This is a genomic window from Gemmiger sp. (assembly GCF_036306485.1).
In the GTDB taxonomy this organism is placed as follows: domain Bacteria; phylum Bacillota; class Clostridia; order Oscillospirales; family Ruminococcaceae; genus Gemmiger.
This window is the reverse complement of the sequence record NZ_JAXJZK010000051.1, coordinates 1-114,909: the sequence shown is the minus strand read 5'-3', so window position 1 is coordinate 114,909 and position 114,909 is coordinate 1. Positions and strand designations below refer to the sequence as shown.

The window sequence follows — 114,909 nt, the reverse complement described above, 5'->3', positions numbered from 1 at the left end:
ACGGCGCATCCAGGTCAAGGTCTCTGCCGGATACAGGTGCGTTGCGAAGATTACATCCACCGGGTTCTGCGTGAAATACTCCCGCAGATACCGTGCCATCGCGGCATTGGCATAGTACACGGGGGAGCGTTCCATGTGGGTGCTGACCGCCATGCCCAGATCATATACGGCACCGAAGGCTTTGGGGGTGCGCTGAACCAGCTGAATATAACTGTCGCCGACGGCCTTGGACACGTTCTCACCGGCCAGGGTCAGATAATCAAGAACGTAGGCTTGATGTCCGCGCTGCGTCATGGCTTCTGCAATCGCATGTGCGGCTGCATTGTGTCCGCCGCCGGTGTTGCAGGAAAGAACAACCGCTTTCATAAAACATCACCTCAGGAAGTCAGCGTGGTAGGCCGGTCGATATACACAATATGGGTGTCGGACAGGAAGGTCTGGAAATTGTACAGGATCAGGATCTGGTCATAGCCTTCCTTCTCGATCGTCGAATCCAGCCCGTAGGCAAAATTGCGGAAATCCACAACGCCGATCTTGGCATAGTTTGCGGTGAGATAGGGAACAAAGCTGTTGGCGTAACTGTCTTTTACCACCAGGATGCTGCCCTCTCCGTCGCCTTCAATCACCGAATAGCCATGGTTGCCGTCCAGGAATGCGCCGTATTTGTCGCGCGTGGCGAGCTTCTCCGTATTGATGAGCGGCATGGTCTGGGAGGCCTCGAACTGCGCTTCTCCGTTGATATTATAAATCGTCATCAGATTGGGAAGTTCATAATAGGTGAAATGATCCGGCTGTGTCTTCCAGTACCGGGTGGCCGAATAATGCGTCCCGTAAAAATCATTCACTGCGACGGCGGTGTGGGCAGAAGTGTCAAACGGCGTCAGTCCCTTGAGAGAACAGAACTGCTGGTATGCCAGATATGCGCCGTCGGTCGTCCAGTGATGATCGGTCTTGAAGTACAGATACTGGTCCTTGTTGGCGCGGAAAACATCGCGCAGATCAAGCACATCGGCGCTCTCCCCGATGCTGGCAAAGATGTCGTCCAGCATGGCATCCTCGTCGATCATCGGGGCATTGGCCGGGAGCATCTCGGGATAGATGTCGCTGGCAGACGGCGCCAGCAGGAAGGTGACCCGGTCGGGGTAACGCGAGGCAAAGCTGACGACCGAGCGGACATTTTTATTTAGAAGGACCTGTGTGTCCTCACTCACCGTAAACAGTTTGGTGAACATCCATCCGTCCTTGCCCAGCAGGATGCCGCCCTCCTCAGTTTCCCCGAGGGCGGTGGCATTGGTCAGGCTTTCCAGATCAATCCAGCGGTCACGGAAGGCGACCTGGTCCTGCAGATAGCTGCCGAATGCTTTCTGCCAGTCACCGCTCAGAAAGGACTGCAGGGTAAAGGCGGGCATCTGGGCCAGTTTCCGGTTTTCCAGCTCAGAAATTTCTCTTTTGGGCCAGAAAAGATTGAGCACGGAGAATCCGCAGATAAAGACGGCAAACAGAATCAGCGCGGCCGGAAGGGTGCGGCGCTCATTGTTCTTGCGATGAATACGTTTTTCCATCCGGAACTGCCTCCTTTCAGAAGTTTGCGTACAGAGCGGTGCTTTCGGTGGACGCAATCACATAGGCAGTGCACAGCACAAGGCAGCCGGCCAGCACCACCAGGCGCACCGGCGTGTGACGTTTGCACCACTGCCATAGTTTCTGGGGCAGTGCTGTGGAGCAGACCGCACAGAGAATCAGCAGGACGGCATAGTTGCGGACAAAATACAGGGCCGAAGTTCCGCCGTGCGGAATCAGGAGCTGGCGGAGCAGAAGACCGAGCGGCGCACCGGGAAGATTGCAGGTAAACAGACCCCAGCCAAGAACGACCAGTACCAATGTATACAGGTGAGGCCAGATCTTTCCCTTTTTGAGGTAAGGCAGCAGAAAATTCTTCTCAATGACCAGCAGTACAAAGTAGTACAATCCCCAGCAGATGAAGTTCCAGTTGGCACCGTGCCAGATGCCGGTCAGCGCCCAGACAACCAGCATGTTCAGGATCTGTCGGGCCGGACCGCGGCGGTTGCCGCCCAGCGGGATATAAATGTAGTCCCGGAACCAGCCGGAAAGCGTGATGTGCCAGCGGCGCCAGAAATCCGTGATGCTGGTGGCCGTGTAGGGCAGCTGGAAGTTGGCAGGGCAGTCAAAGCCCATCATTAGGCTCAGACCGTTGCTCATTTCAGAATAGCCGGAAAAGTCAAAATACAGCTGGAAGGAATAGGCGATGATTCCCAGCCAGGCCAGCGGCAGGGAAGCGTTGGCAAGTCCGATGCCGGTTGCACCGACGATGTCCTGCCACAGCCGTGCAATGGAGTCCGCCAGGATCACTTTTTTGGCAAGACCGAAGGTGAACATCTCGGCACCGCGCTGAATCTGCGGCAGTGTGCAGCGGCCGCGGGTCGTGTGCAGCGCGGCAGAGATTTCACGGTATTTTACAATCGGACCGACGATAAGCTGCGGATACATCAGAACGTAGGCACTGAAATCCACAGGATTGCGTTCGGCCTGTGTTTTTCCGGTATAGACATCCGCAAGATAGCTGATGAGCTTGAAGGTGAAATAGCTGATGCCCAGCGGCAGGACATCCAGAAAGTCCAGCTCGGACAACCGCAGCGAGGCGATGGTGTTGAGGGTATCAATCAGGAAGTTGGTGTATTTGCAGAAGATCAGGGCGGCTGCCGTGATGGCGATGGCGACGATCAGCACCATCTTCCGCCCGCGGCCGTGGGGCATTTTCTGCATCAGAAGTCCGGCTGTGTAGTTGACGACAACCAGCACGATCATCAGAGGAAGCCACTCAATGCCGCCCCAACAGTAGAACAGCAGGCTCTCCGCCAGAAGGACGGCGTTTTTGGCTTTTCCGGGCACCAGATAATACAGAGCGAGCGCCAGCGGAAAGAAACAGAACATAAAGACAACACTGTTAAAATTCACGGGTGCGGTCCTCCTAACATCGGCCGGGGCGTCAAGGTCCCCCGGAAACAAGCAGGCCGTTACCTGAAAACGGGTAGCGGCCTGAAAAAGGTTTTGTAATGAAGATCAGGCAAGCGCCTCTTCGATTGCCGTGTCAATCTCGGAATAATCCGGACCGTTGATGCCGGAGATCACCATGACCACAATGTTGTCCTTGACAACAATGCGGCAGTCCTGCGCCTTGGCCACCTTGTCGGCAAACTCGGCGTACAGCGTGCTGCTCATGGACTCCTTGTAGGCTTCCAGCTCGGATTTGACGGTATCGACGGTCCCGCTCTTGGCCTGAGCGGCAAAGACCAGCGCGCAGTCTGCCTGATCGTTGGTCACATCCCCCTTGTAGGCGAGGATGTTATCCGGCGTCAGACCCATCTCATTCTCGAGCGAGAAATCATCAATGGCCCGGGCGTTGGGAACCTCATTGACCGCCTCGATCGAGGACACAATGGCATCCAGCTTGGCCTGATCGGGAACATCCGACTCGGACGAGGAAGAGCTGTTGCCGCAGGCGGTCAGCAGCACCGTCATGCAGGCGGCGATGGCAACCAGAAAAACAGTCGTAAAGAAACGATACGTTTTTTTCATTTTTTTCTCCTTTTGAATCCATATCAGAATCCCTGAAAACAGGGACACACAGTTTGCAGCTTATACTTTTATTAGAATACACGATTCCGGCCTTTTTTTCAAGTAGGCGACACAGAAAACTCACAGGATTTCCACGGGTTTGTTCCTTGACATTTGCGGGGTCGAGTCCTACACTTAATCCCGTAAACACTTCCCGAAACAAGAAGGAGGAACACCATTGCGTAATGCCAAAACCAGGGAGATCGCGCTGACCGGAATGCTGTTTGCCCTGTCCATGGCCCTGTCGTTTTTTGAATCGACGCTGACGCCGCTGCTGGGCCTGATGCCGGCCATGAAACTGGGACTGTCCAACATTGTGGTCATGTATGCGGTCCTGTTTCTGCGCAAACGATCGGCACTCTGCCTTGTGGTCCTGAAAGCTGCTTTTGCACTTCTGACCCGCGGCGTGACGGCCGGATTCCTGTCTTTGTGCGGAGGCACGCTCTCTTTCGTGATCTTCTGCCTGCTGCTGGCACTGCCGTTCCCCGTGACCGGCTACATCTTTTCAGTCAGCGGTGCTCTGGCTCACAATATCGGCCAACTGATGGGCGCGGCAGTGCTGCTTTCCAGCGCGCTTTCACTCGCCTATGCTCCGATCCTGTTGATAGTTGGTCTTATTGTTGGCTCATTGACCTATCTGGTGTCTCATGCTCTATTCCCGGCAATGGAACGTGTTTTCCCACAGAATGCCACCAAAAGGAACTTCATAAAATTTTAAGACATGATCTTAAAATTTTCCATTGAAATCTATTGACAAGCACACGGGAGTGCGCTATAATAAGGCCGTAACGCAGGACAGAAACAGGTTCCTGCGGGTAAAATAAAAATGATTCGGAGGTATCTCATTATGACGAAATATGTTTGCACTGTCTGCGGCTATGTTGCTGAAGGTTCCATCCCTGAATTCTGCCCCGTCTGCAAGGCGCCGGCTTCCAAGTTCATCGAGCAGAAGGAAAACACCTATGTGACCGAGCACGTTGTCGGTATCGCCAAGACCGCTCCCGAGGAGATCATCCAGGGCCTGCGCGAGAACTTCAACGGTGAGTGCAGCGAAGTCGGCATGTACCTGGCCATGAGCCGCGTTGCCGACCGTGAGGGTTATCCCGAGATCGCCGAAGCCTGGAAGCGCTATGCTTTCGAAGAGGCTGAGCATGCTTCCAAGTTTGCGGAGCTGCTGGGCGAAGTCCTGACCGACAGCACCAAGAAGAACCTGCAGATGCGTGTGGACGCCGAGTGCGGCGCCTGCGCCGGCAAGATGGACCTGGCCCGCAAGGCGAAGGCCCTGGATCTGGATGCGATCCATGACACCGTTCATGAGATGGCGAAGGATGAGGCCCGCCATGGCCGTGGCATGCAGGGCCTGCTGGACCGCTACTTCAAGTAATTCGGCAGCGTAACTGACCCTTCGGAGGCTCGGGATTTCCCGGGCCTCTTTTCTTTTGGCTTGGCCCCACTCAGCGCTCCTGCCCGCTTTTGCAGGCGAAGAACCGGCCCTGGCGGTCACAGGCCGCATAAAAGGCGTCCTCGATTTTGGGAATGCCGTTCTGGCGGAGCTGCCCTTCCAGCCAGTCGCGGCTGCGTCCGCTGGACTTGAGATGCTCTTCCATGAGGTTGCCGTCAATGACAAGATCATACCACAGGGAAACAGGATCGGGACTCAGGTTGAGATCACTGCAGCAGGCCGGACGGGCGTTGCTTCTGGGCAGAAAACTGATCTGTCCGTTGGTCTCGAGAACGGCACTTTCAATTTCATTCAGGTCGTAGTACCCTGCGGCCCGGGCCTGCGCCAGGAATTCGTTGAGGTCGATTTTGGAGCGTGCCAGTTCGGTACGGCGGATGGTTCCGTCTTCCATCAGGACGATCGCTCGTCCCGACAGGAACAGCCGCGCCGCCATGCTCTTGTAGGCTGCGAAATGGACCAGACAGGCCGCCACGCCGTAGATGGTCATTGCCGTCAGGGGACGATACCATTGCTCGAGATTGGTCGCCATTTCGGCGGCGATGGAACCGATGGTAATGCTGTTCACATAGTCAAACAGGCTCATCTGGGCGATCTGCCGTTTGCCGCCCAGGCGCGTGAGCAAAAACAGCGCCACCAGGGAGGCGACGCTGGCCAGCGTCACGGACAGGAGCTCCTGCAAAATCTGCATTCCGTGCATCTTCCTCTCGTTTTCGGATTTCGGTTTTCTATATTTTGTCTGTTTTGTAATATCTTATACGAGACACTTGCTATTTGCAGTGAAAACAGATAAAATATACAATGTATTTTTGTAACCGTTGGAGGAACAGCGGGTGAAAAGAATCTTCATTATCAATCCGGTTGCGGGCAAACGGGATGCCGGCAGCTGGCTGATTTCCCGGATCCGCTGTGCCGCCGAAACACTGGGGGAGCCGGAACCCGAGATCATTGTCACGCAGCACGCCGGCCATGCCGCGGAGGTAGCCCGACGCTGGGCAGCGCAGCCCGAACCGGTTGCCCTGTATGCCTGCGGAGGGGACGGTACTCTGAATGAAGTCATTCAGGGCGCCGCAAACCATCCCCAGGTGGCGGTGGGGTGTGTCCCGTGCGGCAGCGGAAACGATTATGTACGCAATTTCGGCACCGAAGAGGAAAGTCCCTTCCTGGACATGCAGGCTCAGCTGCGGGCCGGTACGGCCCGGGTGGACCTTCTGGAAACGTCACTCGGCCTGGGCGTAGATATCTGCGCCGCCGGGCTGGACGCTCAGGTTGCCTACGGAATCCCGAAATACCGCCGTTTGCCGGGATGCGGCGGTACCATGGCCTACACGCTTTCCATTGTGGAGACGATGTTCCGGCATTTTGGACACGCTCTTCGCGTAACATTGGACGGCAAGACGGAAAACGGCACCTACATGATGGCCGCGCTCTGCAACGGACGGTTTTACGGCGGAGGCTATATGGCAGCGCCGTATGCCTTGATGGATGACGGGGTACTGGACGTGGTTCTGGTCAAACCCGTTCCGCGGCTCAGAATTGCTTCACTGCTGGCACAGTACAAGAGCGGAGCACATCTGCAGCCGGATGGAACGGTCTCGGAAGCACTCCGCCCGTACATGACATTCTGCCGCGCCAGAGAGGTGCGGATGGAGGTGCTGGACTCCCGTCCACTCATCGCAACGGTGGACGGAGAATGTGCCCCTGTCAGGCAGCTCTTCGCCAGAACGCTCCCGGGCGCACTGACCGTCCTGCTGCCCCAAACCATACTGCACGCCGCCGGCATATCGGCCGGCGTTTACCCAATTCATACCGGATGTTCACAAACCCGGAGTATGTGACAGAAAACGGAACTGCGGCCGGATCGGCCCGGGGAAAGGAATCTCTATGTCAGAACCGAAAGTTCGGGTCCGTGTGGCCCACAATGTTGTTCATCTGCCGGTGGTCGCGCTGCGCGGCCTGGTGGTGTTCCCGAACAACGTCGTTCATTTCGAGGTGGGACGTGCCAAGTCCATCGCTGCCATTGAGGCGGCCATGCACGGCAACAGCAATATTTTCCTCGTGGCCCAGAAGGATATGGATACCGAGGAACCGACGCAGAAGGACCTGTATACCTTCGGCGTGATTGCCGAGATCAAGCAGGTGCTGCGCGTCTCGGAGGAACTCGTCAAAGTCCTGGTGGAGGGCAAGACCCGCGCCAAGCTGCTGGAGCTGGACACCACCGGCAAGTTCCTGCAGGCGGAAGTGCGCAGCGCTCCGGTGCGGGGAATTTCGGCGGATAAGCGCACCCAGACCGAAGCGCTGGTCCGCAGCCTCAAGGACTGCTTTGAGGAATACCTCTCCTACAGCCCGCAGATTTCCAAGGATGTTGTCTACAACATTGTTTCCTCGGACAGCCCGCTCTATCTGAGCGAGTACATGCCGGCCAACCTGCTGTTCAAGTATGAGGACAAACAGACCATCCTCAACGAGAGCACGCTGCTCGGCCGTCTGGAGAAGCTGCTTGTGCTGCTTCATCAGGAATGTGATGTGCTTTCCATCGAGAAGGAACTCGATGACAAGGTCAATGTCCAGATGGACAAAAACCAGCGGGATTATTATCTGCGCGAGCAGATGCACATCATCAGCGAAGAACTCGGCGATGTGGATGATACCCGTGCCGAAGCCGAGGAATATGCTGCCAAGATCAAGGCACTGCACCTGGAGTCGGACAGCGAGACAAAACTGCTGAAGGAATGTGACCGGCTCAGCAAGATGGCCGGCAATCAGGCTGAGATCAGCGTGATCCGGACGTTTTTGGACACGGTCATTGCGCTGCCCTGGCACATCACGACCGAGGACGATCTGGACCAGGCCCACGCACGCAAGGTGCTGGACCGTGACCACTACGGCCTGGAAAAGGTCAAGGAACGCATCCTGGAAATTCTGGCCGTCCGCAAGCTCAATACCGATGTCAAGGGGCAGATCATCTGTCTCGTCGGCCCTCCGGGCGTCGGCAAGACCTCCATTGCCCGTTCGGTGGCGGAGTGCATGAACCGGAAATTCGCCCGGATGAGCCTGGGCGGTGTACATGACGAGGCGGAAATCCGCGGCCATCGGCGCACCTATATCGGTGCTATGCCGGGCCGCATCATCAGTGCGGTGAATTCCGCCAAGTCTTCCAACCCGGTCATCCTGCTGGATGAGATTGATAAGCTGTCCGGTGATTACCGCGGCGATCCTTCCAGTGCGCTGCTCGAGGTACTGGACCCCGAACAGAACAAGTCTTTCAAGGACAACTATCTGGATGTTCCCTTCGATCTGAGCGAAGTGCTCTTCATCACCACGGCCAATGACGCTTCCCGGATTCCCGGCCCGCTGTATGACCGCATGGATGTGATTGAGCTTCCGAGCTATACCCGCGTTGAAAAATACAACATTGCCAAAAAGCATCTGCTGCCCAAACAGCTGAAGAACAACGGTCTGGAAGGCCGTGTGACCTTCTCTCCGGCGGCGATTTATGAGATCATTGACGGTTATACCCGGGAAGCCGGCGTCCGTACGCTTGAGCGTACCATCACGGCGGTCTTGCGCAAGTGCGCCCAGAAGATTGCAGCCGGCGAGACCGAAAAGATTTCGGTCAGTGCTACGATGGTCAAGAGCCTTCTCGGTCCCGAAAAGGTCAAACCGACCTTTATCTCCCGCACCGATTCGGTGGGCATTGCCAACGGTCTGGCGTGGACCAGCGTCGGCGGCGAGATGCTGCCGGTGGAAGTCTCTGTCATTCCCAACGGTTCCGGCAAGGTGGAACTGACCGGCAGCCTGGGCGATGTGATGAAGGAGAGCGCTCAGCTGGCAGTTACCTATGCGCGTGTCCATGCCGAAACCTACGGCATTGCTCCCGAGCAGTTCAAGAATACCGATATCCATATCCATGCCCCGGAAGGTGCAGTCCCCAAGGACGGCCCCTCTGCCGGCGTGACGCTGACCACGGCGCTGATCTCGGCCCTTTCCGGGTATCCGGTCCGTCATAATCTGGCGATGACCGGCGAGATTACGCTGCACGGAAATGTGCTGCCCATCGGCGGACTGAAAGAAAAGAGCATGGCCGCTTTCCGGGAAGGCATCTCGACGGTGCTGATTCCCAAAGACAACGAGTCTGACCTGTACGAGGTGGATGAGGAGGTCAAGAAGGCCGTTCGCTTTGTGCCGGTGTCTGACCTGTCCCAGGTGCTGAAAGCAGCCTTGCTGCTGCCGCCGGCCCGCACGGCAGGGCGCACCGCACATGCGGTGCCGCAGGCCACCCAGCTCATCGCAACGGAGGAGAGCGCCGCCAAAGAACCCTCCACGGTGATGTGAGGTGAATCTGCATGAACTACAATCGCAGTGAATTTCAGGCCTCCTACGGCCTTTCCAGCCAGCTGCCCGAGAGTGACCGCCCCGAATTTGTCTTTTCGGGACGGTCCAACGTGGGCAAATCCAGCCTGATCAACCGGCTGTGCAACCGGAAGAACCTGGCCCGCGTCAGTGCGACGCCGGGAAAAACGGCGACCATCAACTTTTATCGCGTGGATACCGCATATTTCGTGGATCTGCCCGGTTACGGATACGCCAAGGTTTCCAATGCGGACAGAGAACGCTGGGATGAACTGATCAACAGTTATTTTGAAACGCCGCGCGCCATGACGGTTCTGGTCCAGCTGCTGGACTGCCGTCATGCGCCCAGCGCCGACGATGTGCAGATGCTGGAATATCTGCACTATCACAAGATTCCGTTTGTTGTGGCACTGACCAAGGCGGATAAACTGAAAAAATCCGAGCAGGCTGCGGCGGAGGAATCTTTCCGCACGCGCTGTGCTCCTTACGGCTGCCGCGAGGTTTTCCTGACCAGTGCGGAAAAGGGAACGGGCATCGAGGAACTTCGGAAGTATCTCGAAGAATGCCTGACGACGGAGCAGTGAGCCATGGCCTATCATGAATTTGCCTATTTTTACGATGAATTCAATGGCGCAGCCGATTATGACGCGCTGTTCGTCTATGTGACCAATCAGCTCAGGGAGCATGGCATCCGGGACGGCATCCTGGCCGACCTGGGCTGCGGCACCGGGGAACTGACCCTGATGCTGGCGCAGGCCGGTTATGATGTGATCGGCATTGATCTGTCGGAGGAGATGCTCAGCGTTCTGCGGGAAAAGGCCGAGGAGCTGGGCATGACAGGCCGTGTTCTGCTGCTTTGCCAGGACCTGGTACAGCTCGATCTGTACGGGACCATCCGGGCGGCGGTGTCTACCTTCGACACCTTCAATCATATCGGACCGCTCGAAAATTTTGAAAAAGCCATTCGGAAAGCTGCCTTTTTCATGGAAAAGGGCGGCGTATTTGTGTTTGATCTGAATACACCCTATAAACACCGGACGCTTCTGGGCGACCAGACTTATACCTTTGAGGAGGACGATGCGGTCTGCCGCTGGTCCAATCATTATGATGCCGCGACCGGGCGAGTGGATCTGAGCGTTGCAATCCACTATAAGGAGACAGGGGAGGACTTTCTGGAAGAGTTTTCGGAGTATTCCTATCCGCTGCAGACCGTGACGGCATTGCTGGAAAAATACGGGTTCTCGGTTGCCAGGGTGGCAGACGGGGAAGACTTCGGTGCTGTCCGGGACGACAGCCCGCGCTGGATTATTACGGCGGTCAAGCAATATACACAGGAGGAAAAACAGAGCGATGAGTGAGAAGAAGGCAAACTTCCTTCGCGGAATTTCGGAAAACGGAGGAATTGTTTTTTACGGGATTGATTCCACCGATCTGGTGCGGGAGATGGAGCGCCTGCACAAAACCAGTGCGGTGGTTACGGCTGCGCTGGGGCGCCTGCTGACGGGCACGGCCATGATGGGGCAGATGCTCAAGGGAAATACCGACTCCATTACACTGCAGATCAAAGGAGGCGGCCCTGTGGGGCGTCTGCTCGCCGTTTCCGATGCGCAGGGAAACGTGAAGGGGTATGTGGAAAATCCCGTTGTAGAGCTTCCCTCGCGGGCTGACGGCCATCTGAATGTCGGCGCGGCAGTCGGAACGGACGGAACACTCGATGTGATCCGGGATCTTGGCATGCGGGAACCCTATGTCGGGCAGGTGCCGCTGACTTCCGGTGAAATTGCCGAGGACATCACCAGTTACTTTGCCGTCAGTGAACAGACGCCCACGGTCTGTGCGCTCGGAGTTCTCGTCAATGAGGATCTGAGCGTCCGCTGCGCCGGCGGATTCATTGTACAGCTTCTGCCCGGTGCCACGGAGGAGGAGATCACCCATCTGGAAAAGAACATCCAGGCCATGCCGGCGGTGACGTCCATGCTGCAGGACGGCAAGACCATCGAGGATATCCTGCAGCTGGCACTGGCCGGCTTTGCACCGGAGACTCTGGACACGGCACGGGTGGACTACCATTGCGACTGCAGCCTGGAACGTGTGGAACGGACCATCCGCAGCCTTGGAAAATCCGAGGTGGAAAAATTGCGGGATGAAGATCCCATGGCGGAAGTGAACTGCCAGTTCTGCGGCAAACAATACCGTGTGGACCTCAATGATCTGCTTAGAAATTGGCCTTCAAACGATGAAAAATAAAAAAGTCAAATTTTTTTGAAAAAAATGAAGAAAAACGCTTGACTTTTTGCGGCAGATGCAGTAGAATAACACCTGTCGCCCGGAGAGATCGCGACAAGCTAAGCTCTCCAATATGCGGCCGTAGCTCATCTGGTAGAGCGCCACCTTGCCAAGGTGGAGGTAGCGAGTTCGAGCCTCGTCGGCCGCTCCAATTTGGGAGTTTAGCTCAGCTGGGAGAGCATCTGCCTTACAAGCAGAGGGTCAGCGGTTCGAGTCCGTTAACTCCCACCATGTGGCCCGGTAGTTCAGTTGGTTAGAACGCTAGCCTGTCACGCTAGAGGTCGTCAGTTCGAGCCTGATCCGGGTCGCCATATGCCTCTGTAGCTCAGTCGGTAGAGCAGGGGACTGAAAATCCCCGTGTCATTGGTTCGATTCCGATCGGAGGCACCACTTCTTTTGCAGCTTCTTCTGAAGAAACTGCAACATGCGGCCGTAGCTCATCTGGTAGAGCGCCACCTTGCCAAGGTGGAGGTAGCGAGTTCGAGCCTCGTCGGCCGCTCCAACAAGCAGTGGAAACCGGCTCCGTAAAGCCGGTTTTTCACTCATTATGGTGACGTGGCCAAGTGGTAAGGCAAGGGTCTGCAAAACCCTCATTCGGCAGTTCAAATCTGCCCGTCACCTCCAAAAGAACGGCTGAAACCTTTCAGCCGTTCTTTTTTGTGTGTATTAAGTTTGTCAGACAAGGGGCTGAGAGTATTCCCTTGCCGGGAAATCTTTTATCAGAAAGCCGGAGGCTGTCGCAGAAGGACAGTCTCCGGCTTTCTCTGTTCCGGATGCTTTTTGGGCATCAAAAAAGCGGCCTCGCAGGAGGCCGCCGGAAAGGCTTGTATTTTGAACGGAATCACTGAGCCGAATCCTGTTCCATCTCTTCAAGTTCCTGCATCCACAGCGCGTTGCAGGCGTCGCTCGGCATGCGCCAGTCGGCACGGGGACTCAGCGTGACGGAACCCACCTTGGGACCGTCGGGCAGGCAGCTGCGCTTGAACTGCTGTGCGAAGAAGCGGCGGTAGAAATTGCGGAGCCAGCCAAAGAGCACCGAGGGTTCGTAGCGTCCGCGGAAGGCAGTCAGCGCAAGATGGTAGATCTTGGCGGGACCGAACCCGAAACGCAGCACATAGTACAGATAAAAGTCGTGAAGCTCGTAGGGACCGACCAGCTTCTCGGTCTGCTGGCTGAAGGACCCGTCCGCTGCGGCGGGCAGAAGTTCGGGGCTGACAGGGGTGTCCAGAATATCCAGCAGGACGCTGCGCAGCGAGTCTTCCCCGCAGGTATCGGCCACATACTTCACAATATGGCGCACCAGCGTCTTGGGCACTCCGGCGTTGACGCCGTACATGCTCATATGATCGCCGTTGTAGGTGGCCCAGCCCAGTGCCAGCTCACTGAGATCCCCTGTGCCGATGACGAATCCGCCGTTCTTGTTGGCATAGTCCATCAGCTCCAGCGTCCGGACACGGGCCTGGCAGTTTTCAAATGTCACATCGTACGTCTCGGCGGGCTGACCGATATCGATAAAATGGCTTTCCACCGTGTGGGTGATGTTGATCTCGGTAAAGGTGACGCCGAGGGCCTCACAGAGAATTTCTGCATTGGAGCGTGTGCGGTGGGTGGTGCCGAAGCAGGGCATGGTGATGGCCACAATGTCCTTGGGGCTGCGTCCCAGTACCTTGCAGGCGCGCACAGCGACCAGCAGGGCCAGGCAGGAGTCCAGGCCGCCGGAGATTCCCAGCACCGCACAGCGGGCGTGGGTGTGCTCCATACGCTTGGCAAGGCCCTCTGCCTGGATGCGCAGGATCAGCTCGCAACGTTCCTCGCGGGCGGCGTTGTCCTGCGGGACAAACGGCGTGGGGGAGATCGCCCGCGTAAGAGGCACGTCCACAAGGCTCAGATCGAACCCAATGGTGGTATAGCCGTCGGTCTGCGGAAGGAAGGTGGTGTTCCGGATGCGCTCCTGTTCCATCCGCCCCAGGTCCAGTTCCGAGACCGCGGTGCCGCTCTCAAACGGGCCGGACTCTGCCAGCAGGATGCCGTTCTCCGCAACCAGATTGTGGGCGGCAAAGGTCATATCGGTGGTGCTTTCCCCGTGCCCGGCATCGGCATAGAGATACCCGCACAGCAGCCGGGCACTCTGGCCGCAGACCAGATCCCGCCGGTACGAAGCTTTTCCGACGGTCTCATCACTGGCAGAAAGATTGGCAATCACGGTCGCTCCGGCCAGGGCATGGCCGCAGCTGGGCGGAATCGGTGCCCAGAGGTCTTCGCAGATTTCGACGCCCAGCACGAAGGACGGCATCTGCCGGCAGGAGAAGAGCAGCCGGGTCCCGAAAAGGGTTTTCTGGCCGGCCAGCTCGCAGGCAACCGCGTTCTCGGGCCCCGGGATGAAATGCCGCTTTTCATAGAACTCTCCGTAGTTGGGCAGATGGGTTTTGGGAACAAGACCCAGCAGCCTGCCTTCACAGACCACGGCCGCGCAGTTGTAAAGCTTGCCGCCCATCCGGACCGGCAGGCCGACCAGAACAACCAGATTGAGGCCTTTGCTGGCCTCGAGAATCCTGGCAAGACCCTGTTCCGCGCCGCGCAGCAGCGTTTCCTGCAGGAACAGATCACTGCAGGTATAGCCGGTCAGACAGAATTCCGGCAGACACAGCAGCTGAACGCTCTGTGCTGCGCAATCCTGCATGGTGCGAATGATTTCCTCGGTATTGTACGAGACGTCTGCTACGCGCAGCTTTGGGGAAACCGCTGCCGCACGGAGAAAACCGTATTTCATTGTTATCCCATCCTTCATGAGGGTATTTTTTTTATCATACCACAAACCCGGCCGCCCCTTCAAGAAGCCGAGACAGCAAAAAAGCGCCTTTCCCGAGGGAAAGACGCTAGGAACCAATCAGGACAGTTCAAAAGCCTGCTGCAGGGCACTGAGCGCAGCATCTTCATCCTGCTGGCGGATCAGCACCGAGATGTCCAGATCACTGGTTGTGATCAGAATTACTTCCACGCCAACGGCGGCAAGAGCACGCATGGCCCGCGCAGCCACGCCGCAGCTGGTGACCATCTCCTCACCGAACAGATTGACCTTGGAGAAGCCGCCGGAAATCATGGGCGGATTGTCCTTGGCTGCTTCGGGAAGGGCTTTCATGACGGCGGAGAAGTTGGAATAGCTTGTGGTGAAGCTGACATCCACCCGGTCACTGTGGGGCGCGCTCTGGCAGATCATGTCCACCACGATGCCCGCTTTGGCAAATACATCCAGACAATCCGCCAGTTTTCCGGCACTGTACTGGATGCTGGGAAACGTCGTCAGCATGATGTTCTGTTCACTGGAAATTTTGGATACGCCGTACATGAAAATTCCTCCTTTACATCGTTGCAGAATCGTTGTCCAGAACCAGGAAGGCACTGTCAACGGAAGCATTCAGAACCTGTTCGATATAGGAAACGGGAAGCTCAAAGTTGCCGTGTGCGGCACCGAGTTCATCGTTATAATCTGATAACAGATAAACCCGGATGTTGGCATATCGGTTTTCGTACTGGGTGACGGTAGGATACAGCCTGGGGTCCAGCAGAGCCACCGAAACCGATCCGTCCGGCTGGGTGGTTTTCTGGAACGTCAGCCCCAGAATCACGCCGATCATATTGTCCGGCTCCGCCTGGGCACTGATGAAATTGCCCAGGCTGTACGCGACAAAAGCCTGCCGCCCGTCGGCAGCGGTCAGCCACTCGGCAGACTGGGTGACATGAGGGTGTGTGCCGATGATCAGATCCGCACCGTGATCGGCAAGCCACTGTGCCGTAGAACGCTGTGAGGCGGTGATTTCGTGGCTGCCTTCCACGCCCCAGTGACAGCTGACCACCAGAACGTCGCAGTTGGCGCGGACGGCTTCCATCTGGCGGGCGATCACGTCGGTCTGATCGAGATACACCACTCCGTATGCGGAGCCGGACGGCGTGGGAATGCCGTTGGTCTGTTCCGTGTAGGACAGGTATCCGAAGGTGATGCCGTTGACTGTCTGATTGGCAAAGTTGTCATAGGAAGCCAGGTCATAGAAGCCCGCCGTCACGACGTCCTCCGGCATGGCGGCCCAATGTGCCATGGAGGAAGCAATCCCCTCGGCGCCCTTGTCGTAACTGTGATTGTTGGAAAGGCTGAACACCCGGAACCCCATTTCATACAGGGCGTCGGTGATGTCGCCCGGCGTGGAAAAGCAGGGGTATCCCGAAGGCTCAAAGGCATCGTTGACCAGCGTTTCCTGATTCAGCCAGTTGACATCAAACCCGGCATAAAAGTCCCGCAAATTCTCATAGGCGGCCAGGAAATCATAGTGTCCGTCCGTGCCGCGGGCCAATGCCTGATTGTACAGGCCCTCATGGATCAGGTTATCCCCGGTAGCGGAAAACCGGACGGTTTCCACTGTGGGCGTCGGCTCCGGCGTCGGCGCAGCCGGAACGGGTGTGCCGGCTGCGGTGGGGGCAGGGGACGGCTGCGTAGCCGCCGGGGTTTGCGTGAAATGCAGGACTATGGCACTGCTTGCCAGCACCAGAACGGCAGCGGCCGCAACCCCGATTGCGCTTTTCAAAGACACTGCATTTTCTCCTTCAGCAGATCCGTCATCGTATAGAACCCGGGCTCACGGCCGTCCAGATACAGCGCCGCCTGCACCGCACCGTCAGCAAACACACCGCGGCTCTGGGCAACATGGCTGATCGTGACGACTTCCTCGGAACCGCAGAACAAGACGTCGTGGTCACCGACAATGCCGCCGCCGCGCACCGAACTGATGCCCAGTTCCCGGTCACCGCGCTTCTGCCGGACGGCATGGCGGTCATACACATACTCATACCGTCCGTCCGCCTGTGAATTGATGGCGTCGGCGATCATCAGCGCCGTTCCGCTCGGGGCATCCAGCTTGTTGCGATGGTGTTTCTCAACAATTTCAATATCAAATTCACTGCCGAACAGGTGTGCCGCCTGTTTGGCAAGCTCGATCAGAACATTGATGCCGACCGACATGTTGGCACTGCGGAAGACCGGAACCTTCTCGCTGGCTGCTTCGATGATGGCTTCCTGTTCGGCACTGAGTCCCGTGGAGCAGAGCACACAGGGCATCCTGTGGTCCGCGCAGAACTGGGCGGCATGGACGGCACCGGCCGGAGAGGTGAAATCAATGACAACGCCGGCAGCCTGCGGAAGATCTTCCAGCGAGGCATAGACCGGAATGCCGTTGAGCTGTCCGGCGGTCTGATCCACACCGGCCGCGACGCGGCAGTCACTGCGGGCAGAGATTTTTTCCACCAGTGCGCGGCCCATCCGGCCGCAGATTCCCTGAATAATGAGATCCGTCATGTTGTGTTTCCTTTCCTGTAACAGCACAGGCCCGCGGCGCCGCATTGCATCCGGGGATGCGCGGTACTGCGGGCCTGGTTTTATTCATCCTTCAGCACACCATATTTCTTGAGCTCGGTTTCCAGCTGCTTCTGCACGGCGGCGGAAGGCTCCACCAGAGGCAGACGCAGCGGACCGGCCTTCCAGCCCAGGCGGTTCATCGCCCACTTGACCGGAATCGGGTTCACATCGGCAAACAGCGCATGGCACAGAGGCAGCGCCTCGAGCTGAAGCGCCAGACTCTTTTCGGGGTTCCCCTCAAACCAGGCGGCACAGATGTCATGCGCCTGACGGGGCGCCACATTGGAGAGCACACTGATCACACCCTTGGCACCGAGAGACAACAGCGGAACAATCTGATCGTCATTGCCGGAATAGATGTTCAGAGAATCACCGCAGAGAGAGGCAATCTCCGCGACCTGCGAAATGTTGCCGCTGGCTTCCTTGACGGCATTGATGTTGGGCAGCTTTGCCAGCTCAGCCAGCGTGGCGGGCAGCAGATTGACGCCGGTGCGGGAAGGAACATTGTAGAGGATGCAGGGCAGGGATGTCGCCTTTGCAATGGCGGTGTAATGGGCCACAAGTCCTGCCTGGCTGGTCTTGTTGTAGTACGGGGTGACGAGCAGCAGCGCGTCTGCACCGGCTTCCTCCGCCTGACGGGAGATCATCACGGCAAAGGAAGTGTCGTTGGAGCCGGTACCTGCAATGACCGGAATGCGGTGCGCCGTATGCTTGACGGCAAACCGGATGCACTCCACATGCTCCTCGTGAGTCAGCGTGGCGGATTCGCCGGTGGTGCCGCAGATGATGATGGCATCGGTATGATTGGCAATCTGGTAGTCAATCAGGCGGCCGAGCTCTTCAAAGTTGACCGTACCGTCTGCGTGCATCGGGGTGATGATGGCCACACCGGCACCGGTAAAGACTGGTTGTTTCATAGGATAGGTTCTCCTTCAAGTTCAATCAAAATACCCTTTGGCAGCCAGCAGTTCCGCAAGCAGGACACCGCCGCCGGCAGCGCCGCGGAGCGTGTTGTGGGAAAGGCAGACAAACTTGTAATCGTACTGGGTATCCTCGCGCAGACGGCCGATGCTCACTGCCATACCGTTTTCCAGCATGCGGTCAAGCTTGGGCTGCGGGCGGTCGTTCTCCTCAAAATAATGCAGGAACTGTTTGGGAGCGCTGGGCAGGTTCAGCTCCTGCGCAGGGCCGCGGAATTCTTTCCAAGCCTTGAGAATCTCCTCCTTGGTGGGCTTCTTCGCAAAGCTCACGAAGACGGCACCCATATGGCCGTCCAGGACCGGAACGCGCAGGCACTGTGCCGTGATGGACGGGCTATCGGCGCTGACGATCCGGTCACCCTCGATGTGACCCCACAGCTTCAGCGGCTCCTGCTCGCTCTTCTCCTCCTCGCCGGAGATGTAGGGAATCACGTTGTCCAGAATCTCCGGGAAGGTTTCAAAGGTCTTGCCGGCGCCCGAAATGGCCTGATAGGTGCAGACAAGGCACTTGGTCACACCATAGTCCTTCATCAGCGGATGCAGGGCGGGAACATAGCTCTGCAGGCTGCAGTTGGATTTGACGGCAATAAAGCCGCGCTTGGTGCCAAGACGGCGGCGCTGCGCGGGAATGATCTCGATGTGATCGGCGTTGATCTCGGGAACGACCATCGGGACATCCGGCGTGAAACGGTTGGCGCTGTTGTTGGACACAACGGGGCATTCCGCTTTGGCGTAAGCCTCTTCAAGGGCTTTGATTTCGTCCTTCTTCATGTTGACGGCACAGAATACAAAATCCACCTGGGAGGCGACTTCCTCCACATGGGATGCGTCCATGACCATCATCTTCTTGACCGACTCCGGCATGGGAGTCTGCATCATCCAGCGGCCGCCCACGGCTTCCTCATAGGTCTTGCCGGCAGAACGCGCGGAAGCGGCAAGCGCGGTCAGTTTGAACCAGGGATGATTCTCGAGCAGGGTGACGAAGCGCTGGCCCACCATGCCGGTGGCGCCTACAACGCCGACTTTGTACTGTTTCATAAAACAAATGCCTTCCTTTCCGTCTATCCCGTTCCTATTTTTATGCAGGGAACTTGGCAGGCTTGCGGGGAACCGGACCGATCTGCCAAATTTTATCCCGGTTTTCTCTGGATAATAAAAAAACCGGCTTGAAAACCGGCACGGAATGCAATATAATTATATATTGCACGACACAGCGCAACACGTCCGGATGGGCGTGACAGTTCCGCTCCTGTTCGGTGGCGGACCCAGGCTCGATGCGTGCCGTGCATCGCCTTCGGCGGATTGCCCTTTCACCGCCCGTTCCAGTCTTTGGCAGACCATAGCCGAGGGGTTACTGATGAAATCCGCGCCTCTGTGCCGCGGGGTCAGTCGGATTCCGGCCGGCCCGCTTTCATCAATAATAGCATTGCAAACCTGACTTGTCAACGCAAAAAGGAAGCCAAACGATGTTAAAAAAAGAATTTTGGTATGATCTGCCCAAAGAGCTGATCGCACAGGAACCCGCTGATCCCCGGGACAGCGCCCGCCTGATGGTACTGAACCGCAAAGATGACTCCATTGAGCACAAGATTTTCCGGGATCTGCCGGACTATCTCGAAGCCGGCGACGTTCTGGTCGTCAACAATTCCAAGGTACTGCCTGCCCGCCTGATGGGCGTCAAGGTGCCGACCGGTGCAGTCTGCGAAGTGCTGCTGCTGCGTCAGGCGCACGGCGATACCTGGGAATGTCTTGCCCGGCCCGGACGCCGGATGCAGGCGGGAACGCACCTGAGCTTCGGTGACGGTACGCTGACCGCCACGGTCGACGAGACGCTGCCGGACGGCAACAAATATGTGACCTTCCAGTACGATACCCAGACGCTGTACGAGAAGCTGGACGAGTTCGGCAAGATGCCGCTGCCGCCGTATATTACCAAGCAGCTGGAGGACCAGAGCCAGTACCAGACCGTCTACGCCAAGGAACTTGGCAGTGCCGCAGCTCCCACGGCGGGACTGCATTTCACGCCGGAACTGCTGGATACCATCCGCCGCAAGGGTGTCCATATTGTCGAGATCACCCTCCACGTCGGACTGGGGACCTTCCGTCCGGTCAGTGAAGATGAAATTGAAGAGCACCAGATGCATACCGAATGGTATTGCGTGGACGATGCCGCAGCCGAGGCCATCAACCGGGCCCGCGCGGAAGGACATCGCGTGATTGCAGTGGGAACCACCAGCTGCCGCACCCTCGAAGCGGTGTGGGCCAAATACGGCAAGATCATTCCCTGCAGCGGTACGACGGATATTTTCCTGTATCCGGGCGTTGAGCTGCATGCCATCGACGGACTGGTGACCAATTTCCATCTGCCGGAAAGCACGCTGATCATGCTCATTGCGGCTTTCTACGGCTACGAAAAAACCATGGCGGCCTACAAGGTTGCCGTTGAGCAGAAATATCGCTTTTTCAGTTTTGGCGATGCCATGTTCATCCAATAATCAAAAAGGAGACAGTCTATGCCTTTTCGCCTGATCAAGACAGAAGGAACCGCCCGCCGCGGTGAGTTCCGTACCGTACACGGCACGGTGCAGACGCCGGCTTTTCAGAACGTTGCGACCGCAGCGGCCATCAAGGGCGGTCTTTCCGCGTTTGACCTGAAGGAGATCCGTGCCCAGGTCATGCTTTGCAACACCTATCATCTCCATCTGCGTCCCGGTGATCAGGTGGTGGCGGATATGGGCGGTCTGCACAAGTTCACGCGGTGGGACGGCCCGATCCTGACCGACAGCGGCGGATTCCAGGTGTTCAGCCTGGCCAAGCTGCGGCATATCACCGAGGAAGGCGTGACTTTCAACTCGCACCTCGACGGCCATCAGATCTTTATGGGCCCCGAGCAGAGCATGCAGATCCAGGCAAACCTGGGCTCCACCATCGCCATGGCGTTCGATGAGTGCGTCGAGAACCCCGCCGAATACGAGTATGCCAAAAACAGCTGCGCGCGGACGGCCCGCTGGCTGCTCCGCTGCAAGGCCGAGATGGCGCGGCTGAAGCATGAGGGCAAGGCGGTCAATCCGGACCAGCTTCTGTTCGGCATCAACCAGGGCTGTACCTACCGGGATCTGCGGATTGAGCATATGAAGCAGATTGCGGAGTATGATCTGGACGGCTATGCAATCGGCGGTCTTGCCGTCGGAGAACCTGCCGAGGTCATGTATGACATCATTTCGGCGGTGGAGCCCTACGCGCCCAAGGACAAGATCCGGTATCTGATGGGCGTGGGCACCCCCGGCAACATCATTGAGGGCGTCTATCGCGGTGTGGATCTGTTTGACTGCGTGATGCCCAGCCGCAATGCGCGCCATGGGCATCTGTTCACCTGGGATGGCATCATCAACATCAAGAATCTGAAATACGAGCGGGATGACCGCCCGATTGATCCGCAGTGCGACTGCCCGGTCTGCCGGAACTTCAGCCGGGCCTACATCCGTCATCTTCAGAAGGCGGATGAGATGCTGGGCATGCGGCTGGCCGTGATGCACAACCTGTATTTCTACAACCGACTCATGGAGAAGATCCGCGAAAATCTGGACAACGGCACTTTCCAGCAGTTCCATGACAAATACGTTCATCTTCTGGATAGCAGAATCTGAATTGCCCCTTGCGGTTTTCACGAGAATTCTGTATAATAAGAGAAACTTTGTAAATTAAGGAGTTCACAGACTATGATCGAATTTTTGAGCAACGATACGAACGGCACTCTGAGCGTGCTCTGGACCTTCCTGCCGATGGTCCTGATCCTGGTTTTTATGTACATCATTCTGTACCTGCCTCAGCGCAAGCAGGACAAGAAGGATGCCGCCATGCGTGCTTCCATTGAGGTAGGCGATACCGTGGTTACCATCGGCGGTGTTGTCGGCCGTGTTGCTGCCATCAACGAAAAGGATGATACCTTCGTTCTGGAGACGACCAGTGACCGCGTGAAGATTCGTTTCCGCCGTTCTGCCATCTCCTCGGTCGAGAAGCTGGACATGGGCACTTCCGGCAAGGATGCTGCCAAGAAGGATACGCCCGCCAAGAAGAACTGAGTTCCTGATCTGCGAATACCTGAACGCCCCCTTGCATAGTTTGTACCATGCAAGGGGGCGCTTTTTATGAATCTGAAGAAATCCGGTATCCGGCCGCCGCGGATCAAGTCCCGCGCGCGCCGTGAAAAGTCCAACCTGATCCTGGTTTTGCTCCAAAGTGTGGTCTGCGGCGCAGGAACCGCACTCCTGCTTCTCGTCGTATTCGCACAGCTCTTTGCGCGAACCGAGTGGCCGCTCGAGATGATGCGCGGTTTTTCCTGTACGGCAGCAGCATTCGGGACGATGGCGGCGGCACTGGTTCTGGCGCGCGGAGTGCAGCAGAAACGTCTGCTCTGCGGTCTGGGATGCGGTGCATTCTGCTGCATGCTGCTGCTCGGCGTTACGCTGCTCAGCGGCAGAATCCCGGCCATTGACCGCACCAATGCGTCCATGCTCGCGGCGGTGCTGCTCGGCGGCGCGCTGGGCGGCGGTGTCAGCGCCCTTCGTGCACAGGGCTCGGCGGCGCACTGATGCGGGCCGCGAGAAGCATTGCCGGAAATCCGATTGCGGAAGGGGAACACCGTCAGACTCTGCATCAGCGTACGGCGGGACCGCTGACGGCGGTCCTTACGTTTGCGGTGCTCTTCTTCATCGGATATCTGATCGGGATTCCGGCCGGACGACGTGGCGAGGAAACCTATGGTGCGGCACTTGCTGCCTTCCGGATGGACAAGCAGAATTATGCAGCCTTTTGGACGGTCTATGTGCGGTTTCTGTCCGGCATGTTTTTGCAGGCGACCGCTGTGATGCTCTGCGGATTCCATGTCGGCGGCAGCATCTTTTTAGGAATCTTTTTTGCGGCAAAAGGGATATTGATGGGACTGTGTGCCTCCGGTGTCTACCTGGCACAGGGCGTGCGCGGTCTGGTGGTTCATTGGCTGCTGAGCTGCCTGCCGGACCTCGGACTGCTTTTGCTGCTGCTCTGGCTCGCGGGCCGAGCCTATCTGCTCAGTGCGGGCCTGATCCGCTGTGCCTTTTCGGGAGGCCGTGCCGGTCTGACGGCACCGATCCGACAGCTTATTGTGCGGTATCTGATTGCGGTGGCGGTTGGCGCCGGGGCAAATCTCGTGTTTGCAGCATCAGCGGTCCTCTTCGCCGGTGTCCTCCTCTGAGGGCGTCTTGGGCGGAATGTATTTCGTATCTGCAAGAGGGGAGGACTCCACCGCTTTGCGGAGCTGCTGCTGATTGATGTGGGTATAAATCTGTGTGGTAGATACATTCTCGTGTCCGAGAATTTCCTTGAGTGCCAGCATGTCCACACCGCCCTGATACATCAGTGTGGCGGCCGTGTGGCGCAGTTTGTGCGGCGAATAGCCGCGGCCGTCCAGTCCGGCCGTTTGCAGGCAGTGTGCGACGATCTGCTCCACACGGCGTGCCGAAAGACGCTTTCCGGTCCGTTTGGATACAAACAAAGCCTGCTGATCTTTCAGATTGGGCAGAGCCGCACGCTTGGGCAGATAATGTTCCAGGGCCGATTTGCAGGCAGAATTCAGGTAGACAAGCCGTTCTTTGTTGCCTTTGCCGGTGATCCTGATTGTATCATCGCGGAAATCTCCCAGGTTCATGGTAATCAGTTCGGCAAGACGCATCCCGCAGTTCAGAAATAACGTCAGAATGCAATAATCCCGCTCATAGAAGTCGCTTTGTATATTATTTAACAAATCGAGGCTTTCATCCTTGGTCAGATATTTGGGAAGTGCTTTTTTCGGGCTGCCCAGACTCAGATTTTCCGTCGGATTTTCGTCCAGTTTGTTGACCTGCGTACACAGGTATCCGAAAAAGCCCCGCAGGGCGCTGAGCTTGCGGGCACGGGCTTTGGCACCGTTTTCGTTGCTTCTGGCGTAATCCAGATAATTGAGGATGTCCCGTTTGCGGATGGTACGGATCTGCCGGGTTGTGATCTGTTCCAGCGGAATGGACTCGGCCGGAGCATCGGCCGCGGCCAGACCCCAGCTGACCATCATGAACCGGAAGAACCCGCGCAGATCAAGGTAGTATCCGTTGATCGTGCGCGGAGAACGCAGTTTGACAATATCGAGATAATGCAGGTATTCAATCACATCATCCGGAATATCGCGGTACGGTTCGTGACGGTCCGGGTGTGCGGCGTCGATGTAGGAACTCATGAAAATCCCTCCCCTATATTTCGCTAAACTTATCTTTAGCGAAATAGGATATTATGAATTCATGATAGCATCCGGGATCCCTCCCTGTCAAGGCCTTTCCGGAAATCCCGCTGCAGCTTTTGAGAGAACCGATACAATCGCAGAAAGAAAACCGCCGGCACCGCAAAGGAGCCGGCGGTTTTGCGTATTGGTTTGTCTGGGTCGTATCAGCGGTTGACCGAGGAAGCCATTCTGCGGTAAGTATGGCGTTCCCCGCGGATGGCAATCGAATACGCCAGAATGTTTTGCGGAAGCGCCATACCCGGAACACCGGTATCACCGATATGGTGAATGTCTGCTCCTGCCATTTTGCACATCAGGGCGATGCGGCGGATGGTGGAGACATCCGCGCCCTCCTGCGAGGTGCCGATGGCTGTGAGCAGCAGTCTGCCTCTGGCATGGACATCATCGGCGATGGCATGCACCGATTCCACCGTGATGCCGGGCACCGTTCCCGGAGCGGGCACCAGGATGATATCGGCTCCGGCATCCATAAACGCTGCAGCGTCGGCGCGGGTCATGATCCTGTCTCCGCTCTGGGACAGAACGCCCGCCCCATGCATTTTGCCGGCGGCCAGGAGCAGATCCTCCCCGACCACATCCCGCATACGTCGCAGAGAGTCCACAATGGCTTCATTGGTGACGCCGTTCCCCGGATTGCCCGTCAATACGATCAGATCCACGCTCAGATCCCGCGCACGCAGCGCGTTCTCCGGCGTGGCAAGGCGTCCCGGGGACATTTCCCACAGTGTGCCGGCGTTGCACTGGGCGGCCTGCGGGTCCACAGGCTCCAGATTGATCCCGATTACCCGACCGGTCAGGCGCTTCAATTCCCGGATGCGCTGCTCGGGAGCAACCTCGGGAAGCGCCTGGAGTACGGGATTCCGGACATCCAGCATATTCAGCAGCAGAATGTCGGCACCCAGAGAGGCAGCATACTCCGCATTGGTGACATCCCCGAGCAGCGGCTGGGTGATGCCGATGGTCTCGCAGGCGAGCACACGGCCCTCACAGCCGGCAATGGAGGCAAAGAGTTCGGCTTTTCCAAAGCGCATCAGCTCCGATGCGGTGCAGTCCAGAAGGCGCTTGGTCATCTCAGTCCTCCTCGTCCTCGTCGCGGATCCGACCCTGTCCCTTGAGATAGAAGGCTTCACTGCCGCGCATTCCCTGCTGGCCGAGCGGCGAAGCGGAGGTCGTGATGTTCAGGTTCATCTTCTTTTCGTTGCCGGCCAGGAATGTACGGCACGCCAGCGCCACGTCCTTGAACAGCGTTTCGTCTTTCGGCGCATCCAGAACCAGCAGATAACTCTTGTCCTTGCCGTTGATCACCATGATCTGCAGGAAGGCAGCCGCGACGGAAGGATATTTCTCCAGCGTTTCGCACAGTGGGTCAAGCAGCTCATCCGGATAGACGGAAGGCTCCACAATCGTGACCTTGTCGCCGGCCTTGATCTGGGACTGACGCAGAGCGGCCTGCTTGGCGGCGGCTGCTTTGGCGACCAGTTCGTCGCGCTGCTTTTTGAGCGTTTCCACCATCTCTTTGGAGAAGCGGAGATTGTCGCTGAACGGATTCAAGACAAAGCCCGAAACCTTGTCGTTCCCGCTGAGCATCCGCGCATAGTCGTCAAAGCGCAGCAGCATGTTCTGGTTGGTGGGAATCCCCTTCCATTTCTTCAGTTCTTCCTCATCGGTGAACGCCGTAAAGAAAGACTTGCCGTCCGAGGCCTTGAGAAGCGCAAAGGTGATTTTGGTATCCTTGGGCAGCTTGACCCGTCCCATCTCATCGGGTTTGGGCGGAACACTGCCCGGATCGATTTTGCCCGGGGCCAGGAAAACGCCGCGCATCAGCTGATTGATCACGGCATTGAAATTCTGAGGGGTGTTTTCTGCACGGAGCGTAGCGGCCGCCTTTTTCAGTTCGGGATTGGCGATGGTCAGCTTTTTCGGTTTGGGTTGTTCACTCATGATAGTCTCCTTCTCGTCCTTCTCATTTTTTCAGCTTGACGGCGTTGATGGCCTCCCGCAGGAATGCAACCCCGATGAGGTGCAGCCCTGGGAACTGGCTCTGGTCGAGCATTTTCAGGTTATGACGCGGGACAATGGCCGTATCAAATCCCACGCGCTGAGCCTCCCGCAGCCGGGTCTCCAGATGCGGAACGCTGCGCACTTCCCCGCCCAGGCCGACTTCCCCGATGGCCAGTGTCTTTTCGGGGATCGGCAGGTCCAGCAGGCTGGAAGCCATCGCCATACAGACCGGCAGGTCGCAGGCAGTTTCGTCCAGACGCAGCCCGCCGATGATATTGACATATACGTCCTGATTGCCGAAGACGTAGCCGGCCCGTTTTTCCAGTACGGCCAGCAGCAGATACATCCTGTTATAGTCAAACCCGCTCGCCGTCCGGCGCGGGCTGGGAAAAGCCGTTTTGGTCACGAGCGCCTGGATCTCGCTCAGAACCGGACGGGTACCCTCCATCACACAGGCGACGCAGGTCCCGGAAATGCCGATCGGACGGCCTTCCAGCATGACCTGGGAAGGATTTTCAATCTGTTCCAGTCCCCTGCCCGTCATGTCAAACATACCGATCTCGTTGGTGGAACCATAGCGGTTTTTTACCGCCCGCAGCACCCGATACGGCAAGGTCTTGTCGCCCTCAAAATACAGGACCGTATCCACGATATGTTCCATAACCTTCGGGCCGGCAATGGCGCCGTCCTTGTTGACGTGGCCGACAATAAAGGTCGGAATCTCGTTGGTTTTGGCGACATTCAGAAAGCGGGCGGCACTTTCCTTGACCTGGCTGACGGTTCCCGACGAGGATGCCACATCGGCGCAGCGCATTGTCTGAATCGAGTCAATCACCACAAGGTCCGGCTTCATCGATTCGATCAGGCCGCAGATTTCGTCCACATCGCTTTCCGCAACCAGGGAGATATTTTCCTGCGGAACATCCAGCCGGACCGCACGCAGCTTGATCTGGCGGACAGACTCCTCGCCCGTCACATACAGGACGCTGTGCGTGCGGGAGACCTCCCCGCAGAGCTGCAGCAGAATCGTGGATTTGCCGATGCCGGGTTCGCCGCCGATCAGGATGACGCTTCCCAGCACGATGCCGCCGCCCAACACCCGGTCCAGTTCATGGATGCCGGTGACGATGCGGCTCTTTTCCTCCGAGGTGCTGACATTTTTGAGTTTGAGAGGTTTGAGGCTTGTCTGCCCGGTCACACGGGCCGGTACGGCGGAACGGCCGGAAGAACTTTTGGTGGGCTCCGCCACGACGTCTTCCGTCATCGTATTCCAGGACCCGCAGGAGGGGCAGCGCCCCAGCCAGCGCGGACTGGTTTCCCCGCACTGTGTACAGACATAGATGGTTTTCAGTTTTTCTTTTGGCATGGTTTCCTCCGGAAAATGAAGTCCTTCCCTATTATAGTCCAATTCCGGTGGTTGGGCAAGGGCGGAGCGGAAATGATATGGAATTTGCAAAAAGAAGGCCGCCGCTCCCGGATCTTCCCGGAAACGACAGCCTCACAAGGATTACAGCGTTACTTTATGGTAGGTCTTTTTGCCTTTTTTGATCACGACGCCGCTCTGCAGTGCTTCCACCGTCAGAACCGCCTTGGGATCGGAAACCTTCTCGCCGTTGACCAGGACACCGCCCTGCTGCACCAGCTGGCGTGCCTCCCGGTTGGAGCCGCACAGCTTGGCAGCCACCATGGCGGACAGCAGACCGATGCCGCCGTCCTTGACGAGGGACGGGTCCAGTGCTGTGGTGGGCATATGTTCATTGTCGGCGCTGCCGGTAAACAGTTCACGCGCCGTGTTCTGGGCCTTTTCGGCCTCTTCTTTGCCGTGAACCATGCTGGTCAGCTCAAACGCCAGGATTTCCTTGGCGCGGTTGAGCTGCTCGCCTTCCCAATGATCCATCTCGTCGATCTGCTCCAGCGGCAGGAAGGTCAGCATCCGGATGCACTTGAGAACATCGGCGTCACCCACATTGCGCCAATACTGATAGAACTCGAACGGAGAGGTCTTGTTGGGGTCCAGCCAGACCGCATTGCCGGCCGTCTTGCCCATCTTTTTGCCCTGGCTGTCGGTCAGCAGCGTGATGGTCATGGCATAGGCATCCTTGCCCAGTTTGCGGCGGATCAGTTCGGTGCCGCCCAGCATATTGCTCCACTGATCGTCGCCGCCGAACTGCATGTTGCAACCGTAATGCTGGAACATGTGATAGAAGTCGTAGCTCTGCATGATCATGTAGTTGAATTCAAGGAAGGACAGACCCTTTTCCATGCGCTGCTTGTAGCATTCGGCGCGCAGCATGTTGTTGACGCTGAAGCAGGCGCCGACCTCGCGCAGCAGCTCCACATAGTTCAGGTTGAGCAGCCAGTCGGCGTTGTTGAGCATCAGGGCCTTGCCGTCACCGAATTCGATGAAGCGCTCCATCTGGCGCTTGAAGCACTCGGCGTTGTGCGCGATATCCTCTTTGGTGAGCATCTTGCGCATATCGGTGCGCCCGGACGGGTCACCGATCATCGTCGTGCCGCCGCCGATCAGGGCAATGGGCTTGTTGCCGGCCATCTGCAGACGCTTCATCAGGGTCAGCGCCATGAAATGGCCTGCCGTCAGACTGTCGGCCGTGCAGTCAAAGCCGATGTAGAAGGTGGCCTTGCCGTTGTTGATCAGATCACGGATTTCTTCCTCGTCGGTGACCTGGGCGATCAGGCCGCGGGCTTTGAGCTCTTCATAGATTGTCATGGGAACTACCTCCTTGAAATGCGGCAAGGGCAAAGAAAAACGCCCCTGCCAAACGGTGAAATTTGGCAGAGGGCGATGAAAACGCGGTACCACCTCTGTTCGTTCCGGACCTCACGGTCGGAACCTTCGCGGGTGCGGCAGACAGTGTGACCCTGCGACACCCAAACGCTGTAACGTGCGCACACGTCAGTGCCTACTTGCCGGTTGAAAGGCGTTCAGACCGCTGCTCGGGGAGGTATTCATCATTCTCTCTGCCGACCCCTTGCACCAACCGGGGCTTCTCTTGGGCATCCCAAAAGAATGACTACTTGTTCCCGTCAAAGCATTTGACATGGACTACAGTAGCATATGCCGCCGGAAATGTCAAGCATTTCCGGCGCAAAACGGTTCAGTGGGCCGATTTTTCAATCAGCTCCCGTGCGTTCGCCAGGCTGAGGTCGGTGACCTTGTCGCCGGAAATCATCCGGGCCAGCACTTCCACACGGCCGTCCAGATCGAGGGTATGAATCTCGGTATAGGTCCGGTCGTCGCGGACGTTTTTCTGGATCAGAAGCTGGGTATCCGCAAAGGCGGCAATCTGCGGCGTATGGGTGATGCAGAGCACCTGATGCCCCTGGGCGGTCTGTTTGAGCTTCTGACCGATCCGTCCGGCGGCCAGACCCGAAACGCCGGTGTCAATCTCATCGTAGATGACGGTGGGAATGGCGTCCTTGTCGGCCAACGCACTCTTGAAGGCCAGCATGATGCGCGAAAGCTCACCGCCCGAGGCAATTTTGGCGAGCGGTTTGGGTTCCTCACCGGGGTTGGTGGAGATCAGGAATTCCACATTGTCCTGTCCCGCCGAAGCCAGCGGGCCGCGCTGGTGGCGCAGGGCCATCCGGACGCCGGGCATATTGAGAAATTCCAGCGCTTCCCGCATCTGACGGTTCATCTGGGTGAACGCCTTGAGCCGGGACTGTGTCAGATTTTCAGCCGCCTCCTTGGCTTTGCGGTACAATTCCTGTTTGCGCTGGGTCAGTTCGGCAATGCGTTTGCCAGAGGACTGGTAGCCTTCCAGCTCTTCGGCGGCCTTGTTGCGCCGTTCCAGAAGTTCCTCGACGGTGGCACCATAGCGCTGCTTGATCCGGTAAATCTGATCAAGACGCGCCTCGATCCGATCCAGTTCCCCGGGATCAAATTCGTAATCATCCAGCCGGTCGGCAAGATCGGTGGCCAGCTCGCGGGCGCCGTAATACAGCTCGTTCAGCCGTTCCGAGAGCGGCCGCAGACTTTCATCCAGACGGGCGCTGTTGGCCAGTTCCCCGGCCACGCTTCCCAAAAGATCCGCGGCGCCGGGCGTTTCCTGATCGTCGTCGCCGGACAGTGCACCGTGGGCGGCGATCAGTCCGTCCAGAATCCCCTGCGCATGTGTGATCACGCTGCGACGGTCCAGCAGCGTTTCTTCCTCTCCGGGAGAGAGCGCGGCGGCGTCAATGGCATCGATCTCCTCGGTGAGGTCGGCGATGCGGCGCTGTTTTTCCTCCTCGCTGGAGGTCAGGGCATCCAGTGCCCGTTTCGCAGTGACGAGTTCCCGGTACAGATCATGGTAAGCGGTGTAGAGCGCGCCGTTCTGTGCGTACTGGTCAAGCAGCCCCAGATGCGTGGCCGGATTGGTCAGACTGGTACTGTCGTGCTGACCGTGGATGGTCAGCAGTCCGGCCGAGATATCCCGCACCACACTGGCGGTGGCGGGCATACCGTTGACGCGGCAGCTGCCTTTTCCATCGGCACTGATTTCACGGTACAGCAGCAGATCGTCGGAGGCGCCGTAACCGCACCGTTCCACCTGGTCGCGGACCGAGGCGGGAATCTGCTCAAAGGTGGCCCAGATGCGGGCCTTCTGGGCGCCGCTGCGTACCAGTTCCCGGGATGTCCGGTTCCCCAGGATGGCATTGATGGAATCGATCATAATGGATTTGCCGGCACCGGTCTCACCGGTCAGGACGTTCAGTCCGGAGGTGAACCGGACTTCCGCCTTTTCGATCACGGCAACATTTTCGATTTTCAGTTCTGCCAACATGATCTGTGATTCATCCTCCCTTGTGACACCGGCTGTCAGCCGCGGCGGACCGTGTACCGCTGCAGCTGACGGGTGATCTCTGCGGCATCTTCCTCGGTTCTCATCAGAATCAGGAAGGTATCATCACCCGACAGGGTGCCCACGACATGTTCCCAGCTCTTGGCATCAAACACTTCGCAAGCCGCGTTGGCCATGCCGGAAAAGCACTTGACCAGCACGAGATGGCCGGCGTAGTCCACGTTGAGCACCGATTCACGGAAGATGGTCTCGAACCGGTTGGGAGAATGGGCCACCTTGCCGGCATTGCCGGCGGACATGTAGCGATAGCGCCCGTCACCGGTGGACGTTTTGACAAGACGCAGCTCGCGGATATCGCGGGAGACGGTGGCCTGCGTGACGTCAAAGCCTTCCCGTCGCAGATGCTCCAGCAGATCTTCCTGCCGGTCAATGGGATATTTTTCAATCAGGTCCAGAATGGCCTGATGACGTGCACTTTTCATGGCCGTCTCATCTCCTCATCAGTTTGGTTTCAATGGCATGGAACTGTTCGGTGCCGCCGAAGGTGATCAGTCCCAGCTGATCGGGAGCCGTAGAGATATTCACGGCTTCACCGGGCTGCAGGTCACAGCGGGCGTTGCTGTCGGCGCTGACATAGACGGTTTCCCGGTTGTCCTTTTCGGCGACCACCGTCAGGCGTCTGTCAGAAGAAAATACCAGCGGGACGGCACGGACACTGTGCGCACAGACCGGCGTCAGCACCATCACCGGGGCCTTGGCGTCCAGAACCGGCCCTCCGGCGGAAAGCGAATAGGCGGTGGACCCGGTGGGGGTCGCGGCAATCACACCGTCGCTGCGGTAACGCGCCACAAAAGCGCCGTCGCAGTAGATGGTATAATCCATCGGATGCAGCCGGGAATTGCCGAACAGAACAATGTCATTCATGGCGGTCTGAATCCAACCGTGGGCGGTAACCTCGGCGCGCAGAAGACGCCGGGGCTCGATGGCAAAATTCCCCTCCACCAGCAGGGAGAGCTTGCGGGGCAGTTCACTGACCTCACAGGTGGCCAGAAACCCGACACGACCCAGATTGACGCCCAGGACCGGTTTGCCATATTTCAAGCAGTCCGCCGAAGCCCGGAGCAGCGTCCCGTCACCGCCCACCGTGATGATCTGGTCGGCCTGTCGGAAGGCCTCCGGATACGGCATGAAGCGGGCACCGGACCCCGGAAGATCGGCAGAAAATTCATCGGGAAGAAGCGGTCCGGCACCCATACCGCACAGCAGCGTCACGATCTGCCGGGTTACCGTCAGATCGGTATCTTTCATTCGGTTTGGCAGAAGCAAAACCTGCATAACATCCCTCTTTCCGGCCGGTTCAGTGCAGATTCGGGGCCTTGTCCAGTGCCGTATGGGCAGCGGCCACAGTCTGTTCGATCAGACCGTCCGGCAGCGGCTGCGGCGTTTCGGAATGACGGACATACATCAGGAATTCGATGTTGCCTTCCGGTCCCTTGATGGGAGAAAAGTCCAGGCCGGCTGCCGTGAAATGGTTGGCCAGAGCGTACTGCTGCGCCGTGTGAAGGACCTCCCTGTGGGTGGCGGGGTCCCGCACGACGCCTTTCTTGCCGACCTTTTCGCGGCCGGCCTCAAACTGCGGCTTGACCAGGCAGACGCCCACCGCATCCGGCGTGCAGATGGCATCTGCGACCGGGAAAATATGCTTGAGAGAAATAAAGGACACATCCACGCTGAAAAACTCGATCCGGTCCTGCAAATCTTCCGGTGTTACATTGCGGATGTTGGTCCGTTCCATATTGACAACGCGGGCATCGGTGCGCAGACTCCAGGCAAGCTGCCCATATCCCACATCGACGGCATAGACCTTGACCGCGCCGTTCTGGAGCATACAGTCTGTGAAGCCGCCGGTGGAAGCACCGATATCCATGCAGATCTTGCCGTCCGGTTTCATCGGGAAGACCTCCATGGCTTTTTCCAGTTTGAGGCCGCCGCGGCTCACATAACCGATGTCGTGACCGCGCACCTCCACCTTGGCGCCTTCCGGCACAAGGTCACCGGCCTTGTCGGCTTTCTGCTCGTTGACAAAAACAATTCCCGACATGATCAGCGCTTTTGCACGTTCACGACTTTGGGTATATCCGTTTTGACACAGGTACTGGTCAAGACGAAGTTTCATCAGGACACCGCCTTTCGATGTTGGAGGACTTTCCGGGCCAGCGACGCACCGTCCAGTCCCTGATCCATCCGGAGCTGCGGTACCGTTGCATGGAGCAGACGGGTATTATCCACGCTGCAATGCAGGAAACTTCCCTGCCACCCGGTCTGCTGCAGGGCAACACAGAGCTGCTGCCCGATGCTTCCGACCGGAACGGCCTCCTCGGCAAACAGGATGGTGTGGTAAGAGCGGAGCCGGTCGCACAGACCTTCCGGCAGCGGATAGATCTGGACCAGCTTGCAGCAATCCGCTGCAACACCCTGTTCGGCCAGAAGATCGGCTGCAGCAAGAAGTTCTTCACTCTCCGCACCGTAGCTGACCAGGACGGTATCGGCCCCTTCATGGACCGAGATCATGTCATACAGACTGCCGGAGCAGCCCAGCGCCGCCAAGGCAGGCTTTTCTCCCCCGCGCGGATAGCGGATGGCACGGGGACCGGACATCGTCCCGACAAGACGGTCCAGCCAGTACTGCAGTTCCGCATAGTTGGCGGGTGAGAAGGTCGGAATCCCGATCTGGCTGAAAAATCCCGGATCGTAGATTCCCTGATGCGTTTCTCCGTCTGCGGGAACAAGGCCGGCGCGATCCACGGCAAAGATAACATCCAGATCCATCAGATGAACGTCGTGGATCATCTGATCGTAGGCACGTTGGAAGAAGGTGGAGTAGATGGCCACGACCGGCAGAATTCCCTGGCTGGCCAGCCCTGCCGCAAAAGTCACGGCATGCTCTTCCGCCATGCCGACATCAAAGAACCGGTCCGGCATCGCGTGGTAGAAGAAATTCAGGCCGGTTCCGTATTTCATGGCCGCCGTGATCGCACAGAGCCGCGGAATCTGCTGTCCCAGTTCCGCCAGACGGGTGCCGAAGACCGTCGAGAAGGAATCCTTCGGGGATACTTCGGGGTTGGTCAGATGGTTCAGATCAAATGCAGAGACACTGTGGAACTCACCGGGATTTTCCTCGGCAGGTTTGAGTCCCTTGCCTTTGCGGGTCACAATATGCAGGAAAATCGGAGAAAACTGTTCCTGCAGGTTGGTGAAGAGGCGGATCAGTTCCAGGACATCGTGACCGTCCACGGGTCCGATATACTGGAAGCCCATCTCCTCGAACATCGTGGAATGGTAGATGCCGCGCCGGATCACTTTTTTGCCGTCCTGCAGCAGTTTGACCAGATCACCGCCCACGACAGGAATTCGGTCCAGGGCGGTCTCCATGCGGGCTTTGGCGTGAAAGTATTTGGGATCGGTCCGGAGCTTGGTCAGATAATTGGCCATCTGGCCGACATTCTTGGAGATGGACATCTTGTTGTCATTGAGCACGACAATCAGATTGTTCAGGTTCCCCACATTGTTCATGCCTTCATAGACCATGCCGCCCGTGAAGGCGCCGTCGCCGATGATGGCGACCACCTTGCCGGGCTCGCCCTTGATCTTTTTGGCGCGTGCAACGCCGATCGCTGTGGACAGCGCCGTGCTGCCGTGTCCGGCAATGAAGGTGTCACAGGAACTCTCACGCGGGGAGGGAAAGCCGGAAATCCCGTCCTTCTGACGCAGATGGGAGAAACCTTCCCGGCGGCCGGTGAGAAGTTTGTGGGTATAACATTGATGTCCTACATCGAACAGGATCTTGTCCGTCGGCAGATTCAGAACGCGGTGCAGGGCAACCGTCAGTTCAACCACGCCGAGATTGGAAGAAAGATGTCCTCCCGTTGAGGATACGCTGTCGATCAGGAAGCGGCGGATATCCGCACAGAGCAGCGGAAGCTCCTGCGGAAGAAGCTTTTTGACGTCTCCGGGCTCCTTCATCCGGTCCAGATAAGGATAACTCATTTTTACATACCTCGTTCAGTCAGTTCATGCCATCGGCATTACAAAACCGATCATCACGCCGAAAACGGCGCCGGTCAGAACCTGGATGGGGGTATGACCCACCATTTCTTTGAGTTTGCGGTCTCCTAGGAACGGCAGAATTTCCGATTCCTGATCCATCCACTCGCTCAGCATCCGGTTGAGCACCTTGGCCTGCTCTCCGGTTTCCCGGCGCACACCCATGGCGTCATACATGACGATGATGGAGACAATCAGCGCCAAGGCGAATTCCGTCGAGCCGGTGCCGCAATACCGGCCGGTGGCAACGACCATGGCACAGACAGTGGCAGAGTGGGCACTGGGCATACCGCCCGCTCCCCACAGTCGTTCGGGAATAAACCGTCCCAGAATAATCAGATTGAGAAGCACCTTGATCAGCTGTGCGAGGATGGAGCTGACCAAAGCCGTTACAAGAACATAATTCCAGCTCAACGCCTTCAGCAAAAGAGCCATCGGGGATCTCTCCTTATGGTTATTTGTTGCGCTTCAGCAGTTCACGGGCCATTTCCCGGAGAAAATCCGCCTCCGGACCAAACGAGTCCAAAGCCCGCAGGGCTGCTTCATTGTGTTGCTGTGCCAGCGTGCGGGCACCGTCCAGGCCATAAAGCGTCACAAACGTGGTCTTGTCGTTTTCCGCATCGCTGCCCACCGGCTTTCCGAGCTCCTCGGTGGTGGATGTCACATCCAGAATGTCATCGACAATCTGGAACACAAGACCAAGCTCGGCCGCATAGGCCCTGAGCGATGTGCGGACCGGGTCTGCGGCATCGGCAGCGTCACAGCCGAGCTCCGCCGCGGCAATGATCAGTGCGCCGGTCTTGTGGGCATGCAGTTCCAGCAGCTGTTCCTCGGTGGCGCGGCAGGTCTCATACCGTTTGTCCAGTTCCTGGCCGAACAGCATTCCCCGCGCGCCGCCCGCAAAGGCAAGATGCCCGGCCGCCGCAGCACGGCTCTGGGCCGGCAGTGCGGCATTGGCCAGGACCTCAAACGCAGCGGTCACGAGTGCATCGGCAGCCAGCAGAGCCGTGGATTCCCCGAACTGTTTGTGGCAGCTCAGCCGTCCGCGGCGGTAGTCGTCGTTGTCCATGCAGGGCAGGTCATCGTGAATCAGCGAATAGCAATGCAGCATCTCAATGGCCGCTGCATAATCCAGCGCCGTGTTCCAGTCCGCGCCGCACAGGCGGGCACTGGCCAGGACCAGAACGGCGCGCACCCGTTTGCCGCCGCAGAGCAGACTGTATCGGGCCGCACGCCCGATCTGCGCGCGCTCGGGCAGATAACAGTCACACAGATGCTGCAGACGCTGTTCGGTCTGCGAAGCAAATTCGTGGTATTGTGTCTGATAGGTTGCCGGGTCCATACAGGTCCTCCCCTTTCTCAGTCGGCTTCCGGCTGCGGCTGGTCCTCTGCAGGCGCCAGCGTCGCGTCGATCTCGTCAATCTGAATTTTTGCCTTGTTCAGGGTATCGTTGCAAAACCGGATCAGCTGTGCCGCCTCGGCATAAAGCTTGACGGACTGGTCCAGCGTGGTGTTGTCATCCTGCATCTGTTCCAAGACGTTCTGCAGACGCTGCAGGCCGTCCTCAAATGTTTTGGGGTTCTTCATCAATCTGCCTCACAGAGCGTTTACCAATCGTATTTACGGTACATTTGGCACAGGCGTCGCGACCCGTCACCATGATCTGCTGTCCGGGCTTCAGGTTCCCGACAGGCACACAATGCCCGTCCGGGTCCTGGAGCATGGTATAACCGCGGCTCAGCACTGCATAAGGATTCAGCGATGCGGCCAGCGCCGCAGCGTTCTGCAGGCCGGTGTATCCGCGGCTGCACCGGGTATGTGCTGCATCCCGGACAGAAGAGGTCAGTTCGTCCAGCCGGCGTGCTTTTTGGCTCAGATTCTCCTGCTCCCGCTGCATCATCCGCATGGCGGAAAGCTCATTGAACTTATTATAGCATATTTCCAAGCGGGACTGTATATTTTTTTGAATATTTTGTTCGGCAATGAATATTTTTCGGCGCACTTCGGCCTGATCAGGCACACAGAGTTCCGCCGCAGCGGAAGGTGTCGGGGCGCGGAGGTCCGCAACATAATCCAGAATCGTTGTGTCAATCTCATGCCCGACAGCGGACACCACCGGTTTATGGCAGGCAAAGGCGGCACGGGCGATCTTTTCACTGTTGAACACCCAAAGATCCTCTTTGCTGCCGCCGCCCCGGGTTACAAGGATGAGATCCGGCCGGGGATCGGCATCCAGACGGCGGATTGCCTCGACAATCTGCTGTTCTGCCAGCAGTCCCTGCACATTGACCGGTGCCAGCAGCAGCCGGATCATCGGCCAGCGGCGGGACATAACCTGCCGGATATCCTGCAGTGCCGCGCCGGTCTTGGAGGTGACCACGCCGATGCAGTGCGGGACAGGCGGAAGGGCACGCTTGCGCGAAGGATCAAAGAGACCTTCCGCGCCCAACTTTTTCTTGAGTGCGTCAAATGCCATCTGGGCGGCACCGGCCCCGAAGGGGCGCAGGAATTCACAATACAGCTGAAAAGCTCCGTCCCGTTCGTAAATCGTCGCATACCCGTACGCGAGCACACGCATCCCGTTCTGCGGCGGAAACCCCAACAGACGGGCCTTGTCCCGGAACATGACGCACTTGATGGAGGCGTTCTCGTCCTTGAGCGTGAAATAGCAGTGCCCGCTCTTCTGATGCCGCACGAAGTTGGAAATCTCGCCACAGACAATCAGGTTGTTCAGCGGTTCGCACTGTGCCAGGAACTGTTTGGCCAGGCGGTTCAGCGTGGTTACATCGATGTATTCGGCCATGCGTCGACCTCCCTTGCCGCCAGGATGGAAACACCGATGGCGTTGTCACTGGCAAATTTCCCCGGCACAAAGGCAGCCTGGGGCATGCGTTGGGTGATATACCGGCGCACGACACTGCTGCTCATCACGCCGCCCGCAAATACCACCGGCAGACCCGGATGCTCCTGCAAGGCCGCCGAGGCCATACGGAAGAGGGTTTCGGCCACGCAGAGCAGACAATAGTTGCAGACATAGGCGGGACTGTGCCCTTCGGCAAGCAGCCGTTCACACTGGTTCTGCAGCCCCGACAGGTGGCAGTTCATGCCCTGCACGCTGACCTTGGGGCGGACGGGCTCGGTACAGGTCTCCGCCAGTTCGCTGACATAACTGCCGGCCGGGAACCCGTATCCGAGCCGGACGCCGAGACGATCCACGGCCTGTCCGGCATAAAGGTCCAGACTGGTGCCGAGACCGACAATCTTGTCGGGCCCGTCACAGAGCAGCAGATCGGTGGTGCCGCCGGACACATGGAAAACCAGCTCCTGCCGTCCGAACAGCTCTTCCCCGCGCGCAGCAAATAAAGCGGCGGCAATATGCCCCTGCTGATGGGTGGTTCTGACAAGCGGAATCCCGCGGGCGGCGCAGAAGGCCGTCGCGGCATTGACGCCGGCAAGAAAACACGGCATATAGGATTTTTCGACGGGTCTGGGCCGCGCCGAGACCCCGACTGCCCCGACAAGGCGCAGGTCGGCTTTGCCGGCAATCTCGCGGATCAGATCCGGAAGGGCTGCCGTGTGATGAAACAGCGCATCACTCTGCCGCAGTCCCAACTGCCCTGCCTTGACGGGCAGGAAGCGTTTGCAATCACAAACAACCTCTCCGGCGTCGGTGTCGAACACGGCCAGAGAGGTTGCGTAGTTGCTCGTATCAATCCCCAGGGTCAGCATGACGGTGCAGGCTGATCGCCCTGTGCCCGGGCTACGGTGCCGAGCAGACCGTTGACAAACTGATAATCGCTGTCCGCGCCATACTTTTTGGCCAGCTCGACGGCCTCGTTGATGGCAACACCGGGTTTCTTCTCATCGCCGTACAACATCTCTGCCAGAGCCAGCCGGATGGCAACCAGACTGACGCGGGACACACGCGACAGCGTCCAGCCCTTGAGGTTGGCCGTGATCACGGCATCGATTTCCTGCGCATGGTCCTGCATATCATGCAGCAGACGCAGGGAAAACACATCCAGCGGATGTTCATGGGATTCCGGCTGATTCAGCAGCATCGGCTGCGGATCATCGGGGTGAAACGTCGCGGAAAAGGCCGCAAGAAACGCATTTTCACGCGCTTCGCGGCGGGTAAGATTCTGTTCCATGGTATAACTGTCCAATCCTGTTCGTTATGCTTGTGCTTCTTCGGCTTCGGCAAGGCCCGCCACGATCACATCCACGCGGGAAACCGTGATTCCCGTCATGTTCTGGATGGTCTGCTTGACGTTCTCCTGCACCTTGGCACAGACCGGCATGATCTTGCAGCCGTACTTGGAGATGATGTGGATCTGAACCGAGGCAACACCGTCATTCAGCTCCACTGTGACGGGCTTCTGCAAGCTGGCCTTGCTCAGAATTCCCTGCACGCTCTGCATGGTTCCGGAAGAAACATCGGCGACGCCATCGATCTCAAGCGCCGCAAGACGCGCGATCTTGGCCAGAACGTCTGTAGAAATCTGCAGGCTGCCGTCAACTGTATTGCGTACATCCATTTTCTATCCTCCCGCTGCCGGATCGTCGCCGGCGTCCGATTTTGGTAATGATCTGTAGACAGTTTACCACAAATCAGCGGCGTTTGCAACCGATGCCGGGGGTTATTTTACCTCCACAACGGTAATATCCTGTGCGCTCAGATCGGTGCATTTGCTCAGCACCTCATCCCGGATACGGGTGACTTCATCCGCCGTCAGGGCATCGTTTTCGGTCATGACGGTGATCTCCGCCCGCCCGCTGCCCAGGCTCACCACGCAGTCGGCAAAGCCTTTGGACTTGATCAGATTCTCCACGCTGGACTCGACGGTGATGCTGCTGACCTGCTCTTCAAGCTGCTGCGTGATCTTTTCCTTTTCCTCCTCGCTGAGGTCGGCGTTCTTCAGGGTTTTCTTGATGGTATCCAGTGCCTCGTCCCGTGCCTTGGAGCGGGACAGCCGTGCCTGCTCGAAAAACTCCTCGCCGGAGTCTTTGCTGACGCTGACAAGCTGGGCCTCCCCGTAATTTTTGGAAGCCTTGTCATCGACGGACTCGGTCTCTGCCGTCAGCGGATCAAATACGGCCTGTGCCTGGTCTTGGGCGGTGTCCTCCACGGCGGAGACGGTCTGCGTCGCGGACGAGTCCTCGGCGGTCTGGGCCGCCTGCGGGACCTTGTTCGAGAAGGACCAGTTCAGATACACCGCACCGCCTAGCGCCAGTGTCAGAATTGCCAGCGTGATGCCCCGCCCTTTTGCGTTGCTTTTCATACCCTTTCCTCCTTATGTCTGCAGTTTGTTGACCGTGATATGATTTGCGCCGGCGCCGGTCAGGACGCTGACAAGTTCGGTGATCCGGAGTTGGATGCCGGGCTGATCGCCCCCTTCGCAAAGGACTGCAACGCCGCGGACCTGCGGCTCCTGTACGGTCTCGACCAGACCTTCGGAATTTCCGCTCGTCAGCACATGGCTGGAACGGGAGGTCTGCTGGGTTTCGGTGGTACTGGTCTCGGTATCCTTGGCATAGACGGTCTCCTGATCCGATTCCAGCGTGACCATGACACGGGTCTGCCCGGCACCGTCCATCTGGGAAATCAGCTCGCACAGACGGTTCTCCAGCTCGCAGACATAGGCGGTATCGGATGTCTGCACGTCCGGTGCGGCAGCGGCCGGTTCGGGAATCCATTCGGAAACGCCGATCAGCAGCATTCCGAGAATGCCGCCCGCAACCAGAAGTCCGGTTCTCTTTTTCTCGTCGCCCCAAACGCCGCGCAGCACTGCGGCGGCATCGCTCGGAAACTTCATTGTGTGTCCTCCAGGGTATAGCGGATACCGCCGCCGTATTCCTCCAGCAGTGCAGCAGCCTCTTCCCGGTCTGCCGGATAAACCAGCCGGACCCGGATACCGTCCTGCTCCGGGAGGACGGTGGATTCAATGCCGTTTTGCCGCAGAAGATCCTGCAAAGCCTTGGCGGATTCCTCCGTCCCGAGTTCCTCGAGATACCCGGAATAATCCGGGATGGCAGTCCCCTGCTGTGCCCAGTCCCGCAGATCCCCGGCAAACTGCAGCCAGTCCGCACCGGTCACCCCCTGGAGGACCGACGCTATAATATACAGCGTGAGCACCGAATTTATGACGGATTTGAGTGCACTGTCTGGCCAGAACGTGCGGATCATGCCGGCCAGGGCGCTCAGAATACAGCACCGCAGAGCAAAATAACGCACAGAGTCCATCCTGTTTATCCTCCATTTCCGCCGATCAGCAGAAGCGCTGTGGACAGGATCACCATGAAAAAATACAGAATCGCGACGGAACCGCACAGGCGGGCTCCCTCCCCGAAAAGACGGCAGATCTGACCGCACTGCTTCTGTCCGCTGCCGGAGGCCACGATTCCGGCGCAGGAGAACGCCAGCCAGTACAGACCGCATTGCAGCAGGACCGGAACGAACGCAGCTGCGAGAGCGGCAAGAACTGCCAGTGCCAGGGAACCTTTGAGAAGCTGGATAGCCGCGGCGGCACCGGACAGCGCAGCGGCGGCGGCATCCCCCACCAGAGGCACAGCGGTGGAGAGGAGTCCTTTGCCGACCCGCAGCGCCGCACGATCCGAGTTATAGGCCAGAATGTTCTGCAGCCCCAGCACGAAAGCAAACAGACGGCCGCTCCATTTGAGCAGCAGAGAAAAGCAGCGGGAAAACAGCCCGGCGGCTTCCCCGATTCCGCCGCTGCCCCAGATGGCACTGCAGACCGCAAAGCAGAAATAGATCTCGAGAACCGGCAAAAGCAGATACTCGATCGCGGTGGACAGGAAGGCCGACATGGCATAGAACATCGTGCTGTAGACGGTGGCCCCCGCCTTTTGTCCGGCCAGCAGGGAGATGCCGCTGAATACCGGGATGAAGCCGGTCAGATAGGCCTGGCTGGTCTTTGCCGCGGAAGCGACGCTTTGAACCAGCTGCATCATGGCAGAAAGGCAGAGGGTTCCGAATGCAAGAACGGTGATGCCATCGAGACAAGGGCGCCATCGGTTCTTGTCCAGCAGCATCCCCACCCCGCAGGAGAGCAAAAGAAACAGGATGGCCTGACGTGCCAGATGCAGCGGTTCTGCAACGGTGCCGGAAATCCATCCGAACAGCATGTCCAGCAGGCCGGAGAGGTCCAGCCCCAGCACACTGTCCGAGGAAAGGCCGCTCTGCCGCAGAATGGACTGCACGTCACCGGGGAGCTCCTGGGCTGCGGCAGGCACCGCGCAGAGCAGCATTATGGCAAGAAGGACAGAAAGGAAGCGACCAGCGACTGCAAAAGCGGCAGTGCCTGCAGCATGGCCAGGACACGGCCGCAGAATTCCAGACAGGATGCAGCCGCGGAAAGGCCGGCTTCCTGGCAGATGCCTGTCCCGAGCTGTGTGATCAGAGCAATGGCCAGAACCCGCAGAAGCAGAGAGAAGGAGGCAACGTCGGTCCGGGCCGCCAGGTCCTGAAGCTGGGACAGAACCGGCTGCAGCTGCTGGGCAGCCAGACCCAGCAGCGTGAGCGCTGCGCACAGCGAGATCAGGAATGCGAACCCGGGCTGGTCCTTTTTCAGGGTAAGGGCCAGAATGCAGGCGATAACCGCAAGTGCGGCGGCTTTCAAAATCAGCATGGTTCATTTCTTATAAATCAAACAGTGCCTTGATCAGCACAAACAGATCACTGATTTGCCGGACCAGAATCGTGAGTACGACGATCAGCCCCGCCAGCGTTGTCATCATGGCCTGATCTTCCCGGCCGGAACGGATCAGCAGCTGGTTCAGAACCGCAACAATGATCCCGGTGGCAGCGATCTTGAAAACAAGGTCGATATTCATTCGGGTATCCTCCGAATTCAAGAGAGTAGGACGGCTGCCAGCAGGCCGAGACAGGCTCCCAGCCGGGGCGCCAGAAAGCGGGTCTGCATGCAGCGCCGCTGCTGTTCCTCGGTTTCCCGGCGGCAGAGGGAGGCCAGGGCGCCCAGCGTCCGGCAGGCGTCACTGCGGGAAGAGGTTTCAACGGAAGCAAGGCCCTCCCGCAATTCGTTCCCATAGAGGGCAGCCAGTCCCGGCGGCGGAACCAGTTCCTGCAGGGTGCGGCAGGATTCGGGATGAAAGCACGCAAATCCCGGCTGCATGGCTGCCAGCGCCAGCAGCTCATCACAGGGCAGGGCGCGACAGCGCAGAGTCCGGGCCAGAAATTCCAGCAGACGCACAAAGGCAAGACTCTGGTGCCAGCGGTGCATTCCCTGCAGACCGATGACTTCCCCCATTCCGAATCCGACCAGGATCAGCAGCACAATACCGGCGGATTTCAGCCAAAATACCGTCATGGCAATGTTTCCAGGCGGGCAACCTCACCGGGGTGCTCGCGTCCGGACAGGAACACAACGGTTTCAAAAGCGCCCGTGCCCAGCAGTCGGACCAGCTGCGGCTTCCTGCGCAGATGGTCCGGGCTGTCGCAATGAACAGACGCCAGAAACACAACACCGGAAGCCAGCCCCGCCTCTACGGCGGCGATGTCCGCGGCAGTGCCCAGCTCGTCACAGACAATCACCTGGGGGTTCATGCAGCGAAGCGCCATACTGATGCCGTCAGCTTTGGAGCAGCGGGTGTAGCAATCGCAGCCGGTCCCCTGCAAAGCGGGTGCCAGCTCACTGCGCTCGTCGGCAATGCAGAGGATGCGATCACTGCGTTCTAAGTACTGGATCATGCTTCGCAAAAAGGTAGTCTTTCCGCTGCCCGGGACCCCGGCTACCAGAATACCGGCACCGAGCGTGTCCAGAATCTCGAGCAGCGGAGGCGGAAGAACACAGGACAGATGCCGGGAGATCCGAAGATTCAGAGAAGTGACGGCGGCAAAACCGCCCGGGCTCCGGGTTCCGGCCACGCCGATCCGTCCGCCGTTTGGCAAGGTGAAGAATCCCTGACGGAGTTCCTCCTCGTGGGCGTAGACCGAGTGGCGGCAAAGGGAAAGAAAACAGCTGCGGAGCATTTCCTTTGTCAGACAGGCGGCGTGTTTGGCATCGGACAGAAAGCGGCAGGCAGGCTGCAGACGCCCTGCAATTGTGAACTGAACCGGGAGTCCGGCCCGCAGACGGACTTCCTGTATCCGGGGAGCAACGGCGGAATGGAGCGCCCGGAGCTCGATGCGCAGCGGGTCAGGCAGAATCTCGATTGTCGAGTAGTACTCGTCCATTTTTTCTTCACCTCCACACTGACACTGTATTCCGGGACCCGCCTGCCTAGAACCCCGTGCGATTCTTTTGCGGGACAATACAAAAACCCGCCGCCGAGCGGTTTGCTCGGCAGCGGGTTTTCATGCAAAGTGCGGGTCACCCCTGGGCCTGATCGATCATGCGCAGGAACTCCGCCTCATCAATGACGGGAATGCCCAGTGTCTGGGCTTTGGTCAGTTTGGAGCCGGCGGCCTCCCCGGCCAGGACATAGGCCGTTTTTTTGGAGACGGATCCGCTAGCCTTTCCGCCATTGCGGACGATCAGCGCTTCGGCTTCCTGCCGGCTCAGACTCGGCAGCGTGCCGGTCACCACAATGGTTTTGCCAGTGAAGGCGGTTCCCTTCTTCTCGCCGTGCCACTCCATGTTGACGCCGGCTTCGGCCAGTCGGGACAAAAGATCGGCCGTACCGTCCTTGGCAAAGAATTCCACAACACTCTGGGCCATGATTTCTCCGAACCCGTCGATGGTGCTGATATCTTCTGCGGCAGCAGCCTGCAGGACACTCATGGTGCCAAAATGTTCGGCCAGCAGCGCCGCGGCCTTGTCGCCGATGTTGCGGATTCCCAGACCGAATACCAGTTTGTCCAGGTTGTTCCGTTTGGAATTGTCAATGGCCTTCAGAAGGTTGTCGGCGCTTTTCTCCTTGAACTTGTCCAGCGTCAGAAGCTGATCCTTGGTCAGATGATACAGATCGGCGACAGTATGCACGAGTCCCCGGTCAATCAGCTGCTGCGCCACGGCTTCCCCCAGGCCGTCAATGGCCATGGCATTGCGGGAGGCAAAATGGATCAGGTTGCGCAGGCTCTGCGCCGGACATTCGGGATTGACACACCGCAGCGCGGCTTCATCCTCCAGATGAACCACCGGTGCCCCACAGGACGGGCAGACATCCGGCATGTGGTACGGCTGGGACGACGCCTCGTGCCGGACCACCCGGATGACCTCGGGAATGATGTCTCCGGCCTTGTGCACTTCAATGGTATCGCCGATGCGGATGTCAAGCGAGGCGATCATATCCCCGTTGTGCAGGCTGGCGCGGGACACGCTGGTTCCCGCAAGGAAGATCGGATCAAATACCGCGGTGGGAGTCAATACGCCGGTGCGGCCCACGGTGACTTCAATATCCCGCACGGTGGTTTCCTTGATTTCGGGCGGATATTTGAAGGCAATGGCCCAGCGGGGAAATTTGTTGGTAGATCCCAGGGTGTTGCGCGCAGCAAGATCGTTGACCTTGATGACGGCACCGTCCATATCGAAGCTCAGCGTACCGCGGAGCTCCCCGATGTGCTGGATTTCCCGGATGGCATCCTCAATATCCTTATAGACATTGTATCGCGGCGAGACCGGGAATCCCAGCGATTTGAGATAGTCCAGCGTTTCACTGTGAGACGTGAATTCACGCCCGACTACCCGCTGGAGGTTGAACACAAAGATGGAAAGGCCTCTTGCAGCCGTGATGCCGGCGTCTTTCTGGCGCAGAGAGCCGGCGGCCGCGTTGCGAGGGTTCTTGAAGGGCGTTTTGCCTTCCAGCTCCTGCTGTTCCCGCAGCTTGAAGAACGCGTCGTGGGGCATATAGACTTCGCCGCGCACTTCAAGAAATTCCGGCGCTCCGGGCAGTTCATGGGGAATGTCGGCGATCGTCATCAGGTTTTCCGTCACATCCTCCCCGACAACGCCGTCACCCCGTGTGGAACCGCGAACAAGGCGACCGTTTTCATATTCCAGACTGACCGAAAGGCCGTCAATCTTGACTTCCACAACGTACTGCGGGACAACGCCGGCTTCCTGTACTCGGGCATCAAATTCGCGCAGTTCGTCAAACGAGAAGGCGTCCTGCAGGCTTTCCATCTTGACGGCGTGCGTTACCTTGCTGAATTTGCTACTTGCGGTGCCGCCCACATGCTGCGTGGGACTATTCGGCGTTACCAATTCCGGGAATTCTTTTTCCAGTGCCTTCAGTTCCTGCGTGAGTCTGTCGTATTCAAAGTCCTCAAGTTCCGGCGCATCCTGATCATAATACAGCCGATTGTTGCGCTCAATGACGGCGCGCAGTTCTTCTGCGCGTTTGCGGGCTTGTTCCAGTTCCATGACCTATGGCCCTCCATGTGCGAAAAATCCGATGCGGACAAAGAAAAAAGCCCGTCCGATTGGACAGGCTTTTTTTGGTGGAGATGAGGGGGATCGAACCCCTTACCTCCTGCATGCCATGCAGGCGCTCTCCCAGGTGAGCTACACCCCCAAGTGTTGCGCCGCCATCCGGCGACTTTGTTATTATAGCAGCAGGCTTGAAAAATGTCAAGCACTTTTTCAAAAAGTTTTTCCGGGTGCAGATGCAGACACATGGCCGACAAAGGATCGGGTGCAGCTCCTGTATGCTCTTAAGAGCGTTTTGCCGGAATCCGAGCAAAAGATAAAGAAATCACACAGAGAAAGCCGTTCCTGATGGATGCGGACGCTGAGAAATGACAAGACGGCAGGGATGAGGCAGCGGATCACTCCTTGGGACAAACCTGTCGCCTGGTGCAGAGTCTTTTGGCATGGCAGGATCTTCTCTCTTGCAACGGCTTGGATTCTCTTGAAAGCATAAGTTTTGCTGCGGCGGGAAGTTCCGGCCTGTTGAGAGAATCTTGGAGCCCGGACAAAATAAAAAGACCTGAAACTTTCGTTTCAGGTCTTTTGGTGGAGATGAGGGGGATCGAACCCCTTACCTCCTGCATGCCATGCAGGCGCTCTCCCAGGTGAGCTACACCCCCAAGTTTCTTGCCGCAGAAGCCAGCTCCGTGCGACAAGTGTTATTATAGCAGCTGACTTCGGGATTGTCAACGTTTTTTTTCAAAAACTTCCAATTTTTTTCAATGTTCGGGGTTCTTGACGGTCCGGCTGTCACGATATTCCGACTCCAGCTTGGCGGTCAGGAAACTCTGGCTGCTGTAAAAGCCGGAATACCCCGAAAGAAGATAGCAAAGCCCGCACACAATGGCAAAGTACAGCAGGCCTTCCGAGCCAAACAATTCAATCGACAGAAACAGCGATGCCGTCATACAGTTGGTGGCGCCACAGAACACCCCCACAAGGCCAAGCGCCGCACCGAATCCGGCCGGGATTCCCAGCAAGGGGGCCGCCACACAGCCGAAGGTCGCTCCGACAAAAAAGCTCGGGACAACCTCACCGCCCTTATATCCGGCGCCCAATGTGATTGCCGTCAGAAGGATTTTGGCAAGAAAGTCCCACGGCAGGGCACTCCCCTGCTCGATGGCTTCGGTGATGGTTGTCATTCCGGTGCCGTTATAACGCATTTCCCCATATCCGACAGTGAATGCCACCACAAAGGAACCGCCGATTACCGCGCGCAGCCAGGAGTTGGGGAAGCATTTTTTGAGAAGGTGCTCCGTTCTGTGGAGCACCTGACAGAAAAGGATGACAACCAGTGCGCACAAGACAGCAAACACCGCAACACGCACCGTCATGCCGGGCGCAGCAGCGGGAGCGGTGACGGAAAAATGCGTAGGGGCCACGCCGAACGCCAGCGATACGGCATAGGCAACGAGGGCCGCTGTAAAACATGGCAGGAACGCAGAATAAAAGACAAGCCCCACATTGATGACCGTCATCGAGAAGAGCGCCGCTGTCAGCGGAGTCCCGAACAGGGCAGAAAACAGAGCGGCCATACCGCACAAGGTGGCGGTGCGGCGGTCGTGGTTGGAAAAATGCAGCCATCCGCCCACATGCCAGCCGATGTCGCCGCCCATCTGCAGGGCTGCACCTTCCCGACCGGCACTGCCGCCGGCCAGGTGCGTCAGAATCGTGCTGAGGAACATGACCGGAAGCAGCCAGAAACTCAACGGTTTGCCGTCCTGCACACAGTCAATCACGTCGTTGGTGCCGACGCCCTCAATCCGGCCCTTCTTGTACATGGCGACAATCAGAAGACCGGCTGCCGGCAAAAAGAAGAGCAGCCAGGGATGCGCCAGCCGTTGAGCGTTGGCAATCTCTACCAAAACATGAAAAGCCGTTCCGATCAGGCCGCTGAATACCCCCACAAGGCAGGCAAGCACCAGCCATTTGGCTACGCCTCGGGAATAGATGGCCACACGGCGGATTTCCTGCCGCAGTATCTCATTCATAACCGCATCACACTCCACATAGTTCCGCATCGTTCTTTCGGAAATACGATCACGCTTGCTCTTCCGGCAGTCCGGCAAGGCCGAGACTGTGAAGCAGGCTTTCTCTGGTGTACAGGGTATTCAGGACCCGAACCAGTTCTTTTTTGCTCAGGCGCGGCGGAAGCCCCAGCGTTTTGAGGAACGCACGGCGCTTTTCGGCAGCGTTGGGGCCGCCGCTCAGTCCCCATTCGTACAAATCGGTGTAGGTGATTTTGTCTTCCGGCAGCGGCCGGTCAGCATGGTCGGGCGCCCCGGCAAGCGCATCCTGCAGGGCCCGGATGAGAAGGTCATCGGCGATGCCTTCCACGCCCAGCAACCCTTCCCTGCCCGGCTCCGCTTTGCGCGGTTCTTTGCCCGGCAGGGCCGGAACATACGCCTGCAGGACGTTCTGCGCGCCGACCAGTCCGGTGAGAAAATGGCGGATGCGAAACCCGGCCGCATCGGAATCCGTCAGCACAATCAGACCCTGGGCGCGGGCTACCCGCTTGAAAAGTTCCTGCATGGCCCGATCTTTAAAAATGGCGAAACCGTCGGTGGTCAGGATGGTACCGTCCACCAGGTTGGTCAGCCGGGCGGCATCGTATTTCCCTTCCACCACAAGGGCCCGCGAGAGTTGCAGCTTCATGAAGATCTCCTTGTCAGTGCCAGCTCGCATAATGCTTTTTGCAGCAGCAGATCGGCGTCCAGCGGACTGCCTTTCAGGTCCTGGTCCAGTTTTTGCAAAATGCGCAGGCTGGCTTCAATCTGCGTGCGATGGAACCGGGAAGCCGTCTGCTCGGCGTTCCCGAGGCGATAGTTCCATTTTCCGGTATACTTGAAGTCTTTCGCAAGATCTGCCAGAGAGCGGCGGCTTTTACGCGTCAGATACGCCCGGTAGATGTCCAGATAATTGCCGATCAGCGCACCCGTGATCAGGATAGGATCATTCTGCAATTCCAGAAGGGTCTGCAGCTTGGAAAGTGCCTGCCGGGTCTTCCCTGCCGCCACGAGTTTGACCATGTCGAAGGTGTCGGCGTCCAGGGTGATGGTACCGAGCGTCTCAATCATCTGGGGCGTGATGGAACCGTAATTGCTCAGCGCCGCCAGTTTGGCCACTTCGTTCTGCAGCAGAAACTGGTCATCGCCGCAGCGGTTCAGAAGCATCTCCTCCGCCCCGGAAGCAAACTGCGCCCCCGACTCGGCCGCCCAGCCACGTGCCATCTGCTGAAGAGCGGCGCGGCCTGGCTTGTTGATCTGGACACAGTAGCCCAGTTTTTCACAGGCGGAAATCAGCTTCTGCTCCCGTTTTCCGGGTTTGATCTTTCCATATTTCTCTTCCAGTACACTGGTCAGAATAAAGACAGCGTTTTCCGTTTCGGCCAGTGTGTCGCACAGCTCCTGCAGATCCTTGTCGGAATAGGAGGAGGGGCGCAGCAGCGGCAGCATGACCAGACGCTTGCCGCCGAAAAAAGAGATGGTTCCGGCGGCAAGGATGATTTCCTCCACCTGCGGGGCGGGACCGTCGAGAACCGTTGTGTCCGGCGCATCCTCCGAGAGGGCTTTTTCCACCTTATTGGCGGCAGTGCGGACCAGCGCTTCCTCGGATGCATAGAAATAATAGACCGGGCAATCGGTCTTGAGTCTTTTTTTCAGCTCGGAATCACTGTACAGCAAGTTTCTGCACCTCCTGAAAGACGATACTGGAACCGGGACGTAGGATGGCTGTGGGGTAATCCGGCCCGTAATAGACGGTTTCGGCGTTGATACTGTCAAGCCACGAAGGAGAAGGATCATTGGTCAGACAAACCGAAGCGGTCAGCGACGAAGGACAGGTCCCGGAAGCCAGGAACAAGTCGGTGAAAAGTTGCTGATCTGACACAAACCGGCCGGAGGATGCTCCGATCTGACAGGTATCCAGATCAATCAAGACAAAACATCCGTCTGTGCTGTGATACAGGGTCATGGTCATGGTATCGAGCAGCGGACAGGAGGTTCCGTTTTCTTCCAGGGCGGGAGTCACGACAACCGGGGCATCCAGCGGCGAGGCCGAAGAGACCGTTCGCAGGTCAACGACCGTCTGAAGTTCGGGGTTGCCATGGTCCAGCAGATATTCCTGAACGGCGCGCGCATTGGATGTTCCGCCGCGCAGCAGGACGGCAGCCCGGGCATTCTGTGTCAGGATGACACAGGGGTTGCCGGCAGTTCCCACGAGGACCATCTCGACAACATCCCTTTGAAAGAACAGCCCGAAACAGACGGCGGCGGCAAGACAAACGGCCGCGCAGGGCAGGTAGAACAGCAGTTTGTCCGCCCGCAGGAAGATGACAGCCAACACCACAAGAACGAGCAGCACAAAAATCGTATAATTGCGCGGGAGATCCAGATGCGAAAATGGAAGCGACGCGCAGAAAGAGATGATGCCGATCATCCAGCGTAGCCAGATTCCCAGCAACAGGCTGATGCCGTGCAGCACCGGGGCCAGAAATCCGAACGGGGATACGATAAGGGCCAGAAGCCCCAGGCGCAGTGCAAATCCGAGCATCCAGACCACCAGCAGATTGGTCAAAATGGCCACACCGCTGGTCATCATATTGTGAAGCAGCAGCACGGGAAGCGTTGCCGCGGTGGCCAATACCGCACATTGTAAGGATTCGGCCAGAGAGAGCAGCAGTGCCGCAATGGGGTGAGAATCTTCCTCATCGAGACGGGACAAAACCCACCTGCGTTCCCGGCGCACCAGCCAGGAAGCCGCCTGAACGCCCACCACACCGCAGAAGGAAAGCTGAAATCCGAGATCGCATACGGCGTAGGGCTGAATGCCGATCAGGACTGCTGCAGCTCCGAGCGAGGACAGCGCATCCGGCGGCTGCAAAAGTGCATACCCGGCAAGCGCGATCAGATAGACCGTGCCTGCACGCAGCACCGATACCGGAAACCCGGTAAGAGCCATATAAAAGACAAGTGCAAGTGCCTGAGCCAGCAGAAACGGCGGGGAAAACCTGCGCCGTTTGGCATCACCGAGCAGGAAGATTCCGCAGAGCAAAGAAACATGCAGCCCGGAAACCGCCAGCAGATGGGACACTCCCGCCGTTCGGAACATATCGGAGAGGGATTCGCTCAGCTTGCTTTTGTCACCCAGCAGCATGGCGGCTTCCAGCCCCGCCAGGTCGTGCGGCAGATACCGGCGCAGCCTGGCCGAAAGTTCCTGCCGCAGCGCATACAGACGGAACATCCAGGAATCGGATGTTCCCTCCCGGTGATAGTCCCCGGCATATTCGGCGTTGAGCCAGATTCCCTTGGCATAGCGGTTCATCCGGTAGCGATTCTGTTCAACTGTCGTCAGATTCAGCGTGACCGATACGATACTGCCCGGTTCGGTATACGGCAGGTCGCTGCAGTAGACGGTTACTGAAGAAGGCTGACCATCGATTTCGGTGAGGAGCAGGGTTCCCCTCTGGCGGTCCTCCAGCCAGGAGGTCTCGGCATCCGTCTGAACAACTGCCTTGCAGTGAACTGTGGCGCCGGCAAGATCTTGCACCGGACGGACCACGGTACTGCGGTACAGCACGCTCCAGACGGAACCGAGGGCAATGCCCAGCAAAATCGGCAGTACACGGTTCCGGAATGCCGGCTTCAGGAAGGCAGACGCCAAAACAAAATCTGCCGTCGCCAGCAAAATCACTGACGGCGGCAGATACGCCGCTGCCAGCTCTGACAATGCGAAGGCAAAACCAAAGCCGGCCAGCTTACGAGTCATTTAGTGAACGAACAGCGGAAGCGGCTCCAGGAAGATGATATCCTTGCGCTCGGCTGCATCGCCCTCGGCAAGAACCGCCGCCTGGGCCACAATCTTGCCGCTGCTCCGCGCAGCAAGGGCATCCAGTGCATGCAGGCTGCCGCCCGTGGAGATCACGTCATCCACGACCAGAACGCGCTTGCCGTTCATGAAGTCCAGATCCTTGCGGTCAATGACAAGCGTCTGCTTGCCGGCCGTCGTGATGGACTGGTCTTCCACCACCACCGGGTCAGACATATACGCCTTGACGCCTTTGCGGGCCGTGATCCACTTCTTCCCGCTCTGACGGGACATCTCGTAGGCAAGGGGAATTCCCTTGGCTTCCGCAGTCAGGATCACATCGAATTCAGGACACTTTTTGAGCAGTGCTTCCGCACAGGCAATCGTCAGTTCCACATCGCCGAACATGATGAACGCGGCAATGTCCAGATGGTCGTTGACCTTGCAGATCGGCAATTCACGGGTCAGTCCGGCCACATGAAGCGTATACGTCTCAGCCATGGTGTTTGTAAACCTCTTTTCAATCATTCAAAAGCTTTGGGGCAACCGCAGGCCATCAGCCCGGAGGCCATGCCAGGCTGCGCTTTGCGAGCACATGGAAATGGAGATGGCGCACGCTCTGGCCGCCGTCGGCACCCACGTTGGTGACGACACGGTAGCCGCTTTCCGCCACGCCAAGTTTGGCGCAGAGCTGCGCAATGACCGCATAGATATGACCCAGCAGGGCGGCATCATCCTCCGTCAGAGCGGCGGCGGAGTCAATGTGCTTTTTCGGGATGACAAGAAAATGCACGGGAGCCTGAGGATCAATGTCGTAGAAGGCCAGCAGTGTATCATCCTCGTACAGTTTGTTCGAGGGGATCTGGCCGGCTGCGATTTTGCAGAACAGACAATCTTCCATCGTATTCCCTCCTTTGTTGCAGAATATCTTTCCATCCTATTATAACAGAATCAGTTGGCTTTTTCCAGTTCTTCCTTGACAATTCCCTCCACAGCCTGCAGAGCGTCATCAATCTTGGAAGTGTCCCGGATGCCCGCCATTGCGAACTCCGGCTTGCCGCCGCCGTTGCCGCCGGCAATGGCAGCGATCTTCTTGACCAGCACACCGGCCTTCAGTCCACGGGACAGCGCGTCCTTGCCGACGCCGACAGCCAGCGTGGTCTTGCCGCCGTCACTGCCGATCAGCGCACCGACGGCGTTGGGCGCCTTGTCACGAATCTGATCAAGCATGCTGCGCAGCGTATCGGAGGAAGTGCCATTGAGGTAGATCGTCACAATGCGCACGCCGTCCACAACAGCAGCATTCTGGAACATGCCGTCAATGCGCAGCGAAGCCAGCTTGGCGCGGGCAATTTCCAGCTGCTTGGTAGTCTCTTTCAGCTCTGCAGCCATGGCCTCGGCACGGGCCGGAACATCCTTCATGTTGTTGGCCTTGAGGGCAGACGCCGTCTGATTCAGTTCGCTGGTGCGCTCATTCAGCAGATCCAGCACGCCAAACGCTGTGGTGGCCTCGATACGGCGGATGCCGGCTGCGACGCTGGACTCGGACAGGATCTTGAAGCAGCCGATCTGTGCGGTGTTCTTCACATGTGTGCCGCCGCAGAACTCGGTGCTCCAGCCGCTCGCGTCCACAACACGGACCACGCTGCCGTACTTTTCGCCGAACAGGGCCATGGCGCCCATCTTCTTGGCTTCCTCAATGGGCAGGTTCTGGATGGTAACCGGCAGAGAGGCATAAATCTTCTCGTTGACCAGCTGTTCCACGCGGTTCAGTTCTTCCTGCGTGACAGCGCTGAAATGGGTGAAGTCAAAACGGGTGATCTTGTCATCCTGATAGCTGCCGGCCTGATGGACATGGGTGCCCAGCACTTCGCGCAGGGCCTTCTGCAGCAGGTGGGTGGCGGTGTGGTTGCGGCAGATTGCCATGCGGCGGGACTCGTCCACCGCAGCCGTCACGGTGTCACCGGTGCGGATCGTGCCGTCCAGCAGGGTGCAGGTATGGACATAATAGCCCTTCGGGGTCTTTTTGACCTGGTTGACTTTCAGATTGGCGCTGCCGCTGCTCAGATAGCCGTGGTCGGCAACCTGGCCGCCCATTTCCGCATAGAACGGCGTGCGGTCCAGAACCACCAGGACACCTTCACGGGCTTCATAATCGGTGGAAACGGCATCGTTGAGTTCTTCGCCGTCGGACAGAGCCAGAACCTTGGCGCTCTCCTTGAGCGTGTCATAGCCGTCAAAGACGGTCGGCTCGGCATCGAGGTCACCGAACAGGTCGGCACTCCAGCCCGAGATATCCTTGGAGAGACGCTCGGCGCGGGCACGCTCGCGCTGCTTGGTCATTTCAGCCTGGAAGGCCTCCTCATCGACAGAGACACCGGCTTCGGCAGCGATCTCCTTGGTCAGGTCGAGCGGGAAGCCGAAGGTATCGTTGAGCTTGAACACTTCCTCACCGGAGAGGACTTTGTCCTTCACGTCCTTGAGGCGGTCGATCATGCCGTTCAGGATGTTCAGGCCGGCATCGATGGTTTTGTAGAAGCGCTCCTCCTCGGTGCCGATGACCTTCTTGATATAGGCCTCATGCTCGCGCAGTTCGGGATAACCGGCTTCGCTGGACTCGATCACGACATCCACCAGTTCGGTCAGGAACGGATGGTCGATGCCCAGCATCCGGCCGTGACGGGCAGCGCGGCGGAGCAGACGGCGCATGACGTAGCCGCGGCCCTCGTTGGAAGGCAGAATGCCATCCGAAGCCATAAAGACGGTGGCGCGGATGTGGTCGGTGATCACGCGGATGGAAACGTCATCCTTTTCGTTCTGGCCGTACCGCTTGCCGGCAATGTGCTCGACGCGATGCAGAACAGCCGCAACGGTATCGACTTCAAACAGGTTGTTCACGTCCTGCATGACGACGGCCAGACGCTCCAGGCCCATGCCGGTATCAATGTTGGGACGAGGCAGCCGGGTGTAATGGCCCTTGCCGTCCGAATCGAACTGGCTGAACACCAGGTTCCAGATTTCCATATAGCGGTCGCAGTCGCAGCCCACGCCGCAGGTCGGCTTGCCGCAGCCGTACTTTTCGCCGCGGTCAAAGTAGATTTCGGAGCAGGGGCCGCAGGGACCGGAACCGTGCTCCCAGAAGTTGTCTTCCTTGCCCATGCGGACCATATGATCCTCGGGCACGCCGATCTTCTTGGTCCAGATATCGTAGGCCTCGTCATCCTCGAGATACACCGAGACATACAGTCTGTCGGCGGGGATTTCCAGAACCTTCGTCAGGAATTCCCAGGCCCAGGGAATGACCTCTTCCTTGAAGTAGTCCTGGAAGCTGAAGTTGCCCAGCATCTCGAAGAAGCAGCCATGCCGGGCCGTGATGCCGACGCGGTCAATATCCGGCGTGCGGATGCACTTCTGGCAGGTCGTCACGCGATGGCGCGGCGGCTCCTCCTGACCGAGGAACCACTTTTTCATGGGAGCCATGCCGCTGTTGATCAGCAGAAGGCTGGGGTCATCTTTCGGCACAAGGGGAAAACTGCCCAGGCGAAGATGACCTTTGCTTTCAAAAAAGCTCAGATACTTTTCACGAAGTTCATTGAGTCCTGTCCACTGCATAATTCCTGATTCTCCATTTCCTATGCAAAAATAGAACAAGCCGGCGGCAACACAAAAACGGCCTCCGCTCCCGGTCCGTTTCCGGACCCAGGGGCGAAAGCCGTCAAACTTCCGTGGTACCACCCAAATTGCAGAGAATTTCCTGCCGCTTGCTGCACATTAACGCCGTGCGTACGTCCGGTTCTGCCGGAAGCTCCGGGGTGGCTCTGCTCCTGCCGCGGCAGGTACCTTGCACCGAACGGTACCCTCTCTTCTGCCGGCAGCGTGTGGGGCATTGGCCCTTTCAACGCCATTTTTCCATTTACGTCTGCTATTATAGGCCCAGTGCTGCCGGTTGTCAACACCTTTTTTGTCATTCAGGACAGGTTTTCCATGACATTCAGGGCGTTGGCAATCTGCGCAAAGAGTTCCGCACTGTCCGTCTCGGGCTCCAGGGTTCCGTCCTGCAGAACCGTGATCGTGTACCGGGGGTCCTCCGCCGGCCAGAATCCCGTGAACCAGTAGTTGAGCAGCTCCGTACCGTCCGCATCAAACTGCCCGGTCTGGGCAGTACCGGTCTTTCCCCCGGCACCGCCGAAATCCGGGGCGGCCTTCTTGCCGATGCCGTCCGTCACGACGCTGACCAGCATGCTCCTCAGAACCCGGGCAATGTCTTCACTGCAGGCGCGGGATGCGGCAGCCGGTTCAACGGGTTCCGATCCACCGTTTTGTTCCGTGCTCTCAACGAACCGGGCGGGATACAGTGTTCCGTCGCCGGCAATCGCATTCATCATCGCCGTGATCTGAACCGGCGTGACCGTCAAACCACCCTGTCCGAACGATACACTGGCAAGCTGTCCGACGTTCTGAAGAGAGGCCTCGGACGGCAGCACGCCGGCGCTGCTCTTGAGTCCGGGGGCCACCGAGGTAGGAGCACCGAATCCGAACCGCTGGGCGGTCTGCAGAATCCGTTGCCCGCCCAGCAGCTGCCCGAGCTCGATGAAATAGCAGTTGCAGCTTTGTTCCAGCGCTCCGCGCAGATTGACAAGCCCATGGGAGCGTCCCTGTGCGCAGCGGAAGGTCTCCCCCGCGATCTCCACGCTCCCGGTACAGTCATGCGTGAACCAGTCCAGCCCCGCCTCGTAGGCCGCAGTGGCCAGGATGACTTTGAATACCGAACCGGCACTGAAGGAGGCAAAGGCACGGTCAATCAGGGAGGTGTCGTTGGCCTCGATACTCCGGGCAATGTTGTCGGGATCGAATTCCGGCATGCTCACATCGGCGCGGATTTTGCCGGTGCCCACCTCCATCACAAGAATGCAGCCCCGCGGCATGGAAAGCTGGGCAACCGCCTCACAGGCGCGCTGCAGGTCGGTGTCCAGCGTCAGGGTCACGCTGCTTGCGGTGCCGGTCTTTTCCGTCCGGAGCACCGGAGCGGTGCCGGAAAGAAGATCCCCCCGTGCGGAAGTCGTACAGATCACCGATGTCTCGTCGCCGGCCGCCCGGAGCAGATCGTCGTAAGCTTTTTCCAGTCCGGTCACACCGTATCCGTCCCCGTCCAGATACCCGATCAGATGCCGGGCAATCGGTACCGGCAGGCAGCGCTGGGCGCCGGCCACTGTGAAGATGCCGTTGCGGCTCAGATCGGTATCCACCGGAATCAGAAAGGGCGTCACACTGTTGCGGCGCTCGTACAACTCCGTCTGCGCCGAAAACGGCACGAACGGAAACAGGGTGGCGTAGCTCGAATCGCCCGGAATGCACAGTGCATACCACTGCTTTTTCCAACCGGTAAGCAGCTCGCCGTTGCAGTCCAGGAAATTGCCGCGCTCTACCGGCAACGCGGTCTCGCTCACCGTCTGGCCCCCGGCACTGGCGGCGTACTCGGTATCGGTGGCAATCCAGTAAACACGACACAGCACCCCCATAAAGAGGATCAGAATCAGCACGCTGAATCCCATTACCCGCCGCCGGCTCATCGGATCATCTCCTTTTTCTGAACAGCATGGGCCAAAACGATGATCGGCAAACAGATTCTTGACAGAAAGACAGGAATATGCTAGACTTGAATTATCGAAAAACAATAATTTTAAAAGGAGTGACAGCAGATGAAACGCCAATATCGCAGATGGCTCTACCTGGGTCTGGTTCTGGAAGCAGCAGCTCTGATTCTGCTCCTTTCGACGGGGCTGGCCGCTGCTGGCTTTGCAGGGACGGCCGTTTCCTTTCCCTGGTATCCGATCGGGCAGGGACTCCGGGCGCTATCCTTGTCGGGAAGTGTGGGGAATGTTCTGGCCTGGCTGCTGTTCGTCCTGTTCTGCCTCCTGCCGATCGGTTATCTGGCGGTATTCCGTCGCAGACGGTTTTCGGCAGCGGACGGGCTTCTGGTTCTCTTCAGTGTCCTCCTCTTCCCGGCCATGTATGGGATGGTCAATCCCGGGCTCCTGCGGCAGTTCTTTCCGGCACTGCTGGGGGCAGAAATTCCGGTCTGGATGACCGGGTATCTGCTATGGTGCATTTTGCTTTCTTACGGCATCATGCGGGTGCTGTATGCGGTGCGGAATCTGTCCAGAGCGGAGTCGGCAAAGATTTTTCGATGGCTTTCCGGGGCGCTTGCCCTGCTGGATGTTCTGTTCATAGGCTCGGTGTTCGGCAACTCGTATGCGCTGCTTCTCGAAGAGATGCGGCAGGTCCGTGCCGCCAATACGGCACTCACGGAAGAGGAACTCTGGCTGACCATGTTGTTCCTGGTTCTGGGATGGGGCGTCCATTCCCTGCCCACTTTGCTGGATCTGCGCATTGTGCACGCTTTGCTCCGGCTGCTTGAGGAGGTACGCCGGGACCGGTATGCCTCGCAGGCGATTGAGTCCTGCGCACGGACCGGCAGGATTGCCGCCGCAACGGCGGTTTGGTCTGTCGTGATTCAGGTTGCCTTTCTTCTCATGGAACTGGCTGCGGCCAGGTTCCTTTATCGGATCAATTTCAGAATGCAGTTTTCCGTGCTGCCGATCATTTTTGCACTGGGGGCGCTGCTGCTCAGCCGCTGGATGACGGAAAGCCGGGAAATCCGGGAGGAAAACGAGGGATTTATCTGATGGGAATCCGGGTTTGTCTTGATGAGTGTCTGCGCGCAAGAGGGATGACCTCCAAAGAACTTTGCAAGCTGGTCGGGATCACCGAAGCCAATCTGTCCATCCTACGCAGCGGAAAGGCCAAAGGTGTGCGGTTCCATACCATCAACCGGATCTGTTATTTTCTGCAGTGTGATGTGGGGGATCTTCTGAAATTTGACGGAAAACTGGAGGACGGTGACAGCCATGAAGAAAACTGAACGAATGCAGATTCTGCCGGTTCTGCTGGCCTGTGGTATGTTGACGGGATGCCAGCTGGCAGTTGCCGATTCCGGCACAACGCAGCAGGACCGTCTGATCGGTGTGTATGTAACCACAGAACCTGTTGCGCTGGATGGAAAAACCGAAGAAACGGTCCCCGGAGAGCCTGTTGGCACCGAGGTCATAGTTTCTGGAACTTCCGCTGACGGAGAACGGCTGTACGGTGTGATTCCCGAGACCTCGGCTCCCTGGCAGACGCCGCTCGGAGAGGATTGGCGGCAGGCGTTCCCCGGAACAACCGGGTATGCACTCTGTATGGTTGCGGAGGAGGAAAACGGTGTCACGACAATTCGGAACGGTTCGGACCCGGCTTACGGGAAGCTGGGGTCCGGTGTGACGGATAACGAGAGTGAACGGATTCACAAACAGAGCGGTACCCTGTACCTGGATTTGTCCAAAGTCGGGAAAGAGGAAATGCCCCGGACGGTCTGGATCAATCCGGTCTATCGTACACAGGATGAGCGGTTCTATCTGACCGAGGGCGAAGGCATTTCCTGGGACAGCAGCGAAGCGGAAGGCGCTTCGTACAGTTATTCGGTCCGGGAAAAGATATCCGAATCTTTCGGCGTGGAAGAACAAGCCGAAACCACCGAGATCACCGTCAATCTTGCCTTTGTCTACGCAGCGCAGGAAGTTGCCGTATATCAGTTTGACGAAGCATACGGACTTATGGAAGATACGGTTTATCCTGCGGCAGAGCTGCCGGAATCCATTGACTTTCTGCCGGACGCGCAGACGGTTCTGCTGGAAAGCCGGTGCACCGACAGTGAAGGCATCCTGCACACGGAACGCTGGTCTGTGGGACGGCATGATTCTTTGACGGACTATGACGGCGTGAAATCACAGGTGCTCTCCCTTCCGGTACAAAGTGAAGGCCTGGTAGCAGAACAGAAATCGGTGAGCATTTGTCTGCCGGCAGAGTGACTTAGGAAAAACAAGAGGCACCGGGATTCCCGGTGCCTCTTGTTCAATACTGATAGGTCTTCTGCTTCATGGCGAGGAAACCGCATGTCACGATGGCGGCCAGCGCTTCGGCGACAACCACGGACATCCAGATACCATCCAGTTTCCAGAACATCGGCAGGATCAGGACAGCAGAGCATTGAAAGACCAGAATCCGCAGAAAGGAAACCAGAGCAGAAGTCAGGCCGTCATTCAGTGCCGTGAAAAAGGCGGAGCCGAAAATTCCGATGCCCGATAACAGGAAGGAAAAGGAAAAAATGGAGAAGGCGTGAACGGTCATTTCGAGGAGGGCGGCATCATAGCTGACAAAAATCATGGCAAGCGGACGGCACAGCAGCTGACCGGTGAGGAACATTGCCACAGAGAAAATACCGATCAGATGAAAGCTCTTCTTCCGAAGGCTGCGCAGCTCGCGGTGGTTCCGGGCGCCGTACTGGTATCCGATGGTCGGAGCCACACCGACGGCATATCCCATAAAAATGGACTGGAAGATCATGGAAACATACATCAGAACGCCGTAGGCGGCGACTCCGTCCTCCCCCGCATATTGCATCAGCTGCAAATTGAAAAGCAGGCTGACGACAGAGGACGAGATATTGCTCATCAGTTCCGAAGAGCCGTTGGCACACGCCTTCAGCAGCGCGGAACGGCTGAAACAGCACCGCCCCAGCTGCAGGTAACTGGAGTTCTTCCGCGCAAAATAAATCAGCGGAATGATGCCTCCCACCGCCTGACTTGCCGCCGTGGCGGCTGCGGCTCCGACCAGTCCCCATTGAAAAAAGGCAACAAAAACGGCATCCAGGATCATGTTGGTCAAGCCGGCTGCCACCGTGATGCTCAGCCCCAGTGTAGGTTTCCCGGCAGTGGCAAAAAGGCACTGGAATTCATACTGCAGCATGAAAAACGGGAGCGCCGCCAGAATGATGTTTCCGTAGATGATGCAGTTTTCAAACAGCGGACCCTCTGCGCCCATCAGGGTCACAATGGGCCGCAGGAGAAGCAAAGAAACAACGGCCAGGACCACTCCACTGAGAAGCCCGGCGTAGACGATCATTGAAAACAGTTCGTTGGCCCGTTTCCGGTCCCCTTCCCCGAGCGTTTTGGCAATCAGGGCCCCGCCGCCTGTGCCGAACATAAAGCCGACACAGCCCAGAATGATCAGATACGGCATTACGAAATTGATGGCGGCAAACGGGACTTTCCCGACAAAATTGGATACGAAGAAGCCGTCCACCACACTGTAAATGGAGGTAAACACCAGCATCATGATTGCCGGGAGAGTAAAGCGGAACAATTCTTTGTATCCAAAATGACTGGATAATTGCAGATTCTGTTTGTGCATAGAGGTACCCTTTTTACTCCGATCCTTCCGTTTGTATCGTTGCGTCGCTGCCGGCGGATTCTGCCGGCGGCATGGCTGCTACCTTCTTTTGCAGTGCGACCAGAAACGCTTCGGTCAGTGCAAAATAATTCTGCACGTCCTCCCGGGGCCAGGACGCAAATATTTCGTCCTCTGCCGCAAGGATCCGTCCGGCAGTTTTTTCGGCCAATGCTTTTCCGGATTCTGTCAGACACACCATCTTGTTTTTCTTGTCCGCCATTTCCAGATAGACGATCCCTGCCTTTTCCAGCTTTCGGATGGCCGAATTGATTGTCTGTTTGCTCAATCCGGAAAAACGGCAGATTTCTTTGAGCAGGCGGCGGTCACCCTGTTCCCAGATCGCATACAGCACCGAGGACGTGCTGTCCGATAGCCCGAGGCGAACATTCATCTCATGATAGGCCATCCCCGTTTCGCCAAACAGATAATTGTATCGCTTCAGATCTTTGGAAGCCTGATGTTTCATACGCCGGTCTCCCCTTTCTATATGGTATGATATCGTACTATATCATAGTACGATATCATACCATTGTCAAGAGGAAAAGAATTCCGGAACCGGTCTGGCCGGAAAGCGTTTTCCGCAATACAATAGGCGGCTGACTCCAGAAAAGAGTCAGCCGCCTGGCTTGTTATTTGGAAAGCACGTCTTCCGGCGTATCGTTTTGTTCCGCACAGAAATTCAGACAGACTTTGCGATCTCCAGAATGAGCTGCACAGTCTGTTCCACCCCGAACGGGGAAACATTCAGACAGATATCGTAATTGTCAGCCTGACCCCATTTCTGACCGGTGAAGGCCTGATAATAGGCGGCGCGGCTGCGTTCCATACGGCGAATTTTGGCGGCCGCTTCCTGAAAAGTGAGATTGTCACGCTGGCTTACATGGGCAATGCGTTGTTCTTCGGGTGCAGACAAAAAGACGCGGAGCAAATGTGGAGAATCTTTCAGGATGACGTCGGCACAGCGTCCGACAATCACACAGCTGCCCTGCTTTGCTGCGGACTCTACGGCATCCCGCTGCGCTTTCCAGGCCAGTTCTTCCAGGCTGGGCTGCCCTGTCAGGGTCCGCGTTCCCATGATAAAGGAATACAAAAGGCTGTTGGTAGAAAATTCATCCCGCTGCTCCAGATAGTCTTTGCACAGACCGCTGAGCCTGGCAGCTTCGCCCAGAAGTTCTTTGTCGTAATAGGAAATTTCCAATTTGCTTGCCAGCTGTTTGCCGATCTCGCGGCCCCCGGAACCGAACTGCCGTCCGATGGTAAGGATGATCTGATTCATTCGAAGCTCCTTTCCTGCATCCGGTCAAGCCGTTTCCAAACGCCGGCCATCATGACTACCGCCACCAGCAAGGTGAGCACGTCGGCAACCGGTGCAGAGTACAGCGGTCCCATGACGCCGGGGTCTACAACCAGGGGAAGCAGCAGGACCAAGGGAACGCACAGAACAAAATCCCGCAGCAGCGAAAGCGTCATGGACTGCACCGGCTTTCCCAGGGACTGCAAAAAGATGCTGATGGCTTTGTGAAGGCAGCACAGCAAAATGGTAGAGAGAAAGATCCGGAAGGAATATCCGGCAAACCGGTTGTAGAGTTCGCTTTCACTGCCGAAAAGCGAGATGATCTGGACCGGGAACAGCTGAAATGCCAGGGTGGAAATCACGCCGATTGCAGCTTCTGTGAGCATCATCGTTTTAAAAATCTGCCGGACGCGGCGGCCGTTTCCGGCGCCGTAGTTGTAGCCGACGATCGGCTGACAGCCGGCCGCAACCCCCACAACAAACGCGATGACAATCTGGAATACCTTCATGACAATACCCACCACGGTCATGGGAATATCGGCACCGTACTCGGACTGCGCACCGTATTTGACAAGGGTGGTGTTCATGACGCCCATGATGATTACGATGGAGAGCTGGGTGAGCAGACTGCTGACACCAAGCGGCAGGATCTTGGCCATCAGTTTGCCGCGCAGACGGAAGCTGTTTCTTTGCAGACGGAAGGAGCGTGCCCGGAACAGATATCCGATGCCCAGAATGGTCGAGACAATCTGACCGGCGATGGTGGCCAGTGCTGCGCCTGTAACTCCCCAATGCAGGACAAAGATGGCGATGGGGTCCAGAATCACATTCATGATGCATCCCACCAGCGTGGACATCATGGCAAATTTGGGACTGCCGTCTGCGCGGATGATGGAATTGATTCCGTTGGTAAGGATATAAAACGGAATACCGATGATAATGATATTGAAGTAATCGATGGCGTAGGAAAGGTTGTTCTCGGTAGCGCCAAAAGCCGCCAGGATCGAGTCGCGGAACACCGCGAACAGGACCACCAGAACAACACTGCACAGAAGAAGTAGCGTGATAGCATTGCCCACGCTGCGATGAGCATTTTCGGTGTCATTTTGCCCCTGGCAGATGCTGAGAAAGGCGGCGCATCCGTCGCCGATCATCAGTGCCGCGGCCAGTGCGATGACGGTAATCGGAAATACGACGTTGGTGGCGCCGTTGCCGAGGTAGCCGACACCCTGGCCAATAAAGATCTGGTCCACGATATTATACAGGGACGAAACCAGCAGCGATAAAATACAGGGAACGGCAAATTTGAGCATCAGCGGCCCGATGGGCGCCTGTGCCAGATAACGATTGGATGTCTGATCCATGCGGTAACCTCCTAAGAAAGACAAAAAGACGGTAACCTGAAATGTGGCCTTCACACTTCGGTTACCGCCCATAGTTTGTATATACTATTATAATAGATAAAATTTTGTTTCGTAATTGTGCAATCTTACAATTTTTTGCTTTCTCAGGAAACCGGGTGGCCGGCATTTTACCCTCTGGGGTTCCAGTATTCGGGATTCGGCAGCCACTTTTTATCGGACAATCCGCAAGAGATCCGTTCTTCTTCAATCGATGCAGGATTGCGGATCGGATTCGATTTTTTCAAAAAGCGGGCTCTCCATGTCCAGAATATCATCCATCGGGATCAGGGTTCCGTCCCCGAGAACAATTATCCGTTCGCATAGCTGAATTTTTTGAATGGTGCCGGACTTTGTCAGGTAGGCACCACCTTCTTTGCGGCTGTCCGGCCGGAAATAGGTAAAGCAAACCTCTGGATGCTCGCGCAGATGTTCCCGGAGCAGATGAATTTTCTGATTGAGGAGTTCCAGCGTTTCTTCGTCCGGCTCGAGTTTCTGCTCCGTCAGCCGTCCGGTTTCCCGGATGGCATCATCATATCCGGTCAGCGCCGCAAACGGTGAAAACTGCGCCGCACGATCCGACATCGGCATCTGCGGCCGTCTGGATGACACATGATGCGGCAGATGGATGATATCCTCATAATCTCCGGTCATGCTTTATGCCCTCCGATCTGTGCGTTCCGTTCCCTGGCCGTCGCCCCTTCCTCAAGATTCATTCCTTTGAGAATGGCGTTTTTTCCGAACTTTTTCTTGATGGCCAGCACGGCCTCCTGACGTTTGCGCTCGCGGGAAAGCTCGGCCTCTTCCCTCTCCCGCTTTGCCTGCTCTTCTTCATAGTCGGTAAACAGATCCAGCTGTTCAACCCCCGGATCGCTCTTTCCTGCCTCCGTCTCCGGAATCACATGTGCGGCCACGATATTGAGCCGCCGAACCAGAAGATTTTTGTCCGCGATGCGATCGAACAGTTCGGTTGCCGCCTTCACGATCCATTTTGTGGAGGAAGTGTGCCGCTCAAGATTTTGTGTACCATGAGAGTGCATCGGGACCTCGCGCCCGTAGCGGTCTTTCACCACAGGGCCGAGGTATTGGCGTTTGCGGTCCGGTGTTGCCAGATTCTCAACGTCATAGCCGATCGTCACCACAATCTGGTCCGTCACCAGTCTTTTTCTCACAAGGTCCAGCGAGAGCGCATCCGCCATTTCCCGCAGGACCAGCCGGGCCTTTTCCGTTGTGTAGGGCTGCTGCAGTACCTGGCCGGAGCCGAGGCTGTTGCTCTCCGGTCGGTAGGCTTTCACGGCCGCGATGGTACACGGTTCCCACCCCCATGCGTGGTCGATCAGCAGTTCCGCGTTTTTCCCGAACAGCTTGTACAGCAAGTCCTCGTTGTAGACGGAACACCGGGCAACATCCCCCATCGTAAACATGCCGTTGGCTTCGAGCTTTTTTGCATAGCCTCTGCCTACACGCCAGAAATCCGTCAGCGGGCGATGTGACCAGAGATTGCGGCGGAAGCCCATCTCATCCAGTTCGGCGATCCGCACGCCGTTCTTGTCGGCAGGAATGTGCTTGGCCACGATATCCATGGCTACCTTGCACAGAAACAGATTCGTACCGATCCCCGCCGTTGCCGTGATCCCCGTGGTGTTCAAAACGTCCAGGATGATCTTCATGGTCAGTTCCCGTGCCGACAGCCCATAGGTCCTGAGATAGTCCGTCACATCCAGAAAGACCTCATCGATGGAATAGATAATGATATCTTCAGGCGCAATGTATTTGAGATAAATGGTATAAATGTGTGTACTGTACTGCATATAGTACGCCATCCGCGGCGGGGCGATGATGTAATCGATGGCCAGCTCAGGGGCGGCGTTCAGCTCAGAAAGAAAACAGGATTTTCCGGTCAGTTTGTGTCCCGGCGCACGGTAACAGCGCCCGATATTGGCCTTTTTGACCTGCTGCACCACCTCAAACAACCGGGGTCTGCCGGGGATTCCGTAACTTTTCAGGGAGGGGCTCACGGCCAGACAGATCGTTTTGTCGGTCCGGCTTTCATCCGCAACCACAAGGTTGGTATCCAGAGGGTCCAGGCCGCGTTCCCGGCATTCCACCGACGCATAGAAACTTTTGAGGTCAATCGCAACATAGGTACGATGGCGCATTCCCGCTTTTCCCTCCCCTTGTAAACTGGCGCCGGTTCATTCTTCCGGCTTGATCTTTTTCAGAAAATCCGCCTGCGGTAGATAGGGCAGCCTGTAATCTTTCCCCAAACGGTTCATCTCGTTCAGTTTGACGAGCATCAGGTTGATGTTCGTATGCATCGCTGCTGCCAGCTGGGCCACATCGTATCCCTGCTGCAGGTAGTCCATCAATTCATCATCATCAATCAGCAGATGTGCCGCAAACGCATTGGCTTCATACTCCACCGCCGTGCGCATATCAAACAGCACAAACTCTGACAGAACACGGTTCCCCTTCGCCTTGTCCCTGTGCAGGATATCATGGCCGATTTCATGTGCACAGACCATCTGCATAAGGAACTCGTCCAGGTTGGCATTCAGTAAAATATGCCGCTCTTTCTGCTGATAGGTATACATCCCGAGCAGATTCCTGAACTCCCCCACAAAATGAAGGTAAATGCCAAGCTCCCGGGCAATCTGCAGCGCATCCCGCGTTCCGCAGCGGCGGAGAAGTTTGCCGGCTTTATGATAAATTTCTTCCGAACGGATCACCATCGGTGCGCCCTCCTTGGCACTGCAAGATCCTGGAATTCCTGCCGTTAGGAAACAGGCAATTTCAGATGCCGGAGGAATCTTTCTCCGTGCGATTCCCTCTGGCGGCATATTTCTGTGCATTCCGTGCTTTGGACTCCCAGTAGATATCCTGCAGCGCCTTCATGACTGCATCCTTGTCCTGTTCCGACAATGTACCGCCGGCAAACAATCCGGACATGCCGTCAATCAGTTCCTGTGCTTGCTTCATGCCGCGCGCACCGTATTGTTCGGAAGCCCGGACAACAAACGAGTCATCTTCGGTGAGCAGATAGTTGACATCCACCCCGAAGTAATCCGCAATTCTGCGGTAAGCGTCTCGCGTCCGAGGATGAGAAATGTCGTTCTCGTAACGTGTGATCATACGGGAGTTTATTCCCAATTCCCTGGCAACATTCTTCTGTGTCAGACCTTTTTCTTCTCTCAGGGCCTTGAACTTCTCACCGAACGTCATGCCGAATCATCACTCCTGTTCAAAGAAAATCAAGCGTTCCGTTACACTGCGGCCAAAACAGCCGCTGCGGAATGAGTGGACATTAAACTGCTACTATTCTACTCCGAATTGCCACTTGTGTCAAGATAATGAGCTCCTCCATGCAGATTGACATGACCAGAAACCTGAGGTTCGACTGGACACGAAACAGGAAAAAATCTCACTGATACTGCACGGTCTTGTGCGGAATCAGCGGGATACTTTTACAGTTTATGACCACCCATTTCAGATAAGCTGGAAGGAGGCTTTTTCAAATTGCCTGACACAAAAAACAAGGCGCCATTCGACATCATCCAAAATCGGATCAAAGTACAGAGAAGAACAGGCCACACGGCACGTTCCGTGAGAAACAGGCCCGAGGAAAATGGCAATCGGACCGTCTGCACCGCCAATGATGCCGGTGTTGCAGACAGGATTCTGTGGATCGGGTTCTGATCCCCTTTCAGCAGGCTGATCTCCTTGTGCGGTATCGAAGACTTCCACCTTTTCGGCCGGTTCCGGCGAAAGGGTGTAGTACATACAGACGCAGTGCGTCGGATAACTCCGGCGATTCGCGGCCAAACAGCTTTGCGGCACCGTCTGATGTTCCAGTGCCTGTACGGTCAGCGTACAGGCCTCTCCGGTGAGGGGGTGAGAAAAGGTGAAGGAATCTCCCGGCGCGTGCACCCTGAAATGCGGTCCGGGCAGATGAACGGGATTCTCTTCCATGATAAGGGAAAGGGACTGGATTTCCGGGCAGAAGTTTCTTTCCCATGGGAAAGCATTCCTGCAGATGATCCATCCGTGGGAGGAATCCAAGTGATAATGGTCCAGAAGCCTCTTTGCTTGGGAGCTGTCGGTCATTTTGTGAGGCAGACAGGGATTGTAGGACGTTGTGCAGCCATGATTGGTTTGTAATATTGTATCGGACAACTTCAGAGATGGAAGAAAATCGAAGCAAAGCGGATTTTCCCACTCCATTTGAAGCTGTTGATCGCGGTTGAAATTGTCACAGGAATCATTTTCCGGGCTAAGATTCCATTTTTCCATGAATCGGTGGATCATGTTTCCATCCACCTGGATGCAGAAATCCATGACCAGTCCCTGGTCGCATAAATAGATCGCGGGAATCTGCCAGTGGTAGCCTGCCCAGTCAAACTGTTTGCCGAGAGAAATCTTTTTCCCGGCGGGGTCATTGCCGCGATGCCCCCAGAAGTTTCCGTCAAAATATACCTTCCATTCCGGAACAGTCGGTTCGGCAGGCAGGTTTGCTTCAGCATCGGGATGTTCCTCCGAATACCGGAGTTTGCTGGAATCAAAGGTGGACTGCAGCGCCTTGACATAGGCCCACGGGTGCTCCATGGGTTTCAGGTTCCATTGCTCGGATATTTCGGACAAAATGTGCCGCTGCTTTTCGGATATGGGATTTTCCCGCAGGAAATTTTCAAACTGTGTTTCGTCCCACATCCAGAGCTGCTCGAGCGCTGCAGTGTCTCCGCAGGCAAGCAGGAGACGCAGAAAGTCCGTAAAGTCTTTGGCCAGTGGGTGGACACAGTCGGGAAAGGAATTCGACGGATTGACAGAAAACACCATCGTCCCAAACCCTCGGATGCAGCAGAAATGGATTCCATCCACACCGGCCCAGCCAAAAACAGACGCGCCTTCCGGGGTGCAGAAATAGGGGGTGGTTTCGTTGTGGCATTCGAGTCCCACGGGGCTCAGATCCATCCTCATGAGCCTGATGATGCTCTCCATGGTGTTCGTGATGATCACCATGTCCATGGAGTCCGCCGAGCGTATTGTCGAGGTGCTGCAGGAACAGAGCACCCTGACCAGCCCCGAAAATGCGATCAAGGAAGTGAAGGACGGCTCCATTGATTTTGACGGCGTCAGCTACAAGTACTCCCGGACTGCCGAGCGCAACGCCCTGGAGAATGTGGACCTCCACATCCGTTCCGGCGAACTCATTGGCATCCTGGGTGGCACCGGCTCGTCCAAGACCACCCTGGTGCAGCTGATTCCCCGGCTCTACGACGTGACGGAGGGCACAGTCCGTGTCGGCGGCGTGGATGTGCGGAACTATGACCTGGAAGTTCTCCGCGACAACGTGGCCATGGTGCTTCAGAAGAACGTGCTGTTTTCCGGCACCATCAAGGACAATCTCCGCTGGGGCAACCCCAACGCCACTGACGAGGAAATGTATGAGGCCTGCCGTCTGGCCCAGGCCGACGAGTTCATCCAGCAGTTCCCCGACAAGTACGACACCTGGATTGAGCAGGGCGGCAGCAATGTCTCCGGCGGTCAGAAGCAGCGTCTCTGCATCGCCCGGGCCTTGCTGAAGAAGCCTAGGGTGCTGATCCTCGACGATTCCACCTCTGCGGTGGACACCCATACTGACGCCCTGATCCGCCAGGGCTTCCGTGAGTTCATCCCGGATACCACCAAAATTATCATTGCGCAGCGTGTGGCCTCGGTGGAGGACGCCGACCGCATCATTGTCATGGACGGCGGCCACATCAGCGCCATCGGCACCCATGAAGAGCTTTTGAAGAGCAGTGAGATTTACCGCGAAGTGTACACGTCCCAGACGAAGGCAGGTGATCATGATGAAGCGTAAAGACACGTTGGAAGGACGGAATGCCGCCCCCGCTGCAACCCGTACCACGACCAGCCGCGGCCGCCGCGCCCCCAAGGGCGTACTCCGCAGACTGCTGAAAACTCTGCTTGAATTCTATCCGGTGCTGCTGCCGGTCACACTGGTTTGCATTCTGATCAACGCTCTGGTCAGTTCCATGCCGGCGATCTTCCTGCAGAAGGTCATCTCCTTGGTAGACGAGAGCTACAAGAGCGGCGACTGGTCGGCAGTCTCCGGAAAAATCCTCGGCCTTGTAGGAATTCTAGTGGTCCTGTATGTGATCAGCCTCATCGCCGGCGCCTTCTACACGCAGATGATGGCCATTATCACCCAGGGCTCCCTGAAAAAGCTGCGTCAGAAGATGTTCGACCACATGCAGGATCTGCCCATCCGGTACTTTGATACCAATGGCCACGGCGACATCATGAGTTACTACACCAACGATGTCGACACCCTGCGCCAGCTCATCAGCCAGAGCCTTCCCAATATCCTCATCTCCGGCATCACGCTGTTCGTGGTGTTCTGCATCATGGTCTACTACAGCATCTTCCTGGCTCTTGTAGTGGTGGCAGGTGTTGTCTGCATGGCCGTCTGCGCCCGCGCCATCACCAAGCGTTCTTCCTCCTACTTCCTGCGTCAGCAGATCACCCTGGCCAACGCCGAGGCGTTCATGGAGGAAATGATGACCGGCCAGAAGGTTATCAAGGTCTTCTGTCACGAGGAAGCCGCCAAGGCCGACTTTGACAAAGTCAACGCTGAAATCTTCTTCAACGCCCGTAACGGCAACCGTTTTGCCAACATCCTCATGCCGCTGCTGGGCAACATCGGCAACGTGATGTATGTGGTCGTGGCACTGGTGGGCGGCGCCCTGCTGCTGTCCGGCGCTCCCAACGTCAGCCTCTCCGGCATGGCCTTCAGCATCAGCATCGTGGTACCGTTCCTGAACATGACCAAGCAGTTCGCCGGCTCCATCGGCCAGGTGTCCAACCAGATCAACATGGTCATCATGGGTCTGGCCGGCGCCCACCGGATCTTCACCCTGCTGGACGAGGAACCCGAAACCGATGACGGCTATGTGACCTTGGTCAACGCCAAGGAGAACGCCGACGGCACCCTGACCGAGTGCCCCGAGCGCACCATGGTCTGGGCCTGGAAGCATCCCCATCACGATGGCACCGTCACCTACACCAAGCTGACCGGCGACGTGCGGTTCTACGATGTGGACTTCGGCTACACGCCGGACAAGATCGTCCTCCATAACATCTCCCTCTACGCCAAGCCCGGCCAGAAGATTGCTTTCGTCGGCGCCACCGGTGCCGGCAAGACGACGATCACGAACCTGATCAACCGGTTCTACGACATCGACGACGGCAAGATCCGCTACGACGGCATCAACATCAACAAGATCAAGAAGGCCGACCTGCGGCACTCCCTGGGCATGGTGCTTCAGGACACGAACCTGTTCACCGGCACCGTCATGGAAAACATCCGTTACGGCAATCTGGAGGCCCACGACGAAGAGTGCATCGCGGCGGCCAAGCTGGCCGGCGCAGATGACTTCATCCGTCGTCTGCCCGAGGGCTACAACACCGTGCTCCGCGGCAACGGCGCCAACCTGAGCCAGGGCCAGCGGCAGCTGCTGAGCATTGCCCGGGCCGCCGTGGCCGATCCCCCGGTCATGATCCTCGATGAGGCCACCTCTTCCATCGATACCCGTACTGAGGCCATTGTCCAGCGGGGTATGGATGCGCTGATGTACGGCCGGACGGTCTTCGTCATCGCCCACCGCCTCTCCACGGTCCAGAACTCCAATGCCATCATGGTCCTCGAACATGGCCGCATCATCGAGCGCGGCAGCCACGAAGAGCTGATCGCCATGAAGGGCAAATACTATCAGCTGTATACCGGCGCTTTCGAGCTGGAATAATCCCAAAAATGTAACTTCAAAAATTGATCCTGACAAAAAGGGTGCTGATTTCACATCAGCACCCTTTTTCTATAAACCGCCAGAGGAAACCGAAGTATAACGGTTTCCTCCGGACAAGGCTGCAGGGCGGGCCCGCAAAACGTGTTCAACTTGGAAACCTATAAAACTTCGTGAGACACACTATCCCCAAAAGCATCAATTTATGCTATAATGAAGCCAAAAGAGGATCTTGGGGGTGCTGAATCATGAAAGAGAAAGAACCGTTTTCTTACTGGAAATACTCCTATCAAAAATGGATGATTCTGATTGTAGGGATTTTGCAGGTCATATGCCTTATTCTGAACATCCAGGAATACCAAAGAGTCGAGGAGGCTGCGATTTTCAGCGGTTCCAAATGGTCAGAATATGCCGCGCAGCAAATTCTGCAGTGCCTGATCCATGGGATCCTGGCGGTTGAATTTTTGGGAATCTTCGGAATCGGAATCCTTGTGCGCAGCTGGAAATCTGCCCATCTTTGGGAGGGGATTCTTACGCTTTTGATCGCCGTAGTATGGGGCGTCACCGGGCTATGGTTCTCCCTCACCTCGTCCACGCTCAGCGCCGTTATCTGGATTGTCTTTCTGGTGCTGGCATTTGGATACTCCATATTTTCTTTCTGGAGGAGCCGCCAACCAGATTGACGCCGGTGCGTTTTGGGCTCACGGCCAAAGAGAAACCGAAAGCCTCTCCCCTTCTTCTCGCTTCCCCGTCACGACGCTTACAGTCCATTATGGTTCATCGGTGCGCTCGTTCAGACGAGAAAAATCATCAAATCAAAATCCATTCCGGGAGAAAACAAGCATGCAGCTTTTATATGGAACGACCAATCATGCAAAATTAGAAAGCATGAAAGTAATCACAAAGCCGCTTGGAATTGAGCTGCTCGGCCTCCATGATCTCAATAGGGAAATTCCGGACATTGAGGAAACCGGGAAAACGCCCTTGGAAAATGCTCGGATCAAAGCGAAGGCCTACTATTCCCTGTTCCATATGCCCGTTTTTTCCTGCGACTGTGGGTTATACTTTGAGGGACTGCGCGATGAGGAACAACCGGGGATTCATGTACGCAGGGTTGGCGGTAAAGAGCTCAGCGATGACGAAATGATTTCCTACTATACATCCTTGGCAAGGCAGCACGGCGGGCGTCTGATGGGGCGTTATCGGAATGCGATCTGCCTAATCCTCAATGAGGGCATGACCTCTGCTCTTTCGCTGGATTCTGAGCCGTTCGTACTGGTTGACAAGCCGCACAAAAAGATTGTGCCGGGGTTTCCGTTGGATTCTTTATTGAAAGACCCGCAGAGCGATCAATATTATTATGACATGGACGACGAGGAAAGCGATTCCTTGGTGGAACAGGGCTTCCAGCGCTTTTTGAAAGAAGCCATCTTTCCTGCTCCCTGAGCTGTTTCTTTCTGGGAGTTCTCCCCTGTTTATGCATCCAGAGAGCTGCCGTCTTTCCTGCCTGAAAACAAACCGGTGTGCTATTTCATCGTGAAATGGCACACCGGTTTTCTATTGGCAGGAAACGTTGTATTGGCACATCCTCAAATTTGTATCAATGCCGGACGGAATTCATGAAACCTGATGCCTTGCAAATACGCGGCAGGAGAGCGCGGCGCCAGTGCCCAAAAAGACCAGTGCTGCAGGGATGGCCCATATGGCATACAGCATTCCGTTGCGCATTTGCTCCACCGAAAGAAGCGAAACAGCGAGCACATGATAGATCGGGAGAAGTCCTATCAGCCGGAACAACGGATTCGCTTCGGTGATTGGCAGAAGAACCGGGAAAAGGAAGAACGTCATGGAGGCTACCAACGCAATACTCTGATTTTTGCTGATTGCAGAAAAAAGCAGTGTGGTTCCCGTCACGCTGAGTGTACAGGCAAATGCCAACAGAATCTGGTAGCCGAGCAGCGCGCCGCAGGTGATATTGAAAGGGATAAACGCCTCCACATAGTCGCTGGGAGCAAAGAGGATACTGCAATCCAACCCTTCCGTTCCGTAAAAGACAAGCGCAAGAAGCAGATCAAAGGCTACAACCGTCACTGTGGTGAAGAAAGCGGTGAGAATTCCCGCAATCACCTTGGCAGCGGCGCATCTGGTTTTGCCGTATCGGCTCGTCAGTATGATATTGTCAACGCCTTCATATTCGCCAGAGAAAACCGGCGCAAGCATGATGATGACCGCGAGTGCAAGTGCAACAAAAGTTCTTACCAGGTTTCGGCTCGTCGAAAGCCAGCCATCCACATACCCTACTTGGATTTCCTCGTCACCGAATACATCGGAAACCTGCAGCCCATTCCAGTTGCCGTTCGGGTCTGAAAATCTGGAAAAGGCAGCGGACTGCACGGCGTTCTCATAAAGATAGGCGGCGTTCAGTCCGCCCAGATCGGATGTCGGTGCAAAATCCGACATCATTTGCTGCACTTTCTCGTCCGTCAGGATTCCTTCATACCTTTTCGCAATTTCCTTGTCTATGGTTACCGCCATTTTGCCGGACCCCTGGCCGAGCTCCCGGTCAAAAGCATACTTGTTCTGATAGGTCGAAAAGGACAGCAAGGCAGAAAACAGCAGTACACCGATCAAGGCTGTGAGTGCCAAGCGTTTTGAAATGATTTTGCGAAGTTCAAACAGAATCAGACCTTTCATTCTTCACGGCCCCCTTTGAAATAAAACAGGTAGAGATCTTCCAGCGTAGGTTTTACGCTGACTGCGTTTTCCATGGGCGGACGATCTGAAATGATGCGCAGAATTGTCCTGTTCCCGCCGATGTTGCGCAGATTGCTGGTGTTGTAGGCGGCCGCATATTTTTCCGCATGCGCCGACGGAACCGTGCATTCCCACACCAGCCCGTCAATTTCAGACGTGATCTTCCGGGGATTTCCGAAATGAAGGATCTGCCCGGATTTCATCAGGAGGATTTCTTCCGCAATAAACTCCACATCGGAGACAATGTGCGTGGACAGAATGACGATGCGGTCCTTGGAAAAGGCACTGATCAGATTCCGGAACCGCACACGCTCTTTCGGATCAAGGCCCGCGGTCGGTTCGTCCAGAATCAGAATGTGTGGATCATTGAGCAGGGCCTGTGCAATTCCCAGACGCTGTTTCATACCGCCGGAATAGGTTCTGATTTTGTGCTTGCTTTCCTTTGCTAAATCTACCGCTTCCAGCAGCTCCTCGGATTTTTTCCTGGCCGCTTTTTCCTCTAACCCCTTGAGGGCAGAAACGTAAAGCAGGAAGTCAAACGCTGAAAAATCAGGATAATATCCGAAGTGCTGCGGCAGGTACCCCAGAAGAGTTCGATACCTCTCCCCCAGCTCTGCGATATTTTTGCCATTCAGCAGGATTTTCCCGGACGTAGGATTCTGGATATTGCAGAGCAGCCGCATCAGCGTTGTTTTTCCCGCGCCGTTTGCTCCCAGCAATCCATAAACGCCGGTTTTCAAGGTCAGATTCAGGTCGTTTACGGCTGTATGCGAGCCGAATTTTTTTGTCAGCCCGATTGTTCTTACTTCCATAAAAAGCTCCTTTCTCCATCGAGAGCTAAAAAAATACTCTCCATGGGTTGCATGGAGAGTATATCGGATCACAATCTACTTTTTATCTACGAGGGAAGGAACTTTGAACCAGGCCGATACGTGCGCACCGTCCACGGTATTTCCGATTTTCAAATACCCGTTGTGACGTTCGCAGAGCAGCTTACAGATATAAAGCCCGAGTCCATAATGTTCGGAATCGGTGGTTTCCTCTGTATAATACGGGTTCGCGGCTTTTTGCAGGCTGGTTTCATCAAACCCTGCTCCGTCGTCCGATACGCAGAGCAACAAACCGCCATCCTGCAAAGAGAACGAGAGCGTTGCCGCAGCCCGTGCATACCGGACAGCGTTGGAAATCAGATTATTGCACACCTGGGACACAAATGTGCTGTCAAGGGATATCTGTGCATCGGGAAGGTCGTTATGCACCAGCAGCCGTTTGCCATTTTGCTTGCATACAAGTTTTGCGCTGTCACACAGCGAAACCGCAAAGGGCTGCAAATCCACCGGCCTGTATGCCGGCTGTGTATCTTCCATACGTCTCAGCTGGCTCATGCTGCTCACATACGTTTCCATCCGGGCGATGTGCTTTCCCATGACAGCGGCGATGGTTTGTGTCTCGGGGCTGTCGCTCGTCTGCAGCATTTCATCATACCCCTTGAGTACCGTCAGCGGAGTGCGCAGATCATGGGCGAAAGCCGCATTGAGTGTTTTTCGTTCCTCAACCTGGCGCCACATCTTCGAGAACGTGTCTGCAAGGGCTGCCCGCATCCTTTCAAAGGATGCGCAAAGCTGTCCCAACTCATCGTTGCTGTCACAGCGGATCGAGAAGTCCAAATCATTGTTTGCGATTTTTTCGGAAGCCGCCCGCAGTTCAGCGAGTGGTTTTTTCAGCCGGTTCCGATAGAACAGCAGTGCGGCAGCAATGATGCAGAGTGCAGAATAAACGGGCGTTGCGACGACGGGAATGATCTCCAGCAGCGCGATTGTGCGCTCATCCTGCCGGGACAGCGGGGCGGGCGCCTTCCCGATATATGTGCCATCGCCCAGCTTCTCCCCCTGCGCATTTGTGAGATAATATTTTTCGCCGGAGGGAGGATACGAGGCCCGGATGCTTTCGGCAGCGCCGTCACAGATTGAAGCCGTCGCGACGCAAAGAAGGACTGCGAGCACGGCAAAGACAATCACATAGAGTACAAGACTTTTTCGCAGTGACATGTCATGCCGCTTTATCTGACCCATTTGTAGCCGCACCCCCAGACCGTTTCAAGATATACGCGGTCGGTATATGCCGCGATTTTGGACCGTACCCTGCGAATATGCTCTGCCACAACACTGCTGTCCCCTTCGCTGTCATAGCCCCATATCCGCTCATAAATCCGTTCTTTATCGAAGACTTGTCCCGGATTTTGTGAAAGCAGTTCGACAATGTCAAATTCCTTTTTCGCAAGGCTGACACGCTGTTCTCCGAAGAACAGGCAACGCTCGGAATAATCGATCGTCAGATCACCTGAAAATCTGATCTGCGCATCAAACTGGTGCCTCGCTTCCCGGCGCAGGTGTGCGCGCACCCGCGCTTCGAGTTCCATCAGGGAAAAAGGCTTCACAATATAATCATCGCCGCCGACCGCAAACCCTTTCACCTTATCGGTATCTTCAATTCTGGCAGTCAGAAAAAGAATCGGGCAGGATATATGATCGCGAATACGCCGGCATACCTCCAGCCCGTCCGTTCCTGGCATATTGATGTCCAGCAGAATGATATCCGGCTTCCGTTCTGCCTGTTTCAGCGCTTCCGCGCCGTTGGAAGCCGGCAAAACACAAAAGCCTTTGCTCTCAAAAAAGCTGCCGAGCATCGAAACAATGTCCTTTTCATCGTCGGCAATCAGGATCTTTGCACGCATTGTCCCACCTCCCGATGGCTATGATAACAGCTGTTTTTCAATATTTTCTCTATTTCCCGGATGATGTCATTATAGTTCCTGCAAAGGGACAATACAAGAAACGGGAGGATCTCTGTACAAAGAAAAAACGCAGGGCGGCATGACGTTTCCATCATGCCGCCCTGCGACAATCCGATTATATTTTCAGGCACGCCTTTTTGACTGCGGCCCGATCTTTCGGTCCGGAGACGGAGCGGATCAATACATGCCGCCCATGTCACCACCGGCCGGAGTAGCCGGAGCCGGCGGTTCCGGCAGATCGGCAACCAGGCTCTCGGTGGTCAGAACCATCGCAGCAACGCTGGCCGCGTTCTCCAGAGCAGAACGAGTCACCTTGGTCGGGTCAACGATACCGGCCTCGATCATATCCTCAACATAGGTTTCCTTCTGAGCGTCATAGCCGTAGTTGGGCTTGCCGGCCATCAGGATGTTGTTGATGATGACGCTGCCTTCCAGACCAGCGTTCGCAGCGATCTGGCGCAGAGGAGCTTCCAGAGCCTGACGGACGATCTTGGCGCCGGTGCGCTCGTCGCCTTCCAGCTCGCTGAGCAGGTGATCCACAGCGGGGATCGCGTTGATGGTGGCCGTGCCGCCGCCAGCAACAATGCCCTCTTCGACAGCAGCCTTGGTCGCGTTCAGAGCATCCTCAATGCGGAGCTTCTTGTCCTTCATCTCCACTTCGGTAGCGGCACCGACCTTGATGACGGCAACGCCGCCGGCCATCTTGGCCAGGCGCTCCTGCAGCTTCTCACGGTCGAAGTCAGAAGTAGCGGAGGCAATCTGAGAACGGATCTGAGCAACACGATCAGCAATGGCCTGCTTGTCGCCGTTGCCGCCAACGATCGTGGTATTCTCCTTGGTCACCTTGACCTGACGGGCGCTGCCCAGCATGTTCATGGTGGCATCCTTGAGCTCATAGCCCAGCTCGCTGCTGACAACGGTACCGCCGGTCAGGATGGCGATATCCTGCAGCATCTCCTTGCGGCGATCGCCAAAGCCGGGAGCCTTGACAGCCACAACGTTCAGGCCGCCGCGCAGACGGTTGATGATGAGGTTGGACAGAGCGTCGCCCTCGACATCTTCCGCGATGATGAGCAGCTTGCGGCCGGACTGGATGACCTGCTCGAGCAGAGGAACGATATCCTGGAACACGCTGATCTTCTTGTCGGTGATCAGGACGCTGCAATCCTCGTAGACGGTCTCCATCTTTTCGGTATCAGTGACCATATACGGCGTGACATAGCCGCGGTCAAACTGCATGCCTTCCACAACCTCGGTGTAGGTCTCGGCCGTGGTCTTGTTCTCCTCGATGGTGATGACACCGTCAGCGGTAACCTTCTCCATGGCATCGGCAATCAGCTGGCCAATCTCGGGATCGCCGGCAGAAACGGTACCGACACGGGCGATGTCCTTGCTGCCGTTGACCTTCTGGCTGTGATCCTTGACGGCTTCCACAGCAACATTGACAGCCTTCTGGATGCCGCGCTTGATGTCCATCGGGTTGGCACCGGCGGTCACGTTCTTCATGCCCTCGGTGACCAGCGCCTGGGCCAGCACCGTAGCGGTGGTGGTGCCGTCGCCGGCAGCATCGTTGGTCTTGGTGGCAACTTCACGAACGAGCTGAGCGCCCATGTTCTCGAAAGCATCCTTCAGCTCGATTTCCTTGGCGATGGTCACGCCATCGTTGGTGATGACGGGGCTGCCGAACTTCTTGCCCAGAACCACATTGCGGCCCTTGGGTCCGAGCGTGATCTTCACGGTGTTGGCCAGCTGGTCAATGCCGGAGCAAAGTGCTTTACGGGCTTCCTCGCCCTGCAGAATCTGTTTAGCCATAATAAGTCTCTCCTTTATATAGACACTGTGTAATCTTACTCGACGATGGCCAGGATATCACTCTGGCGGACGATCGTGCACTCCTCACCGTCAACCTTGACTTCGGTGCCGGAATACTTGCTGGTCAGGACCTTGTCGCCAACCTTGACGATCATCTCAACTTCCTTGCCGTCCACGTTGCCGCCGGGGCCGACAGCCAGAACTTCGGCAACCTGGGGTTTCTCCTTGGCGGAGCCGGTCAGAATCAGCCCACCCTTGGAAGTTTCTTCTTCTTCAACCAGTTTGATCACAACACGGTCTGCAAGAGGTTTGATTTTCATGATGAAAGATCCTCCTATACTTAAAGTTCATTTAAAACTTGTTCATTTAGCACTCTTTTCTCTTGAGTGCTAAATATATTATAGCTCTCTATTCCGAAAAATCAAGGGTTTCAAGTATAAAATTTTTGTGAACGGATAAAATCATCGAATATTCGTTTGTTTATTGATGCAATCAGCTTTGAAGGAGACCAAAGGTTCCTTGTCGTCTGAAACGGAAATCCATCTGAAGCGCCGAACAAAGCAGAAATCTGGCACTGTCACTTCCCTGCTGCTCTCAAAAAAACAGCCGGCTTCCCGGGCGGGAAAACCGGCTGTCCGATCAGTCATGGCGCTGATCGGGATTGTCGTATGTTTCACAGAAACGGGCTGCAAAGGACGGTTCGCGTCCGCCTGCATACAGATGGGAGGTATCTCCGAAGGAACTCATCCGGAAATAAGCGATTCCTTTTCGGCGTTCCTCGGTATACAGCGTCGACACCGAGGTGGGGGCCGCACACAGGCCATGCCAGAGAACCATCGGAGAGACATTGAGCAGATGGCCGAGCATCACACATTCCACCCCGAAGTGGCAGAAAAAGACCAGCGTCCTGTCATTGGCGCGGACAGCGCGGTAAAGCTCGCCGTCCCGCTCATAGCCATGCCGGGCCAGAACGGCATCCAGCTGCTGTGCCACCACGGCGGCCTTCTCTGCCACATGACCGTTTTTCATCGTATCGGTCTGGTTCCAGAGATGGCGGTCAAAATACCGGGGTTCTGCCGTCCAGTCTGCGGGAAGCCAGTCCCAGGTGCAGCTGGGCACATCGGGCAGGTTGGGTTTGATGATCGGCGCATCAAATTCACGGAGCCAGGGACAGACTTCCGCCTGCCGGCCCATGCGTTCCAACGTTGCTTTGGCCGTATCTCTGGCACGTCCCAGCGGAGAAACATAAAAATCCTCCACTTCCAGCTTGCAGAGCCGGTCGGCCAGCAAATCGGCTTCCTTCCAGCCGGTGGGAGTCAGGGAATCAATCGAATAATCCGGGTCCCCGTGACGAACAATCAGCAGCCTCATGGTAATACTTCCGCCTTTCCTTCTATGGTTCCCTTATTGTGCCGGATTTTACGGAATTTGTCAAGCGGGGACGCTGTCGTGAAAAATGCTCAGCTGTACGTCAAGGTCGTCATCTGCCAGCCCGAAGCGATTCTCTGTCCAGAATTGCAGGTCAAACGGATCGCTTTGTTCCCGCCCGATCTGCGCCATCAGAGAACGGAACTCCATCCGGATGGCCTTATCCAGCATGGCGCGCAGGGTCTGGGCACTGGAGTCCTGGGCACTGAGCAGGTCCAGCTGTTCACTCTGGAATGTCAGAAAGACCCGGATGCTGTCTGGGGTCTGGGGCTGCACGGCAGTCCTGACATCGGCACGGAATTCCAGCATCTGGCCGTCGCAGGAGAACATCCCATTCATTTTACCCGCACTGCCGCACAGAACGGCCGCCAGCTGGGATTGCAGGTCATTATGGCATCGGAAGGTCTCTCCATCCTTTTCCAAAAAAGCAAAGCCATATCCTTCCTGCTGCAGGACGGGCAGACTGCAGCTCTCGGAGTCCGAGAAAATCGTCTGCATACCGGTGCGAAGCGCAAACTCTTTTTGCAGGGTACGGACCCTTTCATACCATTCGGCGGCATGATCGGCGAGAGACTCTCCCTGTGAGGAGCGATCCATCAGACAGACGTTGACCTGCGGTGCCGGCCGGATGGTCTGCTCCGCCAGTCTGACGATTTCCGAGGCGGTATTCCAGTTACAGTCCGACGGAAGAACCAGCAGATCCGTCAGGCCGTAAAACAGTTCCCCCGGCAGGGTTCGCTCCGCCCGGGCCCAGGCTTCGGCTGCGGTTTCCGCTGTAGCCTGAGCCACTTTATAGGCAGGAGATTCCTCACTCTGTTGGTCGTTGATGAGCAGGACCACCTGATACCCTTGTGTTGTCTGTTCCAGCAGCACCGCCCGGGCAATTTCACGTTCGGAAAGCAGCCGGCTTCCGCACCCGCAAAGCAAAACCGCAAAGGCCAGCACCGGGATCACGCGGAACGTTTTTTGGATGTGAAAACACATTGACAGATTCCTCCCAGTACGGTCGGCACCGCAATTCCCAGGCAGGCAGCGGTCTCCCAGAATTGCAGGCGATCCGGATCTACATTCCGAAAGAGAATACAGAGCAACACCATGCCCGCCAGATAGGCGGGAAACCGGTCCAGTCCGACGGCGGTATCCAGCGATTCGGTGTGACCGCCCGAAAGCCCGATCATGGCATACAGATACAGTCCGAGCTTGATGGGGACGATCATGCACCAGAGCACCAGCTGCATCCATTCCAGACGATTGAAGATGGAAAGCGCCCCGCATTGTGCGGCAGCCTGGAACGGCGCCGTCTGCCAGGGCATCGAGGCGCCGAAAAAGAGTTCCAGAAAAACATGAACCGCAGCATCCGCAGCGACCGCCGACCCGCAGAGAACCAGCAGACTCCGGTTCCGGCGCTGCTCCGTCTGCGGCCATAGGGCCGGAAGCAGGTATTCGGGATAGAGAACCAGCTGGGAGCGGACGGCATCAGACAGATCCTGCCAGGAGAGAGGTCCCTGCTGAAGATTGGTCACCTTCAGGCAGGGAAAGACCGAGACCACCAGGACGAAGAGCCCGATCATCAGCAGCACGAGGACCGCCGCGGATGTCTGCCGGAGCGAAGGTTCCCGGCGCAGATAGATGACCGGAAGAAGCAGGACAAAACAGCAGCCGAGCAGTGTGATGGTGCCGGGATACATCATCTGGAGCAGACGGCGCAGGCGCAGGATTTCAAAGGCCGAGCCGAGGGCAAGTATTGCACAGAAAAAGATCCGGAGCGGTCTGACCGCAATCCGCTGCCACCCCGCAGAGAACAGAACGGCTACAAGGAAGAGCAGCGCAGCACACAGCGGTGCGGTGAGCAAGCCTGCCCTGCTCCAATATCCGGTGCCGGAACGCAGGAGCGGATTGAGCAGGAGCGAGAGAAGCAATGCGGAGCGCAGATCAATCTTGTTTTGCTTCACGATAGACAGGCACCTCCTTCTGCCGGGAAAGTCTTGACCAGATCACGCGGATAAATCCGTCCCGCAGTGCCGCTTTGCGGGGCGGCATCAGCGGGTACAGATAATCGTAGCCAAAGGGGTCGCTGCCGCAGGCCATGGCCAGAATGCCCAGCGCACCGCACGCCAGCCCCGGAATGCCGAACCAGCCGGACAGGACAATCACAAGAAACCGGAACAGGATGGACTGTTCATACAGTGAGGGAACCGCCAGCGTTGCCACAGTGGCGGCCGCCGCCATCGTCAGGACCGGAACGCTGACGATCCCGGCCGAGACAGCGGTCTCGCCCAGGATGAGGGTGCCGACCAGGCTGACCGTGTGGCTGATGGACTTGGGAGCACGCAGACCGGCTTCCCGCACGATTTCGAGCAGCAGTGTGACCGCCAGCATTTCGGCCATGGGCGGCAGTGGTGTGGAGACCTCGCCCTGTGCGAGCTTGGTGAGCAGCCGGATCGGGATCAGCTCCGGCGCGAAGGAGACCGCCGTCACATACAGGCCGGGGCCGAAAACAGACAGAAGAAACGCCAGGTATTTGAGCAGCCGGATCAGGCCGGAAAATACCGCCCCCAGCGAATAGTCATCCAGGCATTCAAAATGCTCGGCAAAGAAGCTGGGCACCACCATGGCCAGCGGACTGCCTGAGACAAGGATGACGACTTTTCCTTCGCAGAGTCTGGCACAGGCCGTGGCGGGCCGCTCGGTATAGGCAGCGGCCGGAAACAGATTCAGTTTGTCCTGTTTGAGAAAGGATGCCAGGTAGCTGCTGTCCAACAGAACCGGAACCTCTGCATTGGCCAGCCGCTTCTTGAGGGTACGGACGACCTCGGCGGGAGCGAGCGAGGAATCATAGCAGATGGCATACTCGGTCTTGGCATGGGTGTTCGCGGTACAGATTTCCGCCATCAGCGTGGCAGTGCGGAACTGGCGGCGAAGCAGGGACAGATTGTTGCGCAGGTGTTCGGTGAACGCATCCTGCGGACCGCGGATGTTCCCTTCTCCGGAAGGGTTGCTCACCGAGCGCTGGGCCATGTCCTGGGTGGAAAACGCCAGTGCCCGGGGACAGCCTTGCAGGAGCAGTACCGCCATGCCGCCGGTGAGGATCTCGACGAGTGTGGTCTGGTCTTCAATCGGAGAAGCCTCGGTCGGAAGACAGCTCTGATATTGCAGATAGTCAGCCACCGCCTCCCCGTCGGACTTCCCGGGGAGATCATGGGGTATGGCATGCAGGACCATGACACAGAGCTTTTCCGGCGAGGACAGTCCCGCAAACATGACAATGGCAGCTGGAACGCCGGCGAGAGAAAATCTTTTGGTATAGAAATCCGCCGACTTTCCAAACATTCCCTCAAGGGCAATGAGATTCTCTTCCAGGTTCCGGCTCAGACTTTTTTTCACGCGATCACCTTCCCTCCGTTTCAGTTTGTCCCGCAGAGAGGAAGAATAGTCAGCGTCGGCAGCCCGGCATACTTTTCCGGCCCTGAGAAAGGAAACAGAGCCATGTTTTCTTCGGCAATACGCACAGTGATTATCTATCTGGTTGTCATCTTCGCGATGCGTCTGATGGGAAAGCGGCAGCTGGGAGAACTGCAGCCCTCCGAGCTGGTCACAACCTTCCTGATCTCCAACGTGGCGTCCATCTGCATTGACGAGCCGGACCTGCCGCTGCTGTCCAGCTTGGTGCCGATTCTGCTGCTGGCCTCGTTGGAAATCCTCAACTCGACAGCGGCGTGGTATTTCCCGGGCTATGCTTCCCTGCTCTTCGGGCGTTCCATGACGGTGATCTTCCGCGGCAGAATCGATCAGCAGGCGCTCAAACATCTGCGCATCACAACCGGCGATCTGATGGAAGCCCTGCGCGGTCAGGAGGTCTTTGATCCCAGGCAGGTCTGGTGGGGGGTCGTGGAGCCCAACGGACGGATCAGCATTGCGAAGAAATCCGAGGAATCCCAGGATCTGCCGATGCTGCCGTTGATTGTGGACGGCCGCATTTTTTCGGAGAATCTTGCCCTTCTCGGGAGAAGTTCCGACTGGCTGGACCGGGAATTGCAAGAAAAATCCCTGCGGGCGCCGGACGTTCTGGTTCTTCTGGACAACGGCCGGGAACAGCTCTTGATACCAAAAAAGGACCGCCCCGAAGGGCGGTCCTGAAATCTGATCATACGGAGAATACAGCGATGAAACGAAATCTCTATGCCGTGCTGATTCTGCTTTTTCTTGGCGGCGTGCTCGGAGGCTGCCGTCTTTATGTCCGGCATACAACGCAGCAACTGCAATCCCGGGTACAAAGCGCTTACGAGCAGACGCTCCGGCAGGATTACAGCGGTGCCAGGCGCTCCTTCCGGGACGTGCAGCAGGAATGCCGGAAAGCCAGCAAAATTCTTGGCTGGATGGTCCGGCGCACAGCGCTCGAACGGGTCAACGAGACAATGGCCATACTGGCGGAATACGCCAATGCGGAAAACCAGGCGGATCTCGCCGTGGAAACAGCCAGAGTCTGTGAACAGATCGAGCAGCTCGAGAATTCCTTCTGGGGTTCGTTTTAGTCCGTGGTCTCCGAAGCGGCGGGCGTTCCGGACGTTTTGGAACGGGAGTCCAGCATATCCTTCAGTTCTTCCATGAAGGTGTTGACATCACTGAACTGACGGTAGACCGAGGCAAAACGGACATAGGCCACATCATCCATCTGCTTGAGCTGTTCCATGGCAAGGTCGCCGATGTGGATGGATGTCACTTCCCGGTCGTAGGAGTTGAGAAGCTTTTGTTCAATCCGGCTGACCGCCGCATCCAGCTGCTGATAGCTGACCGGCCGCTTCTCGCAGGCGCGAAGCATGCCGTTGAGCAGCTTCTGACGGTCAAAGACTTCACGGGAGTGATCTTTTTTGACCACCATCAGCGGGACGGTCTCCACAATCTCGTAGGTCGTGAAGCGCTTCTTGCAGGAAAGGCATTCGCGGCGGCGGCGGATCTTTTCTCCGTCCTCCGTGGGGCGGGAATCGATGACTTTGGAATCAATCGCACCGCAGTAGGGGCATTTCATCTGGCATCCTCCTGTCTGTCTCGGATTTGTACAACCCGGAATTAGGCTTTTGCAGGCTTGCGGGTGTTCTTCTTGGCCTGAACATCCACCCACAGCTGCGTGGCAATGCACATCGTGCTGTACACACCGCTGACCATACCGAACAGCAGCGGCAGCGCAAAGGAGAAGATGCTGTCAAGCTTGAAGATGATCGAGACGATGCAGACAACGCCCAGGGCCACGCAGGTCGTGATGGTCGTCATCAGAGAACGGGAGAAGCTCTGGTTGATCGAGAGGTTCACCAGTTCGGGCAGCGTCTTGCTCTTGCCGTACAGGCCCTTGTTCTCGCGGATACGGTCGTAGATAACAACGGTATCGTTGATGGAGTAGCCCAGGATGGTCAGCATTGCGGCAATGAAGTTGCCGTTGAGCGGAATGCGAAGCAGAACGAAGACGCCGTACACGACAAACATATCGTGCAGCAGTGCCACAATGGCCATGCTGCCGGCAGACCAGCCGCCAATCTTCTTGAAGCGGATGGCTACATAGATCAGAATCAGCACACAGGCAGCCGCCACAGCAACGACACTCTTGAAGAGGAATTCCTTACCGATGGTCGGGTTGACGTTGCTGACCTCGTTCTGGACAAAGGAGTTGTCCGGATACGTCTCGTTCAGCGATGCAATCATGGAATCCAGCTCGGCCGTGGACAGCGTCTCGCTGCCGGGCAGGGTGATCGTGAGGGTCTGGTCGCCGGAGATGTCGGTGCCGGTCTGCAGCGTCAGGTTGCTCTGACCGACATTGTCGGCGATGGTCTGCTTGACACCGTTGAGGTCCAGATCGCCCTGATAGCCGACCGTAACCATGGCACCGCCCTTGAACTCGACATCCATGCTGACGCCGAACACAAAGCTGAACACCAGAACGACCGCCACGATGATGCAGGACAGGGTGTAATATTTCTTGCGGTTGCCGACAAAGTCAATGCTGGGCATCTTGTAGACGGTCTTGCCGCTGCGGGCGCCGCCATACAGGACGGGATTGCGCAGTGCCTTGATGCGGGAGGCACCGCGGATCATCACACGGGTAGCCGCCACACCGAACACGAAGTTCAGCAGAACGCTGGTCAGCAAGGTGAAGCCGAACGAATAGATCGTGCCGGCGGTGGAAGGTCCGAACATGAAGAAGATCGGCTTGAGAACCGTGGCCCAGAAGCCGTCGGTGGGGCCAAAGGCGCCCATCAGGATCGCTGCCACGATGACAATGGTCACGTTGCCGTCAATGATGGGGGTAAGACCCATCTTGAAGCCGCTGGCGATTGCACCATCGAGCGTCTTGTTCTTGCTCAGCTCTTCCTTGATGCGCTCGGCGGTGATGACGTTGGCGTCAACGCCCATACCGATGCCGAGGATGATACCGGCAATGCCGGGCAGGGTCAGCGTGGAGCCCGGGAAGATCGTCAGGTAACCGGAGACAACCGCCAGCGTGGCAGCCACCTGGCCCAGCAGCGAGATGGAGGCAATGGTGCCAGGCAAACGGTACCGGATGATCATCATGAGGGCAACCGCGATGAAGGCAATCACACCGGCAATGACCATGACTTCCAGGCTCTTGGCGCCCAGCGTCGGGCTGATGGTGGAGTAGCTCTCCGCCGACAGCGCAAAGGGCAGCGCACCGGAGTTGATCTGGTTGGCCAGCGTGGTCACTTCTTCCTGCGTGAAGGGGCTGGAAGAAGATCCCTCGATGATGGCGCGGCCATCGGTGATGGCCGTCTTGACGGTGGCGGTGGAGATGTTTTCATCATCCAGCCAGATGGAAATGTATCCATCGTCCTGGGCAGCCAGTTCCGTCGTGGCGTCGGCAAACGCCTTGGCGCCTTCCGAGGTGAATTCCAGCTGGACCACATAACCGGTTTCCTGATCGTAGCCGGCCGTAGCGGAAGCCACTTCATCACCGCTCAGGATCTCCTCGCCGTCGGCTGTGGAGCCCTTGCGGAAGACCATCTTGGCGGTCGTGCCGATTTCGTCAATGGCCGTCTGGGGATTGAAGTCGGTCTCATCGTTTTTCCAGGGGAAACGGACGATGATACGGTCCTTGTTGTAGTCGACATAATCCTCATAGTCGGTGATGCCGAGACCCACCAGACGGTCTTCGATGACCGTTTTGGCTGCGGCCATCTGATCGTCGGTGGCGTCCACGCCGTCAGACGGCATGAAGGTGACATCAACACCGCCGCGGATATCAATGCCGAAACGGATATCGCGGGCACCCTTGATGTAGACATTCTTGGTATCGCCGTACTGATAACTGACACCGAAAACGGCCGTCAGCGAGAACACGACGATCAGCAACGCCACGACAATAAAATGCCATGACTTTCCTCTCTTTTTCATAAGTACCTCCCGGACTTGCCCGCACACCCGTGCGGACGGAGATTTTATTGACAGAAGCTCCGGCATACCGGAACTTCCACCGATACATTATTCAGCCAGCAGCTTTTCCACCACCGCGAGACGGACGCAGATGGTGAGCAGCAGCGAGGCAGTTTCCACTTCCGAAAGGCTCGGATAGGTGGGCGCAATCCGCAGGTGAGAATCCTGAGGATCGATGCCGTACGGATAGGCGGCACCCGCGCCGGTCAGCGTCAGGCCGCACTCCTTGCAGAGCTGGGCGACCCGCTTGGCGCAGCCGGGAACGACATACAGGCTGATGAAATAGCCGCCCTTGGGGTTGGTCCAGTGTGCGATGTTGCCGCAGGGCGTCAGCTCATGGGCAAAAGTGGACTTGACGGCGTCAAAGCAGGGCACCAGACGGCGGCGATGCTTCTCCATATGCTTGAGCACGCCGGCCTTGTTCTTGAGGAACCGCACATGGCGCAGCTGGTTCATCTTGTCGTAGCTGATGATCATGACCGAGTAACGGTCACAGACATACTTCATGGAATTTTCGCTGCAGGCAAGCGCGGAAACACCGGCGCCCGGGAAGGTGATCTTGCTCGTCGAGGTGAACATGAACACACGATCCTCAGTGCCGTACTTCTTGCTCTCGTTGAGCAGCACGGGGGTCTCGATGATCTCATCGGTAAGATGATGGACGATGTAGGCTTCATCCCAGAAAATCTTGAAATCGGGGGCGGCCGTCTTCATCGAGGCAAAGCGGCGGACGGTCTCATCACTGTACACATAGCCGTCGGGGTTGGAATACTGGGGAACACACCAGATGCCTTTGATGGTATCGTCTTCGGCCACGAGTTTCTCGATCATGTCCATGTCGGGGCCGTCTTCGTTCATCGGGATGGAGATCATCTCAAAGCCGAAGGTTTCGGTCACCTTGAAATGGCGGTCATAGCCGGGCGTGGGGCAGAGCCATTTGCGATGCTCTACCTTGCTCCACGGGCAGGGAGACTCGGGGAAGCCGAAGTCATAGCCAAAAGAGACCAGGTTGTACATCAGCTGCAGGCTGGAGTTGCCGCCCACAAAAACTTCCGAGCTCTTCACGCCCATGACATCAGCAAAAAGCTCGCGGGCTTCCGTCAGCCCTTCCAGATTGCCGTAGTTGCGGGCGTCGTAACCATCTTCGGTGGTATAGTCGTCCATCTTCAGCAGATCCATAGCCAGATCCATCTGGTGCGGGCCAGGTTTGCCGCGAGCCATGTTAAGTTTCAGTCCCTTGGCCTTGAACTCAGCATAGGACTTTTCCAGCGCTGCCTTTTCGGTCTGCAGCTGCTCCTTCGACATTTCAAAATAATTTGCCATTATGCGAACCCCCTTGTGCGTAGATGCGCTACCCTCTATATTAGCGCACAACTTCAGACGTATATATAAGTATAATCGAAAAGCCGCCAAGATACAAGCTTTTTTATAATTTTTCATTCGAAAAATCTATGTACAGGCCCATTGCCGCAGATCCGGGAAAATTTCTTTGCATCTTTTTTCGTTTGAAAACGGATTTTTTGCATCAGTTTTCCGATGGACCGGCGTCTTTTCACGCACAGAAAGGCTCGCAGCGCTGGACAATCCCGCCTTTGCGTAGTATTCTGATAACCGGGATGCACCGTCCTGCGAATCCTGACCATCAACCCAGCCCGGAGAGATTGCGGCATGATACCAAACACAAGACCGGTTTCACTGAATGCGAACCAACTGAAGCTCATCGCCGTTGCGGCAATGGTTCTTGACCATTGTGCCGCCGTTTTGCTGCCCCCATCCGATTTCCTGACGCTGGAGCTGCGTTTTTTCGGCCGTGTGACAGCGCCTCTTATGTGTTATTGTATTGCCGAAGGGTACTGCCATACCTCCTGCCTGCGGAACTATCTGGGACGACTGCTGGCGATGGCCGTGCTTGCCCATGTTCCCTATGCGCTGTGCTTCGGCAAACCGGTCCTTGCATTCTGGCAGTCCACCGACGTGGGCTTTTCCCTGCTGCTCGGTCTTGCGGCATTGGCCATTCTGGATTCGGATGCCGTTCCGCTCTGGGGGAAATGTCTGGGATTTTTGCTCTGCTGCCTGCTGGCCATCCCGGCCGACTGGAACTATATTGCGGTTCTCTGGATTGTGGGGTTCGGACTGCTGCGCAAAGACAAGGCGCGACAGGTCCTTGCCTTTTGTCTGATTGCCGGGTTTTATCTGATCCAGCCGCTGCTGGATGGCACGGCCGTATCGGCCAGCCGGCTCGGTGTCTTTCTGGCGCTTCCGCTTCTGTCCCTGTATGACGGAACCCGCGGAAAGAAAAGCCGATGGATTCAGTACGGATTTTATTGGTTTTACCCGGTCCATTTGCTGATCCTGTACGGGGCGCGGCAGCTGTTGGAGACCGGCATGTAACTTTTGCGCACAAAAAAACTCGCTGCAAGCCTTGCATGCTTGCAGCGAGCTGGTGCCGCTAACCGGGGTCGAACCGGTACGGAATCACTTCCGAAGGATTTTAAGTCCTTTGTGTCTGCCAATTCCACCATAGCGGCCGATCGGGAGCCGGCGGAATTCCCGGGGAGTTCCGCCTCCCCTGCCGGGGCAGCTTAACAGGAACTATTGTAGCGCAAAACACCTGCCTTGTCAATCAAGGAAACCGCGTCCGGTCCGGGCATCGGTAGGCAAACAGGCCGGAATATGATACAATGAACTATAGATAAGGAAGGAGGCGGCAGCATGCAGAAAAAAAGAGTCCCGACCCGGGAGTTCCGGTTGTTTTGCCTGGGCGGGCTGCTGGGAATCCTTTTCTTTTTGCTGATCTTCGGGTGTTCGACGCTCAACGTGGCCAACGATGCGTTCTGCCGCGGCGGTTATATTGAAAAGGACATCCAGCAGCACTATGCCGGGTGGCTGTTCTACCGCAGCAGTGAAACCGCCTGGCCGCTCTGCATTGCCGACGCAATCAACGCCCCCGCGGGACTGAGCGTCGCCTATACCGATTCCATCCCGCTGGTTGCCGCTCTCGCCAAGCCGATTGCTTCACTTTTCGGCGGAACCTTCCAGTATTTCGGATGGTTTACCCTGCTTTGCTATGCGCTTCAGGGCGGATTCGGTGCTCTGCTGTGCGGGCTGTTCGCTCCGGGAATCCTGACCGCTTTGGCGGGAGATCTCATCTTTATTGCCTCTCCCGTTTTGCTGGAACGGGCCTTCCGGCACACTTCCCTGGGAGCACAGTTCCTGGTGGTGGGAGTGCTTTACTGTTATCTTCGTCTGCGCAGGGAGGAGCGCTGCGGATCTCCTCTTCTCTGGATTCTCAATGTCCTGGCCATAGGAATCCACCCGTATTTTCTGCCGATGACCTACGCCGTCACATTGGCCCTTTTGCTGGAAGTCGGAATCCGGCGCCGCCAGCTGCTGCGCCCGGCCCTGTTTCTGGCCACCGATCTGGCCGGCACGCTGCTGCTGGGATGGGCACTGGGGCTTTTCTACGGGACAGCCACCAGCGGCGGTCAGGCATTGTACGGATATTTCTCAATGAACCTCAATGCACTGTGGAACCCCGCAGGCGTCAACGGAGTCCGTTACAGCCGGGTTCTCCCACTTCTGAATCAGGTGGGCGGCAACTATGATGCCTTCGCCTATCTGGGGCTGGGCGTTCTGATTGCCCTTCCGATTGCACTTGTATTGCAGCGGCGGGCTGTTCTTCCGGCATTGCGCCGTCACTGGGCCCTTGCCGCGGTCTGTGTGATTCTGACGCTCTTTGCGGTCAGTCATGTCATCACCGCCAACGGCGTGACACTGGTCACGCTGCCGCTGCCCCCGGCATGGATTCAGCTTTTCTCGGTGTTCCGGTCGGGCGGGCGGCTCTTCTGGCCGGTCTACTATCTTCTCCTGCTGACTGCCTTTGCCGGGCTGTGCCGTCTGCGCGGACGGGCGGCGCCGCTTGCGGTTGTGTTGCTGGCAGCGGTCCAGCTATGGGACCTTTCCCCTGCCATGATCCAGCGGAACCAGGCCATGCAGCAGGCGAACCGACAGGACGCCTTTCCGTCCGCGATGCAGAGCGACTTCTGGAAGGAAGCCGCCGATTATCGCCACCTGGTCTCTCTGGACGGAATCCAGGATGATGCCCTGCACCTGGCGCTCTTTGCCGCCGATCACGCTATGACAACCAATGATCCCTTTGCGGCACGGTATGACGCGGCTGCCTTCCAGGAGCAGCAGCAGACGCTCCTGGGAGAGCTGGCGGAAGGCGTTCTGCGGGAAGATACCCTTTATCTCTTCTCGGACGAAGGTGCTTTTTTGCAGGCGGTGGAGCCTGTCAAGGAACAGGCATGGTGCGGCCGCGTCACCGACACGGGCGGAGAGAATGTCTGGTACGTCATCGCCCCCGGACTGCAGGACAACCAGTTCGATGCGCTGTGCACACGGTATGATGCGCAGTATCCCCTGCGCCTTGCAGACTATACCGATGCGCTCTGGAACCGCGGTGTGCTTGACGAAACCAAAAAGACCGTCTGCTTCGCGGATTCTCCCTTCACGCGCCGGAAACTGGAAAACGCCGCCTATCTGTGCGCCGGCGGAAAAGAATATGCCATCACTGAAATCAACGACAATGATCCCGGCTGGCTGCTTGTCACACTGGATATTCCCGATGCGACGGTACTTTGGGATCAGGAACTGGAGACGAAATAATGCAGGAATTACATGTAAAAAGTCTGTTGCCGGTACGGCTGGACAAGTATCTGATGGAACAGTACCCGCATCTGGGGCTTGGCAGACTCAACAAGGCTTTGCGGGAAAACAAGATCAAGCTGAACGGCAAAAAGCAGCCGCTCTCCACACGGGTCCAGAATGGCGACACCATCCGCGTCTATCTTCTGGATGATCAGCTGGGACTGACGCCTTCCGATGGCCCGGAGTTTCTTTCGGCGCGCAGCGGTGCGGACATCATCTATGAAAACAGCGATCTGATGGTGGTCAACAAGCCGGCCGGCATCCCGGTGGACGGGCCGGAGGCAGACACACTTCTCAAGCGTGTTTTCCGCCGTCTTTATGAAGAATCGCGGTACGATGCCGCCCAGGAGCCTCGTCTGTGTCATCGGCTGGATACCGGAACCAGCGGCCTGGTTTTGCTCGCCAAAAATGCCGAGGCGGAGCATTTCCTGACCGACGCCATCAAAAACCGGCAGATCCGCAAGACCTACCTCTGCGTCACATTCGGCCGACCGGTCCCGCCTGCCGCGACCCTGCACGGTTTTTTGACCAAAGATTCCCTCCACGGCGTTGTGCGGGTGCTGGAAGCCCCCAAATCCGGCGCCAAGGAGATCATCACCGCGTATGATACAATCGCCGTGAGCGGGCGGCTGGCCCTGCTCAAGGTGGACCTGATCACGGGACGCACCCATCAGATCCGTGCGCATCTGGCGAGCATCGGCTGCCCGATCCTCGGCGACTCCAAATACGGCAACAACGCCGCCAACCGCGAACTGAAATGCAAGTATCAGGCACTGTGCGCCTGGGAACTTGCTTTCCCGAAAAAGATCGCCAATCCGCGTTTTTCTGCAATGGCCGGCAAGACGTTCTATGTTCCCAAGCCCTGGTATTATCAGCAGATTCTGGACGGTACGTTACGGTGATCTTCGCGGTGCCGGACAAAATTCCCGGCAATAGGTTTAAACCAAAACAAGCCGGCGACTGCCATGATTCTCTCAAGAGAAGTCATGCGGCAGTCGCCGGCTTTTATGTTTTGATGAAAAGCAGAATTGCTTTACAGGTTCATTTCTGTTCGGAGAACACGCCGGGATACCATCTTCCCTGCTCAGGCGATCACGAAATGGTAGATCAGAGAGGCCGCAATGATCACGGCACAGATGATGGCCGTGATGGGCGGAGCGAAATGAATGATGCGCTCTGCCATCACATCGTCCTCACTCTCCTCGTCATCGTCCGCATAGCGGCCGCGGGGCGCGGAGGCGTCTTCGTCGTCCTCCTCGTCACCGTCGAACATCCGGGTGCTTTCGTCTTCCTCGCCGTCATCATCGGCAAACAGACGACCCTTCGGTGCATAACGGCGGACGCGTTCCATCTCGGCATTGGTGGCCTCATCGTCACCCTCATCCGTTTCTTCGGTCTGCTGGGATGCCGGGGGCGTGAACTGAGCAGTCGGCTCATTGTTGATGGCAGCCTGTGCGGCAGCGGCCGTAGCGGCGGCCGGGTCCTGCTCCTGCTGCTGAACGCCGTTCGCCACCGCGTTGATTTCCCGCTGCTGCTGTTCGGCAGCCTGGCGCGCTTCCTCGAGGATACGGGTCAGCGTGGCCTTGATGTACGCGCGGTCACCGCCGCACTCACTGCAGACCGTTGCAGCTTCTTCATTGGGATGGAATGCACCACAGGCACAGAACCAGCCGTTTTCGGTGTCCTGCGGGACACAGGTCAGCTGAGGATTGTTGGTGCGGTTCTGCAGCAGCCGTGCAATGGAACCGGGCAGAACGCGAGGCGTCTGCAGACGGACGCGCTTATAGCCGCGCAGGTCAACACCGCGCCCGTTGAGGAATGCGCGGTCCTGCTCCACTTCCACGCTGGAAACCGGTGTGTCGCTGACAAAAACAGCATCATCCGCGCCGAACAGTTCACCAGGCTGGACTTCGAGCTGCTCATAATAGAAATCGTCTTCGCAAAGAATCTGCCCCGAGGCATCCTTGCACTTGAAATGGACAATCAAACCGGTCAGGGGTTCGGTTCCGACGTTCTTGAACGTCAGGCAGACTGCCACTTCACCTGTCACATCACCTTTCAGCAGCTCAACGCGGACAAACTGGACCGGGCTTCCGACCGTGTAGTAGTTGGCGCGTGATTGTGCCATGAGGGAAAAATTTTGATCCATCGTGCTTCACCTTGTTTCAATTCTCTTCAGATTCGTCAGAAGGATTCCGGGGAGGTTGCTGGGGCATATCGGAAGGGGCTGCCGGACGAGCGGGCGCAGGGTCATCCTCCGCGCCAAACGGGGCCAGGCGCTCCCCTTTCATCAAGCTGATAAATTCCTCGCCGCTGATCTTCTCGCGCTCCATCAGAACGCCTGCCACACGGTGCAACTCCGGCATATGCTCGGAGAGGATGCGGCGTGCCGTTTCATAGGCTTCATCCATGATGTCGCGGATTTCATTGTCGATCTCCGCAGCGATGTTTTCGGAATAGCCCTTGCCCTGACCGAAATCCCGTCCAAGGAAGGTCTGACCGGGATCGGTGCCGTAGACAACCGGGCCCATCCGCTCCGAGAATCCGTACCGGGTTACCATCGCACGGGCAGTATCCGTGGCGCGCTCGAGATCGTTGGAAGCACCGGTCGAGATATCGTCAAGAACCAGCTGTTCTGCCACGCGGCCGCCCAGCAGGCAGACGATGTTCTCATTCATCGCCGTCTTGGTCACATAGCTGGGATCCTTTTCGGGCAGATACATGGTAAAGCCGCCCGCAGCGCCGCGCGGAATGATGCTGATCTGATGGACCGGATCATGTGTCTTGCAGAAATAACCCGTGATGGCGTGGCCGGCTTCGTGGTATGCAGTCAGGCGCTTTTCGGCATCGGTCACAACCCGGCTCTTCTTTTCGGGGCCGGCCACAACCTTGATGGAGGCCTCCTCGATTTCCGGCTCGGTAATGGCCTTCTTGCCTTTGCGCGCCGCGAGAAGGGCTGCTTCATTCACAAGGTTTTCCAGATCGGCGCCGGAGAAGCCCGCCGTGGACTTTGCAATGGTCTTCAGGCTGACATCGGGGCCCAGGGGTTTGTTCTTGGTATGAACGCGCAGAATCTCTTCCCGGCCCTTGACATCCGGCAGACCAACATAGACCTGACGGTCAAAACGACCGGGGCGCAGCAGCGCCTTATCCAGGATGTCGGCACGGTTGGTTGCCGCCATGACGATCACGCCGTCATTGGCATCAAAACCGTCCATCTCCACAAGGAGCTGGTTCAGCGTCTGCTCACGTTCGTCGTGGCCGCCGCCGAGACCGGCACCGCGCTGACGGCCCACCGCATCAATCTCGTCGATGAAGATGATGGAGGGCATGGTCTTCTTGGCTTTTTCAAACAGATCACGGACACGCGAAGCGCCGACACCGACGTACATCTCGACGAAGTCCGAGCCGGAAATGGCATAAAACGGAACGCCTGCCTCACCGGCACAGGCACGGGCAAGGAGCGTTTTGCCGGTGCCCGGAGGGCCCACCAACAGAACGCCGTGCGGAATCCGCGCGCCGAGGGCATTGAATTTGTTGGGGGCCTTGAGGAACTCGACCACTTCCTGCAGTTCCGCCTTTTCCTCATCAGCACCGGCCACATCGGCAAACGTGGCCTTGCGCTGTCCCTCCTGCTGGTCCTTGACCTTGGCACGGCCGACATTCATCAGCCCGCCACCGCCGGCTCCGCCGCGGTACATCGACATGAACAGCAGCACCACACTGCCGATCATGAAGGCGTAAAGGATGATCTCAAACCAGGGGACGTTGGTTTTGTAGGGGACCATGTCGAACTGCATGGGAGCCCCCGGATTGGCTTCGTTGTACTGGGCAATATAATCGCTCAGATAGAACTGGATGAACCACTGCGGATAGGGCAGCTTGTAGGTGATGGTCATGACGCCGCCGTTCTTGGGACCGTAGGCATTGTCTTCCCCATGGATTTCCGCCAGCAGTCCGTTGGCAGTCTCACTGCCGCTGCCGGCAGTCTGCGGAAGAGGCTTTTCCCCTTCCTTGAGGCTCAGGTCGATGACACCGGTGTTCAGGTCAAGATTGAAATAGGTGACCTGGTTGGACTCAAAGTAGCCCATGACCTCGGACATCATCATGGTGCTGCCGCTCGAACTGAACAGCGTCGAATACCCCGACACCATCACCAGCGCGACCACCAGCAACACAGCGGCCACAATGATACCGCTGAAACGAGGTTTATGCTGCAAAAAATCAACTCCCTCTCATTTTCCGCCGCATCGGGCGGACAGGATTTATTTGGAATACACTTCCGGTTTCAAAACGCCCACATAGGGGAGATTGCGGTATTTTTCGTCATAATCCAGACCGTACCCCACCACAAACTCGTCGGGCACTTCAAAGCCGAGATAATCCGGCTCAATGTCCGCCTTGCGGCGGGAAGGCTTGCTCAGAATGGTGCAGAGCCGCACACTGCGGGGATGGCGGAGTTCCAGCATCGGCACCAGATGGGACAGCGTGATGCCGGTATCCAGAATGTCCTCCACAATCAGGACATCCTTGCCGGAAAGGTCCTGATCGAGGTCCTTGACGATCTTGACCAGACCGGTGGACTGGGTGTTGGCCCCGCCATAGCTGGAGACGACCATAAAGTCGATGCTGCAGGGGATGGAAATGGCACGCATGATGTCCGCCATAAAGACGACGGAGCCTTTCAGAATGGAGACAAGCAGAAGATCGTGACCGTCATAGTCACGGCTGATCTGCGCCCCAAGCTCAGCCACCTTGGCGCGGAGCTGCTCTTCGGATACGAGAATATGGTCAATGTCCTGATTCATATCATACACGGCTTGTTCCCTCGCTTATTCTTTTTTCGTCTTGAGGACCAGAACTTTCCTGGTCTGATCGCCGGGCTCCATTCCCTGCGCAAAACCGACGCCCCAGATCCAAATTACCTGGTTATCCTCTGCCAGCAGCGGCAGCAGCGCACGTTCTGAAACCGGAACCGCGATTTCATTGAAGTATTTCTTGAGCTTCTTCCCGACATGACGGCCCGCCGGACGGAAAACATCCCCGGGCTGACGGGTTCTCAATAAAATATTCTTATCTATTTTAGCATAATCTGCACAATAGGTGTAGTCTTTTTTGAAAAATGCTGGATTTTTCAAAAAAACTTCATAATTCATGAGCTGAATCTGCAGCAAATAGCCTCCCGGCAGATGAAAACTCCCCTCCGATAACGGCTGCGGGGCGGCCGGAGCCGGCAAAGGTGCCTCTTTCTCGCACCGGACGAGGAGCGGACCCTCCACGCGCCAGAGCACATTGTCGGTGATCTGCACGGCGCCGTGCCCCTGCAGCAGGATGGTGCGGAGCAGACGGATATACTTTTCTTCGGCATCCCTCGACGGCACAACCAGCGTCCGGAGCGCCTGTGTCAGTACCGGACCATCTGCCGCTCTGAGAACCGCCAGGTCATACCCCTGGGGACAGCGCGCCGTGTCGAGCAGGGCCTGCGCCTGAGCGCAGAGCCATTCGTCGAGTTCCCGCATCTGGTCACAGAGCCGTCCCATGGCATACAGGGCCGACGAATTGACGCCGCACAGAGCCGGGACCGCCTGATGTCTGAGGCGGTTGCGGGCGAAATGATCATCCGCATTGGTTTCGTCCTGCACATATTTTTGCCCAAGGGCGCCGCAGTATGCCACCGTCTGTTCCCTTGTCAGGCACAAAAAAGGCCGGACGTAATGTCCGCGCTTTGGCGGAATGCCGGCCAGACCGTGAACTCCGGTTCCCCTTGCCAGCCGGAACAGCAGCGTTTCCGCCTGATCGGACAGGGTATGCGCCGTCGCAATCACAGCGTTCTCTTTGACTGCCAGGGCGTCGAACCAGCTGTAGCGCAGCCGGCGCGCCCAGTCTTCGCTGGGATGGTCAGGAATGACGATTCCCTCCGCCCGGGCGTCATACAGAAAAAACGGCACGTCGTTCCGACGGCAGAATTCCCGGACAAAGGCAGCATCGGCATGGGATGCCTCGCCGCGGATCCCGTGGTCCACATGTGCCGCCCGGACCGAGATGCCGAGCGTTTCCCGGCAGCGAAGCAGAAACCGGAGCAAGGCCATGGAATCGGCGCCGCCCGAGCAGGCCGCAATGACCTGTTCACCGGGTTGGAAAAGCCCCTGCTGTCTGCAATGGGCCAGCAGGGTTTTCTCAATTTCTATGAGGATGTGTTCCGCGTCAATACTGTTCATGGATTTCGTCCAGGTTGCTGAACCGCGTATGGGCGCCGTCCCAGCCGAGGCGGACCACGCTGGTCTCGCCATGGCGGTTCTTGGCGACGATGCATTCGGCCTCGTTTTCATTGGCCTGTTCCGTCTCGCCGTTCTGGGAGTTATAGTAGGCGGCGCGGTAAAGGAAGAGCACCACATCGGCATCCTGTTCGATCGAGCCGGAATCACGCAGGTCGGACAGCTGTGGCCGATGATCGGAGCGACCGGCCGTTTTTTCTGCCGCACGCGAAAGCTGCGACAGGGCAATGACCGGGACGTTCAGTTCCTTGGCCATGATTTTGAGGTTTCGGGTGATGTCGCTGATTTCCTGCACACGGCTCTCGGTGCGTTTGGCAGACTGCATCAGCTGGAGATAGTCAATGATGACCAGACCGATCTTGTCCTTCTTGGGGTCCTGATTGATCTGGCGGATTTTGGCCTTGATTTCCGGAACCGAAATACCGGACGAGTCGTCCATATAAATCGGCACATTGTAGAGCAGCGAAGTCGCATTGGCAAAGTCGTTCCAGTCGGAGGTGTTCAGGCGTCCGGTCCGGAACGCCTGACTGTCGATGCCGGCGGTACTGGACAGAATGCGGTCCGTCAGCTGTTCACAGGTCATTTCAAGGCTGAAAATGATTGTGGGAATTTTTTGCAGCCGCGCCACGTTGGTGGCAATGTTCAGCGCAAAACTGGTTTTGCCCATGCCGGGGCGGGCCGCCAGAATGATGAGGTCGGAACGTCCGAGCCCGGTCAGGATGGAATCCAGATAATTGAATCCCGTGGGGATACCGGCAAACTTGTCGCGGTCTGCGCCGGACAATTTCTGCATGGTATCGATGACTTCCAGGATGGACTCCTGGATGGTCTTAACGCCGGAGCGGTCCTGACCGTTGCGGATATCATACAGTTTCTGTTCGGCGCTTTCCAGCAGCAGATCCGCGTCGGATTCCTCCGCCGTCTGTTGCAGGATGTCCCGGGCCGCCTCAATGAGGCGCCGGGTCTGGTATTTTTCCTTGACAATCCGGATATAGGAATCGACGTTGGAGATCGCCGGGACCGTCTCGGCAATCCGGGTAATGTAAATCTTGGCTTCGTCAGCGCCCTTGAACACGCCGTTCTGTGCCAGGGAATCCACCAGCGTGATGACATCCACCGCTTCGCTCTCGCTGAAAAGACGGCGCATCTCCTCGTACACGGCCCGGTTCTGTTCCGAATAGAACATATCCGGTTCCAGCTCGGTAATCAGCCGGTTGAGGATGGTCTCATCCATCAGTGCGGCGCCTAGGACACTCTGCTCTGCCTGCATATTGTACGGCAGCTGGATGCCCAGACTGGAAAGACTCAATTCATTGTTTGCCATTCGGGCACCTCCCTGCCGCCGGAATTCCGGCAGATTCTGCTGTAAGGCAAAGTCACTTTACAGCGGCTGTTCCTCCACTTTGATCTTGAACGAAGCCGTCACGCCGGGATGCAGACGGATCTGTGCTTCATAGCTGCCGAACTCCTTGATGGTGGAGGGCATCTCGACCTTTTTCTTGTCAATCTCGGTGCCCGTCAGCTTGGTCAGCTGATCGGCAACATCCTTGCCGGTCACCTTGCCATGCAGCTTGCCGGAAGCTCCGCCCTTGACCTTGACGGTGATGATCTGGCCGTTGATCTTTTCGGCCAGCGCTTCTGCGGCAGCCTTGGCTTCCGCCTCATGGTGGGCCTTGGCTTCACTCTTGGTACGGGCGGTATTCAGTGCGTTCGCGTCCGCCACAGCCGCCAGGCCGCGGGGCAGCAGATAGTTGCGTGCATACCCGTCCGAAACTTCATGGATTTCATCTTTTTTGCCGATGCTTTTGACATCCTGTTTGAGAATCACCTTCATGGTAAAGTCCCCTCCCTGTTATTCAAGTTCGTGGACGGCGCCTGCCTGAACGGCCTGTGCCTCACGATACTGATCGATTTCTTCGCGGATTCTCTGTTCGGCCTCTTCCGGCGTACAGTCCTTGAGCTGAGCACCGGCCATTGTCAGATGACCGCCGCCGCCAAGGGGTTCCAGAATGACCTGAACGTTCAGTGCGCCCATACTGCGGGCGGAAATATTGACGCCGCCGTTTTTGGCAACCGCCACAAAGCTGGCATCCACACCGTTGATGGTCAGCAGGTCGTTGGCTGCCATCGGAAGAACCACACTCATTTCAGGTGCGAGTTCGTCCGAAATGGCAATGGCGCAGCCCTTGTAGATGTAGGCGCTCTCCACAATGGCGGCGCGGGCCTCATATTCTTCCTTGGAAATATTGAACAGCTGTTTGGTTTCAGCCGTCTCCGCGCCGCGGCTGCGCAGCCACGCAGCGGCTTCAAAGGTACGGACACCCACATGCAGCGCAAAACTGCGGGTATCCAGCATAATGCCGGCCAGAAGCGCCTGCGCTTCGAGCGGCGTGATGTTGTCCTGCGCAGGCATGAACTGCAGCAGCTCGCAGACGAGCTCACTGGCGCTGGACGCATACGGTTCATGGTACAGCAGGATCGGGTTATCAATATGCCCGACCGCCATGCGGTGATGGTCAATCACCACGACACGGCTGCATTTTTCATAGATCTTCGTGTCCTCGAGAAGACGTTTCTGATAAGTATCCGTCACGATGAGCAGCGTATCCGGCGTAATCAGCTTATAAGTCTCTTCCGGCTCAATGAAGTTGTGTTCTTCGCCGGCATCGATAAAAGTATCAATGAGCTGACCCGCCAGTGTGGCATTGCTGCGCACCGCGATGACAGAGGGTACATCGCACATCTTGCACATCCGCAGGATGCCGATTGCAGAACCGATGGCATCCAGATCGCTCTGACGGTGTCCCATGATGATGACACTGTCGCTCTGGCGGATCTGGTCCGCAAGGGCGTTGGCGATGATCCGGCTGCGCACATGGCTGCGTTTTTCGACGCCGTGCGAGATGCCGCCGAAGAATTCAAATCCGTCCGCCGTTTTGACAGCGGCCTGATCGCCGCCGCGGCCCAGCGCAATGTCAATGCTTTCACGGGCCATTTCATGACATTCCTGCAAGGTTTCGCCGCCATGGCCGACACCGATCGAAAGGGTGACGCCATTGCCGGGATGAAGGGCCCGGACGCTGTCCAGAATATCGAACCGTTCCTCGATCATCCAGCGCACGTCGCGCTCCTCCACAACCGCGATATACCGGCTGTTGGATACCCGGCGCAGGAATCCGGTGGTCCTGCCGATATACTCTTCCAGCAGGCTGTTGATGGCTTCCAGTTCGTGCGCCTGTTCGGAATCCTTCATATCATTGAACAGTTCATCATAGCTGTCAATCACCAGGATCAGGCAGGCCGGCCGGCTGGCATTGTATTCGTCCAGGGTATTTTTGTAGAAGGTATCGTTGACCAGGCAGACCAGTGTGCCGCCCTTCGGGGACCCCGCCGCGCTGGCGTACGCGGTGTAGCGCTTGTCCCCCACGGTTAGATCCTGTCCATGGGCGCGGGCACAGACGGCAAGATCCAGTCCGGGGAGCAGATGCTCCGCCGGGGACAGGACCGCATCGGCACCTTTGAGAATCTCATCCCGGAACGGATCATTGTACCATACAATGCAGTTGTCCGACAGCAGCGCAGCCGGCAGCGGCAGCTTGGCGATGGTGTACTGGATCTTGCTGTCCTCCAGATTGACGCCGTGCAGATGTTCCGCCACAAAGCGGCGCACGGCGCGGATGTTGAGCAGCAGCAGAATCAGCACAAAGACCATCAGCACCGCAGGGGCAATCAGCCATTGCGGCGCCACGAAGGCCAGCGGCACGGCAAGCGCGATGCAGGCCACAAAAAGCACAAAGATGATGATGAGGGAATCGCGCTGAATTTTATGTTTCATGAGTTTTCCTTATCCGTCTGCCCGTCCGGATCGGACGGGTAAAAAGCGGTCAGACTTCCAGCAGAATGGGCAGAATCATCGGGCTGCGCTTGGTCTTGCGGTAAATATAACTGGAAAGCGCCTCCCGGACGCGCGCTTTGACGCTGGCCCAGTCGTGGACATTGTCGGCCAGACTGCGGTCCAGCGCCATCTCGACCTGGACGCGGGCGTTGTCCATCAATTCCTCACTCTCCCGGACATAGACAAATCCGCGGGAGACCAGATCGGGGCCGGACAGAACCTGTCCGGTTTTGCCGTCCACCGCAGCGGTGACGATGATGATGCCGTCCTCCGACAGATGATGCCGGTCACGCAGGACAACATTGCCGACGTCGCCCACGCCGTAACCGTCCACCATGACGGCGCCCGCCGGGACCGTGCTTTCCAGCGTCAGGCTGTCACGGGAGAGGCAGAGATTCTGGCCGTTTTCGGCAATATAGATATTCTGCTTGGGAATATAGCCCAGATGTTCCGCCGTCTCGGCATGGCGCTTGAGCTGTTTGAACTCGCCGTGCACCGGCAGGAAGTACTGCGGATGCGCCAGGGTCAGCATCAGCTTCTGCTCTTCCTGGCAGGCATGGCCGGAAACGTGGGTGTCATACATATTTTCATAGATGACTTCCGCGCCCAGTGCCAGCAGACCGTTGACCACCTTGGTGACGGTCTTTTCATTGCCGGGAATCGGGCGGGCCGAGATGATGATGAAATCATTCGGGCCTACCTTGACATTCCGGTGACTGGCCTGTGCCATCCGGGACAGGGCGGAAAGCGGCTCGCCCTGGCTTCCCGTCGTGATCAGGACAATCTTTTCGGGCGGATATTTGTTGACGGACTCAATATCAATGAGCACATTGTCGGGCGCATGCAGGTACCCGAGTTCACGGGCCATCTCGGTATTGGAGACCATACTCCGGCCGTTCACAGCCACCTTGCGGCCGGATTCGATCGCAAGGTCAATGATCTGCTGAATCCGGTAGATATTGGAGGCAAAGGTCGCCACAATGATCCGCTTGTTCTTGGCACGGGCAAACAGGCTGCGGACCCCTTCCGCCACGGTCTGTTCTGTTGCTGTGAAGCCATGGCGTTCAGCGTTGGTGGAGTCGGCCAGCAGGGCCAGGACACCGCGGCGGCCGTACTCGGCAATCGTCGGCAGATCGGTGACCGCATCGCCGGAAAGCGGCGTATAGTCGATCTTGAAGTCGCCGGTATGAATCACGATACCGGCCGGGCACTCGATGGCAAAGGCCAGTGCATCGGGAATGGAGTGGTTGACATGGATCGGTTCCACCGTGAAGCAGCCTAGTTTGACTTTCTGGCGCGGGCGGATCTCGTGGAAGATCGCACTGGAAGCCAGGCCATGTTCCTCGAGTTTGTTCTTGATAAGACCGATGGTCAGTTTTGCCGTGTAGATCGGCACATTGAACTTTTTCAGCAGATACGGCAGAGCGCCGATATGATCTTCATGTCCGTGGGTGATGAAAAGACCCTTGATGCGGTCCTTGTTTTCCATCACATAGGTGAAATCGGGAATCACCAGATCCACGCCGAACATCTCGGAATCCGGGAAGACCAGACCGCAGTCCACGAGGATCATATCCCCCTGGCACTCATACAGGGTGATGTTCTTGCCCACCTCTCCGAGGCCGCCCAGCGGGCAGATGTGCATCGGAATGGCCGGCACGCTTGCGTCAAAGGCGTTGGGCGCAGCGGGCTGACGCCGGCGGGGCGCACGGGTACGCGGTGCCCGGGACGGCTGCGCGGCGTTTTCTCCGGCCGATGAGGAAGCACGGCGGTTCTGCGTGCCGCGTTTGCCGTTCTGGCGGCGCGGGGCCGCTTTTTCGGTTGCCGCGGCCGAAGATTCCGCGGCGGCAGCGCCGGCTTTGGCGTTGCGGGGCGCACGGGACGCATCATTTTTGGCACGGGATGTGCGGCGTCCGGAACTGCTGCGTCCGGACGAGCGGGGACGTTTTTCGTTGATATGTTCTTCCATTGAATACCTCCGTAAAAGACTGGACCGGGGATGATACCACATCCCGATCCGCTGTTGTTTCGTTCATGTAAAACAGGCTGCCGTGTTATAAACACCGATGCCGGGCGCGAAGAGTTCAGCCGAAAAGCTGCAACCGGGCCCTGATAAATCCATTTCCATGCAGTTGGTATTATTATAAAGCGCATTGCCATCCTTGTCAAATCCCCGCACGTTTTTTGCACTGGTATGCCAGTTGCGGATGAGGCCAAAATCGCGTATAATAAGGGCATTGCATCACAAGTATTGACAAGACAGCACGAGGACAACAATGAAACATATTGAAATCTACACCGACGGCGCCTGCAGCGGCAATCCCGGCCCGGGCGGCTGGGGGGCCATTCTGCGCTTCCGGACCAGTGACAAGGTTTATGAAAAGGAGATCTCGGGCGGCGCGGCCGAAACTACCAACAACCGCATGGAGCTGACCGGGCTTCTGGAAGCGCTGCGTCAGCTGAAAGAGCCCTGCGACATTGATCTGTTCAGCGACAGCCAGTACGTCATCAACGGACTGGAAAAAGGCTGGGCCAAGGGCTGGCGCAAGCGCGGCTGGCGCAAGGCTGACAAGTCCCCTGCCCTGAACCCCGATCTCTGGGGGGCCCTGCTGGACGAGAGCGACAAACATGTGATTCATTTCCACTGGCTCAAAGGGCATGCCGGGCATCCCGAGAACGAACGCTGCGACCGGATGGCCGTGGAACAGAGTAAAAAATACGGAGGCCGTCAGGCCTGACGAAGGAGACGAAGATGGACGGTTCTTTAGGATTCAACACGTTTGAAAAGCAGGACAAGATTCTGGTGGGGATGAGCGGCGGCGTGGATTCCAGCGTGACAGTCCGCATTCTGCAGGAACAGGGATTTGCGGTACAGGGTGCGGTGATCCGCTTTTCCGAAGCGCACGATGCCGCCGTCCAACAGGCGAAGGCGGCTGCAGATTCGCTGGGCATCGTACTGCACACGATCGACGCTTCCGAGCTGTTCACTTCCGAAGTGATCCGCCCGTTCTGCGCCAGCTACTGCAGCGGCCGGACCCCCAATCCCTGCATTCTCTGCAATCCCCTGGTCAAGTTCCGGCTTCTGGCCGAAAAGGCGGACGAGCTGGACTGCCGTTTTATCGCAACCGGCCACTATGCACGGATCGAACAGTGCCCCGACGGGGTGTACCGCCTGTGCTGCCCCGAAAGTGCCGCACGCGACCAGACCTATATGCTGTATCGCCTGCCGCAGAAGATTCTGCAGCGCCTGGTTCTGCCTCTCGGCGAGTTCGAGAAGGATGACGTGCGGGAGATCGCCCGTGACATCGGCCTTTCCTGTGCCGAGGCGCCGGACTCGATGGAGATCTGCTTTATCCCGGACGGCGACTATTCTGCCTACATTCACAAGCAAGGATTCCAGCCCGCGCAAGGCCGTTTTATCGGCCCCAACGGGGAGGACTTCGGCCCGCACGCCGGTGTGGACCATTACACGATCGGCCAGCGCAAAGGGCTTGGCATTGCGGCAGGGCGTCCCCTCTTTGTCAAGGAGATTCTTCCCAACGGGGATGTGCGGCTGGCCGAAAGCGGCGGAGAGTACAGTTCCCGCATGACGCTGTCCGGCATTGTCACCCCGGACGGCAGGCCGTTGCCTGACGGTGAGTACCGCGTCAAGGTGCGCAGTGCCGCCCAGGCTGTCCGGTGCCGGTTTGTCGGCGGCGCGGCAGACAGCGGCCGCGGCGTCGTCACCTTCCCCGACCCGGTCCGTGCACCGGCTCCCGGGCAGAGCGCCGTATTTTATCGCGGCGGTTTCGTGTTCGGCGGCGGATTTATCGAAACAACCGAATGACTTTTTCCGGTCATCCGTAAAGGAACAGCCCCCTTCCGGCCTCAGCGGCGGAAGGGGGCTGTCGTTTGTTTTATTTGGATTTTTTCTGTTCCCGACGGGCACGCCGTTCCTCTTCTTTTGCAAGACGGCGGCGTTTATGTTGTTCGGTTTCCTTGCGGGGCCAGGGGTTCCAGGTGCCCTCCTGCTGGTGCATCCAGTGGGCCAGCGGATACAGCAACACCGCCAGACCGCCCAGAAGAATCAGGAAAAACAGCCATTCGGCAAGATCTACGGCCATATCCAGTGCCGCCAGCGCCGCAAACAGGAACCCGGCATACATCACGAACTGGCCGTTCATCCGCACATAGCGGTTCCAGTTTTCCTCCTTGATGGCATCCCGCCCCTGATCTCCCCAGATATGCGGATTTTTCGTGACGGAATATCCATAATAGGCCAGCACAAGTCCGACCACAAGCATGAACTGGAACATCGTGATTTACCTCGTTTTTCTTATGTGCGTCTCAGAATCCCATCTTTTTATAGAAGGGGCTGAAATCCAGCGTGGCAAAGTAATCGGCGGGCGTTTCGGCGCGGCGGATCAGCTGATGAGAGCCATCCTCGCAGAGCAGCACCTCGGCGCTGCGCAGTTTGCCGTTGTAGTTGTACCCCATCGAGAAGCCGTGTGCGCCGGTATCGTGGATGACCAGCAGGTCGCCCTTGTCGATTTCAGGCAGCATCCGGTCAATCGCAAACTTATCGTTATTCTCGCAAAGGCCGCCCACGACGTCATACTTGTGGTCGCAGGGAGCGTTTTCCTTGCCCAGCACCGTAATGTGATGGTATGCGCCGTACATGGCGGGGCGCATCAGGTTGGCCGCGCAGGCATCCACGCCGATGTATTCCTTATAGATATGCTTTTCATGAATGGCGGTGGTCACAAGGCAGCCGTAAGGCGCCAGCATGAAGCGGCCCATCTCAGTGAAGATGGCCACATCGCCCATGCCCGCCGGCACCAGGATCTCCTCGAACTTTTTGCGGACGCCCTCGCCGATGGCCATAATGTCATTGGCGCGCTGTTCCGGCCGATAGGCAACGCCGACGCCGCCCGACAGGTTGATGAACCGGATCTTGGCGCCGGTGCGCTGATGCAGGCGTACCGCCAGGCTGAACAGGATTCCGGCCAGTTCGGGATAGTAGTCATCCGTCACGGTGTTGCTGGCCAGGAACGCATGAATTCCGAAATACTTGGCGCCCTTGTGCATCAGACGGGTATAGGCTTCGGCCATCTGGTCTTCCGTCATGCCGTATTTGGAATCGCCGGGATTGTCCATGATGCCGTTGCCCAGATCGAACGTTCCGCCCGGATTGTAGCGGCAGCAGATCGTTTCGGGGATGCCGGCCACGCGCTCGAGAAAATCGACATGCGTCAAATCATCCAGATTGATATAGGCATTGAGTTCATAGGCTTTCTGCATATCCTGGACAGGCGTCTCGTTGGAGGAGAACATGATCTCACTTCCCGAGAAGCCGCAGGCCTCGCTGAGCAGCAGCTCGGTATAGCTCGAGCAGTCCACGCCGCAGCCTTCCTCACGAAGGATGCGCAGCAGATACGGGTTGGGCGTTGCCTTGACCGCAAAATATTCCTTGAATCCCGTATTCCATGCAAACGCCTTGTTCACCAGGCGCGCATTTTCACGGATTCCCTTTTCGTCATACAGATGAAACGGCGTAGGTACGTCCGCAACGATTTCCTGCGCCTGAGCCAGTGTGATAAATGGCTTCTTCTCCGGCATAATACACTTTCCTCCCGCTGTTATAAACATACATGTATTATATTGCTTTTATACAGTATCGGCAAGTCCTTTTTGCGAAAAATGCCAAAAAAGGGAGCCCCCGGAAGGGACTCCCGCAATTTCCGTATGGCAGATTCAGGATCAGCGCATGGCAAGACGACCGGCGTGCAGACGGTTTTCCAGATGAACCAGCGTCCACCGGTACGCCGGATACAGGAACACGCAGGCAGCTACCCAGGCGGCAGGGTTGGAAAGCTCCGCGCCGAAAAAGCCGAGCACCGGAACCAGCACAATGGCAACACCGGTCCGTGCCGCCATCTCGGCTACACCGGCCATCATGGCCAGCGTGGAGTATCCGAGACCCTGGATGGTGTAGCGCCACACGATCAGCGCCCCGAGAGGAATGAAGAACAGGCTGTTCCAGAACATATAGCTGCAGGCCATTTCCACGATCTGCACCTCGACGTCGGTATCAATGAACATGCCCACGATGGCGACATCAAAGAAATGCAGGAAGAGAAGGGAACCCAGCGAATAGACAACCACCATCAGATGCGCGCTGAGCACGCCGCTGCGCACACGGTCCAGGCGGGCGGCGCCCAGGTTCTGCCCCGCATAGGTGGCCATGGCGGTGCCGATGCTCTCCAGCGGGCAGGTCAGCAGGTTCTGCGTCTTGCCGGCCGCCGTGACGGCCGCCACAGCGCCGCTGCCCAGCAGGTTCACCGCCCCCTGCATCACGACGCTGCCCACCGCCGTGATGGTGCACTGCAGTCCCATCGGCAGGCCGATGGAGGAAAGCCGGCGGCAGGCACTGGTATCGAAGCGGCGTTCCTCCGCAGAGACATGCAGGATCGGGAATTTCTTTTTCAGATACAGAAAGCTCAGAACTCCGGAGATCGCCTGCGAAACATCGGTGGCCACCGCCGCACCGGTCACCCCCATATGGAAGGCCAGAATCAGCAGAAGGTCCAGTGCAATATTCAGCACGCTGGTCAGGAGCAGGAAATACAGCGGCGTTTTGCTGTCGCCGAGGGCACGCATGATGGACGCGACCATATTGTACAGAAAGACAAAGGGGATGCCGGCAAAAATCCAGCCGATATACAGGGCGGCATCGTCAATGATATCCGCCGGGGTCTGCATCAGCTGCATGATGGGTCGGGTCAGCAGCACCGTTGCGACGGTCAGCAGCAGTCCCCAGCCGACGCACAGCCAGGCAGCGTTGGCCACATGACGGCGCATATCCGAGTCGTCATGTGCGCCGAACAGCTGGGCAATCGGAATGGCGAAACCGTTGCACATCCCGATCACAAACCCGAGAATCAGATAATTCACAGATCCGGTGGAACCGACGGCCGCCAGCGCATCGACGCCCACAAAGCGCCCCACAATGATCGTGTCGGCCAGGCTGTAAAACTGCTGGAAAAGGTTGCCGAGCATCAGCGGCAGGGTAAAGAATAAAATCACCTTGAGCGGATTGCCGCTTGTCAAATCCTTTGTCATACCAGAAACGACCCTCTCCGTTTGTTGATTTTCTGCTGCAAAAAAGCGGCCGCACAGCGGCGGCCACCTTTTGGAATCGCACGAAAGTGCGGTGATAATTATACTATACTGAAGCAAAAAATCAAGATTCCGGCATAAAAAAATTTAAGGGAACAGGCCGGGCACCCATCTGTCCGTTTTACGCGCCGGGCAGTGCTGTCCCGGCCTACCGGGCAATGCCCATCTGCGTGCGGTAGAGTGCGGCATATTTCCCGTCCAGGGCCATCAGTTCCTCATGGGAACCAAGCTCGGCAATCTGCCCGTTTTCCAGCAGCGCAATCTGGTCCGAGTCGCGGATGGTGGACAGCCGGTGCGCAATCAGGATGGAGGTCCGGCCCGCCGTGATTGCCATCATGGCACGGCGGATTTTCTGTTCGGTCACGGTATCCACCGAGCTGGTGGCCTCGTCCAGAATCAGGATAGGCGCATCGGCCAGCACGGCACGGGCGATGGTCAGAAGCTGACGTTCTCCCTGGCTGAGCTCGGCGCCGCTCTGGGTCAGGACGGTATCATATCCCTGCGCAAGGCGGCGGATGAAGGGGTCTGCCCCCGCCGTCTGCGCCGCCGAAACCATCTTGTCGCGGTTGGCTCCGGCATGTCCGTAACAGATATTTTCGGCCACGGACTGGGCAAACAGGGCGGTATCCTGCAGCACCACGCCGAAGGTCCGGCGCAGATCCTCCATCCGGTATTCCCGCAGGTCATGGCCATCCAGCAGGATGCTGCCGTCATTCACATCATAGAACCGGGTCAGCAGATTGATCAGCGTTGTTTTGCCTGCGCCGGTCTGACCGACAATCGCCATCTTGGTTCCGGCGGGGATTGTGAGCGAGACATCTTTCAATACCGCAACCGCGGGATCATATCCGAAGGTGACATGGCGGAACTCAATCTCCCCTCTGGGATGGGACAAGGGGAGCGCTCCGGGGACATCCGCGGGTTCGGGCGGCTCATCCAAAATATCGAAGATCCGTTCCGCGCCGGCAACGGCGGTCTGGAAATTGTTGTAGATGTTGGCGATCTCCACAAAGGGGCGGGAGAACTGCCGGCTGTACAGCAGGAAGCTGGAAATCATCCCGATGGAAATGGCGCCGCGCACCGCCAGCAGTCCGCTGACCACCGAGATGGCCACATAGCTGAGATTGTTGATGACATTGGTGATGGGCATCAGATAGCCGGACCAGATCAGTGCCCGGGTGGATACGCGGCAAAGCTCGGCATTCTTTTCTTCAAACTGGTCTATAACGTCCGCTTCCCGGCAGAAGGCCTTGACGATTCCCGCGCCGGAGACCGTCTCCTCCACCTGGCCGTTGAGTTCTCCGAGAATACGCTGCTGCTGGACATAGAGTTTGCGGGTGTGCAGCGTGATGAACCGCGTAAGGGCAAAGATCAGCCCGACCCCGACCAGGGAAACCGCCGTCAGAAGCCCACTCATTGAGAGCATCACGCCGAAAATGCCGAGGATGGTAAAGCAATAGGTCAGCAGCTGGGTCAGAGAATTGGAGATGGTCGTGCTGATATTGTCCACATCATTGGTCAGACGGCTCATGAGCTCGCCGTGCTGCCGCCTGTCAAAGAAGGCCAGCGGCAAAGTCTTCATCACACCGAAAAGCGAAGTCCGGATATGATGAATCATCCTCTGGCCGATAAAGGCCATCAGGAACTGCTGCAGGAACCGGACCAGCCAGTCCCCGAGGTAAAGGACGAGCAGCAGAAGCAAAATCGTCCCGGCGGGATTTCCTGCATCCACCGCCGTCACTGCCTGACCGATCACCAGCGGGGAGAGAATGGACGCCGCCGAGGAGAGCGCCGACAGAACCAGCACCCAGCCCAGTCCCCTGCGGCTGCCCCGGGTCAACGTCCAGAGGCGGCGGAGCGTTCCCTTGAAATCCCGGGGCTTTTCCACAGGGCGGCCCCGGGAAAGCCCTCCCCTGCCGCTGCCGGGTCCTCCGGTCAGTCTGGCCGGAGGCGGAGAATAGGATTCAGCCATGGCGCACACCTCCGATCTGCGAAGCGTAGATGGCCTGATAGGTCTGGCAGTCCTTCATCAGTTCCTCATGGGCTCCGAATCCGCAGGCAACACCGTCTTCCAAGCAAAGAATCCGGTCTGCCCGCCGGACCGTGGCAATGCGCTGGCTGATCAGCAGCACGGTAACTCCCTGCATCTGACGCAGTCCCTGCAAAACGCGGGCTTCGGTTTCGGCATCCAGAGCACTGGTGCAGTCGTCAAGAATCAGAATCCGCGGGCTGCGGACCAGCGCACGCGCCAATGCCAGCCGCTGTTTCTGACCGCCGGAGAGGTTGATGCCGCCCTGGCCCAGCTGGGTCTGGTATCCCTGCGGCATCCGGCTGACAAATTCATCGGCGCAGGCGATCCGGGCTGCACGGAGGATCTCCTGTTCAGAGGCGTCCTGCCGGCCCCAGCGAAGATTTTCCAGAATTGTGCCGGAAAACAGGAGTGCCTTTTGTGGAACAATGGCAACGGATTGCCGGAGCTGCACCGCGTCGGCCTGTGTCACGTCCACGCCGTTCACCCTGACTGTCCCGGAAACGGCATCATAAAAGCGAGGAATCAGGTTGACCAGCGTGCTCTTTCCGGAGCCGGTCGGTCCGATGATGCCGATGGTCTGCCCCGCCGCGGCGTGGAACGAGAGATGCCGCAAGGATTCCCGGCTCGCCCCGGCGTAAGTAAAGCTGACATCGCAGAACTCGACGTCTGCCCCATCACCGAGTGGCTGCGGTGCGGCGGCCACCTTTTGGGCGGGTGTTTCCTGCAGGACTTCCCCGATGCGCTCCGCGGACGCCGCCGCCCGGGCCGCAGTGTTGAGGATGTTGGACACCATCCCGAGCGAAAAAAGAATCTGGGTCATATAATTGACGGATGCCATCAGGTGTCCGATCTCGCTGTTGCCGCTGCCGGAAAGCCAGAGCAGCAGCACAATGCCCAAGTTGACGGTCAGGTTGATCAGCGGCGAAAAGACAGCCATGACCTGCATGGCGGAGGTCGTTGCCTGCGCCAGTTCGCGGGAGGCCTGGCCGAAGCGCTGTTCCTCCTGCGTTTCGGCGCGGAAGGCCTTGACCACCCGCACCGAGGAAAGGAATTCCCGGCTGACCTTGTTGAGCCGGTCCAGCTTTTGCTGCATTGCGCCGAAGCGCGGATAGCCGAGCCGGACGTTTCCGGTGATCCAGATCCCGACCACCACCAGAATCACAACCAGGACAGGAATCTGCCAGGGGGTCTGGATCGCCAGCAGCACAATGGCCCCGATGCAGGTGATGGGCGCCTTGGCCATGATCCGCATACAGCCGTTGACAAATTCCTGAATCTGGGTGACGTCGTTGGTGATCCGGGTGATGATGGATGCCGGCTGGAAACGATCAATGTTCTCGAGCGAAAGGCTCTGTACCTTGCGGTAGAGATCCGAGCGGATTTCCCGCCCGATGGTCTGGGATGTCCGGCTCGCGTAGATATTGCGCATGACGGCGCCCAGCGCGCCCAGTGCCGCAATGCCGACCATGATGATTCCGCTGGTGAGAATCCGGCGGACATCCGCATTCTTGACGCCCTCGTCCACGATGCGCTCCATCATGGCGGGCTGCATGAGGTCCGCCAGTGCTTCGAGCGTCAGAAAAAAGATTGCCGTGAAGAACAATCCGAGATGGCGCCGGATATAATGAAGGATCAGGTTCAATCCGACGCATCCCCTTTCCCGGTCTGACGTGCGCGGCCTGCTTCGGACACTTTGCTGAGCAGTACCGCCAGCGTTTCTTTCTCCTCCTGGCTGAGTCCCTCAAACGCTTCGGCGCGGCGGAGCCATTCTGCATGAGCTTCCGCTGCCGCGGCTTTGCCCTCCGGCGTCAGCGCAACAACCAGACTGCGCTGGTCTTTCTGATTCTTTTGCCGGGTCAGAAATCCCGCGCGTTCCATGCTTTCAAGCTGTTCACTCAAGGTGGCGGAACGGCGGTCCGTCAGTTCCACCAGCTCTTTCTGGGTCATCGCGCCATGTTCCCGCAGCAGATTGAGCAGCCTGCCCTGACCCCGATATTTCCCGCCAGCGCGCAGTGTATGGGCACAGCCGTACAGCATACGCAGCAGTTCCAGATTGGATGTCATCGGTACGCCTCCCTTGATTTTGTTAGGGCCCTTACAAATTGATCATACGCCGTCAGGCTGCGGAATGCAAGATCTTTTTTGCAAAAGAAAAAGCACCGATACATCTGTATCGGTGCTTTTCTGGCAGGGGTAGAAGGATTCGAACCCTCGGCACGCGGTTTTGGAGACCGCTGCTCTACCAACTGAGCTATGCCCCTATG

General features: G+C 57.3%; 106 protein-coding genes, 10 tRNA genes, 1 pseudogene, 1 riboswitch and 1 other annotated feature (1 of these 119 only partly in view). Of the genes and pseudogenes, 32 read left to right on the top strand and 85 right to left on the bottom strand.

Annotated features, from left to right (window positions below; genetic code table 11):
* The 4 genes from U0L91_RS11175 to U0L91_RS11160 form a co-directional block, all read right to left on the bottom strand.
* Window positions 1-366: the beginning of an MGDG synthase family glycosyltransferase gene (locus tag U0L91_RS11175; protein WP_330046974.1), read on the bottom strand. It extends 768 nt beyond the left edge of the window; only the first 366 of its 1,134 coding nucleotides appear in the window; its start codon is at window positions 364-366; its stop codon lies off the left edge, out of view.
* 11 nt (window positions 367-377) lie between these two features.
* Window positions 378-1,562: a DHHW family protein gene (locus U0L91_RS11170; protein ID WP_330046972.1), complete on the bottom strand. Its 1,185-nt coding sequence runs from the start codon at window positions 1,560-1,562 to the stop codon at window positions 378-380.
* A 16-nt stretch (window positions 1,563-1,578) separates the two neighbouring features.
* Window positions 1,579-2,976 (bottom strand): MBOAT family O-acyltransferase, encoded by a 1,398-nt coding sequence (locus U0L91_RS11165; protein WP_330046970.1) that lies wholly within the window; start codon window positions 2,974-2,976, stop codon window positions 1,579-1,581.
* A 105-nt stretch (window positions 2,977-3,081) separates the two neighbouring features.
* Complete coding sequence (locus U0L91_RS11160; RefSeq protein ID WP_330046968.1) at window positions 3,082-3,597, bottom strand: DUF4358 domain-containing protein; 516 nt, start codon at window positions 3,595-3,597, stop codon at window positions 3,082-3,084.
* A 217-nt stretch (window positions 3,598-3,814) separates the two neighbouring features.
* Here U0L91_RS11160 and U0L91_RS11155 point away from each other — a divergent pair, with 217 nt between their 5' ends.
* Both U0L91_RS11155 and U0L91_RS11150 read left to right on the top strand, forming a co-directional pair.
* A complete protein-coding gene (locus U0L91_RS11155) occupies window positions 3,815-4,354 on the top strand; it encodes a Gx transporter family protein (RefSeq protein ID WP_330046966.1) in 540 nt (179 codons plus the stop codon).
* Between the two features lie 129 nt (window positions 4,355-4,483).
* Window positions 4,484-5,020: a ferritin family protein gene (locus U0L91_RS11150; protein WP_330046964.1), complete on the top strand. Its 537-nt coding sequence runs from the start codon at window positions 4,484-4,486 to the stop codon at window positions 5,018-5,020.
* A 70-nt stretch (window positions 5,021-5,090) separates the two neighbouring features.
* Here U0L91_RS11150 and U0L91_RS11145 read toward each other — a convergent pair whose 3' ends face one another.
* Window positions 5,091-5,786, bottom strand: coding sequence for a DUF421 domain-containing protein (locus tag U0L91_RS11145; RefSeq protein ID WP_330046962.1), 696 nt, complete (start codon window positions 5,784-5,786; stop codon window positions 5,091-5,093).
* 142 nt (window positions 5,787-5,928) lie between these two features.
* On the opposite strand from U0L91_RS11145, the gene U0L91_RS11140 reads away from it, so the two are divergent.
* The 11 genes from U0L91_RS11140 to U0L91_RS11090 all read left to right on the top strand — a co-directional run bounded on the left by U0L91_RS11140 (window position 5,929) and on the right by U0L91_RS11090 (window position 12,358).
* Complete coding sequence (locus U0L91_RS11140; RefSeq protein WP_330046960.1) at window positions 5,929-6,933, top strand: diacylglycerol/lipid kinase family protein; 1,005 nt, start codon at window positions 5,929-5,931, stop codon at window positions 6,931-6,933.
* Between the two features lie 46 nt (window positions 6,934-6,979).
* Window positions 6,980-9,430, top strand: coding sequence for an endopeptidase La (lon, locus tag U0L91_RS11135; protein WP_330046958.1), 2,451 nt, complete (start codon window positions 6,980-6,982; stop codon window positions 9,428-9,430).
* A gap of 11 nt (window positions 9,431-9,441) precedes the next feature.
* Window positions 9,442-10,032, top strand: a complete 591-nt coding sequence (yihA, locus tag U0L91_RS11130) for a ribosome biogenesis GTP-binding protein YihA/YsxC (protein ID WP_330046957.1) — start codon at window positions 9,442-9,444, stop codon at window positions 10,030-10,032.
* Window positions 10,033-10,035: 3 nt separating this feature from the next.
* The gene (locus U0L91_RS11125) at window positions 10,036-10,806 is read left to right on the top strand and encodes a class I SAM-dependent DNA methyltransferase (protein ID WP_330046955.1); all 771 of its coding nucleotides are present in this window, start codon (window positions 10,036-10,038) and stop codon (window positions 10,804-10,806) included.
* The gene (hslO, locus tag U0L91_RS11120) at window positions 10,799-11,695 is read left to right on the top strand and encodes an Hsp33 family molecular chaperone HslO (RefSeq protein ID WP_330046953.1); all 897 of its coding nucleotides are present in this window, start codon (window positions 10,799-10,801) and stop codon (window positions 11,693-11,695) included. Before U0L91_RS11125 ends, hslO begins: the two co-directional genes overlap by 8 nt.
* 114 nt (window positions 11,696-11,809) lie before the next feature.
* Window positions 11,810-11,885, top strand: a tRNA-Gly gene (locus U0L91_RS11115).
* Window positions 11,886-11,889: 4 nt separating this feature from the next.
* Window positions 11,890-11,965 (top strand) — tRNA-Val (locus U0L91_RS11110).
* 3 nt (window positions 11,966-11,968) lie between these two features.
* Window positions 11,969-12,045, top strand: a tRNA-Asp gene (locus U0L91_RS11105).
* Between the two features lie 3 nt (window positions 12,046-12,048).
* Window positions 12,049-12,124 (top strand) — tRNA-Phe (locus U0L91_RS11100).
* 36 nt (window positions 12,125-12,160) lie between these two features.
* Window positions 12,161-12,236: transfer RNA gene (locus U0L91_RS11095), tRNA-Gly, on the top strand.
* A 47-nt stretch (window positions 12,237-12,283) separates the two neighbouring features.
* Window positions 12,284-12,358: transfer RNA gene (locus U0L91_RS11090), tRNA-Cys, on the top strand.
* Between the two features lie 217 nt (window positions 12,359-12,575).
* Here the strand turns inward: U0L91_RS11090 and U0L91_RS11085 are convergent.
* The 6 genes from U0L91_RS11085 to asd all read right to left on the bottom strand — a co-directional run bounded on the left by U0L91_RS11085 (window position 12,576) and on the right by asd (window position 19,156).
* The gene (locus tag U0L91_RS11085) at window positions 12,576-14,504 is read right to left on the bottom strand and encodes an NAD(+) synthase (RefSeq protein ID WP_330046951.1); all 1,929 of its coding nucleotides are present in this window, start codon (window positions 14,502-14,504) and stop codon (window positions 12,576-12,578) included.
* Between the two features lie 117 nt (window positions 14,505-14,621).
* Window positions 14,622-15,080 (bottom strand): ACT domain-containing protein, encoded by a 459-nt coding sequence (locus tag U0L91_RS11080; RefSeq protein ID WP_330046949.1) that lies wholly within the window; start codon window positions 15,078-15,080, stop codon window positions 14,622-14,624.
* A gap of 13 nt (window positions 15,081-15,093) precedes the next feature.
* On the bottom strand, window positions 15,094-16,317 hold the full coding sequence (locus U0L91_RS11075; RefSeq protein ID WP_481804527.1) for a CapA family protein: 1,224 nt from the start codon (window positions 16,315-16,317) through the stop codon (window positions 15,094-15,096).
* The gene (dapB, locus tag U0L91_RS11070; protein WP_330046947.1) at window positions 16,308-17,078 is read right to left on the bottom strand and encodes a 4-hydroxy-tetrahydrodipicolinate reductase; all 771 of its coding nucleotides are present in this window, start codon (window positions 17,076-17,078) and stop codon (window positions 16,308-16,310) included. The genes U0L91_RS11075 and dapB overlap by 10 nt, the downstream gene beginning before the upstream one ends.
* Before the next feature lie 80 nt (window positions 17,079-17,158).
* Window positions 17,159-18,055, bottom strand: coding sequence for a 4-hydroxy-tetrahydrodipicolinate synthase (gene dapA / locus U0L91_RS11065; protein ID WP_330046945.1), 897 nt, complete (start codon window positions 18,053-18,055; stop codon window positions 17,159-17,161).
* Between the two features lie 21 nt (window positions 18,056-18,076).
* Window positions 18,077-19,156 (bottom strand): aspartate-semialdehyde dehydrogenase, encoded by a 1,080-nt coding sequence (gene asd, locus U0L91_RS11060; protein WP_330046943.1) that lies wholly within the window; start codon window positions 19,154-19,156, stop codon window positions 18,077-18,079.
* Window positions 19,157-19,321: 165 nt separating this feature from the next.
* Window positions 19,322-19,501: riboswitch (Lysine riboswitch) on the bottom strand.
* An 83-nt stretch (window positions 19,502-19,584) separates the two neighbouring features.
* On the opposite strand from asd, the gene queA reads away from it, so the two are divergent.
* The 5 genes from queA to U0L91_RS11035 all read left to right on the top strand — a co-directional run bounded on the left by queA (window position 19,585) and on the right by U0L91_RS11035 (window position 23,351).
* Window positions 19,585-20,613 (top strand): tRNA preQ1(34) S-adenosylmethionine ribosyltransferase-isomerase QueA, encoded by a 1,029-nt coding sequence (gene queA / locus U0L91_RS11055; RefSeq protein ID WP_330046941.1) that lies wholly within the window; start codon window positions 19,585-19,587, stop codon window positions 20,611-20,613.
* Between the two features lie 18 nt (window positions 20,614-20,631).
* The gene (gene tgt / locus U0L91_RS11050) at window positions 20,632-21,765 is read left to right on the top strand and encodes a tRNA guanosine(34) transglycosylase Tgt (protein WP_330046940.1); all 1,134 of its coding nucleotides are present in this window, start codon (window positions 20,632-20,634) and stop codon (window positions 21,763-21,765) included.
* A 72-nt stretch (window positions 21,766-21,837) separates the two neighbouring features.
* Entirely contained in the window at window positions 21,838-22,200 is a 363-nt protein-coding gene (gene yajC / locus U0L91_RS11045) for a preprotein translocase subunit YajC (RefSeq protein ID WP_330046938.1), read from the top strand.
* Window positions 22,201-22,266: 66 nt separating this feature from the next.
* Window positions 22,267-22,710 carry a TIGR04086 family membrane protein gene (locus tag U0L91_RS11040; protein ID WP_330046936.1) on the top strand — a complete coding sequence of 148 codons (444 nt, stop codon included), beginning with the start codon at window positions 22,267-22,269 and terminating at the stop codon, window positions 22,708-22,710.
* Window positions 22,710-23,351 carry a hypothetical protein gene (locus U0L91_RS11035; RefSeq protein ID WP_330046934.1) on the top strand — a complete coding sequence of 214 codons (642 nt, stop codon included), beginning with the start codon at window positions 22,710-22,712 and terminating at the stop codon, window positions 23,349-23,351. Before U0L91_RS11040 ends, U0L91_RS11035 begins: the two co-directional genes overlap by 1 nt.
* Here U0L91_RS11035 and U0L91_RS11030 read toward each other — a convergent pair.
* The 36 genes from U0L91_RS11030 to U0L91_RS10855 form a co-directional block, all read right to left on the bottom strand.
* Window positions 23,319-24,365 (bottom strand): tyrosine recombinase XerC, encoded by a 1,047-nt coding sequence (locus U0L91_RS11030; RefSeq protein WP_330046933.1) that lies wholly within the window; start codon window positions 24,363-24,365, stop codon window positions 23,319-23,321. The two genes, U0L91_RS11035 and U0L91_RS11030, sit on opposite strands and share 33 nt — an antisense overlap.
* A gap of 206 nt (window positions 24,366-24,571) precedes the next feature.
* Window positions 24,572-25,498 carry a DUF7916 family protein gene (locus U0L91_RS11025; protein ID WP_330046932.1) on the bottom strand — a complete coding sequence of 309 codons (927 nt, stop codon included), beginning with the start codon at window positions 25,496-25,498 and terminating at the stop codon, window positions 24,572-24,574.
* Window position 25,499: 1 nt separating this feature from the next.
* Window positions 25,500-26,369, bottom strand: coding sequence for an enhanced serine sensitivity protein SseB C-terminal domain-containing protein (locus U0L91_RS11020; RefSeq protein ID WP_330046929.1), 870 nt, complete (start codon window positions 26,367-26,369; stop codon window positions 25,500-25,502).
* A gap of 22 nt (window positions 26,370-26,391) precedes the next feature.
* The gene (gene radA / locus U0L91_RS11015) at window positions 26,392-27,795 is read right to left on the bottom strand and encodes a DNA repair protein RadA (protein WP_330046927.1); all 1,404 of its coding nucleotides are present in this window, start codon (window positions 27,793-27,795) and stop codon (window positions 26,392-26,394) included.
* A gap of 141 nt (window positions 27,796-27,936) precedes the next feature.
* Window positions 27,937-29,157: a tyrosine--tRNA ligase gene (tyrS, locus tag U0L91_RS11010; protein WP_330046926.1), complete on the bottom strand. Its 1,221-nt coding sequence runs from the start codon at window positions 29,155-29,157 to the stop codon at window positions 27,937-27,939.
* Between the two features lie 65 nt (window positions 29,158-29,222).
* Window positions 29,223-29,487, bottom strand: a binding site (T-box leader).
* A gap of 58 nt (window positions 29,488-29,545) precedes the next feature.
* Window positions 29,546-31,216, bottom strand: coding sequence for a DNA repair protein RecN (recN, locus tag U0L91_RS11005; RefSeq protein ID WP_330046925.1), 1,671 nt, complete (start codon window positions 31,214-31,216; stop codon window positions 29,546-29,548).
* Between the two features lie 35 nt (window positions 31,217-31,251).
* Window positions 31,252-31,716 (bottom strand): arginine repressor, encoded by a 465-nt coding sequence (locus tag U0L91_RS11000; RefSeq protein ID WP_330046924.1) that lies wholly within the window; start codon window positions 31,714-31,716, stop codon window positions 31,252-31,254.
* Between the two features lie 7 nt (window positions 31,717-31,723).
* Window positions 31,724-32,569: an NAD(+)/NADH kinase gene (locus U0L91_RS10995; protein ID WP_330046922.1), complete on the bottom strand. Its 846-nt coding sequence runs from the start codon at window positions 32,567-32,569 to the stop codon at window positions 31,724-31,726.
* Between the two features lie 22 nt (window positions 32,570-32,591).
* Window positions 32,592-33,410 carry a TlyA family RNA methyltransferase gene (locus U0L91_RS10990; RefSeq protein ID WP_330046920.1) on the bottom strand — a complete coding sequence of 273 codons (819 nt, stop codon included), beginning with the start codon at window positions 33,408-33,410 and terminating at the stop codon, window positions 32,592-32,594.
* Window positions 33,410-35,281 (bottom strand): 1-deoxy-D-xylulose-5-phosphate synthase, encoded by a 1,872-nt coding sequence (gene dxs / locus U0L91_RS10985; RefSeq protein ID WP_330046918.1) that lies wholly within the window; start codon window positions 35,279-35,281, stop codon window positions 33,410-33,412. Before dxs ends, U0L91_RS10990 begins: the two co-directional genes overlap by 1 nt.
* Window positions 35,282-35,305: 24 nt before the next feature.
* Window positions 35,306-35,773, bottom strand: coding sequence for a divergent PAP2 family protein (locus U0L91_RS10980; RefSeq protein ID WP_330046917.1), 468 nt, complete (start codon window positions 35,771-35,773; stop codon window positions 35,306-35,308).
* A gap of 19 nt (window positions 35,774-35,792) precedes the next feature.
* Complete coding sequence (locus U0L91_RS10975; RefSeq protein WP_330046915.1) at window positions 35,793-36,680, bottom strand: polyprenyl synthetase family protein; 888 nt, start codon at window positions 36,678-36,680, stop codon at window positions 35,793-35,795.
* Window positions 36,681-36,697: 17 nt separating this feature from the next.
* Window positions 36,698-36,925, bottom strand: coding sequence for an exodeoxyribonuclease VII small subunit (xseB, locus tag U0L91_RS10970; protein WP_330046913.1), 228 nt, complete (start codon window positions 36,923-36,925; stop codon window positions 36,698-36,700).
* Window positions 36,903-38,141, bottom strand: coding sequence for an exodeoxyribonuclease VII large subunit (gene xseA, locus U0L91_RS10965; protein ID WP_330046911.1), 1,239 nt, complete (start codon window positions 38,139-38,141; stop codon window positions 36,903-36,905). Before xseA ends, xseB begins: the two co-directional genes overlap by 23 nt.
* Window positions 38,120-39,067, bottom strand: a complete 948-nt coding sequence (locus tag U0L91_RS10960; RefSeq protein ID WP_330046909.1) for a tRNA (adenosine(37)-N6)-threonylcarbamoyltransferase complex transferase subunit TsaD — start codon at window positions 39,065-39,067, stop codon at window positions 38,120-38,122. Before U0L91_RS10960 ends, xseA begins: the two co-directional genes overlap by 22 nt.
* Window positions 39,061-39,489 (bottom strand): transcription antitermination factor NusB, encoded by a 429-nt coding sequence (gene nusB / locus U0L91_RS10955; RefSeq protein WP_330046907.1) that lies wholly within the window; start codon window positions 39,487-39,489, stop codon window positions 39,061-39,063. The genes U0L91_RS10960 and nusB overlap by 7 nt, the downstream gene beginning before the upstream one ends.
* 24 nt (window positions 39,490-39,513) lie before the next feature.
* Window positions 39,514-39,876: an Asp23/Gls24 family envelope stress response protein gene (locus tag U0L91_RS10950; RefSeq protein WP_330046905.1), complete on the bottom strand. Its 363-nt coding sequence runs from the start codon at window positions 39,874-39,876 to the stop codon at window positions 39,514-39,516.
* A gap of 102 nt (window positions 39,877-39,978) precedes the next feature.
* Entirely contained in the window at window positions 39,979-40,620 is a 642-nt protein-coding gene (locus U0L91_RS10945; RefSeq protein WP_330046903.1) for a SpoIIIAH-like family protein, read from the bottom strand.
* 12 nt (window positions 40,621-40,632) lie between these two features.
* Window positions 40,633-41,154, bottom strand: coding sequence for a stage III sporulation protein AG (locus U0L91_RS10940; RefSeq protein ID WP_330046902.1), 522 nt, complete (start codon window positions 41,152-41,154; stop codon window positions 40,633-40,635).
* The gene (locus tag U0L91_RS10935) at window positions 41,151-41,573 is read right to left on the bottom strand and encodes an SPOR domain-containing protein (RefSeq protein ID WP_330046900.1); all 423 of its coding nucleotides are present in this window, start codon (window positions 41,571-41,573) and stop codon (window positions 41,151-41,153) included. Before U0L91_RS10935 ends, U0L91_RS10940 begins: the two co-directional genes overlap by 4 nt.
* A gap of 14 nt (window positions 41,574-41,587) precedes the next feature.
* Window positions 41,588-42,559: a stage III sporulation protein AE gene (locus U0L91_RS10930; RefSeq protein ID WP_330046898.1), complete on the bottom strand. Its 972-nt coding sequence runs from the start codon at window positions 42,557-42,559 to the stop codon at window positions 41,588-41,590.
* A gap of 47 nt (window positions 42,560-42,606) precedes the next feature.
* Complete coding sequence (locus U0L91_RS10925; protein WP_330046896.1) at window positions 42,607-42,987, bottom strand: SpoIIIAC/SpoIIIAD family protein; 381 nt, start codon at window positions 42,985-42,987, stop codon at window positions 42,607-42,609.
* 10 nt (window positions 42,988-42,997) lie between these two features.
* Window positions 42,998-43,192 (bottom strand): stage III sporulation protein AC, encoded by a 195-nt coding sequence (spoIIIAC, locus tag U0L91_RS10920; protein ID WP_330046894.1) that lies wholly within the window; start codon window positions 43,190-43,192, stop codon window positions 42,998-43,000.
* Window positions 43,193-43,209: 17 nt separating this feature from the next.
* Window positions 43,210-43,686, bottom strand: coding sequence for a hypothetical protein (locus U0L91_RS10915; RefSeq protein ID WP_330046893.1), 477 nt, complete (start codon window positions 43,684-43,686; stop codon window positions 43,210-43,212).
* Complete coding sequence (locus U0L91_RS10910; protein WP_330046891.1) at window positions 43,683-44,552, bottom strand: ATPase, T2SS/T4P/T4SS family; 870 nt, start codon at window positions 44,550-44,552, stop codon at window positions 43,683-43,685. Before U0L91_RS10910 ends, U0L91_RS10915 begins: the two co-directional genes overlap by 4 nt.
* A 136-nt stretch (window positions 44,553-44,688) precedes the next feature.
* Window positions 44,689-46,680 (bottom strand): NAD-dependent DNA ligase LigA, encoded by a 1,992-nt coding sequence (ligA, locus tag U0L91_RS10905; protein WP_330046889.1) that lies wholly within the window; start codon window positions 46,678-46,680, stop codon window positions 44,689-44,691.
* A gap of 75 nt (window positions 46,681-46,755) precedes the next feature.
* Window positions 46,756-46,831 (bottom strand) — tRNA-Ala (locus U0L91_RS10900).
* A gap of 438 nt (window positions 46,832-47,269) precedes the next feature.
* Window positions 47,270-47,345 (bottom strand) — tRNA-Ala (locus U0L91_RS10895).
* Between the two features lie 99 nt (window positions 47,346-47,444).
* Window positions 47,445-48,716 (bottom strand): chloride channel protein, encoded by a 1,272-nt coding sequence (locus tag U0L91_RS10890; RefSeq protein WP_330046888.1) that lies wholly within the window; start codon window positions 48,714-48,716, stop codon window positions 47,445-47,447.
* Between the two features lie 49 nt (window positions 48,717-48,765).
* Window positions 48,766-49,380 carry a ribonuclease M5 gene (locus tag U0L91_RS10885; protein WP_330046887.1) on the bottom strand — a complete coding sequence of 205 codons (615 nt, stop codon included), beginning with the start codon at window positions 49,378-49,380 and terminating at the stop codon, window positions 48,766-48,768.
* Complete coding sequence (holA, locus tag U0L91_RS10880; RefSeq protein WP_330046886.1) at window positions 49,377-50,408, bottom strand: DNA polymerase III subunit delta; 1,032 nt, start codon at window positions 50,406-50,408, stop codon at window positions 49,377-49,379. Before holA ends, U0L91_RS10885 begins: the two co-directional genes overlap by 4 nt.
* Complete coding sequence (locus U0L91_RS10875; protein ID WP_330046885.1) at window positions 50,395-52,386, bottom strand: ComEC/Rec2 family competence protein; 1,992 nt, start codon at window positions 52,384-52,386, stop codon at window positions 50,395-50,397. Before U0L91_RS10875 ends, holA begins: the two co-directional genes overlap by 14 nt.
* Before the next feature lie 105 nt (window positions 52,387-52,491).
* The gene (locus U0L91_RS10870) at window positions 52,492-53,031 is read right to left on the bottom strand and encodes a phosphoribosyltransferase family protein (protein WP_330046883.1); all 540 of its coding nucleotides are present in this window, start codon (window positions 53,029-53,031) and stop codon (window positions 52,492-52,494) included.
* Between the two features lie 55 nt (window positions 53,032-53,086).
* Entirely contained in the window at window positions 53,087-53,431 is a 345-nt protein-coding gene (locus U0L91_RS10865; protein WP_330046881.1) for a histidine triad nucleotide-binding protein, read from the bottom strand.
* A 50-nt stretch (window positions 53,432-53,481) separates the two neighbouring features.
* Window positions 53,482-56,142, bottom strand: coding sequence for an alanine--tRNA ligase (gene alaS, locus U0L91_RS10860; protein WP_330046879.1), 2,661 nt, complete (start codon window positions 56,140-56,142; stop codon window positions 53,482-53,484).
* A gap of 356 nt (window positions 56,143-56,498) precedes the next feature.
* Entirely contained in the window at window positions 56,499-58,100 is a 1,602-nt protein-coding gene (locus tag U0L91_RS10855) for a peptidoglycan D,D-transpeptidase FtsI family protein (RefSeq protein ID WP_330046877.1), read from the bottom strand.
* 129 nt (window positions 58,101-58,229) lie between these two features.
* Here U0L91_RS10855 and U0L91_RS10850 point away from each other — a divergent pair, with 129 nt between their 5' ends.
* Genes U0L91_RS10850 through U0L91_RS10840 form a run of 3 tightly spaced genes read left to right on the top strand, consistent with a single transcriptional unit; the run spans window position 58,230 to window position 60,437 of the window.
* On the top strand, window positions 58,230-59,216 hold the full coding sequence (locus U0L91_RS10850; RefSeq protein WP_330046875.1) for a hypothetical protein: 987 nt from the start codon (window positions 58,230-58,232) through the stop codon (window positions 59,214-59,216).
* On the top strand, window positions 59,216-59,452 hold the full coding sequence (locus U0L91_RS10845) for a helix-turn-helix domain-containing protein (protein WP_330046873.1): 237 nt from the start codon (window positions 59,216-59,218) through the stop codon (window positions 59,450-59,452). Before U0L91_RS10850 ends, U0L91_RS10845 begins: the two co-directional genes overlap by 1 nt.
* Complete coding sequence (locus U0L91_RS10840) at window positions 59,439-60,437, top strand: hypothetical protein (protein WP_330046871.1); 999 nt, start codon at window positions 59,439-59,441, stop codon at window positions 60,435-60,437. The genes U0L91_RS10845 and U0L91_RS10840 overlap by 14 nt, the downstream gene beginning before the upstream one ends.
* A 43-nt stretch (window positions 60,438-60,480) precedes the next feature.
* On the opposite strand, the gene U0L91_RS10835 is transcribed toward U0L91_RS10840, so the two are convergent.
* The 9 genes from U0L91_RS10835 to U0L91_RS10795 form a co-directional block, all read right to left on the bottom strand.
* Window positions 60,481-61,818 carry an MATE family efflux transporter gene (locus tag U0L91_RS10835; protein ID WP_330046869.1) on the bottom strand — a complete coding sequence of 446 codons (1,338 nt, stop codon included), beginning with the start codon at window positions 61,816-61,818 and terminating at the stop codon, window positions 60,481-60,483.
* A 13-nt stretch (window positions 61,819-61,831) separates the two neighbouring features.
* Window positions 61,832-62,323: a MarR family winged helix-turn-helix transcriptional regulator gene (locus U0L91_RS10830; RefSeq protein ID WP_330046867.1), complete on the bottom strand. Its 492-nt coding sequence runs from the start codon at window positions 62,321-62,323 to the stop codon at window positions 61,832-61,834.
* 213 nt (window positions 62,324-62,536) lie between these two features.
* Entirely contained in the window at window positions 62,537-63,133 is a 597-nt protein-coding gene (locus U0L91_RS10825; RefSeq protein WP_330046866.1) for a cytidylate kinase-like family protein, read from the bottom strand.
* The gene (locus tag U0L91_RS10820; protein ID WP_330046864.1) at window positions 63,130-64,515 is read right to left on the bottom strand and encodes an MATE family efflux transporter; all 1,386 of its coding nucleotides are present in this window, start codon (window positions 64,513-64,515) and stop codon (window positions 63,130-63,132) included. Before U0L91_RS10820 ends, U0L91_RS10825 begins: the two co-directional genes overlap by 4 nt.
* A 243-nt stretch (window positions 64,516-64,758) precedes the next feature.
* Entirely contained in the window at window positions 64,759-65,205 is a 447-nt protein-coding gene (locus tag U0L91_RS10815; protein WP_330046863.1) for a YolD-like family protein, read from the bottom strand.
* On the bottom strand, window positions 65,202-66,710 hold the full coding sequence (locus tag U0L91_RS10810) for a Y-family DNA polymerase (RefSeq protein WP_330046861.1): 1,509 nt from the start codon (window positions 66,708-66,710) through the stop codon (window positions 65,202-65,204). Before U0L91_RS10810 ends, U0L91_RS10815 begins: the two co-directional genes overlap by 4 nt.
* A gap of 36 nt (window positions 66,711-66,746) precedes the next feature.
* Window positions 66,747-67,283 (bottom strand): ImmA/IrrE family metallo-endopeptidase, encoded by a 537-nt coding sequence (locus tag U0L91_RS10805; RefSeq protein ID WP_330046859.1) that lies wholly within the window; start codon window positions 67,281-67,283, stop codon window positions 66,747-66,749.
* Between the two features lie 61 nt (window positions 67,284-67,344).
* Window positions 67,345-67,773 (bottom strand): helix-turn-helix domain-containing protein, encoded by a 429-nt coding sequence (locus U0L91_RS10800; RefSeq protein WP_330046857.1) that lies wholly within the window; start codon window positions 67,771-67,773, stop codon window positions 67,345-67,347.
* A gap of 264 nt (window positions 67,774-68,037) precedes the next feature.
* Entirely contained in the window at window positions 68,038-69,519 is a 1,482-nt protein-coding gene (locus tag U0L91_RS10795; protein ID WP_481804526.1) for a hypothetical protein, read from the bottom strand.
* Between U0L91_RS10795 and U0L91_RS10790 the strand changes: the two are divergent.
* From U0L91_RS10790 to U0L91_RS10775, 4 genes and pseudogenes are all read left to right on the top strand, one after another.
* Window positions 69,515-70,408: pseudogene (locus U0L91_RS10790) on the top strand (ABC transporter ATP-binding protein); the annotation flags it as partial. The gene U0L91_RS10795 and the pseudogene U0L91_RS10790 sit on opposite strands and share 5 nt — an antisense overlap.
* A complete protein-coding gene (locus U0L91_RS10785) occupies window positions 70,398-72,353 on the top strand; it encodes an ABC transporter ATP-binding protein (protein ID WP_481804529.1) in 1,956 nt (651 codons plus the stop codon). The pseudogene U0L91_RS10790 and the gene U0L91_RS10785, both read left to right, overlap by 11 nt.
* A gap of 245 nt (window positions 72,354-72,598) precedes the next feature.
* On the top strand, window positions 72,599-73,033 hold the full coding sequence (locus tag U0L91_RS10780) for a hypothetical protein (protein ID WP_330046853.1): 435 nt from the start codon (window positions 72,599-72,601) through the stop codon (window positions 73,031-73,033).
* Between the two features lie 160 nt (window positions 73,034-73,193).
* Complete coding sequence (locus U0L91_RS10775; RefSeq protein ID WP_330046851.1) at window positions 73,194-73,796, top strand: non-canonical purine NTP pyrophosphatase; 603 nt, start codon at window positions 73,194-73,196, stop codon at window positions 73,794-73,796.
* A gap of 171 nt (window positions 73,797-73,967) precedes the next feature.
* Here the strand turns inward: U0L91_RS10775 and U0L91_RS10770 are convergent, their stop codons facing one another.
* The 10 genes from U0L91_RS10770 to U0L91_RS10725 form a co-directional block, all read right to left on the bottom strand.
* Entirely contained in the window at window positions 73,968-75,044 is a 1,077-nt protein-coding gene (locus U0L91_RS10770) for an ABC transporter permease (RefSeq protein WP_330046849.1), read from the bottom strand.
* Window positions 75,041-75,916, bottom strand: a complete 876-nt coding sequence (locus tag U0L91_RS10765) for an ABC transporter ATP-binding protein (RefSeq protein ID WP_330046847.1) — start codon at window positions 75,914-75,916, stop codon at window positions 75,041-75,043. The genes U0L91_RS10770 and U0L91_RS10765 overlap by 4 nt, the downstream gene beginning before the upstream one ends.
* Before the next feature lie 75 nt (window positions 75,917-75,991).
* Window positions 75,992-77,152: a HAMP domain-containing sensor histidine kinase gene (locus U0L91_RS10760; protein WP_330046845.1), complete on the bottom strand. Its 1,161-nt coding sequence runs from the start codon at window positions 77,150-77,152 to the stop codon at window positions 75,992-75,994.
* An 11-nt stretch (window positions 77,153-77,163) separates the two neighbouring features.
* Window positions 77,164-77,838, bottom strand: a complete 675-nt coding sequence (locus U0L91_RS10755; RefSeq protein WP_330046843.1) for a response regulator transcription factor — start codon at window positions 77,836-77,838, stop codon at window positions 77,164-77,166.
* A gap of 237 nt (window positions 77,839-78,075) precedes the next feature.
* Window positions 78,076-79,710 (bottom strand): chaperonin GroEL, encoded by a 1,635-nt coding sequence (gene groL / locus U0L91_RS10750; protein WP_330046841.1) that lies wholly within the window; start codon window positions 79,708-79,710, stop codon window positions 78,076-78,078.
* Between the two features lie 35 nt (window positions 79,711-79,745).
* Entirely contained in the window at window positions 79,746-80,030 is a 285-nt protein-coding gene (locus tag U0L91_RS10745) for a co-chaperone GroES (RefSeq protein ID WP_330046840.1), read from the bottom strand.
* A 319-nt stretch (window positions 80,031-80,349) separates the two neighbouring features.
* Window positions 80,350-81,081: a histidine phosphatase family protein gene (locus tag U0L91_RS10740; RefSeq protein WP_330046838.1), complete on the bottom strand. Its 732-nt coding sequence runs from the start codon at window positions 81,079-81,081 to the stop codon at window positions 80,350-80,352.
* 60 nt (window positions 81,082-81,141) lie between these two features.
* A complete protein-coding gene (locus U0L91_RS10735) occupies window positions 81,142-82,122 on the bottom strand; it encodes a hypothetical protein (protein WP_330046837.1) in 981 nt (326 codons plus the stop codon).
* A complete protein-coding gene (locus tag U0L91_RS10730) occupies window positions 82,089-83,090 on the bottom strand; it encodes a hypothetical protein (RefSeq protein WP_330046836.1) in 1,002 nt (333 codons plus the stop codon). Before U0L91_RS10730 ends, U0L91_RS10735 begins: the two co-directional genes overlap by 34 nt.
* Window positions 83,071-84,522 (bottom strand): spore germination protein, encoded by a 1,452-nt coding sequence (locus U0L91_RS10725; RefSeq protein WP_330046834.1) that lies wholly within the window; start codon window positions 84,520-84,522, stop codon window positions 83,071-83,073. Before U0L91_RS10725 ends, U0L91_RS10730 begins: the two co-directional genes overlap by 20 nt.
* A gap of 126 nt (window positions 84,523-84,648) precedes the next feature.
* Between U0L91_RS10725 and U0L91_RS10720 the strand changes: the two genes are divergently transcribed.
* On the top strand, window positions 84,649-85,275 hold the full coding sequence (locus U0L91_RS10720) for a DUF421 domain-containing protein (RefSeq protein WP_330046832.1): 627 nt from the start codon (window positions 84,649-84,651) through the stop codon (window positions 85,273-85,275).
* A 26-nt stretch (window positions 85,276-85,301) separates the two neighbouring features.
* The gene (locus U0L91_RS10715) at window positions 85,302-85,670 is read left to right on the top strand and encodes a DUF4363 family protein (RefSeq protein WP_330046831.1); all 369 of its coding nucleotides are present in this window, start codon (window positions 85,302-85,304) and stop codon (window positions 85,668-85,670) included.
* Here the strand turns inward: U0L91_RS10715 and nrdR are convergent.
* The 3 genes from nrdR to U0L91_RS10700 form a co-directional block, all read right to left on the bottom strand.
* The gene (nrdR, locus tag U0L91_RS10710) at window positions 85,667-86,164 is read right to left on the bottom strand and encodes a transcriptional regulator NrdR (RefSeq protein ID WP_330046828.1); all 498 of its coding nucleotides are present in this window, start codon (window positions 86,162-86,164) and stop codon (window positions 85,667-85,669) included. The genes U0L91_RS10715 and nrdR overlap by 4 nt on opposite strands.
* 41 nt (window positions 86,165-86,205) lie before the next feature.
* On the bottom strand, window positions 86,206-88,536 hold the full coding sequence (gene secF, locus U0L91_RS10705) for a protein translocase subunit SecF (protein WP_330046826.1): 2,331 nt from the start codon (window positions 88,534-88,536) through the stop codon (window positions 86,206-86,208).
* 87 nt (window positions 88,537-88,623) lie between these two features.
* The gene (locus U0L91_RS10700; RefSeq protein ID WP_330046824.1) at window positions 88,624-89,898 is read right to left on the bottom strand and encodes an aspartate aminotransferase type Ic; all 1,275 of its coding nucleotides are present in this window, start codon (window positions 89,896-89,898) and stop codon (window positions 88,624-88,626) included.
* Window positions 89,899-90,243: 345 nt separating this feature from the next.
* Here U0L91_RS10700 and U0L91_RS10695 point away from each other — a divergent pair, with 345 nt between their 5' ends.
* Entirely contained in the window at window positions 90,244-90,966 is a 723-nt protein-coding gene (locus tag U0L91_RS10695; protein WP_330046822.1) for a TraX family protein, read from the top strand.
* Between the two features lie 50 nt (window positions 90,967-91,016).
* Here U0L91_RS10695 and U0L91_RS10690 read toward each other — a convergent pair.
* Window positions 91,017-91,103, bottom strand: a tRNA-Leu gene (locus U0L91_RS10690).
* 184 nt (window positions 91,104-91,287) lie between these two features.
* Here U0L91_RS10690 and U0L91_RS10685 point away from each other — a divergent pair.
* Both U0L91_RS10685 and U0L91_RS10680 read left to right on the top strand, forming a co-directional pair.
* Window positions 91,288-93,243: a DUF6311 domain-containing protein gene (locus U0L91_RS10685; RefSeq protein ID WP_330046820.1), complete on the top strand. Its 1,956-nt coding sequence runs from the start codon at window positions 91,288-91,290 to the stop codon at window positions 93,241-93,243.
* A complete protein-coding gene (locus tag U0L91_RS10680) occupies window positions 93,243-94,187 on the top strand; it encodes an RluA family pseudouridine synthase (protein ID WP_330046818.1) in 945 nt (314 codons plus the stop codon). The genes U0L91_RS10685 and U0L91_RS10680 overlap by 1 nt, the downstream gene beginning before the upstream one ends.
* Before the next feature lie 182 nt (window positions 94,188-94,369).
* Here the strand turns inward: U0L91_RS10680 and U0L91_RS10675 are convergent, their stop codons facing one another.
* From U0L91_RS10675 to U0L91_RS10640, 8 genes are all read right to left on the bottom strand, one after another.
* A complete protein-coding gene (locus U0L91_RS10675) occupies window positions 94,370-95,413 on the bottom strand; it encodes a hypothetical protein (protein ID WP_330046817.1) in 1,044 nt (347 codons plus the stop codon).
* A gap of 37 nt (window positions 95,414-95,450) precedes the next feature.
* On the bottom strand, window positions 95,451-97,439 hold the full coding sequence (ftsH, locus tag U0L91_RS10670) for an ATP-dependent zinc metalloprotease FtsH (RefSeq protein ID WP_481804528.1): 1,989 nt from the start codon (window positions 97,437-97,439) through the stop codon (window positions 95,451-95,453).
* A gap of 111 nt (window positions 97,440-97,550) precedes the next feature.
* On the bottom strand, window positions 97,551-98,093 hold the full coding sequence (hpt, locus tag U0L91_RS10665; protein WP_330047106.1) for a hypoxanthine phosphoribosyltransferase: 543 nt from the start codon (window positions 98,091-98,093) through the stop codon (window positions 97,551-97,553).
* Window positions 98,094-98,117: 24 nt separating this feature from the next.
* Window positions 98,118-99,503, bottom strand: a complete 1,386-nt coding sequence (gene tilS, locus U0L91_RS10660) for a tRNA lysidine(34) synthetase TilS (protein ID WP_330046815.1) — start codon at window positions 99,501-99,503, stop codon at window positions 98,118-98,120.
* Entirely contained in the window at window positions 99,490-100,884 is a 1,395-nt protein-coding gene (dnaB, locus tag U0L91_RS10655) for a replicative DNA helicase (RefSeq protein ID WP_330046814.1), read from the bottom strand. Before dnaB ends, tilS begins: the two co-directional genes overlap by 14 nt.
* A 57-nt stretch (window positions 100,885-100,941) precedes the next feature.
* Window positions 100,942-101,394 carry a 50S ribosomal protein L9 gene (rplI, locus tag U0L91_RS10650; RefSeq protein WP_330046813.1) on the bottom strand — a complete coding sequence of 151 codons (453 nt, stop codon included), beginning with the start codon at window positions 101,392-101,394 and terminating at the stop codon, window positions 100,942-100,944.
* Between the two features lie 18 nt (window positions 101,395-101,412).
* Entirely contained in the window at window positions 101,413-103,395 is a 1,983-nt protein-coding gene (locus U0L91_RS10645) for a DHH family phosphoesterase (protein ID WP_330046812.1), read from the bottom strand.
* A gap of 49 nt (window positions 103,396-103,444) precedes the next feature.
* The gene (locus tag U0L91_RS10640; RefSeq protein ID WP_330046811.1) at window positions 103,445-105,424 is read right to left on the bottom strand and encodes a ribonuclease J; all 1,980 of its coding nucleotides are present in this window, start codon (window positions 105,422-105,424) and stop codon (window positions 103,445-103,447) included.
* 307 nt (window positions 105,425-105,731) lie between these two features.
* Here U0L91_RS10640 and rnhA point away from each other — a divergent pair, with 307 nt between their 5' ends.
* Together rnhA and mnmA are read left to right on the top strand one after the other, a co-directional pair.
* Window positions 105,732-106,193, top strand: a complete 462-nt coding sequence (rnhA, locus tag U0L91_RS10635; RefSeq protein ID WP_330046810.1) for a ribonuclease HI — start codon at window positions 105,732-105,734, stop codon at window positions 106,191-106,193.
* Window positions 106,194-106,207: 14 nt separating this feature from the next.
* Window positions 106,208-107,281 carry a tRNA 2-thiouridine(34) synthase MnmA gene (gene mnmA, locus U0L91_RS10630; protein WP_330046809.1) on the top strand — a complete coding sequence of 358 codons (1,074 nt, stop codon included), beginning with the start codon at window positions 106,208-106,210 and terminating at the stop codon, window positions 107,279-107,281.
* Between the two features lie 70 nt (window positions 107,282-107,351).
* Here mnmA and U0L91_RS10625 read toward each other — a convergent pair whose 3' ends face one another.
* From U0L91_RS10625 to U0L91_RS10595, 7 genes are all read right to left on the bottom strand, one after another.
* Window positions 107,352-107,750 carry a hypothetical protein gene (locus U0L91_RS10625; RefSeq protein WP_330046808.1) on the bottom strand — a complete coding sequence of 133 codons (399 nt, stop codon included), beginning with the start codon at window positions 107,748-107,750 and terminating at the stop codon, window positions 107,352-107,354.
* Window positions 107,751-107,781: 31 nt separating this feature from the next.
* The gene (locus U0L91_RS10620) at window positions 107,782-109,053 is read right to left on the bottom strand and encodes a diaminopimelate decarboxylase (RefSeq protein WP_330046807.1); all 1,272 of its coding nucleotides are present in this window, start codon (window positions 109,051-109,053) and stop codon (window positions 107,782-107,784) included.
* A gap of 141 nt (window positions 109,054-109,194) precedes the next feature.
* A complete protein-coding gene (locus U0L91_RS10615) occupies window positions 109,195-110,556 on the bottom strand; it encodes an MATE family efflux transporter (protein WP_330046806.1) in 1,362 nt (453 codons plus the stop codon).
* A gap of 205 nt (window positions 110,557-110,761) precedes the next feature.
* Window positions 110,762-112,585, bottom strand: coding sequence for an ABC transporter ATP-binding protein (locus U0L91_RS10610; RefSeq protein ID WP_330046805.1), 1,824 nt, complete (start codon window positions 112,583-112,585; stop codon window positions 110,762-110,764).
* On the bottom strand, window positions 112,578-114,287 hold the full coding sequence (locus tag U0L91_RS10605) for an ABC transporter ATP-binding protein (protein ID WP_330046804.1): 1,710 nt from the start codon (window positions 114,285-114,287) through the stop codon (window positions 112,578-112,580). The genes U0L91_RS10610 and U0L91_RS10605 overlap by 8 nt, the downstream gene beginning before the upstream one ends.
* Complete coding sequence (locus U0L91_RS10600; protein ID WP_330046802.1) at window positions 114,284-114,709, bottom strand: MarR family winged helix-turn-helix transcriptional regulator; 426 nt, start codon at window positions 114,707-114,709, stop codon at window positions 114,284-114,286. Before U0L91_RS10600 ends, U0L91_RS10605 begins: the two co-directional genes overlap by 4 nt.
* A gap of 121 nt (window positions 114,710-114,830) precedes the next feature.
* A tRNA-Trp gene (locus U0L91_RS10595) sits at window positions 114,831-114,906 on the bottom strand.
* Between the last annotated feature and the right edge of the window lie 3 nt (window positions 114,907-114,909).

Bases quoted from the DNA above. Each gene is read 5' to 3' on its own strand.
- alaS (WP_330046879.1), bottom strand. From the start codon at position 56,142: ATGCAGTGGACAGGACTCAATGAACTTCGTGAAAAGTATCTGAGCTTT.
- tyrS (WP_330046926.1), bottom strand. From the start codon at position 29,157: ATGACAATCTATGAAGAGCTCAAAGCCCGCGGCCTGATCGCCCAGGTC.
- U0L91_RS10975 (WP_330046915.1), bottom strand. From the start codon at position 36,680: ATGGACCCGGCAACCTATCAGACACAATACCACGAATTTGCTTCGCAG.
- dxs (WP_330046918.1), bottom strand. From the start codon at position 35,281: ATGAGTTATCCTTATCTGGACCGGATGAAGGAGCCCGGAGACGTCAAA.
- xseA (WP_330046911.1), bottom strand. From the start codon at position 38,141: ATGGCCGAATACATCGATGTAACCACGCTGAACCGCCTGGCCAAACAG.
- U0L91_RS10850 (WP_330046875.1), top strand. From the start codon at position 58,230: ATGAAACGCCAATATCGCAGATGGCTCTACCTGGGTCTGGTTCTGGAA.
- nusB (WP_330046907.1), bottom strand. From the start codon at position 39,489: ATGGAACAGAATCTTACCCGCCGCGAAGCGCGTGAAAATGCGTTTCTT.
- hpt (WP_330047106.1), bottom strand. From the start codon at position 98,093: ATGAATCAGGACATTGACCATATTCTCGTATCCGAAGAGCAGCTCCGC.
- queA (WP_330046941.1), top strand. From the start codon at position 19,585: ATGTTAAAAAAAGAATTTTGGTATGATCTGCCCAAAGAGCTGATCGCA.
- U0L91_RS11160 (WP_330046968.1), bottom strand. From the start codon at position 3,597: ATGAAAAAAACGTATCGTTTCTTTACGACTGTTTTTCTGGTTGCCATC.
- U0L91_RS10960 (WP_330046909.1), bottom strand. From the start codon at position 39,067: ATGCTGACCCTGGGGATTGATACGAGCAACTACGCAACCTCTCTGGCC.
- U0L91_RS10885 (WP_330046887.1), bottom strand. From the start codon at position 49,380: ATGAAGCTGCAACTCTCGCGGGCCCTTGTGGTGGAAGGGAAATACGAT.
- U0L91_RS10785 (WP_481804529.1), top strand. From the start codon at position 70,398: ATGAAGCGTAAAGACACGTTGGAAGGACGGAATGCCGCCCCCGCTGCA.
- U0L91_RS11035 (WP_330046934.1), top strand. From the start codon at position 22,710: ATGCGGGCCGCGAGAAGCATTGCCGGAAATCCGATTGCGGAAGGGGAA.
- hslO (WP_330046953.1), top strand. From the start codon at position 10,799: ATGAGTGAGAAGAAGGCAAACTTCCTTCGCGGAATTTCGGAAAACGGA.
- U0L91_RS10675 (WP_330046817.1), bottom strand. From the start codon at position 95,413: ATGGCACAATCACGCGCCAACTACTACACGGTCGGAAGCCCGGTCCAG.
- U0L91_RS10890 (WP_330046888.1), bottom strand. From the start codon at position 48,716: ATGAATGAGATACTGCGGCAGGAAATCCGCCGTGTGGCCATCTATTCC.
- ligA (WP_330046889.1), bottom strand. From the start codon at position 46,680: ATGGAACTGGAACAAGCCCGCAAACGCGCAGAAGAACTGCGCGCCGTC.
- radA (WP_330046927.1), bottom strand. From the start codon at position 27,795: ATGCCAAAAGAAAAACTGAAAACCATCTATGTCTGTACACAGTGCGGG.
- U0L91_RS10735 (WP_330046837.1), bottom strand. From the start codon at position 82,122: ATGTGTTTTCACATCCAAAAAACGTTCCGCGTGATCCCGGTGCTGGCC.
- U0L91_RS10795 (WP_481804526.1), bottom strand. From the start codon at position 69,519: ATGGATCTGAGCCCCGTGGGACTCGAATGCCACAACGAAACCACCCCC.
- U0L91_RS10820 (WP_330046864.1), bottom strand. From the start codon at position 64,515: ATGGATCAGACATCCAATCGTTATCTGGCACAGGCGCCCATCGGGCCG.
- U0L91_RS11125 (WP_330046955.1), top strand. From the start codon at position 10,036: ATGGCCTATCATGAATTTGCCTATTTTTACGATGAATTCAATGGCGCA.
- U0L91_RS10700 (WP_330046824.1), bottom strand. From the start codon at position 89,898: ATGGCAAATTATTTTGAAATGTCGAAGGAGCAGCTGCAGACCGAAAAG.
- U0L91_RS10775 (WP_330046851.1), top strand. From the start codon at position 73,194: ATGCAGCTTTTATATGGAACGACCAATCATGCAAAATTAGAAAGCATG.
- mnmA (WP_330046809.1), top strand. From the start codon at position 106,208: ATGGACGGTTCTTTAGGATTCAACACGTTTGAAAAGCAGGACAAGATT.
- U0L91_RS10865 (WP_330046881.1), bottom strand. From the start codon at position 53,431: ATGGAAGATTGTCTGTTCTGCAAAATCGCAGCCGGCCAGATCCCCTCG.
- U0L91_RS11025 (WP_330046932.1), bottom strand. From the start codon at position 25,498: ATGACCAAGCGCCTTCTGGACTGCACCGCATCGGAGCTGATGCGCTTT.
- lon (WP_330046958.1), top strand. From the start codon at position 6,980: ATGTCAGAACCGAAAGTTCGGGTCCGTGTGGCCCACAATGTTGTTCAT.
- U0L91_RS10980 (WP_330046917.1), bottom strand. From the start codon at position 35,773: ATGGCTCTTTTGCTGAAGGCGTTGAGCTGGAATTATGTTCTTGTAACG.
- U0L91_RS10740 (WP_330046838.1), bottom strand. From the start codon at position 81,081: ATGAGGCTGCTGATTGTTCGTCACGGGGACCCGGATTATTCGATTGAT.
- U0L91_RS10855 (WP_330046877.1), bottom strand. From the start codon at position 58,100: ATGAGCCGGCGGCGGGTAATGGGATTCAGCGTGCTGATTCTGATCCTC.
- tilS (WP_330046815.1), bottom strand. From the start codon at position 99,503: ATGAACAGTATTGACGCGGAACACATCCTCATAGAAATTGAGAAAACC.
- U0L91_RS10765 (WP_330046847.1), bottom strand. From the start codon at position 75,916: ATGGAAGTAAGAACAATCGGGCTGACAAAAAAATTCGGCTCGCATACA.
- U0L91_RS10680 (WP_330046818.1), top strand. From the start codon at position 93,243: ATGCAGGAATTACATGTAAAAAGTCTGTTGCCGGTACGGCTGGACAAG.
- U0L91_RS10610 (WP_330046805.1), bottom strand. From the start codon at position 112,585: ATGGCTGAATCCTATTCTCCGCCTCCGGCCAGACTGACCGGAGGACCC.
- U0L91_RS10800 (WP_330046857.1), bottom strand. From the start codon at position 67,773: ATGACGTTCGGTGAGAAGTTCAAGGCCCTGAGAGAAGAAAAAGGTCTG.
- U0L91_RS10870 (WP_330046883.1), bottom strand. From the start codon at position 53,031: ATGGCTGAGACGTATACGCTTCATGTGGCCGGACTGACCCGTGAATTG.
- U0L91_RS10745 (WP_330046840.1), bottom strand. From the start codon at position 80,030: ATGAAAATCAAACCTCTTGCAGACCGTGTTGTGATCAAACTGGTTGAA.
- U0L91_RS10695 (WP_330046822.1), top strand. From the start codon at position 90,244: ATGATACCAAACACAAGACCGGTTTCACTGAATGCGAACCAACTGAAG.
- U0L91_RS10945 (WP_330046903.1), bottom strand. From the start codon at position 40,620: ATGAAAAGCAACGCAAAAGGGCGGGGCATCACGCTGGCAATTCTGACA.
- ftsH (WP_481804528.1), bottom strand. From the start codon at position 97,439: ATGGTGTCGGGGTATTCGACGCTGTTCAGTTCGAGCGGCAGCACCATG.
- U0L91_RS11020 (WP_330046929.1), bottom strand. From the start codon at position 26,369: ATGAGTGAACAACCCAAACCGAAAAAGCTGACCATCGCCAATCCCGAA.
- U0L91_RS11170 (WP_330046972.1), bottom strand. From the start codon at position 1,562: ATGGAAAAACGTATTCATCGCAAGAACAATGAGCGCCGCACCCTTCCG.
- recN (WP_330046925.1), bottom strand. From the start codon at position 31,216: ATGTTGGCAGAACTGAAAATCGAAAATGTTGCCGTGATCGAAAAGGCG.
- U0L91_RS10640 (WP_330046811.1), bottom strand. From the start codon at position 105,424: ATGGAAGAACATATCAACGAAAAACGTCCCCGCTCGTCCGGACGCAGC.
- U0L91_RS11000 (WP_330046924.1), bottom strand. From the start codon at position 31,716: ATGAAAAGTGCACGTCATCAGGCCATTCTGGACCTGATTGAAAAATAT.
- yajC (WP_330046938.1), top strand. From the start codon at position 21,838: ATGATCGAATTTTTGAGCAACGATACGAACGGCACTCTGAGCGTGCTC.
- U0L91_RS10625 (WP_330046808.1), bottom strand. From the start codon at position 107,750: ATGTTCCAGTTCATGCTTGTGGTCGGACTTGTGCTGGCCTATTATGGA.
- U0L91_RS10600 (WP_330046802.1), bottom strand. From the start codon at position 114,709: ATGACATCCAATCTGGAACTGCTGCGTATGCTGTACGGCTGTGCCCAT.
- U0L91_RS10840 (WP_330046871.1), top strand. From the start codon at position 59,439: ATGAAGAAAACTGAACGAATGCAGATTCTGCCGGTTCTGCTGGCCTGT.
- U0L91_RS10995 (WP_330046922.1), bottom strand. From the start codon at position 32,569: ATGCAGGTTTTGCTTCTGCCAAACCGAATGAAAGATACCGATCTGACG.
- U0L91_RS10615 (WP_330046806.1), bottom strand. From the start codon at position 110,556: ATGACAAAGGATTTGACAAGCGGCAATCCGCTCAAGGTGATTTTATTC.
- U0L91_RS10810 (WP_330046861.1), bottom strand. From the start codon at position 66,710: ATGCGCCATCGTACCTATGTTGCGATTGACCTCAAAAGTTTCTATGCG.
- groL (WP_330046841.1), bottom strand. From the start codon at position 79,710: ATGGCTAAACAGATTCTGCAGGGCGAGGAAGCCCGTAAAGCACTTTGC.
- U0L91_RS10770 (WP_330046849.1), bottom strand. From the start codon at position 75,044: ATGAAAGGTCTGATTCTGTTTGAACTTCGCAAAATCATTTCAAAACGC.
- U0L91_RS10645 (WP_330046812.1), bottom strand. From the start codon at position 103,395: ATGAAACATAAAATTCAGCGCGATTCCCTCATCATCATCTTTGTGCTT.
- U0L91_RS10620 (WP_330046807.1), bottom strand. From the start codon at position 109,053: ATGCCGGAGAAGAAGCCATTTATCACACTGGCTCAGGCGCAGGAAATC.
- U0L91_RS10950 (WP_330046905.1), bottom strand. From the start codon at position 39,876: ATGGATGTACGCAATACAGTTGACGGCAGCCTGCAGATTTCTACAGAC.
- U0L91_RS11080 (WP_330046949.1), bottom strand. From the start codon at position 15,080: ATGTACGGCGTATCCAAAATTTCCAGTGAACAGAACATCATGCTGACG.
- U0L91_RS11040 (WP_330046936.1), top strand. From the start codon at position 22,267: ATGAATCTGAAGAAATCCGGTATCCGGCCGCCGCGGATCAAGTCCCGC.
- tgt (WP_330046940.1), top strand. From the start codon at position 20,632: ATGCCTTTTCGCCTGATCAAGACAGAAGGAACCGCCCGCCGCGGTGAG.
- dnaB (WP_330046814.1), bottom strand. From the start codon at position 100,884: ATGGCAAACAATGAATTGAGTCTTTCCAGTCTGGGCATCCAGCTGCCG.
- asd (WP_330046943.1), bottom strand. From the start codon at position 19,156: ATGAAACAGTACAAAGTCGGCGTTGTAGGCGCCACCGGCATGGTGGGC.
- U0L91_RS10835 (WP_330046869.1), bottom strand. From the start codon at position 61,818: ATGCACAAACAGAATCTGCAATTATCCAGTCATTTTGGATACAAAGAA.
- dapB (WP_330046947.1), bottom strand. From the start codon at position 17,078: ATGACGGATCTCATTATTCAGGGAATCTGCGGCCGGATGGGCCGCGCA.
- dapA (WP_330046945.1), bottom strand. From the start codon at position 18,055: ATGAAACAACCAGTCTTTACCGGTGCCGGTGTGGCCATCATCACCCCG.
- U0L91_RS10825 (WP_330046866.1), bottom strand. From the start codon at position 63,133: ATGAATCAGATCATCCTTACCATCGGACGGCAGTTCGGTTCCGGGGGC.
- U0L91_RS10830 (WP_330046867.1), bottom strand. From the start codon at position 62,323: ATGAAACATCAGGCTTCCAAAGATCTGAAGCGATACAATTATCTGTTT.
- U0L91_RS10925 (WP_330046896.1), bottom strand. From the start codon at position 42,987: ATGCTGATTTTGAAAGCCGCCGCACTTGCGGTTATCGCCTGCATTCTG.
- U0L91_RS10685 (WP_330046820.1), top strand. From the start codon at position 91,288: ATGCAGAAAAAAAGAGTCCCGACCCGGGAGTTCCGGTTGTTTTGCCTG.
- U0L91_RS10805 (WP_330046859.1), bottom strand. From the start codon at position 67,283: ATGGTGATCCGTTCGGAAGAAATTTATCATAAAGCCGGCAAACTTCTC.
- U0L91_RS10815 (WP_330046863.1), bottom strand. From the start codon at position 65,205: ATGACCGGAGATTATGAGGATATCATCCATCTGCCGCATCATGTGTCA.
- secF (WP_330046826.1), bottom strand. From the start codon at position 88,536: ATGAAAAAGAGAGGAAAGTCATGGCATTTTATTGTCGTGGCGTTGCTG.
- U0L91_RS11145 (WP_330046962.1), bottom strand. From the start codon at position 5,786: ATGCAGATTTTGCAGGAGCTCCTGTCCGTGACGCTGGCCAGCGTCGCC.
- nrdR (WP_330046828.1), bottom strand. From the start codon at position 86,164: ATGAAATGCCCCTACTGCGGTGCGATTGATTCCAAAGTCATCGATTCC.
- U0L91_RS11030 (WP_330046933.1), bottom strand. From the start codon at position 24,365: ATGAGTTCCTACATCGACGCCGCACACCCGGACCGTCACGAACCGTAC.
- U0L91_RS10755 (WP_330046843.1), bottom strand. From the start codon at position 77,838: ATGCGTGCAAAGATCCTGATTGCCGACGATGAAAAGGACATTGTTTCG.
- yihA (WP_330046957.1), top strand. From the start codon at position 9,442: ATGAACTACAATCGCAGTGAATTTCAGGCCTCCTACGGCCTTTCCAGC.
- U0L91_RS11150 (WP_330046964.1), top strand. From the start codon at position 4,484: ATGACGAAATATGTTTGCACTGTCTGCGGCTATGTTGCTGAAGGTTCC.
- U0L91_RS10715 (WP_330046831.1), top strand. From the start codon at position 85,302: ATGAAACGAAATCTCTATGCCGTGCTGATTCTGCTTTTTCTTGGCGGC.
- U0L91_RS10760 (WP_330046845.1), bottom strand. From the start codon at position 77,152: ATGTCACTGCGAAAAAGTCTTGTACTCTATGTGATTGTCTTTGCCGTG.
- rplI (WP_330046813.1), bottom strand. From the start codon at position 101,394: ATGAAGGTGATTCTCAAACAGGATGTCAAAAGCATCGGCAAAAAAGAT.
- U0L91_RS10990 (WP_330046920.1), bottom strand. From the start codon at position 33,410: ATGAAACTTCGTCTTGACCAGTACCTGTGTCAAAACGGATATACCCAA.
- xseB (WP_330046913.1), bottom strand. From the start codon at position 36,925: ATGAAGAACCCCAAAACATTTGAGGACGGCCTGCAGCGTCTGCAGAAC.
- U0L91_RS10910 (WP_330046891.1), bottom strand. From the start codon at position 44,552: ATGGACGAGTACTACTCGACAATCGAGATTCTGCCTGACCCGCTGCGC.
- U0L91_RS10845 (WP_330046873.1), top strand. From the start codon at position 59,216: ATGGGAATCCGGGTTTGTCTTGATGAGTGTCTGCGCGCAAGAGGGATG.
- U0L91_RS10915 (WP_330046893.1), bottom strand. From the start codon at position 43,686: ATGACGGTATTTTGGCTGAAATCCGCCGGTATTGTGCTGCTGATCCTG.
- U0L91_RS10940 (WP_330046902.1), bottom strand. From the start codon at position 41,154: ATGAAGTTTCCGAGCGATGCCGCCGCAGTGCTGCGCGGCGTTTGGGGC.
- spoIIIAC (WP_330046894.1), bottom strand. From the start codon at position 43,192: ATGAATATCGACCTTGTTTTCAAGATCGCTGCCACCGGGATCATTGTT.
- U0L91_RS11085 (WP_330046951.1), bottom strand. From the start codon at position 14,504: ATGAAATACGGTTTTCTCCGTGCGGCAGCGGTTTCCCCAAAGCTGCGC.
- rnhA (WP_330046810.1), top strand. From the start codon at position 105,732: ATGAAACATATTGAAATCTACACCGACGGCGCCTGCAGCGGCAATCCC.
- U0L91_RS10780 (WP_330046853.1), top strand. From the start codon at position 72,599: ATGAAAGAGAAAGAACCGTTTTCTTACTGGAAATACTCCTATCAAAAA.